Here is a 113,580-nt window from a genome sequence, read left to right as displayed (position 1 = left end):
CACCCAGTCGTCCAGGTCGGCCGGGTCGACGAGCACCAGGTCCTGACCGGGGACGCCCAGGCCGAGGGTGACCACCTGCCACCACGCGTAGGTGCCGGGCGAGTAGGGGCACAGCCAGGTGCGCGGAGCCAGCTCGCCGGTCACCGTCGAGAGCGACTCCAGGGTGTGACCGACCCGCTTGGGCCGGCCGGTCGACCCGGAGGTGAGCAGCCAGACCCGGCCGTCCTCGGCCGCACGGGGATCGGTCGCGTCCTGCACGCCGTCGCCGGCGACGAGGTCGAACCCGGCCCCGCGCAGCTCTGCGGCGAGGGCCTCGTCGAGCCGCCCGGCGGCGACGACGAGCAGCTCGCCGCCGTCCTTCAGACCGGCGACCGCCGGCAGCGCATCGACGCTGTGCTCCACCACGCGGGCCGTCGGCGCCGACCGTGGCGCGGCCTGCTGCTGGGCGAGCTCACCCCAGGTCGCTCGCTTCCCCGTCCGGGCATCGACGACGAGGTTGTCGGCGATCACTGCCCCTGGATCTCCACGAGCAGGTCCAGCACGTCACCGATCGTCTCGATCGAGCGAAGCCCGGCCGCCTCGAAGTTGAGCTCGTCGCCGATCTCGTCCTCGACCCGGAGCGCGAGCTCGGAGAAGTCGAGGGAGCGGAAGCCGATGTCGGCCAGCTTCGCGGTGTCGTCAGCGGGCAGGGTCTTTCCCTGCACGGCCAGCACCTCGCCCATGAGCTTGCGGACCGCCGGTCGGTCAAGAGTCTCCATGGCCTCGGACCATATAACGTGAGGGCGCATCCCATGACGTCCGAGGAGACCGATGTTACGACCGGCGACCGACGCCGACCTGCCGAGCATGCTGGCATGGCGCAACCAGGAGGCGAACCGGTCGGTGAGCATCAACCAGCATCTGATCACCGCCGAGGAGCATGCCGCCTGGTGGTCCCGGGTCGCCCAGGATCCGGCCCGGCGGGTGCTGATGTTCGAGTACGCCGACCGCCCCCTCGGCGTGGTGACCTTCTTCGACCACGATCCCGTCGCCCGGTCGGCCTCCTGGGGCTTCTATCTCGACCATGACGGCACCACCGCCGACGGCACCGCGCTGCTGGCGTGGACCAAGGTGATGCGCGAGGCCGTGGCGTACGCCTTCGCCCCCGAGCCCGACGGGCTCGACATCGACCTCCTCGAGGGCGAGGTCCTCCCGCACAACGAATCCGTACGCGCCATGAACCGTCGGCTCGGATTCACCGAGGGCGAGCCCTACGAGCAGACCACTGACGACGGCGTGGTGACCGCCATCCCGGTCAGCCTGGACCGCGACGACCGACCGACCCGACGTTCCGGCAAGGAGCAGTGATGACCCAGCACGAGATCACCGTCGGGGACCGCGCGATCGGTCCCGGCCACGAGCCGTTCGTGATCGCGGAGATGTCCGGCAACCACGGTGGCGACCTGGAGCGGGCGCTCGACATCGTGCGCGCCGCGGGCGAGGCCGGCGCGCACGCGCTCAAGATCCAGACCTACACCGCCGACACCATCACCCTGGACGTCGACACCCCCGCCTTCCGGCTCTCGGCCGACCACCCGCTGTGGCCCAACCGCCGCCTGCACGAGCTCTACGAGGAGGCGCACACGCCGTGGGAGTGGCACGAGCCGATCTTCTCGCTGGCCGGCGAGCTCGGGATGGTGCCGTTCAGCGCCGCGTTCGACCCGACCGCGGTCGACTTCCTGGTCGGGCTCGGCGTCCCGATGCTGAAGTCGGCCTCCTCCGAGATCACCGACCTGCCGCTGGTCCGCGCGATCGCCGAGGCCGGGCTGCCGATGATCATCTCCACCGGCACCGCGACGCTCGCCGAGATCGATGCGGCGGTGCGTACGGCACGGGCGACCGGCAACGACGACCTCGTCGTGCTGGCGTGCACAGCGTCCTACCCGGCTCCTCCGGAGGCCTCCAACCTCCGCGGGATCCCGGTGCTTCGTGACGGGCTCGACGTCGCCGTCGGCCTCTCCGACCACACGCTCGGCATCGGCGCCTCGGTCGCCGCCGTCGCCCTCGGCGCCTGCGTGATCGAGAAGCACATCACGCTCTCGCGCGCGGACGGTGCCGTCGACTCCGACTTCTCCCTCGAGCCGGACGAGTTCGCCTCGCTCGTCCGCGAGACGAAGATCGCCTGGCAGGCGCTCGGCGAGGCCCGGATCGGCCCGAAGTCGGCCGAGCGCGAGGGCCTGCGCTTCCGCCGCTCGCTCTTCGTCACCCGCGACGTGCGGGCCGGGGAGAAGGTCGGGCCGGACAACGTACGCTCCGTCCGCCCCGCCGACGGGCTGCCGCCGGGTGACGTCGACATCGTCTTCGGCCGCACCTTCACCCAGGACACCCCGGCCGGAACACCGCTCAGCTGGGACCTCGTCTAGAGCCCAGCGCGGTCTGGACCCGATCGCGGTCGAGGGCGAGGAGCGCGTCGGCGACGCGCTCCGCCCCTCGGCCGTCGACCATGGCCCAGCAGGCGGAGCGCAGCCTCTCCCGCAGACGTACGTCGCCCAGCAGGTCACGCATCCGGGCCACGGCGTCGGCGGAGTCGCCGTCGAGCTCGGCCAGGGTGGCGATCCCGACGGCCAGCCGGTCCTGGTCCATCCGGACGTACGCGTCCTTCTGGTTGTCGGCGACGCAGACGAACCCGACCGCCGCACCGAGGCAGAAGAGCTCCCAGGCCGAGGTGCCGGCGGCGCTGAGCACCACGTCGGCGCCGGCGACGAGCTCGGCCAGGGTGTCGGTCGGCCCGATCACGTGGACGGCCTGGCCCGGCGCGAGCTCGATGCCGGCGATCTCCGCGGCCAGCTCCGGAGTGGCGGCGATGGCGGTCAGCTCCACGGCGATCCCCGCTCGCGCAACCAGGCGCACGACGCGTGGCGCGACCCCGAAGGCGTCCGTTCCGCCGAAGAAGGCCAGCACTCGCAGCGGCGTGTGCTCGTCGGCGGAGGCTTTGGGCGCGCTCGGACGCTGCCTAACGATCTCGCGTCGCTGCTGGGCGTAGCCGAGCCCACCGAGATGCCTGGACCCCTCGGGGAGCGCCCAGGTGGAGGCCTCCGCGCCGAGGTTCTGGTCCAGGTAGAGGTCGGCGACCCGTCCGCGCGGATCACCGTCGGTGAGCGCGAGCAGCGGCCAGCGATCCCGGATGTCGGTGTAGACCGCGGCCGGGAGGAGATAGGAGTCCACGACCACCGACGACGGCTCGAGGCGGGTGAGAACGTCGCGGACGTCGTCCGGTCCCGGCGACGCGATCTCGATCCCCCGGCGCCGCACCTGCTCCGCTGTCCACGGCACCCGGTCCAGCTCAGCGACCATCACGACACGTACGCCTCGGGCGACGAGCTCCTCCCCGAGAGCCAGGCAGCGCATGACGTGCCCGATCCCGACATCGGGACCGGCATCGCACACCATGGCCACGCACAGACCTTCGGCCTCGACCGATCCCACGGACATGTATGCGCAACCTCTCGGATTCGTCCGTTTCGACGGACGGCACGGCATGTGTCACCTTTTGCGCGCCGTGTCGTTGGCGCACCAGTGAGGCCCAGAGTAGAGAGCATCCCTGTGACCGTGCCCAATTCGGACGTTCAAGAGTCCGACGCCCCGATCAACCATCCTCTCGATGGCGCCAGCATCCTGGTCACCGGCGGGACCGGCTCGTTCGGGAAGGCGTTCATCCGCCACCTCCTGGACACCTTCAACCCGCGCCGCGTGATCGTCTTTTCGCGCGATGAGCTGAAGCAGTACGAGTGCCGCCAGCTGTTCGGCAACGACCCGAGGCTCCGCTGGTTCATCGGAGACATCCGCGACCGCGACCGCCTGCACCGGGCGCTCCACGGCGTCGACTACGTCGTCCACGCCGCTGCGCTCAAGCAGGTCGACACCGGGGAGTACAACCCCTTCGAGTTCATCAAGACCAACGTCCTGGGCTCGCAGAACGTCGTCGAGGCCTCGATCGACGCCGGCGTCAAGAAGGTCGTCGCCCTCTCGACGGACAAGGCCTCCTCGCCGATCAACCTCTACGGCGCGACCAAGCTGACGGCCGACAAGATCTTCATCCTCGGCAACAACTACGCCTCCTCCTACGAGACCCGGTTCTCCGTGGTGCGCTACGGCAACGTGACCGGCTCGCGCGGTTCGATCATCCCGAAGTGGAAGGCGATGGCCGAGCGCGGTGAGGCGCTCGGCATCACCGACATGCGGTGCACCCGGTTCCTGATCACGCTGCCGCAGGCGGTGCAGATGGTGCTCGACACCTTCGAGATCATGCAGGGCGGCGAGCTGCTCGTCCCCCACATCCCCTCCCACAAGGTCGTCGACCTGGCGGAGGCGGTCGCGCCGGGGGCGAAGCTCGTCGACATCGGGCTCCGCCCCGGCGAGAAGCTCCACGAGGAGATGATCAGCCCGGAGGAGGGCCGCCGCGCGGTGAGCATCCGCGACGGGAAGTACTACGTGATCGAGCCCGAGAACCCGCAGTGGGGCTACAAGCCGATCATGGACGCCGTGCCGGTCCCCGACGGCTTCCACTGCGCCTCGGACAAGAACGACATCTGGTACGACGCCGAGGACCTCCGCAAGGTTCTGGAGTCGGGGATCTGAGCATGCTGCCCTACGGCCGCCAGTCGGTCTCCGAGGAGGACATCGAGGCAGTCACGGCGATCCTGCGCGGCGACTGGCTCACCACCGGGCCGACCGTCGCCGCGTTCGAGCAGGCGCTCTCCGACCTGGTCGGTGGCCACCGGGCGGTCTCGTGCACCTCCGGCACCGCTGCCCTCCACATCGCCTACGCCGCTGCCGGGGTGGGTGCCGGTGACGAGGTCGTCACCACGCCGATGACGTTCGTCGCGACCGCGTCGGGGGCCTCGCTGCTCGGCGCGAAGGTCGTCTTCGCCGACGTCGAGGAGGACACCGCCCTCGTCGACCCGGCCGCCGTCGACGCCCTCGTCACCGACCGCACCAAGGTGATCGCCGCCGTCGACTACGCCGGCCACCCGGCCGACTACGCCGCGCTGCAGCCGATCGCCGACCGGGTCGGCGCGCTGACCCTCGACGACGCGGCGCACTCGATCGGCGGGTTCTCGGGAGGCCGCCCGGTCGGCGACCTGGCCGACCTGACCACGCTCTCGTTCTTCCCGACCAAGAACCTCACCACCGCCGAGGGTGGCGCTGTCGTCGCCAAGGACGCCGCCATCGCGCAGCGGGCCCACGAGTTCCACTTCGTGGGGCTGATGCGTGACGCCGACCGGTTCCGGATCAAGGACGAGGGGCCGTGGCACCAGGAGGTCCACGAGTTCGGGCTCAACTACCGGCTCACCGATCTGCAGTGCGCCTTCGGCCTCTCCCAGCTCACGAGGCTGGCCGGGTTCAAGCGGCGCCGCGCGGAGATCACCGCTCGCTACAACGCCGCGCTCGCCGACGTCGACGGGCTGCGCCTGCCGGTCCAGCGCGAGGGCGTCGATCCGGCCTGGCACCTCTATCCGGTGCGCATCCTCGAGGACCGTCGGCGCGAGGTGTTCGAGAAGATGCGGGCGGCCGGCATCGGCGTACAGGTCAACTACATCCCGGTCTACTGGCACCCGGTCTACGCGGACCTGGGCTACCGGCGCGGGACGTGCCCCAACGCGGAGGCGTTCTACGCCGAGGAGCTCTCTCTGCCGCTGTACCCCGACCTGACCGACGACCAGGTCGACCAGGTCGTCGAGACGCTGATCGGAACCCTGTGAAGACCGCGGTCATCACCCAGGCACGCATGACCAGCACCCGCCTCCCCGGCAAGGTGCTTCGGGAGGCGGCGGGCATCACCATGCTCGAGCACCACCTCACCCGGCTCACCGCGGCTGGTCTCCCGGTGATCGTCGCGACGACCACCAACGTCGACGACGACCCGGTCGCCGTCCTGGCCGACAAGCTCGGCGCCGGCGTCGTCCGCGGCAGCGAGCCCGACGTGCTGTCGCGCTTCGCGCTGGCGGTACGGGAGTTCGAGCCCGACGTCGTCGTCCGGGTGACCAGCGACTGCCCCCTGATCGACGGCGAGGTCGTACGCCGCGGCATCGACGCCTGGGTCGCCGCCGACGATCCCGCGCTTTATGCCAGCAACGCCCTCGAGCGCACCTACCCGCGAGGGCTCGACTTCGAGGTCTTCTCCGCGGCGGCGCTGCTGGAGGCCGACCGGCTCGCTACCGAGACGCCCCACCGCGAGCACGTCACCCCGTGGCTCTACACCGACGACACCCGGCCCCAGCTCAACCTGCCGTGGGAGCGGGATGCCTCGGCGTACCGGATCACTCTCGACACCCCCGAGGACCTGCGGCTCCTGCAGATCCTCATCGAGGACCACGACGCGCACGGTCTCGACACCCAAGGCCTCGTCTCCCTCCTGGAGGCCCATCCCGAGCTGGTCGAGATCAACGCCCAGATCGAGCAGAAGAAGCTCGGCCAATAAGCCCCGGCCGGTAAGATCCGTGCCACGCGGGACGTCGCGCCGCACCCCATTCCAGCAGCGACACTTGGAGCGTTGCATGCAGAAGAATCTGATCGTCCATTCCGGCACTTTCAAGACCGGGAGCACGGCGATCCAGACCTTCCTTGCCCGCGCCAGCCGCGAGGGGAAGCTCCCTCCGGAGATCGCCTATCCCACGATCGGCCGAGGCACGCACAGCGTCCAGCACCAGAACCTCTACTCCCAGCTCCTCGGCGAGGTGCTCTTCACGCCCGCCCTCGGCACCTGGGAGCAGCTCGTCGAGTCGATCGCCTCGGGCACCGCGGAGACCACGGTGATCTCGTGCGAGTCGTTCTCGCTGCTCAAGCCCGAGCACATCAGCGCGATCGGCGAGTACGCGCGCCAGGCCGGCGCGAAGGTCCGTTGGGTCCACTACGTCCGCGATCAGGCCACGTTCTACAACGCCTTCTACGTCGAGCGGCTGATGGTGATGAGGCCGGAGCACGCCGAGCTCGTCGATCTCCCCTTCGAGGAGTTTCGGGAGTGGTCGCCGCTCGACATGAGCTTCCTGCGCTACGGAGAGTTCGCGGACACCATCACCACTGCCATCCCGGACGTCGACCTGCGGCTTCGCCCCTTCATCCGCAAGGAGCTGCGTCACGGGAACGCGGTCGCGGACTTCCTCAGCACGTGCGAGCTCCCGATCCAGGGCGAGGGGGCGGGGTCGACCAACGTCGGATCCGGCTGGCGGACGGTCGAGACCGCGCGGCACCTGGCTCCGATCGTGGCCGCCGCACCGATGCGTGGCCGGCTCCGAGGTGCCGACTCCTGGAAAGCGACGCGTCTGAAGTGGATCCAGATCCTTCGTGGCGAGTTCGTCACCAAGGCCACCCAGCTCGGCTGGAACGACACCAGCGCGGTCTACATGACCTCCGAGTTCCGGCAGGAGCTGCTCGAGGACTACCGCGACGACAACCTCCTCATCGGCAAGCTCGGCGGCTTCTCGTTCACCGACATGATCGAGCAGAGCAGCTTCCCCGACTACAACATCGGCGACTACTCCGAGATCCCCGGCGACGAGGTGATGGCGGTCGTGAAGCTGGTCATGCAGGGCCTGCACACGATCCCGGAGGAGATCCAGCAGGAGGTCGAGGACGCCCGCGCCCGTCGACGGGAAGCGGAGGCCTCGCAGCGGGGCCGGCTCCGTCGCCTCCTGCGCCGCTGACCGAGGCGTGATGGGTCAGCGCAGGTCGAACACGGAGTACAGCCCGCGCTTGAAGCGCGGCTGACCGAGCTCGCGGCGGATGCCGGGGAGGTCAGCGCGATAGCGGCGGTCGACGACAAGCCAGTCGACGCCGAACTCGTCACGCAACGTGCTGATCGTCTCCGGTGACGGACGCGTGATGGCCGCGTCGTTGGCCTCGAGCAGCTCGGGGTCCCAGAACGGCAGGTAGGCCGAGTTGTTGAGGTCCGTGGACGGCAGCCCGACCACCAGCGGGTCGATGTAGGCCCAGCCTTCCACCAGCACCCGACGTTCGGCGTACGCCGCGATCCAGAAGTTCCTGCGGTCGCAGTCGGGCACGGGCAGTCCGATGCAGTGGGCGTTGGTCGCGATCAGCTCGTCCGGCTGCGAGTGCGCCCGGACGAACCGTGCGGCGGCGATTCCACCCGGGCCGATGATGTCCGTGGGAGCACCTCGGGGAATCGAGGGGCCGGCCCCCGCGAGAGCGACGGTCTGCGGAGCGCCGGCGACCACGACGCCCAGCATCAACGCCGCGACGGCCGGGAGCGCCGCGATCGCCGAGCGCCTGGCGTAGACGAGCACGATGACGACGGCGACGGCGAGCACCAGCAGCCCGACGACGAGCTGGGTCAGCAAGGTCGAGGTGAAGACCGAGCCGTTCGCCGGCATGTCATCGCCCACCAACAGTCTCGCCGCCACGAGCGCGAGCCAGCCGAGCGCCGCGCAGCCGACGATCCGGACGCCGTCGCGCCGCGACAGGCGGCCGGGGTTGATGTCCGACAGCGCGACAGCCGTCGCGACGGCGAAGAACCCGCTGGCTCCCAGGAGGAAGTAGGCCTGGCTCAGCGCCGGATGGCTCAGGACCATGAACGCGCCGGCTGCAGCGGCCCAGGGACCGACCAGGAACACGAACTCGGGCCGTCGCCAGCCGCCACGCAGCAGGCCGACGATCAGCGGCACCGTGACGAGGACGAAGCCGACAGTGAAGCAGATCCAGATCGACACCGGCGCGGATCCGGGGAGGGTCTCCCCCTCCGGCAGCATCAGGATGCCCAGGCGCTGGACGGTGCTTCCGTTGAGATCGATCGTCGTCGCCCGGGTGCCACCGCCGTAGAACACCTGCTGCGCGACCAGGAAGACGACGACGGCCGAGCCGAGCAGAGCGCCCAGGGTGAGAACCGTCTGCTTGCGACGCAGCACGGCCGAGATCACGAGTGCCAGGAGCAGGCCGGCGATGATCGTCGGCAGGGCAGACGACTTCGCCCCGGCCACAGCGATCATGACGACGATCATCAGCGGCCACACCGGCCATCGCCGCTGCTCGCCCCGGATCACCTCGACGACCAGCACCATCAGGACCATCTGGAGCGGCATCACGAAGGCGTGCGTCGGGCTGTTGAACATACGGACGACGGAGTCGAAGGCCAGCTGCGCGGGACTGACCAGGCTCGTCCAGCCGAAGAAGTCGGGGGTCGCTCCCGTGATGAGGACGAGAGCGGCGACGAAGCCGGGCCATGCCCGTCCGGTGAGACGGGTGGCCGCTGCGTACGCTCCGGCGACCGCGAGCACGACCAGCAGCACCATCGACAGGCTGCGCAGGAGCACGACGAGCTCGAGGTGGGTGACCGTCGCCGCCGAGGCGAGGTGGACGTAGACCAGCCAGTGGTAGAAGAGCGGGGTGCCGTCCACCCACGGCATCTGGGCCGGAAAGTGGTGCAGCAGGTCGCCGGCGATCGCGAGGTGGAACGGCTCGTCGACGTAGGGCGATCGCAACGCGTCGATCGGCCGGTGAGACCACACCCGCTTCGCGACCAGCAGGAGCTGTACGCACACCACCGCCGCGCCGGCCCACGACCACAGGCTCGCCCGACCGATCACCACGGGCGCGATCCGCCGGCGACGCCAGACGACGACCGCCACCCCGACGAGCACAGCGACGGGGTAGGCGTAGATCAGCTGGGTGAGATCGAACAGCCGCAGCAGAAGATAGAGCGGCAGCTCGAGGACGAGCCCGAGGATGGTGCCGAGCACCAAGTCGTTGCCGATCGTCGGTCCCGGTTTCGCGACCGCCCGCCACACCACGGTCCCCGGGAAGGTGAGGAACGCCAGGACGTACCCGGTGAAGAGCAGCGCGTCACCGAGTCCGACCCCGGCGACACGCACCGCGAGAACGAGCGTCACCCCCGCGACCAGCGCGCCCGGGAGGAGCCCCGACCAGGAACCACCGGAGATCGAGAACATGCGGTCCGAGGAAGGCTTCGCGGCAGGCGCGACGCCCACGGTTGCCTGGTCTGCAGTCACCCAGGAGATCATGCCAACAAAACGCCTACACGGAGTACACCGAAGCCCCTCCGAATGCGCTATTTTCCTAGCAATGTCCCCCACCCACACCGTCTCCGTCGTCATCCCGGTCTACCGCGGTGCCGAGACGCTTCCGGACGTGGTGAGCGAGGTCGTCGACCTCGCCGAACCGTTCGTCACCCCGAACGGGCACCAGGGACGTGTCACCGAGATCCTCCTGGTCCACGACCATGGCCCGGACAATTCGGACCTCGCCATGCGACAGCTCGCCGAGAAGTACGACATCGTTCGCCCGATCTGGCTGAGCCGTAACTTCGGCCAGCACGCCGCGACGCTCGCCGGCCTGGCCTCGTCCGGATCCGACTGGATCGTCACGATGGACGAGGACGGCCAGCACGACCCGGCCTACATCGGGTCGATGCTCGACACGGCCCTGAGGGAGCGCGCCGCCCTCGTCTACGCCCGCCCCACCAACGCGGCGCCCCACGGCCCGCTGCGCAACCTGACCTCGCGCGGGTCGAAGGTGGTCATCGACCGCCTCATGCCCGGTGGCAGCGCCCGGCAGTTCAACAGCTTCCGGCTGATCCTGGGCGAGTACGGCCGGAGCGTGTCCGCCTACGCCGCCAACGGCGTCTACCTCGACGTCGCGCTGAGCTGGGTGATCTCGGACGTGGCCACGTGCCCGGTGGAGCTGCGCGAGGAGGGTGAGCGGCCCTCCGGCTACAACTACCGCTCCTTGATGTCGCACTTCTGGCGGATGGTGCTCACCGGCGGCACCCGCCTGCTGCGGGCGGTCAGCATCTGCGGAGCCCTGCTCGCCGCCTCCGGCGTCGTCCTCGCGGTCGTGCTGGTCGTCGCCCGTCTCGCCGGCGGGGTCCCCGTGCAGGGCTGGACCTCGTTGATGGCGGCCGTGCTGGTCTGCTCCGGCGCCATCATGCTCACCCTCGGAGTGATCGCCGAATACCTCGGCGTCTCCGTCAACATGGCGATGGGCAAGCCGCTCTACGTCATCGTCAGCGACCCCGCGAACGGCCCGCTTCGCGAGTCACCCCAGCCGGGTCATCCCGAGTGACCGGCGCTCAGCGCCCGTCCCGACCGCCCACGCTCGTCGTCGGCAGCGGCGGTCTGCTCGGCCGCCACGTACGCAGCACGCTCGAGCGCTCCGGTGCGTGCGTGCGGACGACGCGCGTGCCCTGGCACGACCCGGTCGCCGCCCGCGCCGTCCTGAGGTCCGAGCTCGCCGCCTTCGTCGACTCGTCGTCGGACGGCCGCGTCAACATCGCCTGGTGCGCCGGCGCGGGCGTGGTGTCCACCCCGGCGGACGAGCTCGAGACCGAGGCGTCGCTCTTCCGCGACGTACTCGATGACCTGCGTGCAGCCCTGCGCCCGACCACCCGGCTCGCGTTCTTCTTCGCCTCCTCCGTCGGTGGCGTCTACGCCGGTTCGGCCGATCCCCCGTTCACCGAGCTCTCCGAACCTCGCCCACTGGTGGCGTACGGCAGGGCCAAGCTGGCCATGGAGGAAGCCCTGACCGCGTTCTGCGCCGAGACCGGATCGGTGGCGCTGCTCGGGCGGATCACCAACCTCTACGGGCCCGGCCAGAAGCTCTCCAAGCCCCAGGGCCTCGTCTCTCAGCTGTGTCTGGCCCAACTGCGCGGCACACCGCTGCCGGTCTGGGTCTCCTTCGACACCATCCGGGACTATCTCTACGTCGGCGACTGCGCCGAGATGGTCGTCGACGCCCTCGACGGGCTCCACGAGCACGTCCGCGGTGCCGGCTCGAACGCCGTCGTCAAGATCCTGGCCACCGGCACCGGAGCGACCCTCTCGGCCGTCATCGGAGAGACCAACCGGGTCTTCCGGCGGCGGTCACGACTGCGCATCCCGGGTGCCGGCACGCCCGGCCAGGCACGCGACCTGCGGGTCCGCAGCGTCGTCTGGCCGGAGCTCGACAAACGGACCCAAACGCCGTTCTCCGTTGGCGTGCGTCGCATCGCCGATGAGATCGCACTGGCCTACGCTGCTGGTACCTCCGCACTTCCGACGCACGTGAGCGAGATCTCGATCCGATGACCGAAACGGGCATGCTGCTGGGCACCACGACGGGAGGCTCTCCCTCGATCGCCCAGAGCGACTACTGGTGGTACCGAGCGCGCACCCAGATCCTCGAGACCGTCATGAAGCCGTACGTCGGGACGCCACGGCGCCTCCTCGATGTCGGTAGCGCCGACGGGCCGAGTGTCACCTGGCTCGAGGGCACCGCCGAGCATCACGTCTCGCTGGATGTCGACCCGCGTGGCCTCGCCGACGGCGGCGTGTGCGGCTCCGCGATCCGGCTTCCGTTCGCCGACGGCTCCTTCGACGTGGTCGCGGCCTTCGACGTCATCGAGCACTGCGATCCCGAGGCCGCCGCCCTGGCCGAGATCGAACGCGTCCTCGCCCCTGGCGGCCGCTTCCTCATGTCCGTGCCGGCGTACAACTGGGCCTGGACCGGCCACGACGACCTCAACCACCACTACCGGCGCTACACCCGGCGGCGGGCGGTGGCGGCGGTCAGGGCGGCCGGGCTCGCGCCCCTGCGAGCGACGTACGGCTTCACGGGGACTTTTCCCATGTTCGCCGCTCAGCGCCTGGCCACCCGGGTCAAGGAGCGCGGTCCGGCCAGTGCACAGCAGCTTCCCGACGGCGGCGTCGCACCGCTGCCCGAGGTCTCGTCCGCGATCGAGAAGGTCCTGCTCGGCGCCACCCGCATCGACCAGCGGCTGCTGCCCAGACTCGATCTGCCGTTCGGGTCCTCGGTGCTGGTCGCCGCGGTCAAGGTCGAAGGAGACTGAAGACGTGGACACGAGCAATCACTGGTACGGACACGCCCACATCCTCTCGGAGTACTGCGGACTCCCGTTCGAGCAGCCGCGCCCGATCTGGGGCGTGCTCCAGCATGGCTGGAACCTTCTTCACGGGTTCGGCCCGGGCCACGAGCCGCCGTACGGCTTCCCCAAGTTCGTCTGGTCCCACGCGAACCTGCGCCGCGGCCAGGCCGTCGGCTGGCGCGACTATGCCGTGATCGGCGCTCCGTGGAACTACCTGCTCGACCTCAAGAAGGACGTCGAGCCCATACCCCCGGCCGACGAGCGCGAGGGAACGATCTTCTACCCGTTCCACACCTGGGACCACGGTGAGGTCAGCGGCGATCACGACCGGTTGATCGCGGAGATCCGGGACACCGAGGAGGGTCCGGTGACCGTCTGCCTCTACTGGATCGAGTACGACATGCCGGAGATCCGTCGCCGCTATGAGGACGCCGGCTTCCGGGTCATCTGTCACGGCAAGCGCGGCACGCTGCGTCAGGGCACCGACATCCGCTTCCTCCACAAGCAGTACGCGGAGCAGATCCGCCACCGTCGGGTCGCCTCGAACCGTCTGACCACCGCGATCTTCTACGGCGCCTCGGTCGGCGCCGAGGTCGCTGTCTACGGCGACCCGATGACCTTCGCCGACGTCAGGGACGCCAGCGTGAGAGACGGAAACGAGCAGGCCAAACGGTTGTTCCCCGAGTTCCACGGGGTGGAGACCGACGCAGAGGAAGTACGCGCCACGACCGTGCGCGAGCTCGGGCTGGATGCCATGGCGTCGCCCGCTGAGCTGCGCGCGCTCTTCGGATGGGAGATCACAGGATGAACGACATCGACACGGCTTCGACGGTCGCCGCCTACCGCGTCGTCTCGGGAGACATGTACGACTGGTCCGACATGGCCGGCGCCCGGGCGCTCCCGCGCGGACCGGTCCTGACCCGGTTCGCCGTTGCGACGGCGACCGGTGCCTCCCACCTGCTCGTCGTCGGCCCGCACGACCTCGACCTGCTCGACGCGGTCGTCGACGTCGCCGCGACCACGACCGTCGTCCTCCGCACCCACACCGACGCGGAGCTCGTCTCCGAGCGGTACGCCCACCGGGCCGTCGACGTCGTCTGCGGCGACCTGCGTGCCTGGGCCACCGACCAGGCGGCCGACGCCGTGCTCGCGCTGGACGGGTTCGGACGGGTCGCAACGATCGACGCCGACCCGGCGGACTGGCACGCGATCGCCGAGCACCTCACTGTCCTCGCGACAGGCGACTCGCGGCTGGCGCTGGTCGTTCCCAACCCGGGATCCCCGCTCGCACAGCTCCGGGCCGTCAACCCGGAGGCATCCAACGAGAACGCCGACTGGTCCTTCCCCGTCCATGATCGTGCGAATCCGCGAAGCCTCGCGGACGCGAGCGCGCGGTTCCGCGGTCGCGGTCACACGCTGTGGCCCGACGTCGCCGCGCCGACCCTGGCCGCGGCCCCCGAAGCCTGTTCGGTGGCGCTCGCGGTCGCTCACGGCCGCCCCGCCGACATCCCCACGCTGCGCGAGATCCAACCGGCGCTGGGCCAGGCGCTGGACACGTTGGGAGCCGCGGGAGCCGCCGGCGGTTGGCTGGTCACCCGCGGCCTCGAGACGATCTCGTCGGTCGTCGGTGTCGATCGGACCGGTGATGAGACCTCCTGGACCGCTGCCGAGCGGTCCTGGCTGATCGAAGCCCTGCACGACTCGGCACGCCGCGACGCTTCGGGGCTTCGCCAGCACGTACGCCGGCTGCGCGACGCGGTCACCGAGGCGCCAGAGCGCTGGTGCGGCCTTCAGGTCGACGAGATCGGCCTCGACGCCGGCCACGTCGTCCCGGTCCACGAGTCGACGGTGAAGCTCGGCGAGTCCGCCGACGAGATCCTCCTGGGGCTGCTGGACGAGCTCGCGGCGTACCTCTGCGCGACGGGGTGGCGTCACCCCTGGCCCGCCGGCCGCGGCAGGGAGGAGCTCACCATCCTGCTCGCGGCGACCATCGATGTCGCGGTCACTCCGGCGGACGTCCACCAGGTACGCCGACGGCGAGAGGCCGCGCTCTCCGCGATCGGCATGACACCCGTGGTCGCGGGACGGCAGGCGCCGCAGGAGGCCGATCCGAGCGAGCTCCGGAAGCTGGCCGACGAGAACGAGGCGCTGCGCGGCCAGGTGACCTGGTTCAAGCAGCAGATGCGTCAGCGTCAGACGATGACCCACGAGGTACGCACGGCGGCCCGGCGCGACGTTGCGGCACTGAACGATCGCATCAAGGAGCTGGAGGACCAGCTGAGCGCTCGGCAGGCCCCGACCGTCAACCGGGTCGCCAAGCGCGCATCGTCCGTCCCCGGGAAGGCGCGGTCCGGCTTCGGACGCGTGCCCGGGGCCCGGCGCGCGGCCCGCCTGCTCAGAAGGGCTCTCCGCGCGATGCGACGCGTGGCCAGGCGCTAGCGGCTTCAGCCGGTCACACGTCGGCGGGCGGGACCGGCGCGAGCCGCAGATGGATCTCGTCGGACCAGCCGAACTCGAGCTTCGCCGCCTCGGCGGTGGTCGGCTGAGGCACCCGTTCGGAGAGCTCACGGGCCACGACGATCGGCTTGTGCTCGCGGCCGTCCAGCAACGACCACTGTGACGTCTCACAGGCCCCGTGCTCGACGACGGTGCTGCGCAGCGCGCCCACAGGCACGGTGATCAGGAAGACCCCGTCACGGTCGGTCACGTCCAGGGCGACGTCGAGGGGCTTCTCCGGGGTCGGCCAGGTCCGAAGGACCGCTCCCGTGGACTCCAGCCGGGGACCGTCGGGACCACGCAGGATCAGGTCCTCGCCCTGCCACCATGCGTCGTGGACGACGGGACGGTCGGGCGTCGCGGTGATGACGAAGGAACCGTTCGGGTCGCGGGTGGCGTTCACCGCGCGCCCCTTCATCAGCGACCGCGACCCGAGGAAGTCCGGGTGCACCGGCAGCGGAGACGTACGTCCCTTCCGGGACAGCTTCACCCGGGTCGGCACGATCTCCTCCATGGGCATGTCCAGTCCGGACTTCTCCAGGACAGCCTCGACCGGCACCGTCAGCCGCCACGGGGTGATGCCTCGCTCGCCCCGCTCGCCGATGGTCAACGGATGGGTCACCACCGAACCGCTGCGGTCGGTGAGGGTCAGCTCCGCATGCTCGGGAGCAGCGCCCCGGAACGCGCCCCGGATCTCGATCTCGTCGCCGAGATCGGTGGTGTGATCCACCCAGGCGTCCGGAAGGTCGCGAACGGTGACCCCGAAGCCGCCCGGGAGACGACCCGGGCGGCACCAGCGGTTGCCGATGCGGCGCCAGCCCTGCCACCGCTCACGTCCGTCTCCCGACGTCGTCACCTGGATCACGTCGCGCACGTCGCGGTTGCGGATGCCGATCATGAGGCGCCACTGGCGATCGCCCGCCAGCTGCGACGGGTCGAGGCTCAGCTCGAGCGTGGACCTGTCCACCTGGCCGAACGGGATCGCCCGCGGCCGAGCGACGTGGTCCACCGGCACCCGGCGGCCGGCGGGGCTCTCCAGCCACACCTTGAAGCGGGTCCGTGGCGCGAGCGCGAGGGTGTTGATGCCGATGTTGACCCGGACCGCAACCCGGGATCCGTCCCACCAGGCCTCGGTCGCCACCGCCTTGGCCTTCATGTACGCCGGAGCCAGGCGGAACACCGAGTCGGGGACGCCGACCGCGGCGTCCTCGAAGGACGGCAGCTTGGCGTACCAGCCATCCCGTCGGCGGGCCAGCGGCGCCTGGGTCCCGTACTCGGCCCGATAACGGGTCAGCGTCGTGAGCGCGTCACGCTGCCGGCGCTTCAGCAGGTCGAACACGAGTCGCTCGAACGGTCCCTGCCGGTTGAGGATCGCGTCGTCGACGCGCCCCAGGTAGCGCTCCGCCAGGTCGAAGATGCGCCCGGACTCGTCGGCCGGATGGTCCTCGATCGACCGGGCGAGCACCTGGACGTCCGTCGCCGCGAGGTGGGACTTGACCAGGTCGGACAGGTAGGGAGCCTGCTCCTCGACCATGTCGAAGAGCATCTCGGCCGAACGTACGCGGTCGCTGAGGTTGTCGAGATTCCAGTGGCTCTGCGTGATCGAGGCCTCGCCACCGTCGCGGTGCCGCCAGTAGTAGATCGGCTCGGCGAGGATGTCGACCTGGCGGGCGCGGATGTGGGCCGCGAGGGCGACCGGGTAGTCCTCGTAGAGCATGTCCGGGTAGCCGAGGCCGGCGGAGTCCCAGAAGTCGCGCCGGTAGACCTTGTTCCAGATGTAGCGATCGATGCCCAGGATGTGGGTCCGGCTGCAGTGCGTGGCGATGCGGGTGGTGACGAACGGGCGCCGGTGGGACCACGACTGCCAGACCGACACCGAGTCGAACCGGCGGGCGTTGCCGGCCACGAAGTCGGAGCCCGAGCGCGCCAACGTGTCCGTCATGAGCTGGTACGCGTACTCCGGGACGTAGTCGTCGGCATCGACGAACGCGAGCAGGTCACCCCTGCTCGCCTCGATCCCGATGTTTCGGGCCACCCCGACACCGACCTTCTCCGAGGAGACCACCCGGAAGCGCGCGTCGCCGGACGCGAATCGGTCGGCGACCGTTGCGGACCCGTCGGTGGACGCGTCGTCGACCATGACCACCTCGAAATCCGAGAAGGTCTGGGCGCGAAGCGACTCCAGGCACGTCTGCAGGAAGGGCTCCACGTTGTGGAACGGGATGACGATGCTCAGAGCGGGATACGACACATTCTCACCTTAAGTGGCTCCGTCCTCGAGCCTTCGCAACCGCTCCTCGAAACGCGTGGCCGCGGTGATCCGAGCGCGCACCTGCTCCTGCTGACGCTGGATCTCGGCCCAGATCGAGGAGGCGTCGACGTGGCCCTCCGACGGCGCTCCGGCCGCGAGGTTGCCGCGCTCGACGGTGTCACGCAGGGTCTCCAGACGCGCCTCGAGTGCCGCGACCTGCGGGCTGACCCGAGCGAGCTCGCGCTCCAGGTCACCGATCCGGACGCGCTGCCGGTCCGTGATCGCGCGCAGCTCCTCGATGGTGGCTCGAGCCTCGTCCAGGTCGGCCGCGGAGCCGGCCAATCTGTTGACCTTGCCGCGCAGTCGGTTCATCGCCATAGGGAAATGCGCTCCTCCTCGAGCCAGCCGGTCATGACGCGTGCCTCCGCCTCGATCCGATGCTCCGGCGCCACGGGCGAGGAGCCGCCGGCCTGATAGGTCCACTCCGTCTGCCCGGGGTTGTCGACGAACGAGAACCCCGACAGCAGGATGTCGGACTCCGGGAACAGGTTGACCGCCAGCCACGCGGCGGTGAAGCCCGTGGTCGGCGCCAGCTTCTCGGTGCGCCAGGGGATGTCGAGATCGTTCCCGGTGCCGGTGAGCAGCTCCCCGTTCGGGATGGGTACGAAGCCCAGATCGGGCGGCCACGACATCGGCCACACCTCGAGGCGGCCGTGGAAGCGCATCGGCTCGGCGAGGAGGTAGAGCCGCTCGCGGTAGCGGTCGAAGGTGAACCGGGTCGGGCGGGTGATCCGGTTCCAGATCACCACGTCGGCCCGCGATCCCTGGGCGCGCGGCGCACCCGGGACGTCCAGCACGAAGCTGTTGACCCGGATCACGAGATCCGAGTCGTCGATGGCTTGCGCCCGGTCGTCGCTGGGCCCCAGCGGCGCATTCCCGAGCACGGCGACCGACCTCACCGGCGCCCTTCTGGCGTACGTGGTCATCAGGTCGCGTAGGTAGGCGAAGCCTTCAGTGATCGTGACTGCCCGTTCGGCGATCAACGTCACCGGCTTCCCCTTTCCAACGACCCTCGTCGCAGCGTCGTCACAGATCCCAGGGACGCGGTAGGCGCGTTACCCGTTCGGAAAAATCATAACGAGCCAGACCGCCGACAGTTACCCACCCGAGTATCGATTTGAGCGTCGCGGCGCGTTTTCACGCGCGCCGACGCAAAGTGCCATGACGCTGTTGGCGCCTCGTCACCATCCATACATCTGTGCGTCGTTCGCTGGTCAGGCGGACTGAGCCCCGGTCCAGCTCGTACGCTCGGCCTCGAGCTCGGCACGTACGGCATCCAGCTCGGACTCCAGCTCGGCGACCCGGATGGCCGCCTCGGCGGCGTCGGCCTCGACGGCCTGGAGCATCGCCTCGAGCTGCTCGCCGCGCATCTCGGCCTGGGCGGCCCGGCGGGCCTCCTCGCCACGGCGACGGACGGCCTCGGCGGCACGCTGGTGCGCGGCGGCCAGAGCGGCCTCGAGCTCCTCGACGGCCTGGACTCGTTCGGCGAGCTTGGCATCCATGTGCTCGCGGAACTCGGCGTTCTCCTCGGCCCGCTTCTCGGACTCGACGCGGTAGGCCTGGGCCTGCTCGGCCCGGTCACGCGCCCAGTCGCGGCGGGTCTGGAGAAGCTCGGAGTGGGTGATCTTGGTTGCGGCAGCGCCACAGGCGAGCCCGAGAACGGCTGCGAGCACGACAACCAGCCAGGACCCGGAGGCCACCGCGGCGGTGATCGTGATGGCGGCCAGCGCCAGCAGGCCTACAGCAACCGTCAGGCGTGTGCTGCGCTGACGCCTGCGTGTGACTGAAGTTGCGGATGGGGAAGGCATGCTTCCACGGTACGGCTAGTTTTCATCGCGTTTGCGGACCCGGCACGCGTGTTCGAGGAGTCGAGCGGCGACGAGGATCGCGGTCCCGGCCACGGCCGCGAGGGCCGAACGGACCAGCCGCTCCCCTGCCGCGGTGTTGGCGTCGTAGCCCAGCCAGCTCACCGCGTAGCCCAGATAGCCGCCGGCGAGGAGCGCGCCGACCAGGGTGCAGGCGCGGGCGAGCACCAGCCGGTTGACCGCCTGATGAGCCTCGATGCGCTCGCCGCGTACCTGCAGCTGGCGGTGGGTGATCCAGGCGGTCACGCCCAGGGCCGCCGCGATCAGCAGCAGCACCACCGGCTGCGCCCAGGTGATGACCGGGGCCACCCCGCGCCAGGACTCCAGCACGGGGTGAGCCAGCCAGCCACCGACGATCCCGATGACGGCCCACGCCGTGATGGCTCCGCCCGACATCGGGTGGAGCCGGCGCTCGTCGTCGGCGGGATCCTTCTCAGGACCCTGGTCGGGGTCCTCGGGTGCTGTGCTCAGATCCGCTCAGAGCTCGAGGCTGAGGTCGTCGCGGCGGGTGATGCCGGACTGATCGGACTGCTCCAGCAGCTCGGCGATCGGACCCACGCCGGGAAGATCGGCGCTCGGCTCCAGGTCGAGCCACGGCTTGAGCACGAAGGCGCGCTGGTGCGCACGCGGGTGCGGCAGCGTCAGCGACTCCTCCTCGAGGATCTTGTCGCCGACCGAGATGACGTCGATGTCGAGCGTGCGCGGCTCGTTGAAGATGCCGCTGCGCGAGCGGCCGTACGCATCCTCGATGGTGAGCGCACGCTCGAGCAGGCGCGTCGGGGTGAGCGTGGTGTCGGCGAGGACGATGGCGTTGAGGTAGAGCTCGGCATCCGCGGGCGAGTCGACCGGCTCGGTCTCGTAGACCGGCGAGATGGTGGTCACCCAGACGTCCGGGGTCTCGGCGAGGGTGTTCAACGCGTCCTGCAAGTTTGCCAACCGGTCCCCGAGATTGGAGCCCAGAGACAGCACCGCCCGCCGGATCGGCCGCATCTCCCCGGTGAGCGTGTCGGCGTCGATGATGTACGGGTTGGGTACCTCTGTCACGTGCTCTGCCTCCGGGTGATCGTCAGGGTGACGTCTTTGAACGTCGCTTCGATAGGCGCCCCCGGTTTGTGAACCGTAACACGTACCCAAAGTGCGCGGATGTCTGCAAGGCAAATGTCCGCGATCCGCTGGGCAAGCGTTTCGATGAGGTCCACCGGGTCGCGCTCAACATTGGTTTTGACCGCCATCGCGAGACTTCCGTAATCCACGGTGTCATGCAAGTCGTCCGTTTCCGCCGCCTTGCGGGAGTCGGTGCCGATGACCAGGTCGATGATGAACTTCTGCCCCTCACGGCGCTCGAAGTCGAAGACTCCGTGATGGCCGTAGCACTCCAGGCCGAGGATCTGAATTTCGTCCGCAGGTTCTGTGATGTTCACCGAATAGTCTCCAACTTCATTGCCGCCGCGAGTGCGTCCTTGGCGGCACGTACGTCATGAACACGCGTGGCCCAGACACCACGTTGCGCGAGAAAGACGGTGATCGCGTCGTGAGCGTTCTCACGCTCGGTCACCGGACGCAGGGTGCCGTCGGGGGCGGCCAGCAGGCGGCCGAGGAAGGTCTTGCGGCTGGCTCCGATGAGCACCGGGAAGCCGAGCTTGTGGAACTCCTCCACGCCCGCCAGCAGCCGCCAGTTGTCGTCGGCCGTCTTGGAAAAGCCGAGGCCGGGGTCGACCACGATGTTGTCGTCCTGGATCCCCGCTGCCCGCGCCGCCTCGATCCTCTGCTCCAGCTCCGCCTTGACCGTGGCGACCACGCCGTCGGCGTAGACGAGGTGGTCCTGGTGCTGCATCTCAGCGCCGTGCGCGCGCCAGTGCATCACGACGTACGTCGCACCGTGGTCGGCCGCGACCCCGAGGATCCCCGGGTCGGCCAGACCGCCCGAGACGTCGTTGATGATCTTCGCCCCGGCCTTCACGGCCGCCTCGGCGACCTCGGGACGCATCGTGTCGACCGAGAGGGTCGCGCCCTCTTCGGCCAGCGTCTCGATGACCGGCACCACCCGGGCCAGCTCGTCGGCCACCAGCGGCCTGGTCGCCCCCGGACGGGTCGACTCGCCACCGATGTCGAGCAGGTCGGCCCCCTGCTCCAGGAGCGCGTGACCGTGGGCCACCGCGTCATCGGTCGCCAAGAAACGTCCGCCGTCGCTGAACGAGTCGGGCGTGACGTTGACGATTCCCATGACCTGCACGCCACGACCCTATCCGGCGACACCGGAAGGGCAGACTTGACCAGGCGGGCCCGCTCAGCCAGGCTGCCCGGCATCTCATGTACCCAGGGAGGCATCGTGGCCAAGATCCTGCTCCGCTCAGCGAGGGACCCGTTCGACGTGATCGAGGCGGACGACCCGCGTGCGTGGGGCATCGGGTTCTACGGCACGAACGTCGGCAACCTCCTCTTCGCCGACTCGACACACCGGCTCCTCAGCGTGCCCGGGACCGAGATCGTCTCGAACGGCTTCATCCATGAGCGACGCGCGTTCACCGCCGAGGAGGTCGCGGCGACCAACGACGAGTACGACCACTTCGTGGTGCCGCTGGCCAACGCCCTCCGGCCGGAGTTCACCCGCCCGCTGACCCGGCTGACCGCCTTCATCGAACAGCTCTCGATCCCGACCACCATCGTCGGCATCGGCGCACAGCTCTCCCTCGACGATCTCGACACCGCTCCCGGCGACGAGCTGGCCGCCCTCCACCGCCGATTCATGAACAGCGTGCTCGAGCGATCCTCGAAGGTCGGCGTACGCGGCGAGATCACGGCCGCCTACCTGCGGCGGCTCGGCTACGGCGACGAGCACGTCGAGATCATCGGCTGTCCGTCGATCTACCTCAACGGCCCCGACCTCACCGTCCGCGACGAGCGCTCCACCCCGATCGCCGACGAGGACCCGATCGCCGTCTCGATGAGCCCGCTGACAGCGCCCTGGTTCGAGACGTACGTCGACGCCTTCGCCGATCGGCACCCGCACATGACGTACGTCGGTCAGACCCACCACGACTTCGCGATGCTCCAGTGGGGACGGCACCGTCAGCCCGAGATGGGTATCGACCGCGACCACCGGCTCTACGCCGAGGACCGGACCCGGATGTTCCTCGACGCCGGCTCCTGGATGCGGTTCCTGGCAACCCAGCGGTTCGCCTTCGGCACGCGTATCCACGGCAACGTCGCCGCGGTGCTCGCCGGGACCCCGGCCATGGTCGTCGCTCATGACTCCCGTGTGCTGGAGCTGTGCGACTACCACGGCCTGCCCTACAGGATGCTTGACTCGTTCAGGGCCGAGACCACGGTCGACGAGCTGTACCAGGCGGCCGACTTCACCAGCTTCCACAACCGCCTGGCCGACGGCTGGAAGCGGCTGACCTCGTTCCTGGACGACGCCGGCCTGGCGAACGTCGCGCAGCCCGGCCAGACGAGTGCGGCCTACGACGCCGAGCTCGCCGCGCTGGAGCCCGCGGCACCTGTCGCCACGCTCCGCGGACCGGGCGATGACGCCATCCGGCGCATCGAGGACCGGATCCACGCGCTCAAGACCGCCTCCGAGCACGCCGACACCGCCGCGAGGCGTCGCGAGCGGGAGCTCGAGAAGAAGCTCACCGCGTCAGCGAAGAGCCAGGCGAAGCGGATCGCAGCCCTCGAGGCGACCACGCGCAAGCAGCAGACCCGGATCGAACGGCAGGCCGGCCGCCTGGACCGCCAGCGAGCCCTGATCGACGAGCTGCGCGCAGACCTCGCTCGTCACCAGGAACGAGCGGGCCTGCGCGGCTTCGTCCGGAGGGTTCGCCGCCGGCTGGGTCGTTCGGCGGGCTAGCGGGTCCCGCCCCGGATCAGGGCCATGGCCTCGGCCCGGGTGGTGGCGTTGGAGCGCATCGTGCCGCGCACGGCGCTGGTGATCGTGCGGGCGCCGGCCTTCTTGACGCCGCGCATCGTCATGCAGAGGTGCTCGGCCTCGACCACCACGATGACGCCGCGCGCCTCGAGGAGCTCCATCAGCGCGTCGGCGACCTGAGTGGTGAGCCGCTCCTGCACCTGCGGTCGCTTGGCGTAGACATCGACCAGCCGGGCGAGCTTGGACAGGCCGGTGATCTTGCCGGAGGAGGCCGGGATGTAGCCGACGTGGGCGACACCGGTGAACGGCACCAGGTGGTGCTCGCACATCGACCACAGCTCGATGTCGCGGACCAGGACCATCTCGTCGTGGCCGAGATCGAAGGTCGTGGTGAGGACCTCCTCGGGCGTCTGGTGCAGCCCGCGGGTCACCTCCTGGTAGGCGCGAGCGACCCGAGCGGGAGTCTCGAGCAGCCCTTCGCGATCGGGATCCTCCCCGATCGCGTAGAGCAGCTCACGCACGGCCGCCTCGGCCCGCTTCTGGTCGAACACCGGTACGTCCGCCACGTCCCGCTCGGGGACATGGACGGGCGCTACGTCATCGAAGTTGTCGGACATGTCTTCAGTATCAGGCGGGCGGGGTGCCCTCGGGCGAGCCGGCCTCGGTCGGCTTGGCGAGGTCGACACCGTTGGCGGACTGGGCCCCGGCCTGGGCGCCGGACTGCTTCCCGGCGGCTCGGATCGCCTTGGCGAGGTTCTCCTTGTCGCGCTCGACGATCCACCGCGGGATCTCGACCGCCGGGCGGTCGGAAGGACGGCGGGTGTCGGAGCCGGTCCAGGCCGGACGCGGGTCGCGGCGACGCAGCGGCTCGAAGATCTCGGCGACCTCGTGCTTGGAGAGCGTCTCCTTCTCGAGGAGCTGCAGCACCAGGTTGTCGAGGACGTCCCGGTTCTCCTCGAGGATGTCGAAGGCCTCCTGGTGCGCGGTGGCGAGGAGCTTCTTGGTCTCGTCGTCGACGACGGCGGCGACCTCCTCGGAGTAGTTGCGCTGGTGACCGATGTCGCGGCCCAGGAACGGCTCCCCGTTGGACTCACCCAGCTTGATCGCACCGAGGCGCTCGGTCATACCGAACTGGGTGACCATCGCGCGGGCGAGGTTGGTCGCCTTCTCGATGTCGTTGCCGGCACCCGTGGTCGGGTCGTGGAAGATGAGCTCCTCCGCGGCACGGCCACCGAGCATGTAGGAGAGCTTGTTGAGCATCGAGGACCGGGTCTGCGAGTACTGGTCGTCGTCGGGCATGACCAGGTTGTAGCCCAGCGCCTTGCCGCGCGGCAGGATCGTGATCTTCTGGACCACGTCCGGGCCCGGAAGGGCAGCGGCGACCAGCGCGTGGCCGCCCTCGTGGTAGGCGGTGATGAGCTTCTCCTGCTCGCTCATCAGACGCGTGCGCTTCTGCGGGCCGGCGATGACTCGGTCGATGGCCTCGTCGAGCGCCTTGTTGGTGATCAGCTTCTGGTCGCTGCGAGCGGTCAGCAGCGCGGCCTCGTTGAGCACGTTGGCCAGGTCGGCACCGGAGAACCCGGGGGTCCGGCGGGCGACCGAGTCGAGGTCGATGTCGCCGGCCAGCGGCTTGCCGCGGGCGTGGACCTGCAGGATCTTCTCGCGACCGGCGAGGTCGGGAGCGTCCACCTGGATCTGGCGGTCGAAGCGGCCCGGGCGCAGTAGCGCCGGGTCGAGCACGTCGGGACGGTTGGTCGCCGCGATCAGGATGACCCCGCCGCGTACGTCGAAGCCGTCCATCTCCACGAGGAGCTGGTTGAGCGTCTGCTCGCGCTCGTCGTGGCCACCGCCCATGCCGGCACCACGGTGACGACCGACGGCGTCGATCTCGTCGATGAAGACGATGGCGGGAGCGTTCTCCTTGGCCTGCTCGAACAGGTCGCGGACACGGCTCGCACCCACACCGACGAACATCTCGACGAAGTCCGAACCGGAGATCGAGTAGAACGGCACGCCGGCCTCGCCCGCGACGGCTCGCGCGAGCAGGGTCTTACCAGTGCCTGGCTGGCCGTAGAGCAGCACGCCCTTGGGGATCTTGGCGCCGACGGCCTGGAACTTCGCCGGCTCCTGCAGGAACTCCTTGATCTCCTGGAGCTCCTCGACCGCCTCGTCAGCACCGGCGACGTCGGCGAACGTCGTCTTGGGCATGTCCTTGGTGATCAGCTTCGCCTTGGACTTGGCGAACTGCATGACCCCGCGACCGCCACCGCCCTGGACCGAGTTCATCAGGAACAGGAACAGCACGATGATCAGCACGAACGGAAGCAGGAAGCTCAGGATCGAGCCGAGCACGGAGGGCTTGGCCACCTCGGAGTTGAACTCCTTGAGGTTGTCACCCTCGGCCTCGGTCTTGCGCACCATCTCGATGAGCGCTTCCTGGTCGCCGTCGACCCACGAGGTGGTGACCTCGGCGCTGCCCTTGCGGGCGTCCTTGGTCAGGGTCGCCTTGATCTCCTGGTCGCCGTCGACGAACGTGATCTCCTTGACCTGGTCGTTCTGGATGTACTCGGTCAGCTCGCTGGTGGTGATCTCGTCACCGCCGTTGCGAGGGGCCAGGTACTGGAGCGCCAGGATCACACCGAGCACTGCCACGATGATCCACAGCCAGGGACCTTTGAATATGCGCTTCACAGGCTTCTTTCAACCGTTTACGGGGTCAGACACGCACGCAGGGCAGCGTGCACGTCATTTAGAACGACGGTACACGCCAAATCGTGCCCACCCCATCTGCACGGTTCCGCTGTTGGCGTAACAGCAGGCGCTCGCCGGCTCTGTTCCAGCCTCAGCTGTAGATGTGCGGCGCGAGGGTCGAGATGTCGCGCAGGTTGCGGTACTTCTCGTTGAAGTCGAGGCCGTAGCCGACCACGAACTCGTCGGGGATGTCCCAGCCGACGTACTTCACGTCGACCGGCATGCTGACCGCCTCGGGCTTGCGGAGCAGGGTGGCGATCTCGATGCTCGCCGGTCCGCGGCTGGTGAGGTTGGAGGTCAGCCAGGTCAGGGTCAGGCCGGAGTCGATGATCTCGTCCACGACGAGCACGTGCTTGCCGGTGACGTCGGTGTCGAGGTCCTTCAGGATCCTCACCACACCGGACGACTTGGTGCCGGAGCCGTAGGAGGAGACGGCCATCCAGTCCATCTCGACGTGGCGGTTCAGGGCGCGCGCGAGGTCGGCCATGATCATCACCGCGCCGCGCAGGACGCCGACGATCAGCAACTCCTCGCCCTCGTAGTCCTTCTCGATCCGGCGGGCCAGCTCTTCGACCTTGGCCTGGATCTCGTCGTGGGTGAACAGGGTCTTCACGAGGTCGTCGCCGACGTACTCGGTGTCCATGTCCGTCACTCTAAGCGCTCGGTGTGAACGGCCCCGATTCGAAGACGATCCGACCGTCCGTACGCCTCGCGCGCAGGTGTCCCGGAAGGTCGATCCAACGCTGGCCGCGCCAGCCGGTGACCAGCTCGTCGACGGCCTTGACGTGCTCACGGGTCAGCTCCGCGGGCGGGCTGCCGGCTTCGATCGCCGCGATCCGGAGGACTCTGGTGCGGACGGCGGACGGATAACCGGCGAGGGTCTCGACCGGAAGGGATCCGCCGAGCTCGCGGTGCATCGCCTGGGCGATGTCGTCGATGAAGTCGGCGTCCTCGCGGAGCTGCTCGGCCGTTCTCGCCAGGGCCTCGGTCACACCCGGGCCGAGGTCCTCCTCGAGCGTGGGCAGGACGCGGTGGCGGATGCGCGCGCGGGTGTAGGCGAAGTCGCGGTTGTGCGGGTCCTGCCAGACGTGGAGGCCCTCGATCTGGCAGGCGGTCTCGGTGTCGATCCTGGTCGTCGCCAGGAGTGGACGGCGATAGCGGTCGAAGCTGGCACGCATCCCGGAGAGGCTGCGCGCGCCCGAGCCCCGGGTCAGGCCCAGCAGCACGGTCTCGGCCTGGTCGTCGCGGGTGTGCCCGAGCAGGATCACACTCGCGCCGAGGCGCTCGGCGAGCTGGTCGAGGACCGCGTAGCGGGCCTGCCGCGCCGCGGCCTCCGGACCCTCACCGTCGGCCTTGACCTCCACCGTCGCGGTCACGGTCTCGTCGACACCCATCTCGGCGAGCTGACCGACGACCTTCGCGGCCTGTGCCTGGCTGCCGTCCTGCAGCCCGTGGTCGACGGTCGCGCCGATGATGTGCAGCCCGAGCTTGTGGCCCTCGAAGACCGCGGCCGAGGCCAGCGCCAGCGAGTCCGCTCCCCCGGAGCAGGCCACCATCACCTTCTCGCCCGGCTCGAGCCGCTCGAGCGTAGCGCGGACCGGACGGCGTACTGCGGCGACCGAAGGGTGCAGGCTCACAGGACCCGGGTCACCCAGGCGTCCGGCTCGACGATCTCGGCCTTGGTCGGGAGGTTCTCGGGGCCGGCGAAGACGGCGTTGAACTCCTCCATGCCGACCCGGTCGACCACGTGGCGTACGAACTTCGCGCCGTCACGGTACTGGGCCATCTTGGCCTCCAGCCCGAGCAGGCGGCGCAGCAGGCGGTCGAGGACGCCGATGCCCTGGCGGCGCTTGTTGAACGCCTTGCGGATCGTGGTGACGCTCGGGATCACGCCGGGGCCGACATCGTCCATGACCACGTCGGCGTGGCCCTCGAGCAGCGACATCATCCCGGTGACCCGGTCGATGATCTCCTTCTGCTCGGGCTTGGCGAACGCGTCCACGATGCTGCCGTTGCCCTTGAGCGCCTCGGTGACGCGCTGCAGCCCGCCGTCGAAGAGCGAGGCCGGGTCCATCGCTTCGGAGAGGCCCTCGATCTGGGCGAAGAGGTGGTCGCGCATCCACGGGCTGGCGGTGAACTGGACCCGGTGGGTCTCCTCATGGAGGCAGACCCACAGCCGGAAGTCGGTCGGGTCCAGGCCGAGCTCGCGCTCGACGTGGACGGCGTTGGGCGCGACCAGCAGCAGCCGCCCCGACGGCCCGTAGAACGGGTCGAACTGGCCGAGGATCTTCGAGGACATGAAACCGAGCAGGCCGCCGACCTCGGCCGCGCTGATCTTGGAGCCGACCGCCTGGGTGAGAGCTCCCGGGGTGCGCTTCGCGGTGATCCTGTCGACTACCGGCGAGATCACGTGGGCGAAGGTGTCGGCGTTGGCCTGGATCCAGCCCCTTCTGTCCACCACCAGGACCGGCGCCGTGTCACGCGGCGCGTCCAGGCCGGTGAAGGCGCGTACGAACTCGGTCGCCTTGGCGGCGTCCGCGCGCAGCTCCTCGACGGCGTGCTGGGCCTCGCTGCGCGAGACGATCGGGCCATCTCCACCGACCGTCGCACCAAGGCGTACAGCCAGGTCCCAGTCGACCATGGTCGCTCCGGACGGGGCGGGGTCCTCAGCACGATGGGTCATGCGTACGACCGTAGCCGACCGGACCTATGCAGGCTGCCCTATGCCGAGCATCGACACGTCGCGACCGCCGTGATCGCGTCGTCGAGGGCATCGCGTACGTCCAGGGTCTGCTCGGGCTTGAACCCGTCGGCCATGAGTACGACGACGAACGGCGTGCCGCGGGCGTCGATCGCGATGCCGGAGAGGCCGGAGACGCCGGTGAGGGTGCCGGTCTTCGCCCGGACGCGGCCGCGACCCGGCTCGGCGTCGAAGTTGAACCGCCGCGAGAGCGAGCCGACCCAGCCGGCGACCGGAAGTCCCGTCATCGCCGGGGCGAGCTCGGGGCGGTTGGGGCTGGCGGCGGTCTGGAGCGTGCTCACCAGCAGCGTCGGCGGGATCTGGTTCTGCCGGGAGAGACCGGAGCCGTCGCGGAGGACCAGGCCGGTGGTGTCGATGCCGAGCTCCTTCAGGGTGGCCGTGATCGCCGCGGTGGAGCCGTCGAACGTCGGGGTGCCCGCCGCGAGCCCGACCTGGCGGGCGAGCACCTCGGCGAGCTGGTTGTCGCTGTGCTGCAGGGTGTATTCGACGATCTCGCGCAGGGTGTCGCCCTGACGTACGGCGAGCTGGGTGCCGGCCTTCGTCCCCCGCGCGGGCTTGCCGTTCACCTTGATACCGCGCTTGACCAGGGCCTTCCTGAACTGCTCGGCGGCCTGCAGGGACGGATCCCGGCTGTAGCCGGTCGACTGGGAGCCGCCGTGGTCGACCAGCAGCGCGGTGATCCCGCCGACCTCCTCACCCAGATAGGTGCGTCGCCAGGTGGGGCTCAGGGTCGGGCCACCGAAGAGGGTGTCGTCGAAGGCGAGGGTCACCGACTTGGTGGTGCCGAGCTCCCGCGCCGTCTCCGCGGCGAGCTCGTCGAGGTCGCTGGTGGTGAGAGATGCGTCACCTCCGCCGACGAGGGTGACGGTGCTCCCCTGGAGCGTGGTGCTGGTCTCGAAGCGGCGCTCCGGGCCGTACGCCTCCAGCACCGCCACGCTGGTCAGCACCTTCGTGACGCTCGCCGGGGTCGCGGCCCCGCTGCCGTGGGTCACCAGCGGCGCGCCCTCGAGCGGCGCGATCGCTGCCTTGAGGTGCTTGCCGAGCCGCTTGTCGCCGACCATCTCCCGCATCACCTGCTCCAGCGCCGCCTGATCAGGCTTTCCCGGAGCTCTGGTCTGCTGGCCCGCGACCGCTGCTGGACTGACCGCGGCGATGCTCAGCGCGGCCGGCGGAGGGGTCGGTGCGACGTTGCCGCGCGCGTAGCGGACCCACCCCAAGGCGTACGCCGCAGCCGCGACTCCCACCAGCAGCGCGAGCACCAGCGGCAGCACGACCACGAGCTTTCCGCGGCTCTCCTCGGGCTCCTCTGATGGCCACTTCGGCGGGGTGTCGGGCTCCACGGATATCCTCCTCGATGCCGGATCCGACGCAGATCGGTGTCAGACTGTCCGGCATTCCGTTTTTGGGTTTGTCTGGAGGCAGAGAAGTGACGCAGGAGTTCGACGTACTGATCGAGGTCCCCAAGGGATCCCGCAACAAGTACGAGGTGGACCACGAGTCGAACCGGCTTCGACTCGACCGCGTGCTGTTCACCTCCATGATGTACCCCGCAGACTACGGCTACATCGAGGACACCCTCGGTGGGGATGGTGACCCGCTCGACGCGCTGGTGCTCACCCCCTACCCGCTCTTCCCAGGTGTGCTGGTCGAGGCCCGGGCTGTCGCGATGTACGTCATGGAGGACGAGCAGGGCCAGGACGAGAAGGTCCTCTGCGTCCCCTGCGACCCCCGCTTCGACCACATCCAGGACCTCGCGGATGTCGACGAGTGGACGCTCAACGAGATCAAGCACTTCTTCGAGCACTACAAGGACCTCGAGCCCGGCAAGTCCGTCAAGGGCTCCGACTGGGTCGGCAAGGCTGCCGCGGAGTCGGAGATCGCCGCGTCCATCGACCGGTTCAAGAACACCGCTCACTGAGGTTTGTCGCCTGCTGACTGAGGTAACTCGGTCTGGGCGCGCGAATGTTGACCGAGGTAACTCGGTCAGCATTCAGCCAGCGCGGCGCGCAAGGAGGCGTACGTCGCGCCCACTTCGCCCGCGACAGTCGGGACGACCTTCGTCGCGGGGCGTTGGGCCACCATGTCGGCGAGCTTGGCAGCGTACGCACGGAGGTGCTCGTCGCCACCGGACTCCGCCACGATCTCTTTCACGATCGGATGCCAGGGGTCGTCGCCGTCATCGCGTCCGTGGAAGCGGCGTACCGCGTCGTCCTCGACGGTCGCGAGCATGACCTCGACGAACTCGGCTCCGACGGCGTGCGCAGCCCTCTCGAAACGTTGGAGCTCACTGACTCTGGCGAACAGCTGTGGAAGCACGACGTCGCCGGACTCGCTGAGGTAACCACGGATCAGCCCCAGCGCCGCGGGCCGGATCCGTGCGCCGGCACCGATGAAGTCGTCTCTCCACCCGCTGACGAAGGTGCGCAACAGATCGATGTCGCAGACCAGCGTGCCGGGGTGGTCGGCCGCGAAGCGCCTGGCGAGCGTCGACTTTCCTACTCCGGGCATTCCGTTGATGAGGATCAGCCTGGCCACATGGCAAGTCAACCACCCGTCGTTGTTCAGCTGGCGACCCGCATCCGGGACTCGAACCGGGCCAACGTCCGCTGCGGAGTGTCCAGGTCGACCCAGATGACGCGCACGAACCCGTAGCCGGTGATCTCTCGGATCTCGTCCTCGCGTCGCTTCTCCTCGAACAGCGCGTCGCTGGGCGACTGGCCGGGCCTGAGCAGCTTTCCGTACTTGACCTTGCCGTCGAACTCGCCGAACAACCGGAACTGGGGCCAGGCCCAATCGACGATGCCCACCAGCGAACCGTCAGCGCGGTAGACCGGCACCTGCAGCTCCGGGCGCGGCAGACCTCCGACGCGGAAGAGCCACAGGCATCGCGACTCGGCGATCGAGCCCGAAAGTGGATCAGCGTGTGCGACGGCGACTCCGAGCGGATGACTGAAGGGCCACTGGTTCATCCGCTTGTATTCGGCGATCAGCTCCTCCTTCGTGAACGCCTTCGCTCGAAGGCCGGCATCGAGAAGACACTGAGTCACCTCGTCGTCGGCCTGGAGGCTCGTCTCCAGTGCACATCGCACCGCAGGCAGCGTGCGTAGCCCGTCATGTGTCTCGACCTCGTCGTCCCTGACCGCCCCCAGGTGATGGACGACGTCTCCCTCGAGCGGTCTTCCTGCGCCATCGAGCCTGGTCACGTGCACCTTGGCGAGGTCCACACCCCACAGGTCGATGCCGTGAGCGACCATGCCGGACGCGTGACTCAACGCGATCTTGCCGCCCAGCGAACGCTGAACGGCCCGGGCATGCACGCGGTGGCGCCCAACCGGGTCGAGCGCTGCCCATTCGTCGGCGAACACGTATGCCCCGCGTCTGATCCGATGCCATGCACCCTGACGGACGACCGCGGTGATCTCGCGATCTGCGTAGCCGGCGTTCTTGGCTTCGCGGCGGGTGAAGAAGCCTTCAGAGGCGGTGATGATTCGTAGTGGGTCCATGCGATCCAGGGTTCGTCCCGACGCCGAGATTGCCGACCAGAAATCGGCTCGCTGTGGATAACTCCGGCCCGAACGTTGCCTGTGGATAGTCAGCGGCCCGCTGTTGCGCGATGCGCCGGTGGATGCTCACCGAGGTAACTCAGTAGCCGCGCGCTTCCTTCGTGGAATTCCACGAAGGAAGTGACAACCGACCGAGTTACCTCGGTGAGCATCCACCCCGCCCCGCCTCAGCCGAGCAGGTCCTCGGACCGCAGCAGCTCCTCCGGAACACCGAAGCCGTCGACGAGCAGCCGCGCGTCCGGGCGCAGCTGGCGGCAGAGGCGGTTGACCTCGGCGGTGATGGCCTTGGAGCGCTCGGAGGAGAGGCGGCCGTGCTCCATGAACCAGGCGCGGTCGGCCTCGATGACCGAGAGGGCGCTGAGGTCGCAGAGGAGGTCCATCAGGTCGCGTACGGGACCCTCGGGGAGCACGCGGACCTTCTCCCGGAACGCCTCGTGGATCAGCCGCTCGACGTGTGCGTGAGCGACCCCGATGACGTGGTCCTGCACCATCGAGAACACCTCGCCCGGGGAGCGCCCGGCCTTGATCCCGGACTGGAGCCGCCGGGCGACGCCGGCGAGCATGTGCTCCTCGCGGAAGCGCAGCATCGCCAGGTGGTAGTCGGAGTCGAGGATGTCCGGCTCGCGCTCCCCGGCGATCGGTACGACGTCGCGGACCCGCTCGAGCAGCTTGTGCACTGCCGTCCGCTCGAGCACCGTCTCGACGGCGAGACCGGCTACGAAGCGTACGAGATCGAGCTGGTCCATCTCCTCGAACTCGCTGGAGTAGCCGGTGAGCAGCCCCTTGGCGACCAGCTGCAGCAGCACCGTGTTGTCGCCCTCGAAGGTCGTGAAGACGTCGGTGTCGGCCTTCAGGGCCGCGAACCGGTTGGCCGCCAGGTAGCCCGCCCCGCCGCACGCCTCGCGGCACTCCTGGATCGTCCGGGTCGCGTGCCAGGTCGCCAGGGCCTTCGTGCCGGCGGCTCGCGACTCGAGCTCGCGCCGGGCGTGCTCGGAGGTCGTCACGCCGGAGAAGACGTCGTGCAGGTCGTCGCGTACGACCTCCTGCGCGAAGCGCAGCGCATAGGTCCGCGCGACCAGCGGCAGCAGGCGCCGCTGGTGCTGGCCGTAGTCGAGGAGCAGCGACTCCTCGGCGTCCGCCGACGCCTCGAACTGCCGGCGCCGCAGCGCGTAGCGGACGGCGATCGTCAGCGCGACCTCCGAGGCCCGGATCGCGGCGCCGCCGACCGAGACGCGTCCCTGCACGAGCGTGCCGAGCATGGTGAAGAAGCGACGTCCGGCCGACTCGATCTCGGAGACGTACTCGCCGGCCTCGGTGACGTCCGCGAAGCGGTTCAAGAGAGACGTACGCGGCACCCGCACGCCCGAGAACCACAGCCGTCCGTTGTCGACGCCGTTGAGCCCCATCTTGGGTCCGTCGTCCGCGATCCTGACCCCGGGCGCCGGCGCCCCGCCGACCCGGATCGGCACCACGAACGCGTGCACCCCGCGCTCCTCGCCGCCGACCACGAGCTGGGCGAAGACGACCGCGAGCTCACCGTGAGCCGCGGCGTTGCCGATGTAGTCCTTGTACGCATCCTCCCGGGTCGTCTCGATGACGAACTCCCGCGCATCCGGGTCGTAGGTGGCCACCGTCCCCACCGCGGCCACGTTGGACCCGTGGCCGTGCTCGGTCATCGCGAAGCAGCCGAGCAGGCGCCCGGAGACGATGTCGGCGAGGTAGCGGTCGTGGTGGCGGGCCGTCCCCAGCTGGAGGATGGCCCCGCCGAAGAGCCCGAACTGCACCCCGGACTTCACCAGCAGCGACAGATCGCCGCCGGCCATCTCCTCGAAGGCGGCGATGGAGGCGCCGACGTCACCGCCCCCGCCGTACTCCTTCGGGAACCCGAGCCCGGTCAGACCGGTCGCGGAGACGTCGAGGAGCACCTCCCGTACGCGTTCGCGATACTCGGGCCGGGACAGTTCCTCGACCTCGTCGAGGAAGTCGGCGCGCTCGATCAGGGACTTGCGTACGTCCTCCCGGACTCCCGCGTATCGCCCGTCGAGAAGTGCGGTCAGTGAGGCTGCATCGATGGCGGTCACACCGCCACCTTAAGCCGAGACGGGTCCCGGATCAGGTCAGCTCGTGGGCGACCTTCGCCTCACGTTCGGCGATCTCGTCGGACTCCGGGACGAGCCGTCGCACACCCTTGCGCTGGAACTTCTGGCCGGCCGCGAGGCCACCGAAGTAGTAGGCGACGAGCGCGATCATGCAGCCCGCGATGTCGTCGGCGAGGTAGTGCCAGCCGAAGTAGACGGTCGCCACGACGGTGATCCCGAAGTTGATCCAGCCGGCCCAGCGGGCGATCTTGTTGTCGATCGTGGCGTGGATCATCAGCGCCACCAGCAGGGTGATGCCGCAGTGCAGCGAGGCGAAGCCACCGACCGACTGCACCACGTTGGCGTCGACGTCGAAGAGGACGTGCTGCCGGGTGAAGACCAGCGACTCCATCAGGGTGCTCGCCGGTGTCTCGGGCAGGTCGGCGTAGAGATAGGGGTACTGCAGGCCCGGCCCGACCGTCGGCAGGCAGTAGTAGGAGACCGTGCCGAGGATCCAGGCGATGCACTGCGAGGCGACGAACCAGTAGCCGTAGGCCAGGTTGCGCGACCAGACCAGCCACGCGGCGACCGCGAACGGCACCAGCGGCAGGAACCACATGTAGATGTAGGAGAGGAACCAGGCCACCCAGCCGGTGCCGAGGAGGTCGTGGAGCAGGATCGCCGGGTCGGCGCCGAAGAGCACCGCCTTGTCGATCAGGTGCAGCTCGTGGTCGAACTCATAGGTCTCCGGCACCACGAACGGCAGGAACGACTTGAGGTTCCGGTAGCAGACGTAGACCAGGTAGAAGCAGACGATGCCCAACGCCACGAGCGTCAGCCGCTCACGGGTCCAGTGGGTGCGGACCCGCTCCTTGAAGATCGGGCCCATGTCCTTCCACTTGAACTTGGACTTCCACAGCGTCCGTGGCACGAGGTCGACGAGGAGGGCAGCTCCGACGAGGAGGGGAAGGCGGAGCCAGGACGGTCCGAGGAAGCCCTCCGGGTCGAGCATGCGCTTGTCGACGATCTGCGCGGTAACGACTGCGATCAGGCCGAAGATCAGCGCGCTACTGACGAGGAAGATCTGAGCGCGACGATACATAGCCGCTAAGTTTAAATGGCGGGTGGCTGCTCTGCCGATTCCTGGGCGCACGATTCGGGGACAACAGATTCCGGAACGGCCAGCCGGTTCGGCTCCACCCGTAGCCTGACCGACTCCCCCGGCGCCGGTGCCGAGTCGGCGACCGCGTCGACCTCACCGACATCGTCGAGACGTACGACGAGCCGGTGCTGCTCCGGCGTGGCCCTGGCCGAGACCACGGTGCCGGTGAGCGGGCCGGCCGGATCTGCGACGAAGGCCGAGCGGCGCAGCGCGACCGCTCCGGCCGGTGCCAGCCCGGCGGCCTTCAGGACCGTGTACGCCGCCGGCCCCTCGAGCACGCGGGCGTACCCCAGGAACAGGGCGGCCCAAGTGTCCGTCGGCCTCGCCCACACCTCCCGCAGGGTCCCCGCCTGCACCAGGTGACCGTCGCGCAGGAGCGCGATCCGGTCGGCGACCGCGAAGGCCTCCTCCTGGTCATGGGTGACCATCAGCGCGGTGGTGCCGGCCTCGTGCAGGATCCGTCGAAGGTCGCCCGCGAGCCGTTCCCGCAGCCCGGCGTCGAGCGCGGAGAGCGGCTCGTCGAGGAGCAGCAGCCGCGGTTCGACGGCGAGCGCCCGCGCGAGCGCGACCCGCTGCCGCTCGCCGCCGCTCAGCGTGCCCGGGAGGCGGTCCTGGTAGCCGCCCAGGCCGACGAGCTCGAGCAGGTCGGCGACCTTCCTCGCACGCTCGGCGGCCGGGATCCGGCGCAACCGCATCGCGTACGCGACGTTGTTCGCGACGCTGAGGTGCGAGAACAGCTGCCCGTCCTGGAACATCAGCGCGAAGCCACGCTTGTGCGTCGGCACCCCGCGCAGCTCCCGACCGTCCCAGCTGATTTCCCCCGTCGCCGGCTCCAGCCCGGCAACGGCCCGCAGCAGCGTCGACTTCCCCGACCCCGACGGCCCGAGCAGCGCCAGCACCTCCCCGTCCGCCAGCTCCAGGCTGACGTCCGTGACGGCAGCCTTCCCGTCGTACGCCACCGAGACCTCACGCAGCGACAGCATCGCAACCTCGATCCCACCGAGACGTCAACCCCGTCGCCCGAGGCGTCACGTACGTCGGCCGAGATGGCACGGTCGCGACGTGTCGGCCGACGCGAGTGACGTCTCGGCCGACGCGAGTGACTTCTCGGCGTGGGTTCACAGTGCTCCGATCGAAGGGACGCGAAGACGCTCGACGAGGAGCATCACGACGGCGGTGGCGGCGGCGAGGACACAGGCGGCGGCGAGGGCCATGCCGTAGTTGTCCGAGCCCGGGCGGGACAGCAGCCGGAGGATGACGACGGGGAGGGTGGGGCGCTCCTCGCGGACGAGGAAGGAGGTCGCGCCGAACTCCCCCAGCGACGCCGCGAACGCGAACCCGGAGGAGGCGAGGAGCGGCTTCCAGATGGCCGGTACGTCGACCGTCATGACCGCGCGCAACGGCCCCGCCCCGAGCCCGGCGGCGGCCTGCCGGAGACGGTCGTCGACCGACCCCAGGACCGGCACCAACGTCCTCACCACCAGGGGCAACGCGACCAGAGCCTGCGCCAGCGGCACCAGCCACGGCTCGTCGCGGAAGTCGAGCGGGTCCGACCCGAGGGTCAGGTAGAGCCCGAGCCCCAGCGTGACGGCGCTGACCCCGAGCGGCACCATGAACAGCCCGTCCAGGACGGATCGCACGCGCCGCTCGGCGACCGACCGGGACCGGCGCGTCACCGCGAACGCCACCAGCAGCCCGAGGGTCAGTGCGACCAACGAGGCCTGCACCGCGACCGCCAGCGAGGTCATCAGCGCGGTCGTGGCCGGGACCGGCAGCGGCGGGTCGAACCCCGGCGTCTGCAGGGCCGTGTAGTTCCGGAGACTCCACCGGTCATCGTCTCGCAGCGATCCGAGCAGCAGGGCGAGCAGCGGCCCGGCGACCAGCAGGACCAGCACCGAGGTCGACAACAGGGCCGGGATGTCTCGCAGCGAGACCCGCCGGCGGCGTACGACGACCCGGGACTGCGCGGGGTCCGGCACCGATCGCAGCCGGCCGGCCACGACCAGCAGCCCGATGACGACCACCAGCTGGAGCACCGACAGCACCGCGGCACCGGGAAGGTCGAACAGGGTGAAGGTCAGCTTGTAGATCTCGGTCTCGATGCTGTTGTAGCGCACCCCACCGAGGGTGAGCACGATCCCGAACGCGGTCGCGCAGAAGAGGAAGACCACCGATGCCGCGGAGACGATCGCGGGCCGCAGCGCCGGCAGGGTGATCGTCAACAGCACCCGAGAAGGCGAGGCGCCCAGCGCGGCAGCGGCCTCCCCGGGACGCGGGTCGAGCGACTCCCAGGCCGCCCCGACCGCCCGGATCACCACCGAGGCGTTGAAGAAGACCAGCCCGAGGATGATCGCGGTCGGCGTCCCGTCGAGCCCCAGCCCGGCCAACAGCCCGGCCTCGCCGATGAGCTCGCGGAAGGCGACCCCGACGACGACGGTGGGGAGCACGAACGGCACCAGCAGTCCCGCCCGGATGAACCGCTGCATCGGAAAGCTCAGCCGGTAGAGCGCGTACGCGGCCGGCAGCCCGAGCGCGACGCTCAGCACCGTCGCCAGGCCCGAGGACCACAGCGTGAACCAGAGCGCCCGCTGGATCTCCGGGCGCCCCACGATCCTGGACACGACCGACGGATCGAAGGATCCCTCGAAGAACAGGCCGCGCTGCACCATCCCGGTGACCGGCAGGACGAAGAAGACCGCCAGCACAGCCACCGGGAGAGCGGCGAGCGCGACCAGGGTCCCGATTCGCCGGATCACAGCACGACGGGTGGAGCTCACTGCGCGATCGTGTCACTCCAGGTCGCCAGCCACGCTTCCCGGTTCTCGTCGATCTCCTCAGGCTCGACGGAGAGCGGCTCGGTGGGCTGCTGGGCGAACTTCGCCCAGTCGGCGGGCAGCTCGACGCCGGAGGAGACGGGGAAGACGTACATGCTCTCCGGCAGTGCCCCCTGCACGCTGTCGGAGAGCATGAAGTCGATCAGCGCCTTGGCGCCCTCGGGGTGGTCGGCGCCCTCGAGCACGCCGGCGTACTCGACCTGTCGGAAGCAGGTGTCCAGCAGCGCCTTGGTCGTCGTCTTGCCGTCCTTGACGGTGAAGGCCGGCGAGGAGTCGTACGACACGACGATCGGTCGCGTCCCCTTGCCGCCGCCCTGGGTGAAGTCGGAGTAGTAGGCCTGGTCCCAGCCGTCGACGACCTTGGTGCCGTTGTCCATCAGCTTGCCCCAGTAGTCGGCCCAGCCGTCCTCGCCGTACTCGGCGACGGTCGCCAGCAGGAACGCCATGCCCGGCGTCGACGTCGCCGCGCCGGGGGTCACGAAGAGATCCTTGTACGCGGGCTCGGCCAGGTCATCGAGCGTCTCCGGCGGCGTCAGCTTCTTGGCCGCGAACCACTCGGTGTCGATGTTGACGCACACGCTGCCGTTGTCGACCGGGGTGAGGAAGTGCTCCTCGTCGCCCGGCAGGTTGAACTCGTCGACCCCGGCCGGGACCGTCTCCGGCGTGTAGGCCTCCAGCGCGCCCTGGTCGATCGCGCGGCTGGCGAAGGTGTTGTCGACGCCGAAGACCGCGTCACCGTCGGGGTTGCCGGTGTCCATGGCGATCTTGGTGGTCAGCTCGCCACCGTCGCCCGCGTGCCGGATCTCGGCGGTGTAGCCGGTCTTCTCGGTGAACTCGGTCAGCACCTCCTTCGGCAGCGTGAAGCTGTCGTGGGTCAGCAGCACGACGGTCTTGTCGTCGGAGCCGCTCGACGGCTCGGCGTCCGGCTCGGCGGGGCTGCCACCGCACGCGGACAGCAGCAGAGCCGAGATAGCAGTGGCAGCGATGGCAGGCGTACGCATGCGCATTTCTGACTCCCTTCGCCGGTATCAACCGGAGCAGGTTCGGAGGGTCTGCGGCGCTGTTCGCCGCACTCTCAGGCCTCCCGGCCTCCCCTGTCTGTTCCCGGCAACACTACTGCTTGCCAGAATCGACCCATGACCGACGTCGCCATCTCGTCCTTCGACGACCTCTCCCCGACGACCGCGTACGCCCTGTGGCGGCTGCGCCAGGACGTCTTCATCGTCGAGCAGGACTGCCCGTACCCCGATCTGGACGGCCGCGACCTCGAGCCCGGGACCCGTCACGTGGTGCTGAGCGACGGCGACCAGCTCGCCGGCACCGCCCGCATCCTCGACGACGGCGAGGTGTGGCGGATCGGCCGCGTCGTCCTCGCCCCCACCCACCGCGGTCAGGGCCTGGCCGACGTGATCATGAAGGCTGCCGTCGAGGCCGTCGCCGACCGCGACATCGTCCTCGACGCTCAGACGCCGCTCGCCAGCTGGTACGCCAAGTTCGGGTTCGTGAAGGACGGCGAGGAGTTCCTCGAGGACGGCATCCCCCACACCCCGATGCGCCTCACCCGCTGACGGGGGCGAACAGCACGCTGGTCTCCGTCTCCTCGCGGGTGGCCTGACCGCGGGCGGCCAACAGCTCGAGATGAGCCTTGGTCTCCATGACAGCGAGGCCGGCGTTGAAGTAGTCGAGTTCGGCGAAGGCGCGCTCGTGGCGGGTCCAGCCGAGGTCGTTGGCGACCTCGAGCGCCGAGCGGCGACCGGCCTTCAGCGAGGCCAGCGACTGGGCGAGGCGGGACTCGTGATGGGCCAGGAGCTCGTCGACGCGGGCGTGCGACGACGCGGCGACGGGGCCGTGGGCGGGGAGAAGGCGCAGGTCGGGAAGGGTGCGGACCTTGGTCAGCGAGGCCATGAAGTCGCCGAGCGGGTCGATGACCGGCACCGGCTCGAAGCCGATCGACGGCGTGATCGTGGGCAGCACGTGGTCGCCGGCGAACAGGACCGAGCCGGCCAGGTCGGCGTAGACGTAGTGGCCCTGGGTGTGACCAGGGGTGTGCACGGCATCGAGGTCGCGGCCGGCGACGTCGAGGCGTACGTCGCCCTCCAACCACTGCGAAGGCATCCGCCAGTGGGACAGATCGGGTGCCGGCGGCGGGTTGGCCGCCCACTTCGCGGCCAGCTCGTGCGCACCGGCGTGGGCGAGCAGCCGATCGGTCGAGACCCAGCCGTCGAGGTCGCCGTTGGTGAGCTCGAGGGTCGGCCGGTCGCCGGCGCCGAGCAGCACGTCCGAGCCGAACTCCTGACCGAGCACCGAGGCGAGCGTGTAGTGGTCACGGTGCACGTGGGTGACGAGGAAGCGCCGGATGTCACCGAACTCGAAGCCGAGCCTCTTCAGGCCGTTCTCCAGCGCAGAGCGGCCCTCGGTGATCGCCCAGCCGCCATCGACCAGCGAGAGCCCGTCGTCGCCCTCGAGGACGTAGATGTTGACCGCCTTGAGCCCGTCCATCGGCAGCGGCAGCGGGATCCGGTGTACGCCGTCGGCGACCGTCCACGCTCCCGGAGCGGACCAGTGCTCCCCCGAGTCAGGCGAGATGGCGGTGGCTGTCGACTGACTCATCGGTCTCCTTCGGGTCGACCTCTCCAGAGCCAGAGCAGACCCAGGATCGGCAACAGGGCGGGAACGAATCCGTAGCCGCTCCCGAACTTCGACCATACCGAGTCGTCCGGGAACCAGGACGGCACGGCCAAGGACAGGACACCGACCACGATGACGCCGGCCAGCTCGATCCACAGCATGATCTTCGCGAAGCCCGCCGACCCGTTGGCCGCCCGGCGGATCGCGAACCAGCCCGCGACGTACGTCGCCGCGGCCACCACCGAGAGCGAGTAGGCGATCGGGGCGTCGTCGAAGGCGGTGAAGACCTGCACCAGCGACCGGGCGCCCGCGGCGAGCACGAAGATCGCGTAGACGGTCAGCAGCACCAGGTGCGGACCGGAACGAGTCTTGGCAGGTGAGGTCGCGGTCACCGGACCATCATGACGCGTACGGCCACGACGCCCGTCGCCAGGGCCGCCGCCGCGATCACGCCCGAGGACCAGGTCGAGCGGTCCGTACGCATCGTCTGCAGCGCCAGCGGCATCAGGCACACCAGGGCGCCGAGGTAGCCCAGGAAGGTCGACAGCGACTCCGGCTTACGTCCGCCCGACCAGGCCGCCAGCGCCCCGATCGCGAGCACGACCGCCAGGAGCTCCAGCATCCACGCCACCTGGTCCAGCCACTTCGGCCGAGGCGCCTTCAGCACCACGCCGAGCACGGCCGCGATCGTCACGAACGCGGCATACCCGGCCACGATAAATCCGATCAGGGTCACGGCGTCCACGTGCCAATCTTCTCCAATGACCTCCGCCTCCCGTGGCCCAGCCCCCGATCCGGGGCTCGTCGCCCGTCTCCGCGCCGCCGGCTGTGTCTTCGCCGAGGACGAGGCGGCCCTGCTCGAGTCCGCCCCGGTCTCCGCCCACGAGCGGGAGGAGATGGTCGTACGCCGCGTGGCCGGCGAGCCGCTGGAGCTCATCCTGGGCTGGGCAGAGTTCTGCGGGCTCCGGATCCGGGTCGCGCCGGGAGTGTTCGTGCCCCGGCAGCGCTCGGCGCTGATGGTCGAGCTCGCCGTGGGGTCGGCCGGGCGAGGCGCGATCCGCAGGGTTCTCGACCTCGGCTGCGGGACCGGAGCGCTGGGCGCCGCCATCGCGGCACGTCTCCCGGACGCGGAGGTCTGGGCCACCGACATCGACCCGGCGGCGGTCGAGTGCGCTCGGCAGAATCTGCCCCCGAGCCAGGTGCTCCTCGGCGACCTCTACGACCCGCTCCCCCACGACCTCGAGCTCGACGTGATCGTGGCCAACGCCCCGTATGTGCCCAGCGACCAGATCCGGAACATGCCGCCCGAGGCGCGCGACCACGAGCACCACGTGGCCCTCGACGGCGGCGCGGACGGACTCGACGTCCAGCGCCGCGTGATCGAGCAGGCTCCGAAGCATCTGGCCGCCGGCGGCGTACTCGTCATCGAGGCCGGCCAGGAGCAGGCGCCCGTCACCGCGAGCCTGATGCGGGAGCAGGGGCTGGTCGCGGAGATCCATCACGACGAGGACCTCTACGCGACCGCGGTGACGGGGACGATGGCCTGAAAGACGATGGCCTGAAAAGCGAGGCGTCCCTCTGATTGCACACCACCCCCGCAGTGTGCATTCAGAGGGACCGCCACCTTGAAAGTTCGTCCACCCCCCACCGGCGGACGATCTTCTCGCCGGTGAAACGGGCCAGCCGCGGAACCATGACGCGAGTTGGGAAGAATTTTTTCGAGAATCCCGTCAGACTTCCGTCATGCAGGCTTACGGTCTGACGCACCTGGTGCCGTTGTCCCTGCTCACAGCGGGGATCGTGGCCGTCGTCTGGCTGGGCAGACAACAGCGGGCCGACCCGAAGCCGTCGAGATTCTCACGAGGATTCGCGCTCGCGATCCCGCTGACGACGATCCCGCTGCAGGCCCACGAATGGGTCACCGACTTCGATCTCTTCATCGATCTGCCGATCCACCTGTGCGACCTGGCGTGGGTCGCGGCGGCGTGCGCGCTGTGGACCCACCATCCCTACCCGACCGCGCTGACCTGCTTCTGGGGCCTCACGCTGACCACGCAAGGCGTCTTCACCCCGGACGTGATGGACTTCCCGGACGTCAGCTACTTCACCTTCTGGGGCCAGCACCTGATGATCGTGACCGCCGCGGTCTACCTGGTCTTCGGGCTCAAGCTGCTACCCCGGTGGCGCGACTACGGCTGGGCGGTCGCGACCACCGCGGCATGGGCCGCGGTGGCGTACGTCCTCAACCTCGCCCTCGACGCCAACTACGGCTACCTGCGCTACAAGCCGGAGTCGGGTTCGATGCTCGACCTGCTGGGGCCGTGGCCGGTCTACGTCCTCAACGAGATCCTGATCGTCGCCGGCGTGTGGGCGCTGATCACGCTGGGACTGCGGATCTGGGCCCGTCAGGACGGGTCGACGAGGACGCCGGTGCGCTCGTAGTCGGCGAGAGCCGAGGCGTACGGCGCCAGGTCGATGCCCTTTTCGCTCACCCAGCCGTCGTCGTAGCAGGACGAGCGGTAGCGCTCCCCGGAGTCGCACAGCAGCGAGACGACGCTGCCCTCGGTGCCTGCCTCGGACATCTCGCGTACGACACCCAGCGATGCCCACACGTTGGTGCCCGTCGAGGGGCCGACCGAGCGGCCCATCCGGGCCGAGAGCCAGCGCATCGTCGCGATCGACGCCGCGTCGGGCACCTGGACCATGTCGTCGACGACCCCGCCGACGAACGACGGCTCGACCCGCGGCCGGCCGATCCCCTCGATGCGCGACGGCATGCCGGTGGCGTAGTCCGAGGTGTCGGTCTCCCAGCCGCCGTAGAAGGCGGAGTTCTCCGGGTCGGCGACCATCAGCTTGGTGGGGTGGCGGCGGTAGTGGAGGTAGCGGCCGATCGTCGCCGAGGTGCCGCCGGTGCCGGCCGAGACGACGATCCACGTCGGCACCGGGTGTCGCTCCTGCGACATCTGGTCGAAGATCGACTCGGCGATGTTGTTGTTGCCGCGCCAGTCGGTCGCTCGCTCGGCGTAGGTGAACTGGTCCATGTAGTGACCGCCGCACTCGCGGGCGAGGCGCTCGGCCTCGGCGTACATGTCGGGTGCGCGGTCGACGAAGTGGCAGCGGCCGCCGTGCCACTCGATCAGGCGCACCTTCTCCTCCGAGGTCGAGCGTGGCATGACCGCGACGAACGGCAGCCCGAGAAGCCCGGCGAAGTAGGCCTCCGAGACCGCGGTGGATCCGGAGGATGCCTCGACGACCGTCGAGCCCTCGTGGAGCCAGCCGTTGCAGACCGCGTAGAGGAACAGCGACCGGGCCAGGCGGTGCTTCAGCGAGCCGGTGGGATGAACCGACTCGTCCTTCAGGTAGAGGTCGACACCGCTGCTCGCACCCTCGCGGACAGGGAGCGGAACGACGTGGAGATGGGTGTCGGCCGAGCGCTGCGCGTCGGCCTCGACGCGGCGTACGGCTTCGTCGATCCAGGCGCGATGAGAGTCAGAGAGGCGAGGCACCGGCCGAGCGTAACTCCACCCTGATCTGTCCCCAGCATGTGCGGTGAGCCACAATGACAGACCGAAACACGATCGGGTCCGGGCAGTGAAGTTGCCCACAAGTTAGACCGATCTAAGGACCCCGATTAACCATTGCGGCCCCAAAAGCGAGACAAAAGACCTGTGGACGAACCTCTTGACGTAGTGCTGATCGGCGGCGGCATCATGAGCGCCACCCTGGGCGTGCTCCTCCAGGAGCTCGAGCCCAGCTGGTCCATCAAGCTGATCGAGCGGCTCGACTCAACCGCTGCCGAGTCCTCCGGCCCGTGGAACAACGCCGGCACCGGTCACTCCGCGCTGTGCGAGCTCAACTACAGCCCGCAGAACGCCGACGGCTCGGTCGACATCTCCAAGGCGATCAACGTCAACGAGCAGTTCCAGCTCTCCCGTCAGCTGTGGTCCTTCCTGGTCGAGAACGGCCGCATCCCGAACCCGGACAAGTTCATCCACACCGTGCCGCACATGTCCTTCGTGTGGGGCGCCGAGAACGTCGACTACCTGCGCAAGCGCTACGAGGCGCTCTCGGTCCACCCGCTCTTCAGCGGGATGGAGTTCAGCGAGGACCCCGAGGTCATCAAGGGCTGGGCGCCGCTGCTGCTCGAGGGCCGCTCGGCCAAGGCGCTCGCCGACGAGCCGATCGCGGCCACCTGGACCAACGCCGGAACCGACGTCGACTTCGGCTCGCTCACCTCGATCCTGACCCGCACCCTGGTGGACAAGGGCGCCGACCTGGAGACGGGCTCCGAGGTCACCGACCTGCACCAGACCATGGATGGCTTCTGGCACGTCTACGGCCGCAACGAGACCGGGAAGTACCACCTGCGTTCCCGCTTCGTCTTCGTCGGTGCCGGCGGCTACGCGCTTCCGCTGCTGCAGAAGGCCGCGATCCGGGAGATCCGCGGCTTCGGCGGCTTCCCCGTCTCGGGTGAGTTCCTGCGTACGTCCAAGCCGGAGCTCGTCGCCCAGCACCGCGCCAAGGCCTACGGCAAGGCCGCCGTCGGTGCTCCGCCGATGTCGGTGCCCCACCTCGACACGCGTTATGTCGAGGGCAAGACGCACCTGATGTTCGGTCCGTACGCCGGGTGGAGCCCCCGCTTCCTCAAGACCGGATCGCTCACCGACCTGTTCCTCTCGGTGCGGCCCCACAACCTGCTGCCGATGCTGCGGGCCGGGCTGACCAACATGGATCTCACCGTCTACCTGGTCAAGGAGCTGCTGCGCTCGCCGCGCAAGAAGTTCGACGACCTCCTCGACTTCTTCCCCGCCGCCGACCGCAAGGACTGGGACCGGGTCATCGCCGGCCAGCGGGTGCAGGTCATCCGCCCCGACGGCGTACTCCAGTTCGGCACCGAGGTCATCACCGCCGAGGACGGCACCATCGCCGGCCTGCTCGGCGCCTCCCCGGGCGCTTCGACCGCCCCGGCGATCATGCTCAACCTCCTGCGCCGCTGCTTCCCCGACCGGTGGGACGGCTGGCAGCCCCAGCTCAAGACGATGATCCCGGCCACCGGTCCCGAGCTCAGCGCCGACCCCGAGCTCGCCGCCGAGACCTTCGCGCGCACCGACCGCCAGCTCCACCTCGGCTAGCCATCAGCCGAATCTGCAGTTGTGGGCGACGAAACGTCAGTTTCGTCGCCCACAACTGATTTCTCGACCGCCAGAACTGCCTATTCGGCGGTGAGGTGGGCGGCTACTGCCGCTGCTTGGCCCCGGATCTCGGGGATGGCGGTGGCCTCGTAGAGCGCGCCCTTGCAGGGCGGGCCGACGGTCAGAAGATTGGGTACGACGCTGCCGTCTGCACCGATGACGTGGCCGTCCTCGGTGACGTCGATGCCGAGGCGCAGCGGGTCGGGGGCGATCAGGCCGCGCTTCTGGAGCGCGAGCAGGAGCGGGTTGTCGGTGCGGGTGATGTCGGGTGACGGGCCGGTGCAGTTGATCACCGCGGTGACCTCGCGGTCACCGTCGGCCAGGGAGACGACCGGCTGGTCGGCATCGTCCACCCGGCAGCCGAGCACCCCGCCGCCGAGGATCTCCAGGCGTCCCTCGGCGCGGTAGGCGTCGAGGAGGGCGGCGATGCGCGGAGCCATGCGGTGGCGGCGTACCTCCCACTCGCGGGCGTAGACCTCGCGGAAGCGACGGCGCTCCGGCTCGGGCAGGCGGCGCCAGATCGACTGGGTCGGGCCACGGAGGCCGTCGATGACGGCACGCCAGTCGACGCCGAGGCCGGCCGCGTGCTCGATCTGCTCGCGTACGAGCGAGGCGATGCCGTCGGCGGTCAGCGGGCCGTCGGGGATCGGGGTCACCCAGGAGGTGAACTGGTCGTCGACGTGGGGGTTGGGGACCAGGCCGTGTCGGCTCACCATGATCACCCGGCGTTCCGGGGCGTCGTCGAGGAGCGTGACGGTGGTGTCGACGGCGGTCAGGCCGGTGCCGACGACGAGTACGGTCGCGTCGACGGGCAGGGCGCTGATCCGGGCCACCTCCCAGGGGTCCGGCAGGTTCCACGGCGCCTCGGGCAGTCCGGCCAGCGGCTGGGGCGGCGGGTTGCCATAGGCGAGGACGACGGCGTCGGCGACATGTCCTTCGTGGTCGCCGGTCAGGACCCGGAAACCGGCACCGACCGGCTCGACGTCGATGACCGTCTCGCCGACCGTCTCCAGCGTGCCGGGACCGGCCGCGGCCGCGTGAGCGAGCCGGTCGCACAGATAGCGCGCGTAGTCGCGCCGGGGCAGGAAGTCGATCGGGCCGAGCTCGATGCCGACCTCTGCCGCCCAGTCGAGCAAGTCGTCACGGTCGTCGGGGAAGCCCGACATGTTGTTGGCCCGGACGTTGAGGAGATGGCGGCCGTCGGTGGTCGAGTAGGCCACTCCGTAACCGGCCTCACCCCGCGACTCGAACAGCGTCACCGAAGCACCGCAGCGGAGCAGGTTGATCGCGGTCAGCGTGCCGCTGGCTCCTCCCCCGATGATCGCCACCGTCGGGCTGGAGGTCGGCGGGGGCGGCGCGGCGTCTGTCGTCACCCGGACAGGGTAACTGCGCTATCCAGGCTTTGTTCACCGGGTTACTCGATTTACAGACGAACCGCATAAATCTATTTGCAAAGATCTCTTTGCGGTCTACGGTGGACCCATGGCAGCACGCGAGATCGTCCCCGGAGTCGACCAGCTCAAGGCCCTCACCCACCCCGTGCGCGTACGCATGCTCGGGATCCTCCGCGTCGACGGACCGGCGACGGCGACCACGTTGGCCGCCCGGCTCGGCATCAACTCCGGCGCGACGTCCTACCACCTCCGGCAGCTCGCGCAGCACGGCTTCATCGAGGACGACGAGGGCCGCGGCAACGCCCGGGAGCGCTGGTGGAGAGCCGCTCACCAGGCGACCGTGACCGGTGACAGCGACGTACCGGACACCGCCGAGGGCCGCGAGACCCTCGACGCCTACCTGCAGACGGTCGTCACCATCTGCGCCCAGCGCCTCCAGGAGGCGATCGAGGAGCGGTCGCTCCTCCCCCAGGAGTGGCGCGAGGCCTTCGGTCTCAACGACCGCGTCGTCCGGCTGACACCCGCCCAGGCGTCCCGGGTGGAGGAGCAGGTCAACAAGATCATCGACGACCTGGAGGAGGAGCCGGAGGGCGAGGCCGTGATGTTCCAGTTCCACGTCTTCCCGCTGCCCGGCCACGTCAGCACCGACACGAGAGATGACCAGGAGAGATAGGCCATGAAGCTCCCCCTCTACGGCTGGCTCGCCGCCGAGACCATCTCGCTGGTCGGCACCCGCATCTCGATGCTGGCGCTGCCCTGGTTCGTGCTCGAGACGACCGGCAGTCCCGCCAAGGCCGGACTGATCGCGCTCTTCGAGATGACACCGCTGGTGCTCAGCAAGATCTTCGGCGGCCCGATCATCGACCGGATCGGCCCACGCCGGGTCGGGATCGCCTGCGACCTCGGCTCGGCCGTCGTGGTCGGCCTCATCCCCCTGCTGTACGTCGCGGGCCTGCTGCACTTCCCGATCCTGCTCGCGCTCGTCGCCCTCGCCGGCGCGCTGCGCGGCCCCGGTGACTCCGCGAAGTCGTCGATGATCCCGCAGCTGGTCGAGGCGGCCGGTGTCCCGACGGAGCGGGCCACCGGGCTCCACTCGTTCGTCGAGCGCACCGCCTCGATGCTCGGCGCCGCCGCAGCGGGGCTGCTGATCGGCCTGGTCGGCGCGACCGACGCGATCATCATCGACGCTGCTTCGTTCGCCCTCGGCGCTCTGGTGCTCGCCGTGACGACCGCCGGGCTGGCGCGGGCCCGTGGCCCGGAGCCCGAGGAGCGCCCCGCACTCCCCACGCCCTACCGGGCTCAGCTCGCCGAGGGTTGGCACTTCCTCCGCCGCGACCGGGTGCTCCTCGGGATCGCGTTCATGGTCGCCCTGACCAACCTGATCGACCTGGCCTGGAGCAGCGTGCTGATGCCGGTATGGGGCCAGCAGCACGCCGGCCCCGAGACGATCGGCCTGCTGTTCGCCACCTTCTCCGGCTTCTCCGCGGTGGGATCGGCCGTGGCCGCGGCGCTCGGCGACCGGATCCGCCGCTACCCGACGTACCTGGTCTGCTTCCTCATCACCGGGATCCCACGGTTCCTGGTGATCGCCTTCGGGGCACCGCTGTGGGTGGTGTTCGTGGTGTTCGCGATCGGCGGGACGAGCAGCGGGTTCATCAACCCGATCCTCGGTGCGATCCAGTTCGAGCGGATCCCTTCTCACGTGCTCGGCCGGGTGATGTCGCTGATCTCGGCCTTCGCCTGGGGGCTGATGCCGCTCGGCGGGCTGCTCGGCGGCAGCCTGGTCTCGGCCTTCGGCCTGACCACAGCCTTGGTGACCTGCGGGATCGCGTACTTCGTGGTCACGATGTTCCCCGCGATCGACCCGACCTGGAAGCAGATCGAGCGGCCTAACAGGCTTCCCGCAACCGTGGGATCCTAGGGATGCCGCCGAGCCGCTTGTTGTAGCGGACCTGGTCGGAGTAGCCCTCCAGGAGCGTCCACAGCGCCTTGTGGGCCGGCCACGGGATGGCCTCGCCGGGGAACGCCCAGCTCGAGCCGAAGCCGATCCAGACCGGGACCCAGTCCTTGGCGCAGTCCCACTCGCCCCGCTTGGACATCAGCAGCCGGTGACGGACCTGGAAGGCGAGCCGCTGCCCGTCCTTCACGATCGGCGCCGCGCACACCCGCCACAGCGGCATGTCGAGCGCCATCAGCTCGATCTCGATGTCACCCAGAACGCGCGGATCCACCAGGACCGTAGCGACGTTCTCATGCGGGCGCCTCATGAACATCACGCTAGCGGCGAGCACCGACAAACGTGGCTGGATCCGCCAGGAGCGAACAGCGCGACCCGATTCGCCACCCCGCCGGACAAGACGTACGCAGCGGGCCTATCATCCCTCCCAATCTCGATCGGGCAGGGAGGCCCGAGTGGAGGATCGAGGAAGGACCCTACGTTGGCACCCCCGAGGCAGCCCAGAACGGGCGAAGAAGCCGAGAAGTACGCCGCGGAGCATCTGCACACTCTCGGCTGGCCCGACGCCGCCCCATCAGGCAGCACCGCGGCCGCCGACGTCGACATCATCGGCGGCCGGCCGGACAACGTCGTGGTCGCACAGGTGGTGCTCACCCGCTCACCGACGGAGGCGCGCAGCGTCTGTGCCGTACGCGGCGCGGGCTACGCCTACGACGCCCGGACGGTCGCGCTGTTCAGCCGCGCGGGCTACACCGTGGACGCGGTCGAGTGGGCCGACCGGGTCCGGGTGGCGCTCTTCGAGTTCGCCGCCGACGGCTCGATCCGGACGCACGGGAAGCACGCGGCCGAGCTGGTCTCCACCGCCACGGCCCCGGCGCCGACCTCGACCCTCGGCCGGGCACCCGAGCCGGCCCCCGGGCGTCACATCGACCCCACCCGCACCGGCAGCTTCACCTTCACCTCGAAGATCCCCGCGATCAGGCCGCGACGGAGGGCCGGCGACAAGCCCACTCCGGAGGTCGCTGCAGAGGTCGCTGCGGACGTCGCTCCCGACCCGGCACCGAAGGTCGCCGAGAAGATCGCCGGCCCGCTGACCGGCCAGGTCCCCGCCTACACGACCATGAGCATCCCCAAAGCGCCGACCCCGCCGCCCGGCGAGCGCTGGGTCCCGGACGGCCTCGGGCCGATCCTGGACGCGATCGTCCGGGCGTCGCAACTGCCCGTGGTGCTCGTCCTCGGCTCTGACCAGCGGGCCGAGTGGGTGCGGCAGACCTTCCAGGTCGGGACGATCACGGTCACCGACGAGAGCGTCCTGCCGATGCTGCTCTCGCTGGTGACGGGCAGGGAGTCGCAGTACGCGAGCGGCGAGTCCTATCACAAGGTCGACGGCCTCAAGCCCCAGGGCGAACGGGCGCTCGAGTCCTGGCGGGCGTGGGAGGCGTACGACCGCGCGATGGCCATCTATCGCCGGGCGGTCTGAGTCCCAGGCCGCTCAGCAGTAGCCGAGCATCTCCTCGAGAGCCCGTCGCTCGCTGTCGTCGGCGGCGAGCGACCAGCGCGCCTTGGTCTCGATCCAGCGGGCTGCGTACGCACACTGGAACCCCTTCCGCGGACGCCAGCCCGCCGGGTCGTCGTCGCTCTTGCTCATGTTGGTCGGGCCGTCGACGGCGAGCAGGTTGCCCAGGTCGTTGGCGAAGGCACGGCGCCGGTCCTGGGACCAGCCGCTCGCGCCGGAGCGCCAAGCCTCCGAGAGCGGCACGATGTGGTCGATCTGGACCGCCTGGGCCTGCCGGGGCTCCTTCAGGTCGGTGAAGACCAGGCGTCTGCCGGTGTAGGGGTCGACCCACGTCCCGGCCAGCACGTCGTGGTCGCAGCGCCCCTGCGGCCGGGTCCGCACCTCGACGGCGTCGCGCAGGAGCACGTCGTCGCGCTGGTTGCACCCGTTGCCGTCGCTGTCCGCCCAGCTCCCGCCGAACGACGCTCGCGCGTAGGCAACCAGCCCGTCGGGTCGCCTCGCGACCGTCGCCAGATCCGCGAGATCACCACGAGCCGCGGGCACGTCGACCGGCCCCGCTGAAGGCTCCGCGGTCACCACCGGCGGCGTACGTCGTATCGCCGGTGCGTCCTCGGGCAGCCACGACGAGACCGCCCAGCCGGCGATCGCCAGCAGGACGACCAGCGCTCCCAGCGACGTACGTCTCCCCACGCCGCCGCATTGTGCCCGCGACCACCGACATCGATCCGCCGCACCGCAGGTATTACCGAACGATGACGGATGTGCTGATCCCTGTCGCCCGCGGATCAGCGCTGGCAGAGTGAAGCCATGACTGGGCTGGACATGGGACAGGCACCCCGCGCCGAGGTCGGGGTCATCGGCGGGACCGGGCTCTACGAGTTCTTGACCGATGCCGAGGAGGTGGCGGTCGAGACTCCCTACGGTGATCCGTCCGCGCCGGTCACGGTGGGGACGGTCGCCGGGCGGTCGGTGGCCTTCGTGCCGCGCCACGGCCGCTCGCACGAGTACCCGCCGCACGCCATCCCCTACCGCGCCAACCTCTGGGCGCTGAGGTCGCTGGGCGTGACCCAGGTGCTCTCCCCCAGCGCTGTCGGCGGTCTCCGGCCGGATGCCGTCGCCACCGGCGACCTGGTCACCCCCGACCAGCTCGTCGACCGCACCTGGCGCCGGATCCCGAGCTACGTGGAGAGCGGCGCCACCCACGTACCTCTGGCCGACCCCTACTGCGCGCGGATCGCCAAGGCGTACGTCGCTGCCGACCCCTCCGTGAAGGTCGGCGGCACGCTCATCGTGATCGAGGGTCCGCGATTCTCGACCCGGGCGGAGTCGATCCACCATGCCGCCCAGGGCTGGACGTTGGTCGGGATGACCGGCGCCCCGGAGGCGGCGCTCGCCCGCGAGCTGCGGATGTGTTACGCGCCGTTGTGCCTGGTCACCGACATGGACGCGGGTGCGGCCGAGGGCGAGGGCGTCGACGAGGACGACGTCTACGCGCTCTTCGCGGCCAACCTGGAGCGGATGCGCACGATCCTGGCCGACACGATCGAGGGCATGCCCGACCCGGCCGGATGCTCGTGCTCGACCTGGGCCGAGGGCAAGACCCTCGCCTATGAGATCCCATGAGGGTCCTGCTCACCGGGTCCGCCGGCTTCATCGGCACCGCGATCGGCCGGGTGCTGGAGGATGCGGGCCACGAGGTCGTACGCGTCGACGTGCTGTTGCCGATGGCCCACGGCGAGGCGGCCGAGGTGCCGCCCGGGACGAACCTCCTCGACGTACGCGACGCCGTCGGCTGGGGCGACCTGCTGGACGGCATCGACGCGGTGTGCCACCAGGCCGCGGTCGTCGGTGCCGGGGTGACCGTGGCCGACCTCCCGCTGTACGCCGCGCACAACGACCTCGGCACCGCGGCGCTCCTGGCCGCGATGAGCGAGCACGGCGTCTCCCGGCTGGTGCTCGCCTCCTCGATGGTCGTCTACGGCGAGGGCCGCTACGTCTGCGAGAACCACGGCGACCGGGTCCCGCCGCCGCGCTCACGGGCCGCGCTCGACTCCGGCGACTTCGAGAACCACTGCGACCTCTGCGGCGGCGCACTGACCTGGGCGGTGGTCGCCGAGTCCGCCCGGCTCGACCCGCGCAGCTCGTACGCCGCCAGCAAGGTCGCCCAGGAGCACTACGCCTCCGCGTGGGCTCGTCAGGCCGACGCGACCGCGATCGCGCTGCGCTACCACAACGTCTACGGGCCGCACATGCCCGCGGATACGCCCTACTCCGGGGTCGCCGCCATCTTCCGGTCCTCCCTGGAGCGGGGCGAGGCGCCGCAGGTGTTCGAGGACGGCGGCCAGCAGCGCGACTTCGTCCACGTCGACGACGTGGCCCGCGCCAACCTGGCGGCGCTGGAGGCGACCTCCGAGCGCCCACGCGGGGAGCTGGCGGCCTACAACGTCGCCTCCGGCCACCCGGTCACGATCAGCGAGGTGGCCGCGCTGGTCGCCCGCGGAACACGGACGCAGGTGGAGCCGGTGGTCACCGGGCGCTACCGGATCGGCGACGTACGCCATGTCGTCGCGTCCCCGCAACTGGCGGAGAAGGAGCTCGGCTTCCGCGCCGAGGTGCTGCCGGAGGTCGGTCTGCCGGCCTTCGCCACAGCGCCGCTGCGGTCCTAGGCCCCCAGGATCACCAGCTCGTGTAGAGCAGGTGCTGGACGAGCAGCGCGGCGAGGAGCTGCAGGGCCAGGCCGGGCCGGCGCCAGCGCTCGGGCAGGAGGGCGCAGCCGAGGGTGAGCCAGGGCATGAACGGCAGCCAGATCCGCTCCACCTCCGCCCGGCTCATCTGGGAGGCGTCGGCGAGAGCGACCATGATCACCGCGGCCGCGACCAGGACCACGATCACCCGGTCGGCCCGGTCGCGGCGGGCCGCCCAGGTGGCGCCGAGCCCGGCGCCGACGAGCGGCCCGGCGCTGAGCGCGAGCGCGGCCAGGTTCCCCCAGGTCCAGTAGGCGCCCGGCCGCTGGTGCGCCAGCCCGTCCCAGTAGCGGTCGACCAGCACCGGATACGCCTCCCACCAGGCGAAACCGCCGGCGGCGAAGGTGAGGACCACGGCGAGCGCCGATGCCGCCGCGATCGGCAGCACCCACCAGCCCCGACCGAGCCAGAGCACGGCGAGCGCGAGCACGCCGGTGAGCGGGAGGCCGTACGACATCATCACGACGTAGCCGAGGAGCAGGCCGGCGAGGACCGCCCACGGCCAGCCCCGACCGGCCCCGGCCCGGCAGGCGAGTGCCAGGCAGCACATCCCCCAGGCGACCGCGACCGCCATCACCGCATCGGCCGAGACCGCCAGGAACACCGCGCTCGGAGACAGCACCAGATACGGCGCCGCCGCCCGTGCCGCCTCCTCGGCCCCGAGGACGCGGACCGTCGTCATGACCGCCGGCGGCAAGGTCGCGGCGAGCGCGGCGACGACCAGGCCCGCGGCGAGGTCACCACCGAGGCCGACCTTCACCAGGAGCACGAAGAAGAGCACCATCCCGGGCGGGTGGCCGGCGATGTGCACCGGCCAGTTCCCCTCCGGGGCGTCGTAGGGGATCCGGGAGACGTACTCGCGCAGCAGCCCCGGTACGTCGTCGACCGCCCTGGCCGTCTCGAGGTACTCCGTCGGGTTCCCCAGCACCCGCGAGATGCCCTCGGGGCCGTCCACCAGCGCCAGCGCCAGCAGCCACACCAGCCCCGCGGCGTACGCGACCAGGAGCAGGCGCCGCCACGGCAGCTGCCTCGCCATCGGATCGGCGCACCGGAGCGACGCGAGTGCGAGCAGGACCGCGGGGACTGTGCCGATACCCACCTTGACCTGCGGATATCCGTGGAGCGGAGGGAACGTGCCGTCGTCGAGGTGCACGCGCGGCCACACCTGCCAGTCGAGCAGGGGTGGCACGACAACGGCCACCACGATGACCACGAGCGTGACGACGAGCCCCACCAGGGCGGCGCGGTGAGCTGAGGAGTTCACGACTGCGAGCGTAGGTCCGAGACGGCCCGATGGCCGTCGGCACACGGGCCCGTCACCGGACCGTAAGATCTGCGGGCCCCATCGGCGGCGGCGCGTTCCTAGAGTCGATCGCATGGCCGAGACCAGCCCAGACATAGACCTTGTGCTGCCCTGCCGCGACGAGGCCGCAGCTCTGCGCGAGCTGTTGCCACGGGTGCCGGCGGGGCTCTCCGTGATCGTCGTCGACAACGGTTCGACGGACGGCACCGCCGACGTCGCCCGCGCGCAGGGGGCGCGGGTGGTGTCGGAGTCGCGGCCGGGGTACGGGGCGGCGGTGCACGCCGGGCTGCTGGCCGCGACCGCTCCCTATGTCGTGGTGATGGACGGCGACGGCTCGTTCGATCCCGCGGCCGCGCTGCCGCTGGTCGAGACGATCAGGCGTGACGAGGCCGACCTCGCGCTGGGCTGCCGCAGGCCGGTGACGCCCGGCGCCCAGCCGTGGCACGCCAGGGTCGGCAACCGGCTGGTCCTGGCCGCGCTGCGGCGTCGCACCGGTCTGCGGGTACGTGACATCGCGCCGCTGCGCGCGGCTCGCCGGGAGGCGCTGCTCGGCCTCGGCGTGGAGGACCGGCGCTCGGGCTATCCGGTCGAGCTCCTCGATCGTGCCGCCCGTGCCGGCTGGCGGGTCCACGAGATCGACGTCGACTACCACCCTCGGACCGCAGGGACCCGCTCGAAGGTCTCCGGCTCCGTGCGGGGCAGCCTGCGGGCGGCGTACGACTTCTGGCGGGTGCTCTCGTGATCGAGCCGACGCTCCTCCTCGTTGCCAAGGCACCGGTGCCCGGGCTGGTGAAGACCCGGCTCGCGGCCGACATCGGGGACGCGGCCGCCACCGCCGTCGCGGCGGCCGCGCTGCTGGACACGATCGAGGCCTGCACGCTGGCCGTGGGAACGGACCGATGCCGGCTGGCCCTCTCCGGCGATCTCGCCGAAGCGGTCCGGGCGGACGAGATCCGGGCCGCTCTCGCGGGGTGGACTCTCGCCCCGCAACACGGAGACGGACTCGGCGAGCGACTCGCGAACGCCCACGCCGAGGTCTCCGGGCCGGTGGTGCAGATCGGCATGGACACCCCGCAGGTGAGCCCGGCCGGACTGCTGGCCGTGGCCGACGGCCTGGAGGCGGCCGATGCCGTGCTCGCTCCGGCCGAGGACGGCGGCTGGTGGGCCCTGGCGCTCCGCGACCCGTCGGCTGCCACCGCGCTGCGCGACGTCCCCATGTCCACCCCCCAGACGTGCGCAGCCACCCGCTCCGCCCTCGAAGCAGTCGGCCTCCGGGTCGCCGCCAGCGAGCGGCTGCGCGACGTCGACCATCTGGCCGACGTCGCTCCGGTCGCAGCGGCCGCCCCGCACACCCGTTTCGCGCGTGTCGCGGCCGAGATCGCCCGGGTCGCTCGATGACCGCGGCGACGGCCGAGTCGGCGTTCGCGCATGCCTTCGCCAGCGAGGAGTGCCGGGTGGTGAGCGTCGACGGCAGGTCCTCGCGACTTCCGGTCGAGGACTGGACCCGCACCGCCGACGCGGCGGACCTCGCCCTGCTCTCCTACTGCGCCGGGCCGACGGTCGATCTCGGCTGCGGCCCCGGCAGGATGACCGCCGCTCTGGCCGCCCGCGGGCTGCCGTCGCTCGGCGTCGACGTCGTCCCGGAGGCGGTCGCCCAGACCGAGGCTCGCGGTGGGCGCGCGGTCTGTCGCGACCTCTTCGAGCCGTTGCCCGGCGAGGGCTGGTGGACGACCGCTCTCCTCGCCGACGGCAACCTCGGCATCGGCGGCGACCCGCTCGCCCTCCTCGCCCGCGTACGCCGGCTGCTGGTGCCGGGCGGGCGGGTGGTCGCCGAGGTCCACCCGCCCGGGACGCCGAGCGGCCCGCTGCTCGCTGAGCTGGTCTGCCGGTGCGGAGGCTCCTCGACGTTCCCGTGGGCGGTCATCGGCGCCGATGCGATCGGATCGATCGCGGCCGAGGTCGGGCTCGCGGTGAGGCGGCTCGAGCCGCTGCCGCACCGCCGAACACAGCCCCGCCGGTCGGTCCCGGCCCCGTTCACCCCCGCCGGCGACCGCTGGGTCGCCGTACTGGTGGAGGAGGCCGCATGAGGATCCCCTCCGAGGACTCCTTCACCTCGCGCCTGCGCAGCGCGGCGGTCGCCGCGCGGGTCGGGCTCTGGCTCGGCGTCTGCTTCCTGGTCGCGCTCGTGACCGGCCTGATCAGCCACTACGCCCAGCTCGATCATCAACCGGTGCCGCTCCCGGCCGCCCCATCGCGGCTCTACCAGCTGACCCAGGGCCTGCACGTCGTCGCCGGCACCGCGGCGATCCCGCTGCTGCTGGTCAAGCTGTGGGTCGTCTTCCCCAAGCTCTTCCAGCCGGTGCCGCGGCAGGTCCGTGAGGCACTGCCGACGGCGCTGGAGCGTGGCTCCATCGCGGTCCTGGTCAGCACCTCGCTGGTCCAGCTCACCACCGGCCTGCTCAACGTCGCGCAGTGGTATCCGTGGGGCTTCAGCTTCCGCAGCACCCACTACGCGCTCGCCTTCGTCGCCGTCGGAGCGCTGCTGGTCCACATCGCGGTGAAGCTGCCGGTCGTGCGCGACGCCTTGACGGGCGACGTCGACGACCCCTCCCACGACCGGCCGAACGCGGTCCGGCCCGGGCCGGTCAGCCGGCGCGGCGTGCTCGCCCTGGCCGGCACGTCCGCGGTCGCTGCCGCCGTGCTCTACGCGGCGGGCACCGTCCCGGGGCTCAGCCGGATCGCCGCCCTCTCGCCACGTTCCCGTGAGCACGGCATCCCGATCAACCGCACCGCGCACTCGGCCGGGGTGGTGGCCGAGGCGAGCAGCTCCGCCTACCGGCTCGAGCTCGTCCACGGCACCACGACCCGGTCGCTGACCCGCGACGACCTGGTCGCGATGAAGCAGCGCATCCACACCCTCCCGATCGCCTGCGTCGAGGGCTGGAGCGCCTCGGGCGAGTGGGGCGGCGTACGTCTCCGCGACCTGCTCGACCTGGTCGGTGCCCCGCCGGGGCGCGAGGTGCGGGTCCGGTCCATCCAGACGTTCAGCGCCTCTGCCGACACGGTGCTTCCGCCGAACTTCGCCGATGACGACCGGACCCTGATGGCCCTCATGCTCGACGGAGAGACGCTCTCGATGGACCACGGATACCCGGTCCGGCTGATCGCGCCCGACCGTCCCGGGGTCATGCAGACCAAATGGGTCTCCCGGATCGAGGTGCTCTGATGAGAGGCATGCGCGGTGCGCTGATCCTGCTCGGAGCGGTCGGGATGGCGTACGGCGCCTGGCTGCTGGTGAGCCGGCAGGACCTCGGCCAGATCGTCGAGGTCGTCCTCTGGCTGGCGGCGGCGGTCGTGATCCACGACGGGATCCTGGCGCCGGTGGTGCTCGGGCTCGGCTGGCTCGGCGGCCGGCTGCTGCCAAGGGCGGTCGCCCGGGGCGCGGTCACGGTTCTGGTGCTGCTCGGTCCCGCGACCCTGATCGCGATCCCGGTCCTCGGCCGGTTCGGCGCGAAGCGGGACAACCCGACGCTGCTGGACCGCGACTACACCCAGGGACTGCTGGTCTTTGCGGCGCTGTGCGTGTGCGCCGGTGCCGCCGTCGCGCTCGGCGAACTACGCTCACGACAGCCCGTTCGAGCGAACACCGAGGAGGAGGAGTAGGCCCATGGCACGTGTGCTCGTGGTCGACGACGACCTCACCGTTCGCGAGGTGCTGGCCTCCTACCTGCGCGCGGGCTCGCACGACGTCGTCGAGGCCGGGGACGGCGAGCAGGCGCTGCGCGCGATGAGCGAGCGGCCCGCGGACATCGTCATCCTCGACCTGATGCTGCCCGGTATCGACGGCCTGGAGGTGTGCCGGCGGCTGCGGCAGGCGAGCGAGGTGCCGATCATCATGCTCACCGCGCTCGGCAGCGAGGCCGACCGGATCATGGGGCTCGAGCTGGGCGCCGACGACTACGTCGGCAAGCCGTTCAGCCCGCGGGAGCTGGTGCTGCGCGTCGACTCGGTGCTCAAGCGCACCGGCCACTCCGGCGAGGGCGGCGTCGTCTCCGACGGCTCCCTGGTGGTCGACGCCGACCGGCGAGTGGCGACCAACGCCGGGACGGAGCTGTCCTTGACCACCCGGGAGTTCGACCTGCTCCGCTACCTGATCGCCCATCCGGGCAAGGCCTTCACCCGGGAGGACCTGCTCGAGCACGTCTGGGGATGGACGATCGGCGACCGCTCGACGGTGACGGTCCACGTACGCCGGCTGCGGGAGAAGATCGAGTCCGACCCCGACCCGGCCGGAGCGGCTGGTGACGGTCTGGGGCGTCGGCTACCGCTGGGAGACCGCGGAGGTGACGGCGTGAAGACCGCCGACGCCGTCCAGATCGCCCTCGTCGCCGCGGGCGCCGGACTCGCCGTCGGCCTGGTCGGACTCCTGGTCGCCTGGCTGACGCGGCGCTGGTCGATCCGCTGGCAGCTCACCCTGGCCGCCGCCGTCGCGGTGCTGACGGTCTTCGGCGGCGTACTCGGCGTCGCCTGGCTCATGTTCCTCTCCGGCCACGACCTACAGGTCATCACCGTGGTCACCTCGATCGCCGTGGTGGTGGCGATCCTGGTGGCGTTCGTCATCGGCTCCGCGATGGTGCGCTGGTCGGGCGCGGTCCAGCAGCAGGCCCGGGAGATGGCGCTCGGCGGTCATCAGCAGCCCGCGGAGAGCGGACCGCGCGAGCTCCGCTCGCTGTCGGCCGAGCTCGCCGAGACCCAGCGTCGGCTCGAGGAGGCGAGCGCACGGGAGGCCCGGCTCGAGGACTCCCGGCGCGAGCTGGTCTCCTGGGTGGCCCACGACCTGCGTACGCCGCTCTCGGGTCTCCGGGCGATGGCCGAGGCCCTCGAGGACGGGATCGCCGCCGACCCGCACCGCTACCACCAGCGCATCCGCGTCGAGGTCGAGCGTCTGGCCCGGCTCGTCGACGACCTCTTCGAGCTCTCCCGGATCCAGGCCGGCGCCCTCACGCTGACACCGGAGCCGGTCCTGCTCGGCGACCTGGTCAGCGAGGCGCTGGCCGGGGCCGATCCGGTCGCCCGCGAGCGGCGGGTCCGGCTCGGCGGCCAGGTCGAGGACGGTCTCGAGATCACCGCTGACCCGGCCAGCCTGTCCCGCGTCGTCTCCAACCTGCTGATGAACGCCATCCGCCACACCCCCGCCGACGGCACCGTGGAGGTGCGCTGCCAGATGGCCCCCGGAGACGTACGCAGCGTCGACCTCAGCGTCAGCGACGGCTGTGGCGGCCTGGATCCGGGCGACATGGAGCGGGTCTTCGATCTCGGCTGGCAGGGCAGCTCCGCCCGCACCCCGGCCGTGCCGGAGGGCGCCGACGGCACCAGCGCTCAGGGCGCAGGGTTCGGCCTCGCCATCGTCAAGGGCCTCGTCGACGCGCACCGCGGCCGGGTCTGGGTGGAGAACCTTCCGGCCGCGACCGGCTGCCGGTTCCACGTACGCCTGCCGGCATGACCACGACGGCTCAGTCGACGGTCGAGCCCTCCAGCTCGTCGACGAGCACGAGGCCGCGCTCGGCCCAGGCGACCGCGGCACGCGCCTGGTCGATCAGGCCGTCGTAGGCGAAGATCTTGTAGCGCACGATCCGGTCCCATTGGCTCGCGTCGTAGTGCTCGAGCCGACTGGCGAGCGTGGGGTGACTGCGGTCGACGAGTGTGGCCCGGGTGGCCTCGAGCATCGCCAGGTGCTCGGTCCAGTGGTCGCGGAACTGCTCCAGCTCCGCGCGCGCGGCGCCGGGTTCGGCCCACTCCAGGTAGGCCGCCTTGAGGTAGGCGGGCTCCCGCTGCCGGCGGATCTCGATGGGCGAGTCCATCCACTCCCGGAAGGCCGCGATCCCGGCCTCGGTGACGGCGTACTCCTTCTTGGTGCCCTTCTTGCCCCACGGCACGACCGCCGACTCGAGCAGGCCGTCGCGCTCCATCCGGTTCAGCTCCGGGTAGATCTGCGAGTCGGGGGCGTGCCAGACGTGGGCCACCGACTGGCTGAACTGCTTGGAGACGTCGTAGCCGGTCATCGGGCGTGAGGTGAGCAGCGCGAGCAGCGCGAACCTCAGCGACATCGTGACCCCCTCTTCACGCAGTGATCGTGGCGCGAGCGTACCCGCCTCTTGCCACTCACTATAGAGATAGGTAGTTTGTGACGAGCACAACACCTATCTCCATAGGGAGTTTCCCATGACCATCCTGGATTCGCCGCCGGTCACCGCCGCCAGCAAGATCTTCAACTTCCCCCGCAACGCCTGGTACGTCGCGGCCTGGGACCACGAGGTGACCGCGAAGCAGCCGCTCGCCCGCACCATCGCCGACCGTCCGCTGGCGCTGTGGCGCAACAGCGACGGCCGCGCCGTCGCCCTGGCCGACGCCTGCTGGCACCGGCTGGCACCGCTGTCGAAGGGCAAGGTGCTCGGCGACGAGATCCAGTGCCCCTACCACGGGCTGCGCTACAACTCGGCCGGCCGCTGCACGAGCATGCCCGCGCAGGAGACGATCAACCCGAGCGCGATCGTCCCGTCCTACCCGGTCGTGGAGCGCCATCGCTACGTGTGGGTCTGGGTGGGCGACCCCGACCTCGCCGATCCAAGCACCGTTCCCGACATGGAGCAGATGGACTCTCCGGAGTGGGCCGGCGACGGCGAGACGATCTACGCGCCCTGCAACTACCAGCTGGTGCTCGACAACCTGATGGACCTCACCCACGAGGAGTTCGTGCACAGCTCGAGCATCGGTCAGGACGAGCTCTCCGAGGCCGAGTTCGAGGTGAGCCACACCGATCGCGGCGTGACCGTGACCCGCTGGATGCGCGACATCGACGCGCCGCCGTTCTGGCTCAAGAACATGCGCGACCGGTTCCCCGGCTTCAGCGGGAAGGTCGACCGCTGGCAGATCATCCACTTCGAGGCCCCCTCGACGATCCGCATCGACGTCGGCGTCGCCAAGGCCGGCACCGGCGCCCCCGAGGGCGACCGCAGCCAGGGCGTCAACGGCTTCGTGATGAACACGATCACCCCCGAGACCGCGCGCACGTCGCACTACTTCTGGGCCTTCATGCGCAACTACCGCCTGGAGAGCCAGACGATCACGACCCAGCTGCGCCAGGGCGTCCACGGCGTCTTCGGCGAGGACGAGGAGATGCTCGCCGCCCAGCAGCGCGCGATCGACGCCAACCCGGAGCACGAGTTCTACAGCCTCAACATCGACGCCGGCGGGATGTGGGTACGCCGGATCCTGGACCGCATGCTGCAGGCGGAGGGTCTCCCCGCCGCCGCGGCCGCGAAGTGAGGCGGCCGCCATGGCAGTGAACACCCAGACCTGGTGGCAGCAAGGCCGTGTCGTCGAGACCGATGACCTCGCCGAGGGCGTACGCCGCATCGTGCTCTGCCCCGACCGCCCCGTCCACGCCGCGCCGGGCACCCATGTCGACCTCCGGCTCGACCTCGACGGGCATGTCCGCACGCGGTCCTACTCGGTCGTAGGCTCCGAGGACGGTGGCCGCCGGCTCACCCTCGGAGTCCAGCTGGCGCCGGCGTCCCGCGGCGGATCGCGCCACATGCACGGCCTCCGCGTCGGGGACGTCGTCGAGATGACCGGCCCCGTCCAGAGCTTTCCGCTCGGGGTCGGCGCCGACCGCTACGTCCTGGTCGCCGGTGGCATCGGCATCACCGCGCTGGTGGCGATGGCCGACACCCTGCGCCGTCGCGGCGCCGACTACACGCTCGTTCTCGCCGGCCGGCGGCGCGCTGTCATGGCCCACCTCGACGAGCTCGTCGAGGTGCACGGCGATCGCGTGCGGGTGTTCGTCGACGACGAGGACGTACGCCTCGACGTGGAGGCGCTGGTCGGCGAGATCGCCGGCTCGGCCGCTCCGACGCGGACCGAGATGTACATGTGCGGGCCGATCCGGCTGATGGACGCGATCCGCCGCGCCTGGGTGGCCCATGAGCTGCCCGAGCCCAACCTGCGGTTCGAGACCTTCGGCAGCAGCGGCGCCTGGGCGGCGGAGGACTTCGTCGTGCACCTCCCCCAGCTCGACCGCTCGGTCCGCGTCGGCAAGGACAGCTCGATGCTCGACGCGCTCGAGGACGCCGGCGTCGACGTGATGTGGGACTGCCGCAAGGGCGAGTGCGGGATCTGCCAGGTCAAGGTCCTCGACGTCAGCGGCCGGATCGACCACCGAGACGTGTTCCTGAGCCAGCAGCAGAAGGAGACGTACGCGTCCTTGTGCCTCTGCGTCGCTCGCGCCGCCCGCGGCGATTCGGGGTCGGGCTCGGCCGACCCCGCTGCCGTGACCCTCCACCTTCCGTGAAACCCCACCCCGAAAGAGACCCGAGATGAACCTTCGTGCGCGCATCGACGCCGCCGCGATGACTCCCTACCAGTGGATGGTCGTCGCCCTCTGCGTCCTGCTGAACTGTCTGGACGGATTCGACGTGATGGCGATGGCCTTCACCGCCTCCTCGCTGACCGAGGAGTTCGCGCTGAGCGGCTCGGAGCTCGGCGTGCTGCTGAGCGCCGGGCTCGTCGGCATGGCGGTCGGCTCGCTGGCGCTGGCTCCCGTCGCCGACGTCATCGGCCGTCGTCCGCTGATCCTGATCAGCGTCGGTCTGGCGACCCTCGGCATGCTGCTCTCCGCGGTCGCCCCGTCCGCTGTCCTGCTCGGCCTCGCCCGCGTCGTCACCGGTCTCGGCGTCGGCGGCATCCTGGCCAGCACCAACGTGATCGCGAGCGAGTACGCCTCGGCCCGCTGGCGCGGTCTGGCGATCGGCCTCTACACGGCGGGATACGGCATCGGCGCCACCCTGGGCGGCGTGGCCGCGCGCGGCATGCTGGCCGACCTCGGCTGGCGCAGCGTCTTCGTCGCCGGCGGCGTCGCGACCGGGATCGCGCTGATTCTCCTCGTGGTGCTGCTGCCCGAGTCCGTCGACTTCCTGGTCCAGCGCCGGCCGCGCCAGGCCGTCGAGCGGATCAACCGGATCCTCGGACGGCTCGGTCAGCCCGCGATCACCTCGGACGCGCTCGAGGCCGCGCCGCGACCGACGACCCGGCACCGCAGCGGCAACCCCGGCGTCCTGCTGGGTGCTGACCTGCGCCGCTCGACCCTGCTCATCTGGGTGGCGTTCCTGGCCACGATGTTCGGCTTCTACTTCGTCAACAGCTGGACCCCTCAGCTGCTGGTGACCTCGGGCATGTCCGAGGCGGACGCGGTCACCGCCGGCATGATGCTGGCCCTGGGCGGCACCGCCGGCTCGGTCCTCTACGGCCTCGTCGCCTCCCGGCTGGACAGCCGCCTGGTGCTGATCGGCTTCACCGTGCTGTCGGCGCTGACGATGGTCGTCTTCATCACCAGCACGGCCCTGCTCACCGTCGCGCTCGTCATCGGCGTGCTCGTCGGGGCGCTCATCAACGGCTGCATCGCCGGCCTCTACACGATCACCCCGGCCGTCTACGGCACCGAGATCCGCAGCACCGGCATGGGCTGGGCGATCGGCATCGGCCGCATCGGGGCGATCCTGTCGCCGATGCTCGCCGGGCGCCTGCTCGACGCCTCGTGGACCCCGGTCAACCTGTACGTCGGCGCTGCCGTCGTGGTCGCGATCTCCGCCGTCGCGCTGCTCTTCCTGCGGACCGGGCGGGCCGCTCGTACCGTTCCCGACATGGCCTCGGCCTAGGTGTACCCGGCCATGAGGTTGGTAGCAGAGGCGCGTTGTCGTTGACGTAGGTAGAGCCCCCGAGTGGGGTGTGGCTTGTCGAAGGCCCACATCCACCCGGGAGGCTCTGTGTCCCACCGTAACGCCCGTCTGACCGTCCACGGCCGCATGCTGATCGTTCAACGCGATCAGGCCGGCTGGAAGCAGGCCCACATCGCTGCCGCGATGGGGGTCTCCCGCAAGTGTGTGCGGACCTGGATCGAGCGCTATGCCGCCGAAGGCGAGGCCGGTCTGGAGACACGTTCGTCGCGGCCGCACCGTATGCCTACGCGCACCAGCCCCGAGGTCGAGCAGAAGGTCCTCGCAGCACGAGCTGAGCACCGCGAGGGCCAGGACGTGCTCGGTCCCAGGGTCGGGGTTCCGCCCCGGACCGTGGCACGGATCCTGCGGCGCCACGGCGTGCCCTACCTGCGCGAGTGCGACCCGATGACCGGTGAAGTGATCCGGTCCTCGAAGCAGACCGCACAACGCTACGAGCGCGAACGGCCCGGCGAGCTGGTCCACATGGACGTCAAGAAGCTCGGCAAGATCCCCGACGGCGGGGGCTGGCGGGCCCAAGGACAGACACGCGAGAACCACCAGTCCCGCGTCGACAAGAAGCCCATCGGCTACGACTACGTGCACTCACTCGTCGACGACCACTCGCGGCTGGCCTATTCAGAGATCCTTCCCGACGAGAAGGGCGAGACCTGCGCGGCGTTCCTGGAGCGGGCCGCGGCCTACTTCGCCGCCAAGGGCATCACCCGGCTCGAGCGGGTGATGACCGACAACGCCTTCGCCTACCGGTACTCCAACGACGTCAAGCGCGTGTGCGCTGCGCTGGGCGCGAAGCAGAAGTTCATTAAGCCCCACTGCCCATGGCAGAACGGGAAGGTGGAGCGCCTCAACCGCACGCTGGCCACCGAGTGGGCCTACCGCCAGACCTACACCAGCAACGCCGCCCGAGCAGCCGCCCTTGCACCCTGGCTCGAGCACTACAACACTGTGCGCCACCACAGCTCACTCGGACGCCTGCCACCGATCAGCCGCCTGTGACCAACGTGGTGGCCGGGTACACCTAGGCGCGGGGATTCGGCCCGTCCCGGCTGCAACCGGGACGGGCCGTGGACCGTCTAGATCGGCAGGACGCCCGCTCGGGGCGTACGACCGACGAGGAGTCCACCATGTCCACATCCCGCATCCAGCTCCGTGCCGCACTCGCGGCGACCGCCGTGGTCGGCCTGCTCGGCCTCGCCGGGTGCGGGAGCGAACCCGCCCCGTCGGCCGGGTCACCCTCCGCCGCCCCGTCCTCCTCGGCCCCGTCCTCAGCTCCGTCCTCAGCCCCGTCCTCGGATCCGTCCGCGACTCCGACACCGACGCCGGCCCCGTCCGAGGTCCCGATCACGGCCACTCCGACGCCGAACCTCGACTGGGGCGGCCCGCTGGCGCCCGGAGCCTTCGGGAGGATCAAGGCCGAGGGCAACGTACGTTCTCTCGTGCAGCAGGGCTGGATGACCCGCGACACCGCGCGCGAGGAGATCTGCGAGGGCAGGCACTGGAAGTGGGCCGACCAGGTCGGCGACGGCGTCGACGTCATCTACGACCAGCAGGGCGAGATCGCCTCCTTCGGGATGAGCAAGCCCGTCCTGGAGACCGCTCGCGGCGTCACGATCGGCGACTCCCTGATGGTCCTCAAGGACATCTACGGGACCGGCTCCCAGGGGAACAACGACTACGGCCAGACGACCTGGCTCGTCCAGGAAGGCGACCGCTGGATCGGCTTCCTGCTCTCCGGCAACACCCGCGACGCGAAGATCGAGTTCATCGAGGTCTCCGTCGGACGTCAGCCCGGACTGCTCCGCGACGGCTGCTGATCCCTCGCGCCGGTCGCCTCCACCGCGGCGTACGGTGGAGGAGACCGGATCCCGTTCTCGTGGAGGTATCCCTTGTCCCGTCGTGCAACGACTGCTGCCCTCGCAGCCTGTGCCCTGCTGACTCTCGCCGCCTGCGGAGAGGAGGCAGACCCCGACGACCGCAACGAGGTGAGCGCGAAGCTCGCCGACCCCGACGGGAAGAAGGTCGGGACCGTCGAGATCGAGGAGGACGACGGGGCCACCCAGATCAACGTCCGGGTGAGCGGCCTGTCGGCCGGCTACCACGGCTTCCACGTGCACACGACCGGCAAGTGCGAGGCGGACAGCACCGCCCCGGACGACCCGTCGAAGACCGGCGACTTCCTCTCCGCGGGCGGCCACCTCAACCCCGACGACAGCGCCCACGGTGAGCACCTCGGCGACCTGCCCGCGCTCCTGGTGAACGAGGACGGCACCGCCAGCCTGGAGTTCACCGGCCCGTTCACGCTCGACGATCTCCGGGACGAGGACGGCAGCGCGGTGATGATCCACGCGGATCCGGACAACTACGCCAACGTCCCGGAGAGGTACGCCCCCGAGGGCCCTGACGAGGACACGACCAAGACCGGAGACGCCGGCGGCCGGATCGCCTGCGCGGTGATCGACGCCGGCTGACCGTCGCGAAATGAGGCGACGCACGCCGCCGGGTGGCCGCAGACTGGAACGGTGACCACCGATCTCACCCAGACTGACATGGCCCACCTGCGACGCTGCCTGGAACTGGCGGCGGAGGCGTTGGCGGACGGCGACGGACCGTTCGGGTCCGTCCTGGCGGACAGCACCGGCACGCCGCTCCAAGAGGGTCGCAACCGCGAGCACTCGACCGGCGACCCGACCGCGCACCCGGAGATCGAGCTCGCCCGCTGGGCGGCGCTCAACCTCGACCCGGCGACCCGGGCCGGGGCGACGGTCTACACCTCGGGCGAGCACTGCCCGATGTGCTCGGCCGCGCACGGTTGGTCGGGGGTCGGACGGGTCGTCTACATCGCTTCTTCCGCGCAGCTGACGCAGTGGCGGGCCGGCTGGGGAGCGGCGGAGTCGCCGGTCCGGGCGTTGCCGATCCAGGAGGTCGCGCCGGCGGTCGATGTCGTCGGCCCCGTCCCCGAGCTGGTCGACGAGATCCGCAAGCTCCATGAGGCGGCAGCTCGGGCCTGACCACCGGTCGGGGCCGCACCTCGCGTCCTCGTGGGACAGTGATCGAGTGATCACCGCAGCAGACTTGGCGCAGGCGGTCGCTCCTGCGTTCGCGGAGCTGTCTCAGGCCGGAGAGCCGACCCGGCCCGTGCTCGGCGTGGAGCTCGTCGAGGCCGACGGACCCATCCAGGTCGAGCGCGGCGACGTGGTCCTGGCTGTGGGCGTACGCTCGCTGGACGACGCTCTGGAGGTCGTCGGCAAGGCACGCGACGCGGCGGCGCTCGTGCTCCGGCGTTCGTGGGCCGACCGCGACGAGGTGCGTCGCCGCTGCGCCGACCACGGGCTGCCGCTGCTGGCGATCCCGGACGAGGCGCCGTGGTCGCCGGTGATGGCGATGCTGAGGAAGACGCTCGAGGCCGCGCAGACCGGGCGGAGCCCAGAACCGGCCGACGACCTCTACTCCGACCTGTTCGACATGGCCGACAAGGTGGGTGCGTTGCTCGGGGCCCCGGTGACGGTCGAGGACGCCGCCTCTCGGGTGCTGGCCTACTCCACCGGTCAGGAGGACGTCGACCAGGCGCGGATGTCGACCATCGTGGGCCGCCGGGTGCCGCGCGAGGTGCGCAACCATTTCCGCTCGGTCGGCGTCTTCCGACACCTCGCCCGCTCCGACGAGCCGCTCTTCGTGCCAGCGGCGAACCCGGGCACCCGGCCTCGATACGTCATCCCGGTGCGCGCGGGCGGCGAGTGGCTCGGATCGATCTGGGCTGTGGTGGACGAGCCACCCCGAACAACACGATCGGGCGAGCTGCGAGCCGCCGTCGACGTGATCGCCCTCTACCTGCTGCGCCTGCGTGCCCAGACCGAACTGCACCGTCAGACACAGCTAGACCACGTCCGCACAGCGCTGCGCGGCGACACCACGGACCGACCCGACTGGCTCGGTCCGGAGCCGTGGCGGGTGGCTGCGCTCATCGGCCCGGAGGGCCTGGGCATCGAGGCGCGTGCCGAGCTGTGGGTGATCCTGGCGCGTCGGCACGGCTGGCGCCAGCCGGTCGTGGTCGACCTGGACGGGCTCCTGTACGCGGTGCTGTCCGACTCGTCCGGCCCCGGTTCGACCGCCTGGTTCACCGACCTGGTCCGCGCCGAGTCAGGACACAGCCCCACGGTCGGGCTGCGGCTCGGCTCCGCGGTGGAGACGGTCGCCGAGCTGATCCGGTCCCGGACCGAGGCGGCCGAGCTGTCCACCGTCGAGCTCACCGGCCGACGCCGGACGGTGGCCGCGGTCGAGGACTGCTGGCCCGAGCTGGTGCTGGCTCGAGCCTTGGCGGGGTTGGCCGGGATGCCGCTGGTCTCTCCGGTCGCCAGGCTCACTGCTCCCGAGGCCGACGCCACGCTGCTCGCGACGCTCGAGGCCGTCGTCGACCACTGGGGCGAGGTCGGCCGAGCGGCGCGGGTGCTGGGGGTGCACCCCAACACCGTGCGGTACCGCCTGGCCCGACTCTCCGAGGCCTGTCCGCTCGACCTCGACGACCCCGCCCAGCGCCTGGCCGTACGCCTCGAGCTGGCGCGTGCCCGTGCCGACGCTGCGAACGGGTGACGCCGTCGGCCCCTACCGCAGCGGGTCGACCGGGCGCAGCTCGTCGGGGCGTACGCCGGTGGCGATCTGCTCGGCGAGCAGCCGGCCGGTGACCGGGCCCAAGGTGATCCCCCACATGCCGTGGCCGCCGGCGACGAAGACCTTCGGGTCGCGCGTGGCCCCGACGAGCGGGAGCCCGTCGGACGTACACGGCCTGGCACCGACCCACTCGTCCTCGCGCTGGTCCAGGTGGACGCCCTTGAGGAGCGTCCTGGCCTCGGTCACCAGGGCCTGGATCCGCCGCGGGTCCATCGGCGCGTCGACGTCGCGGAACTCCATCATCCCCGCGATCCGCAGCCGGTCGCCGACCGGCGTGCAGGCCACCCGCTGGGTCGGGAAGTAGACCGGGCCCCGCGGCTGGTCGTCGACCTTGACCGTGAACGAGTATCCCCGTCCGGCCTGCACGATGCGCCGGACGCCGTAGTCGCGGGCGAGCCGGTTGAGGCGGGCGCCGGTGGCCAGCACAGCGGCGTCGTACCGCTCCCCGGCGACCTCGACGCCCGAGCCCGAGGAGGCCACATCCTCCGCGTCGTGGTCCGTCAGGATCCGGCCTCCGCGAGCGCGAACGGAGGCGGCGATGGACTCCACGTACGCCGCGGGGTCGATGAAGCGCTGGTCGCGGATCCGGATCGCGGTGGCGATGCCGTCGGCGAGCGCGGGCTCGTCGGCGCGAGCGGTCTCACCGTCGACGAGATCGAAGTTGATCTCCTGGCCGCTGGCCCGGATGTGCTCGAACTCCTCGAGCAGCGCCTTGCTGTCCTCCGCGGTCCGGAACGCGGCGGTAAACGGCTCGGCGAGCTTCGTTCTCGCCGTCACGCCGCCACGCTCGAGGTCGTCGAAGGCCGCGAGCGCCTCGTTGTTGAGCGGGATCAGAGCCGCCATCGCGCGCTGCCACCGCGGGTGGGTGCAGTTGCGGCCGAACTGCGCCAGGAAGCGGAGCAGACGCGGGTTGGCGGTCGGCGGGATGTACACCGGGGAGGATGGGCTGAGCACGGCCCGGAAGCCATAGGCCAGCACCGAGGGCTCCGGGAGGGGCACGGCCATGCTGGGCGTCAACCACCCTGCGTTGCCCCAGCTCGAGCCCGCGGCGACGTCGTCGCGGTCGAGGACGGTGACCTCGACACCGGCCTCCTGGAGGAACCATGCGGTGGACAACCCGACCATGCCTGCGCCGACCACGACGACGCGCTCGGGACGTGAGTGCCTGCTGGAGTTCATGGCTCCATCGTCGGCTGCCACGCGCGGCTGCTCGTTGGCCGTCGCCCACAAGTTCAGGGGTTGCGGCTGTGCTCCCTCCACAACAGCACCCTGTTGTCCCCGCCACACCTTTCTTGCATTGACTGCAACTTGCACTCACTGCAAGAATAGCCCTGTGCCCACCTCTGCCCCTCCTTCGAACGCCCGCGAGCGCCAGAAGCGGGAGCGTCGGCTGGCGCTGATCGAGGCTGCTCAGCGACTGGTCGGCGAGCGTGGTCTCGATGACGTCACCGTGGAGGAGATCAGCGCCGCGGCGGGGTTGTCGACGCGTACGTTCTTCAACTACTTCGACTCCAAGGACGATGCGGTCCTCGGCATCCAGGAGATCGACCTGGACCCCGAGGTGCGCGCGCAGTTCGTCTCCGGCGGGCCGTCGGGGCGGCTGATGACCGACCTGGAGGCGCTGGTGGCGGGATTCCTCAGGAATGCCGCTCCCAACATCGAGCAGGGCGAGCGGGCGATGCGGCTGATGGTCTCCGAACCCCGCCTCGTCCAGCGACACATCGCCTGGCACCAGCGCGTCATCGGCGAGCTCGAGCAGCTGCTCGCCGAGCGACGTACGGCACGGCCCTCCCCTGTCGATGACGACACGATCGGGATGGTCGCCGGGCTGCTGATGCGATCGAGCGCGCTCGCCTGGGCGCGGTCGGGCTACGAGGGCGATGCGGTGGCGCATCTGCCCGAGGCCGTCGCCCAACTCCGTCTGCTCCTCGACGACTAGCCGCACCTCTCTCGGGACTTCTCACGTCACACGGGACCCGTGTGTCACCACCTCTTCAACTCCTGCCTGTTCAAATCCCGCCTGGAAGGTCCAACCCCATGAGTCATACGGTCGCGCCCGACGCGCCCGACAAGCCGTTGGTCGTGCTGACGCCGCGTACGATCTGGCTGATCTTCGGTGCCCTGATGGCCTCGATGTTCCTCTCCTCCCTCGACCAGACGATCGTGAGCACGGCGATGCCGACGATCGTCGGGGAGCTCGACGGGGTCGAGCACCAGGGGTGGGTGATCACCTCCTACATCATGGCGATCGCGATCGTGATGCCGCTGTACGGGAAGTTCGGTGACCTGTGGGGTCGCCGCTGGCCGTTCCTGGTCGCCGTCGCCCTGTTCACGCTCGGCTCGCTCTTCGGCGGGATGGCGCAGACCTTCCCCGAGCTGGTCGCCGCCCGCGGTCTCCAGGGGCTCGGCGGTGGCGGGCTGATGATCCTGTCCCAGGCGATCATCGCCGACATCGTGCCGGCCTCCGAGCGCGGTAAGTACATGGGCCCGATGGGCGCCCTCTTCGGTATCTCCGCCGTCATCGGGCCGCTTCTCGGCGGCTGGCTCACCGACGGCCCGGGCTGGCGCTGGACCTTCTGGATCAACGTGCCGGTCGGCATCATCGCGTTCGCGGTGGCCTGGTTCGCCCTACGTCTGCCCTCGCACCGCTCCGGACGCCCGGTCGACTGGCTGGGGATCATGTTCATGGTGCTCTCCACCTGCGGCATCGTGCTGCTGACCTCGTGGGAGTCGCTCGGCCACGACGGCTACGACTGGTCCTCGCCGCAGCTGCTCGCGCTGCTCATCGGCACCCTGGCCTCGGTGGCCGCCTTCATCCTCACCGAGACCCTCGCGCCCGAGCCGCTGATCCCGCTGCGCCTCTTCAAGAACCCCACGTTCACGGTGACCACGCTGATCGGCCTGGTCCTCGGGATGGGCATGTTCTCGGCGATGGCGATGCTGCCGACGTTCCTGCAGATGTCGACCGGTGCCTCGATCACCAGCTCCGGGCTGCTGATGCTGCCGATGATGGCCGGCATGATGCTGACCGCGATCGGCTCGGGCATCGCGATCTCGAAGACGGGCCGCTACAAGATCTTCCCGATCGCCGGTCTGCTCATCACCGCGGCCGGGATCGCCTGGATGACCACGATCACCGGCGACATGTCGATGGTTGTCTTCGGGCTGATGATCTTCGTGCTCGGCGCCGGGATGGGCCTGGTCATGCAGACGATCGTGCTCGCTGTCCAGAACGCCGTCGACCCGCACGAGCTCGGCACCGCGACCTCGGCGAACAACTTCTTCCGGGAGATCGGTGCGACCGTCGGCACGGCGCTGTTCACGACCGTGTTCACCACGCGGCTGTCCGACAACTTCGGTGGCCTGGCCGAGAAGATGGCCTCCTCGGGGATGATGCCCGCCGACGGTGCCGGGTTCTCCGGCGGGAGCCTCACCCCGGCTGCTGTCGAGCAGCTGCCCGAGCCGCTCCACACCTGGGTCGTCGACGCCTTCACCGAGGCGCTCGCACCGGCGTTCTGGTACCTCGTGCCGCTGATCCTCCTCGGTCTCGCGCTCGCGCTGTTCCTCAAGGAGGTCAAGCTCTCCGACGAGGCCGGCATGGTCGCTCGCGGGGAGGCAGTCGCAGGCTGAGGCTTCCTTGACGGTCGCCGTGGCAGGGGGCATTCTCCTGTCACGGCGACCGTCCGCTCGAGGGACGTGCGCAGCTCTCGGAAAGGCATGCCATGCCCGCTCGCGCCCTGCCCCTCTCGATCGCGACGGTGTCCGCCCTCGTCGCGAGCATGCTGCTCGGTGTGGCACCGGCCTCGGCGGCTTCGGCCGGGGACGTCGTCCTGGAGACCCTCTCCAACCGGGCCGATCTGGTCTCCGACGGCAACGCGCTGGTGCGAGTCACCCTGCCGAAAGGCGCCGACCCGGACGACCTGAAGGTGTCGTTGAAGGACCGCGACGTCACCGGCGTCTTCGCGGAGCGACCAAACGGCGAGATCGAGGGTGTCGTACGCGGCCTGCGGGTCGGGACCAACGAGCTGACCGCTCGCCTGCCTGACGGTCGTGGCGCCCGGCTCACGATCACCAACCACCCGCGCGGCGGGCCGATCTTCTCCGGACCTCAGCTGCAGCCGTGGCGCTGTCAGCCGACAGCGACGGATGCGCAGTGCAACCAGGAGCCGGCGATCAGCTGGCTCTACAAATCGACAAATCCACTGCTCGACGGGCTCCAGCCGTACGATCCCGCCAACCCTCCGCGTGACGTCGCCACCACGACCACCGACGAGGGCGTGACGGTGCCGTTCGTCGTACGTGTGGAGACCGGCTACCAGAACCGCGACCAGTACCGGATCGCCGTGCTCTGGCAGCCCGGCAAACGGTGGCAGCGCTGGCGTCCGCAGCAGCAGTGGAACAACAAGCTGTTCATCCCGCACGGCGGCAGCTGCGGGGTCGACCACGAGGTCGGCACCGCGCCGACCAAGGACTACTCCGGCACCTTCGACCTGGGCGTCCCGCTCGTCGCCGACGCACTGGGCGACAGCCCGACCGTCGCCCTCGGGCGCGGCTTCGCGATGCTCTCGACCGCGCTGGCCAACACCGGCCACAACTGCACCGTCACCAGCGCGGCCGAGTCGCTGATGATGGCCAAGGAGCACCTGGTCGAGACGTACGGCGACCTGCGCTACACGATCGGCAGCGGCTGCTCCGGCGGCTCGATCGCGCAGCAGACGATCGCGAACGCCTACCCCGGGATCTACCAGGGTCTGGTCGTGACGTGCTCCTACCCCGACTCGCTCTCGCCTGGCCTGCAGTTCTCCGACTACCACCTGCTCCGCAAGTACTTCGAGAGCTCCGAGCGCCTCACCGATGGCAGGTTCTGGAACCCGCTGCAGTGGGCGGCGGTCGAGGGCCACCTGCTGCCGCTCAACGCGGTCACCGCCGACGAGGGCCTGTTCAAGCAGGCGGTCATGCCGACGCACCCGTGCGCCGGGGTCAGCGACCGGGAGCGCTACGACGCGGAGAGCAACCCCGGCGGCGTACGCTGCTCGATCATCGACGGCGCCATCAACATCTTCGGCCCGCGGCCGAAGAGCGTGTGGACGCCCCAGGAGAAGCAGATCGGGCGGGGCTTCGCGGGCTCGCCGCTGGACAACACCGGCGTGCAGTACGGCCTCGAGGCGCTCCGTGCCGGGGCGATCACCCCGGAGCAGTTCGTCGACGTCAACGAGAAGATCGGCGGGCTCGACATCGACGTCCAGCCGCGGGCACAGCGCTCGGTCGCGGACCCGACGGCGCTCACCAACGCCTACCGCAGCGGGATGGTCAACACCGCCAGCAACCTGTCCGACGTGGCGATCATCGACCACCGCGGGCCCGACCCGGGCATCGCGCACGACGCCCGCTGGTCGTGGGCGATGCGCGACCGGCTGACCCGGGAACAGGGGCACGCCGACAACCAGGTGATCTGGTACGGCGTGACACCCCTCATCGGCGACCCGAGCTACTCCAAGGAGGCACTGCTCGCGATGGACCGCTGGCTGGCCTCGGTGGAGGCGGACGAGCGTGACGTACCGCTGGCGGACAAGATCGTCCAGGACCGTCCCGGCGACCTGCACGACCGGTGCACCCAGACCCAGGGAGTCTCCAGCGAGGACGGCCTGTTCCTGCCGGTCGCCGACCCGCTCGTGGACGACCTGACCGGCGGCGCGCTCGACGGCCTGAACCCCGCCCTCAACCCGGTCCTGGATCCCGCGCTCAACCTCGTGGTCGACCCGGTCTCGGACGTGGTGTGCGGGCTCGGACCGGTCAGCGACCTGGTCAAGACCGACTTCGCGACGCCGCGGATCGTGGCCGGCGACAACAACCACTCCGACAACGCCAAGTGCCAGCTCAAGCCGCTGCGTCGGACCGACGACTACGGCGCCTTCGGGCTCACCGACGCCCAGTGGAAGCGGCTGGAGGCCGCCTTCCCCAGCGGGGTCTGCGACTACAGCAAGCCGGGTGTGGGCTTCACCAGGACCGTGCCGTGGCTGACCTACCAGCGAGCCGACGGCTCGGTCGTCCACGGAGGTACGCCGATGGGCACGGCGCCGCAGTCGGCGCCGTTCGGTGGCGCGGTCGACGAATAAAAGGCCAGCCGTCATCGGCGACTCGCCGCTAAGGTCTCGCCCATGCCTTCCCCGGAGCCGACCTTCGTCCTCGTCCACGGCGCCTTCGCCAACTCGTTCTCGTTCGCACCGCTGCAGGCGGAGCTGGCGCTGCGCGGGTTCCGCTCCCTCGCGGTCGACCTCCCCGGCCACGGCTTCGAGGCGACGTTCCCGGCGGCCTACCAGGCGCCCCAGGACCTCGCCGAGCTCGCCTCCGCCCCGGGTGGCATCAAGGGCGTCACTCTCGCCGACAACGTGGCTCGCCTCGTCTCGGTGCTCGAGCGTGCCAAGGAGCACGGCCCGGTGATCGTCGTCGCGCACAGCCGCGGCGGGATCACCCTGACCGCGACCGCCAACGCCCGCCCGGACCTGATCGACTCGATGGTCTACGTCTCGGCCTGGGCCCCGGTGGAGCTGGATGCGGTCGCGTACAACGCCGAGCCGGAGATGGCCTCCTTCGACGCCTCCGCGCTGATCGGCGCGGCCGCCGCGAACCCCGCCGACGTCGGCCTGCTGCGCTGCAACTTCCGCACCGCCTCCCCCGAGGTCCTCGCCGGCCTCAAGCACGCCTTCATGGCCGACGGCACCGACGACGAGTTCCGTACGTTCCTCAACACCTTCCAGCCCGACGAGAACCTCGACGCGGGTGGCCCCGAGGACCGCGCCCAGGCGTCGACATGGGGAACGGTGCCCCGCGCCTACGTACGCCTCAGCGAGGACGTCAGCATGCCGACGGCGATGCAGGACCGGCTGATCCGCGAGGGCGACGCCCTCACCCCGGACAACCCGTACGCCGTCCACATCCTGACGTCGAGCCACCTCGGCTGGCTCGTCCACCCGGCCCCGGCCGCCGACCTCCTCGCGGAGATCGCGGCCGGCTGACGAAGCCACTCATAGCGCACTCACCACGGCACGGGTCCGTTGGCGTCGACGAACGTCCCTGACGGGGCGTCGTCGGGCAGGGTCGCCGCACGGACGATCACCTCGGCGGCCTGATCCGCCGTGGTGGGCGCGTTGTCCCGGTTGATCGGGGTCAGGTCGGTCTGCACGAATCCCGGGCACACCGAGGTCACCTTGACGGGAGTCTCGGCGAGCGCCTTCGCCAGCGCGATGGTCACGTTGTTCAGCGCGGTCTTCGACGACTGGTAGGCGGGCACGACCATGCCGTAGTAGGGAGACTCGGGGTTGGTCTGGTCGGCCAGTGAGGCCATCGTGGTCGTCACGTTCACGATCCGCCCCGCCTCGCTCTTCCGGATGAGCGGCAGGAACGCCTCGAGGACGGCGACCGCACCGATCAGGTTGGTTTCGTAGGTGACCCGGAACATCTCGAGGTCGACGACCTCGGCCGGGTCGGGGTTGCTGGCCTCCGGAAGGACGCCGGCGTTGTTGACCAGAACGTCGAGGTGCCCGTACGTCGCGGCGACATGATCAGCAGCGCGCTGCACGCTTTCGCGGTCGGTGACGTCCAGCTGGAGTGCCGACGCCGAGTGGCCGTCGCGGTTGAGCCGTTCGACTTCGGCCTCGAGCGTCTCGGGACGGCGGGCGGTCAGGATGACGTGGCTGCCGCTCTGGACCAGCTGGCGTGCCGTGGCCCGGCCGATACCGCGGCTGGCTCCGGTGACAAGGGCGACGTTCATGTGCTTCCCATCGTTCGAATTGGTTGCTTCATGAACCATTCAACCGATGTCGGTCCGCCACTTCTGGCGGCAATCAGACGTCGCAGGAGCCTGGCTAAAGCGTTTCCACCCTTGATGTCACCCCTGGTTCACTGTCCCGGTGGCATCCTCCCCCGGCTCCCTCTGGCACACCCTGATCCACCTCCGTGGCAACCCGCGCGCATGCGTGTGGACGGAGCCGATGTGGGGCCTGTCGATGGCGCTGGTGCTGCCGTACCTCTCCGTCTTCATGCTCACGCTCGGGCTGCACGACGCCCAGATCGGCCTGCTGGCGACCGCCGGGATGATCTCCCAGGTGTTCTTCGGGCTCGCCGGCGGCATCATCACCGACCGGATGGGACGTCGGCTGACGAACGCGGTCTTCGACGTGATCGCCTTCGTGATCCCCTGTCTGATCTGGGCGTTCGCCCAGGACTTCTGGGCCTTCCTGGCCGCGTCGCTGCTCAACGGGGCGCTGCAGGTCACCGCGAACGCCTGGGACTGCCTCATGGTCGAGGACGCCGAGCGCGACCAGCTCACCGGCATCTACTCGCTCGTGCGGGTCGCGGCCGACTGCTCGGCGCTCTTCGCCCCGATCGCCGCCTTCATGGTCGCGCAGTTCGGCCTGGAGCCGGCGGTGCGGGTGCTCTTCATCAATGCCGCGGTCGTGATGCTGGCCAAGGTGATCCTGCTGTACGCCGCCTCCACCGAGACCCGACAGGGCCGGATCCGGATGGAGCAGACCCGACACGAGAGCCTCTGGCGGCTCTTCGTCGGTTACCGCGAGGCCGCGAGGCTGCTGGCCCACTCGCGCGGCTCGCTGCTGGCGCTGGCCATCGCCGCCGTCGTCGCGGCCGTCACCCTCGTCAACGCCACCTTCTGGCAGGTCCTGGTCAACCAACACCTGCACGTGCCCGACCCGGTGCTGCCGTTCTTCCCGATGGTGCGCTCGCTGCTGTCGGTGCTCTTCCTCTTCACCCTCATCCGCCGGCTGACCTCGGGGCACGACCTCAAGCAGGCGACCTTGTGGGGCTTCGGCATCTATCTGGCCGGCCAGCTCGTGCTCGTCGTGATCCCGGCCGGCGAGGGTGACGCCGGCGTCGTGACGTACGCGCTTCTCGGGGTGTGCCTCCTCCTCGACGGCTTCGGCGCGGGGATGCTCTTCATGCTCTCGGAGTCGCTCGTCGCCTTCCACGTCGACAAGGACGAGCGGTCACGGGTGATGGCGCTGCAACGCACCGCGGTGATGCTCGCCGCCGCGCCGTTCGGCTGGATCTCCGGTTGGCTCTCCGGGATCGACCGCACCTATCCGTTCTGGTTGACCACCGCGTTGCTCGCGATCGGCCTGGTCACCACCGCCATCTGGTGGACCGGGCCTCGCACCGAGCAGCCGGTCGAGGTCGTGACGGCGGATCGAGCCTGACTGGCGTGCGGTCCTGGACGCCCTCGCTACCGAGTGGGGGGACTCCAGCAACACGGGCGCCCGGACCGCACCCGGAAGTGATAGCACGCATCCTGCGCCCAGCGTCACCAAACCTCGACATCTGGTAACGGATGTTCTCATTCGAGCCGGCTGTGCATGTCCGTCAGGAGATGGCCTACGAGCTGGGCCGGCGCGTCCTCCTGCAGGAGGTGACCGGCGCCCTCGATCCAGGACAGGCGCGCGTGCGGCACGCGTTCGTGCAGCCACTCCGCGTACTCGGGCGGAAGTATCCGGTCCTGACGTCCCCAGATGATGTGAACCGGGAGCGAGAGCTCGCCCAGCAGGGGCTCGTACTCGACGGTGTCGGCCTGGTGGATCTGGCTGTACTGGCGATAGAAGGCGGCCTGTCCGTCCGTTCCACGCCACGGGTCGAGGAACGCCTCCAGCACACCGGGACGGAAGCCGACCTCCGTCGCGTTCCTCAGGTGGCTCGCGACCAGCGCTTCGTGAGCGTAGGACGGGAGCTGGTCGAAGACGTCCGGATGGTTCAGGATGAGCCGGAAGAGACCGCGCTCCCACTCGCCACCGCTGACGGCATCGAAGAGCGTGAGGTCGCGGTAGGCGGCACCTTCGATGAGCAGTGCGCGCAGCGCTATCGCGCCCCCGATGTCGTGAGCCACGATGCTGGGGCTGGACAACCCCCAGTGGTCCAGCAGCCGCCTGAAGTTCTGCGCTTGGGCGGCCAGGCTGAGGTCTTGGCCTTCGTGCTTCTCCGAGGCGCCGAAGCCGAGATGGTCGAAGACGTAGACCGTGCGCCGGCGCGACAAAGCCGGAGCGATGTCGCGCCAGAGGTACGACGAGTACGGCGTGCCGTGCACGAGGACGATCGGTTCGCCCCTGCCGAGCATGCTCCACCGCACCGTCCCACCCGGCGTAGGAAACTCCTGGTCCAGGACCCAATCCACTGCTTTCGCCTCCCGTCACGCGCAGCGGGTGATTGGTAACGACTCAGATCGACGTTACCCAGCGGCTCAAGTCAGGGCGAAGGTGCTGGAGCGCCGTCCCACGGTGCCGCCGACGGTGAGCGCACCGCGGTCGTGCTGGAGGTAGTCGCCGCGATCCGTGGCCACCTGCAGCGAGATCCCGCCCTTGACCGGGATCCGTCGGAAGCTGGCCTCCGCGGCGTACGCTGGGCCGGACTCGACCGGGTCGATCCGGATCATGCCGCCGGTGACCCGGACGTACCGGTCGGGGAAGTTGACCGACTGCAGCGACTCCGAGCCGTCGCCCGCCAGACCGGGAACGAAGCGGAACTGGCTGTCGGCGAGGTCCCTCGGGGCATGGTCCACCCGGACGGCGTACTCGTAGTGGCGTACGAACGAGCCCGGCGCATCCAGCGGGGTGAGCCGCACGATCGGCCCGCCCTTCCCGACCGGGATCCCGAACATGGGTGTGCCGTCCGCGTGCCACACGACCTTCTGCACGCGAGCGTGCCGGTTCGGGTCGTAGAGGGGATCGCCGGTGATGTCGCGGTAGTCCCGGGCGTGGTAGACGAGAACGTCGGTCACGCCGTCCTCGGCGACCGTGAACGAGTTGTGCCCCGGGCCGTACTGCCCGGTCTGCACGTTCGTCGTGAACACCGGATCGGGGCTCTTGACCCACGACGCCGGGTCGAGCAGGTCGGCGTCCGCCGAGGCGGTGAGCAGGCCCATGCAGTAGCGCGAGTCGGTGGCGCTGGCCGAGAACGTCATGAAGACGCGGCCGTTGCGGACCAGCACGGCGGGCCCCTCGTTGACCTTGAAGCCCTGCACCTCCCAGCTGCGGGTCGGGGTCGCGATCCGCGCCGGGAAGGTGCTGATCGCGAACGGGGAGCTCATCTCGGCGATGTAGAGGCTGGTGTTCACCGCGATCTCGGGCTCGCTCTGCGCCCAGACCAGGTAGCGGCGGCCGGCGTGCTCGAAGGTGGTCGCGTCGAGGGCGAAACTCTGCCACGGCGTGACGATCTGCTGCGGCGCGCCCCAGCCCGCCGGGTCTCGCGGGTCGGCGAGCGTCGACTCCATGACGTACATCCGGATCCGGAAGACGTCGTCGGAGTCGCCGGCCGCGAAGTAGACGTACCAGCGACCGTCGATGCGGTGCAGCTCCGGCGCCCAGATGTGACCGCCCATCTTCCCGCTGGCGGGGCGGCGCCAGATCACCGACTCCGCCGCGGTGGCGAGGCCGGCGAGCGAGGCCGACCCGCGGATCACCAGACGGTCGTACTCCGGCACGGAGCCGGTCAGGTAGTACATCCCGTCGACGGGCCGGGTGACGAACGGGTCGGCCCGGCGCTCGACGAGCGGGTTGAGGGTCGGCACTCCCCAGATCTCGGCGTCGCTGGGCATCGGCGTGGACGGCGCCGCGGCGGCCGGCGCGACGTGCCCGGCGAGGGCGGCCGCGGCCCCGAGGCCGACCCCGGCCTGCAGGAGGTGTCGTCTGCTGAGGCCGGCCCGGAGACTGAGGTGGTTCAGGTGATCGGACATGGATGCTCCCCTACCGGGTCTGGATGCGGATGAAGGTCACGGAGTACGGCGCGAAGGTGCGCGTGAAGGTGCTGTCCACGCCGCGGATGGTGCTGGTGACCGGCTTGATGGGCTGCGCCGTACGGGTGTTCTGCGCCTCCGGGTCGCCGCTGATGACGGTCATCTGCGCCCTCGAGGCGACCTTGACGCCGAGGTCGACGCGGGTGACCGCCGGCTCGGCCTGGGCGTTGACGACCTTGACCAGCAGGTCGCCGGTCGCCTCGTCACGGGTGACCACCTGCGCGAACGGCTCGGTGACCTGGTCGTCGTCGAACTCCTGGAAGAGCTGGCCGTCGAGGAAGAGCCGGACGTGGGTCCCGCGGACCTCGATGCGTACGTCGTAGGTGCGCCCGGTCTCGACCGAGTGACCCTCACGGGCGACCAGGGTCTCCTTGCCGCCGTTGGTGGCCTTCTCGACGACGGTGCGGGAGTTGTTCCAGCCCCCGATGTTCCACCAGTAGAAGTTGCCGGAGTCCTTCACCCCGAACGCGACGAGGAAGCCCTCGGCGCCGGACAGCTTCTTGGCCTTGAGCTTGATGTCGTAGTCGCTCGCGGTGATGTCCGCGGCCCCGACCAGGGTGTCCTGGGCGGCAGCGTCCGTCTGGGTGTAGGCGCCGTCGACGACCGACCAGCTGCCTCGGTTGGCCAGCGAGCTCCAGCCCTCGGCGTCTCCGTCCTGGAAGTCGTCGGCGAACAGCTCGGTGCCGTCCGGGGCGGTGACCGACACGTCGTCGTACGCCGCGGAGGTGGCCCAGGTGGAGAGGCCGACGCCGCCGGTGATGGGCTGCGCCTCGATCACCTTGCCGGTCGCCTCACTGGGTACCACCCGGTCACCGACGTTGTTCATGAACAGCTTCTGGACCTCGTAGCTCGCCGAGCTCCAGGACTGGTCGTTGTCGAACCAGATCATGTCCGGGCGCCACTGCACGTGGTCGATGTTGGCCAGCAGCGGGGCGTAGGAGGCGAGCCGCACGACGTCGGCGTTGCGCTCGAGCCCGGTCATGTACGCCGCCTCGGACAGCGCGTTGAAGAGCTTGTTGTCCTGGGAGGCGTACTCACCGAGGAAGACCTTCGGCCCGTTGCGGTCGTAGCGGTCGTAACGGTCGTTGTTCTGCAGGAACCAGGTCGGGGAGTTGTAGTAGTGCTCATCGACCATGTCGACGCCGGCGGCCCGGTTCTGTGCCCAGTGCTGGTCGAAGAGCGCGCCCTGGTCGTCGGGGCCGGAGTTGCTGATGATCGTGATCTCCGGGTAGCGCGCCTCGATGGCCGCGCGGAACTTCTCGAACCGCTCGAAGAACTCCGTCGGCAGGTTCTCCTCGTTGCCCACGCCGAGGTGGGTGAGTCCGAACGGCTCCGGGTGTCCCATCTCCGCGCGCAGGGCGCCCCACTCGGAGTCGACCGGGCCGTTGGCGAACTCGATCAGATCGAGGGTGTCCTGGATGTAGCGCTGCAGCAGGGCCTCGTCGTCGGTGACCCGGTTCTGGCCGCAGCCGGTGACCAGCGCCGGTACGACCGGCAGCGGCATCGCCCCGATGTCCTCGGCGAACTGGAAGTACTCGTAGTAGCCCAGTCCGTAGGACTGGTTGTAGCCCCAGAAGTTGGCGTTCGTGGCTCGCTCCTCGACCGGGCCGACGGTGTCCTTCCACTGGTAGGACCGGGCGCGCTGCCAGCCGGAGGCGGCGTCGTAGCCGGACATGCTGCCGGTGTTGACGAGACAGCCGCCCGGGAAACGGACGAACTCCGGCTCGAGCGCGGCGATCTTCTCGGCGAGGTCCTTGCGCAGCCCGTTCTCGCGGCCCATGAAGGTGTCCTCGGGCATCAGCGAGACCATGTCGAGCCGGAGGGTGCCGACGCCCTCCCCCTGCAGCCACAGCCGTGCGGAGTCGGTCGTGGATCTCGCGGTGAAGGTGCCGGCGTACTTCTTCCAGGTGTCGCCGTCGACCTGGATTCGCACCGGATCGGCGTACGAGGTGGCGCCGGACTCATCGCGCAGCGACACGGTCAGGGGCGTGCCGTTGGCGATGTCCGAGCGTGCCCAGACCGAGAAGTCGTAGCTCTTGCCGGCCTCGAGCGCGACGCCGTTGTTCCAGCCGCCGTTGGAGACGCCGTACGTGCCGCCGGCGGTGTTGGCCAGGGACAGCTGCAGATAGGTGCGGTTGCGCTCGTTGAGCCGGGAGCCGTCGTTGACGGGCGTGGCGGTACCGCTGCCTCCGCCCTCTCCTCGCGGGGTCCAGGCGGTCAGCCCGGTGTAGGAGCGGTTGTCGGCCGGCAGGAACTCGAAGGACCGGTTCCGCACCAGCTCGGCGTAGAGACCGCCGTCGGCCGCGTAGTTGATGTCCTCGAAGAAGACGCCGTACATCGAGTCGCTGATCTCGGGCCCGGCCTGACTGGCGTGGGCTGTGATCGTGTAGTCGGGTTCGGGTGCAGCGGCTCGTCGGTCCGCGCCGAGGCTGGGCGCTGCGTAGGACAGGGGCAGGGCGAGGACGGTGGCGGCGGACAGGACGGTCAGCAGACGGATTCTGTGCACGATGGTCTCCTCAGAACACGCGGTAGGCGGTGCGGATGCGGTCCAGCTCGGCCTTGGTCACCGGCAGAACGGTTCCGTGGCGGGGGCGGCTGGGAAGCTGGTAGTCGCTGGAGATCCGGAAGAAGCCCGAGTCCAGGTCGGTGGTCTCGAACGGCACGTACCCGCGGCCGCCGAACTCGTCGATGAACAGGTACCACTTGTCCTCGGTGTTGGACTTGAAGATCGTCGGCCCCTCGCCGCGGTCGATACCCGGGTTCTCGGCCGTCGCCTTGCCGATGCACTCGGCGACGAAGCTCCAGTCCAGGTCGAGCAGCGAGGTGGCCTTCTCCTCGACGATGAAGTTGCTGCAGGGCGTGGTGGAGGTGTTGTTCCGCTCGTCCTTGGTGAACCGGTAGTAGGTCCCCTCGTGCTCGACGACGGTGGAGTCGATCACCGAGTAGCCCGGGTCGATCCACACCTGGGGCTCGCTGAAGGTCCGGAAGTCCCGGGTGGTCACGTAGACCATCCGGTTGTGGGTGTTGCCGGCATGCTCGGGGTCGGACTCGTCGTAGAGCTTCGAGGCCCAGAAGACGACGTACGCACCGATCCCCTCGTCGTAGTAGGCCTCGGGCGCCCAGGTGTTCCCGGCCTGTGGCGAGGACACCCGGACGTGGCGCTGCTCGGACCAGTTCACGAGGTCCGTGGACTCCCAGATCTCGATGTAGCGGCTCCCGTGGCGCTGTGCCGCATCCCAGTCCCCGTTGCCGTAGATCTTGAGGTCGGTGGCGATCAGGTAGAACTTGTCGCCCTCCGGGGAGCGGATGATGAACGGGTCGCGTACGCCCTTGTCGCCGTGCTGCGACCGCAGCACCGGCTGGCCGCCGTTGAGCTCGTCCCAGTGGAGCGGGTCGTTGCCCCTGCTGGCGGCGAGGTAGACCTGCTCGCCGTCAGCCGTCCCCTCGCCCGTGAAGTAGGCGAAGGTGTAGCCCTCGAGCGGCTCCTGCTTGGGCAGCGGCAGGACCGTCAGCCGGAACTGCCGCTTGCCCTTGACCTTGCCCAGGCTCACGGTGGCGTTGAGTGCCAGGCGGACGGCCTTCTCGCCGTACGCAGGCCGGCTGACCTCGCCGGTCGGGGTCACGATCGTGGGCTCGCTGGAGGTCCAGCTGACGGTCGTGCCGTGCAGGCCCTGAGTCGGCAGCGTGATGTTGCCGCGGATCTGATCGGCGTCCCAGACCTTGAGCGCGGCTGCGGCGCGGGTGACCTTCTCCTCGTCGCTGATGTCGGCGGGAACGTTGACGGTGAACGCCTCGGGCTGGCTCGCGGAGCCGTGGGTTGCGGTGGCGGTGAGGGTGACGGTGGCGTCGGGGCTTCCGTAGGGCGGGCGGGTGACGTCACCGGTCGCGGAGACGACAGCGGGGTCGGAGGAGGCCCAGGTGAAGGTGGAGCCGTTCGGTCCGCTGGCCGGGAGCGAGAGGTCACTGACGACGCGGGACGTGTCACCGAGTTCCAGCCAGGCGAGGTCGCGCTCGACGCGCTGCTCGTCGGTGACGTGGCCCAGCTCGTGGACCTCGGCCGCCGTCAGTGCGCGGTCGTACATCCTGAAGTCGCGCACCTGCCCCTTCAGGTGACGGTCGCCGCTGTAGACGGATCGGCCGAGGTAGTTCGCGGTCGTGACCCCGTTGCCGATCTGAGCGGGCGTGATGGTCACTCCGGTGCGGCGGGCGACCTCGACACCGTCCTCGTAGAGCACCGCGGTGCCGTCGGCGAGCGTGTAGCTGATGGTCTTCCAGGTGTCGCGGACCAGGTTTCGGCCCGCGGTGACCGTCTGCTCGGTGCTCCAGTTGCCCGTGGCGATCGACGTTCGGTAGGCGTTGCCGGTCGTGAACAGGTAGCCGTTGCCCGAGCCGTTGGAGCCGGTGTTGCCGAGGCCCCAGATGAAGTAGGGCGTGGCCTGGTCCGCTGCGATCTTCACCTCGAGCGAGACGGTGATCGACGTCAGCCCGGCCATCACGTCGTTCGGCAGCCTGACGTGGCCGTTGGTGCCGCCGAGGGACAGCCCCTCGCCGCCGAGCCAGGTCGCATCACCGGAGATGGTGCCGTTGCGACCGGCGCCCGACTCGTCGACGACCGTGGTGCCGGCGGTCTGGTCGAGGGGATAGTGGACGACGAGCCCTACGTCGCTCGCGCCCTGCGCCGGCGCGGTGGTCACCAGGCCGGCCAGCATCAGGGGCAACGACGCGAGCGCCGCCAGAGTGCGCGCGAGATGCTTCCGGCGCGGGTTGTCGGGGGTCGGTTTCGACTGGTCCATCTGCGCTCCAGGGTCAGCTTTGGACAAACGCCGGGCTACTCATGTGTGACTGCGATCACATGAATGTGAGCGCTAACATAACCAGGGGGCTGAGGCTGTCGTCAAGAGCCGCCGGCCAAGTCTCTTGGGCGGTCCCGCCGACTGCTCCCCGACGGGCGCGGTGCACGAAATCGAAAAAACCCCCGCCGTTCCTGCCGTGTTCTGGCTGGTCAGACGAGCGTTTTGGCGGAGCCGTCTGCCGGAATCGAACCGACGACCTTCTCACTACGGTGGTGCGTGGCACGCGGAAGCCCGAGCGCTGCGCGGGCGCGTCGGTTGAAGGCGTGGACTGGGGCTACTTCGGAGATTCAGCGCGCTTCGCTGCTTCCTCACGTTGGCGTTGTTCAGCGAGCTTGCGCTCCTGGCCTTGCAGGTGGACCGCCCAGCCCAGCGGAAGGAACCAGAAGGCGCCGACGGCGATCAGCCACCAGCTCGTGTCGACGACAAAGCCGACCAACATGCACGCGATGCCGACTGGAACGAGCCACCACGTCTTGAGCGTGCGGGCGAGGAAGCGCTGGAGCATGTCGGCGACCGTAGCGGGTGGCGGGGTTCGCGCATGGTCGTTCGATGTGAACCGTTTCGGGTGAGCGCCGAACTGGTGCACGGAGGAGCGTCTTGGTCTTCAGACTGAGGCACTCCTCTGGTTTTGCCCGTTGCCGTCGGGACGGGGGGCGCGTAGGCCCGGCCGCCATGCCGCATGCCCGGAGCGCGGGGTCCCTGGCCCGCCGACGGGCCTGCGCGCGGAGCGCGCCTTGAGTCAGTAGAGAAAGTTCTCACGAACCGGGCCGGGTGACTGGATCTGGTCCGGCGATCGGGGCGCGTAAGGCGTCCGGCAACTGACTTTGCGGTTGGCGGGTCGGGGGCGCGGACCTGCGTGAGTGAGTGCAGAACGTTTCGATGATTGCGGTGGACATGTTCACCCGCGCGACGGGGGCTCTAGGCTCCGGGCGTGATCCCAGACAGTGAGCGGACCTGCGCGGAGTGCGGCGGACCGGTCCTCGCCCACGATACGTACTTCTGCGTCCAGTTCGAGAACCAACCGCAAGAGGTGTGGAAGGACTTCTGCTCGTGGGAGCACATCGTCGCTTGGGTAGGAAAGGGCGAGCCGGACTGGGAGGCCGAAGCCACTCTGTTTGAACCCACGCGGTGGTGGGTTCAGGTCGGCTGCATCGCCGTCCTCCTGCTCGTGCTGACCATATTCACCATGGGCCTGATCTCGCTGGTGGGCCTGGTTCTCTGATTCGGCGCCAGCCGCCAACGTTGATCGCGCCAAGGCGTCGCGCGTCAGGATGGTCGGACGACTCGATCTATCCGGCGCGCTGCCTCTTCGGGCACTGTCTCGCTGGTGTCGTGTCCCCTTGGCTAATCGCGTGCTCCCGATCGTGCAACGGCTGGCGGAGGGCAAGAAGGCGACTGACTTTCTCCTGACAACCGACTCAGGCGCGACCCTGCACCATGGCGCTGTCATCCGCGCTCTGCAGTGGGAGAAGATCGGCCAAGGGCGACGGCTTCACGACCTGCGGCACACCGCAGCATGTCTCTGGCCGGCTCGTCGCGTCGACGTCGGGACGGTCAAGGAGTGGATGGGTCACGAGTCGATCGCGACCACGAATCTGTACCTGCACTTCCTCGGTACGGGCGCTGACATCGCGGGCCTCGAGCGGCTCAACGACGACGCCCGGGAAAGGCCCCAAACACGACTTGGGGGGCACGAGACGAGGAGACGGGCAAATGACAACACGAAACCCGGCCCTTGCAGCCGTGTTGTGGCTGGTCAGAACCGGGTTCTTGTCGGAGCCGCCTGTCGGAATCGAACCGACGACCTTCTCATTACGAGTGAGACGCTCTGCCGACTGAGCTAAGGCGGCGTACCGTCAGCCGTTACCGCATGAAGCGGGTCTGGTTGAGCGGACCGGATGAGTGTACCGAGACTGCGCGCTCGACACTAAAACGGTGCGCCTCGACGTGCTCGTCGATGGTCATGCGGGTGGGCTTGCCCTTGCCGATGAGGCGGCCCAGGCGGCGTACGCCGTGCTTCATTGTTGCTCTGCTCTTCTCTGAACGTGGGTCAACCACCGACTGCGGACACAGGGGTGGTGATTCAATGATGGCCGCCGGCGATTCATAGAGGTAGACGATCTTTCCTTGGAAAGTCATAGGATGTCTCTATGTTGTCGCTGCACCAGCTCCGCGTGTTCCTCGCGGTCTACGAGCATGGCTCGTTGACCGCGGCGGCCGACGAGCTCGGGTACGCGCAGCCGTCGATCTCGGAGCAGGTCAGAGGCCTCGAGCGTACGCTCGGCGTCCAGCTCTTCCGGCGCGTCGGGCGTGGGGTGGTGCCGACCGGGGTGGCCGATGAGCTGAGGCCGCACGCGGAGCGTACGGTCGCCGCCGCGGAGGACGCACGCAAGGCCGTGCAGGCGGTGAAACAGTTCGAGACCGGGACGATCCGGTTCGGGATGTTCGGGATCGCGCGGCTCTACGGCGGCGCCGGTCTGGTGGCGGACGTGCTCGACCGGTACCCGGGCGTACGCGTCGAGCTGACGGGGCAGAACTCAGCCGAGGTCCAGGAGGACCTGCGACGGGGACGGCTCGAAGCGGCGATGCTGCTCGTCGGCAGCGTCTCCGGTCCGGGCCTGAAGGTCACGCCCGTGGCACGCGACGAGCTCGTCTACATCTCGGCCGACCCCGCTCATCTGGCCACACCGGTCACCCCGCACCGGCTCTCGCTGGCCTCGCTGGTCATGTCCGACACGAGCTGGAGCGCCGAGGACCCCACCCGGGTCACGATCCGCAACCTGCTCCACGAGACCGGCCGCAACCCACCCAGCCGGATCGAGGTCGAGGACATCGAGACGGCCGTCGAACTGGTGGGGATGGGCTATGCCGACAGCGTCATCGCCAAGGGAGCAGCCGAACAGCTGCTCCCCCGGCTGGCGCCGAAGGCCGGCTGGGTGTCGCTGCGGCCGCGGACGTACGACACATTCGCCGTCGTCCACCGCACCGACGCCACCCTCTCCCCCGCCGCCACACTGATGATCGAGCTGGCCACCAAGCGGATCCAGGCCATCGCGGACCCGGTCCACCGGCGCTAGCCCGGTGTGGCTCAGTCGCAGCCGTAGCCGTCGTTGTCGGCGTCGAGGCGCCACGGGTCGGAGCTGTTGTTGACCCGGACAGGCTTCTTGTAGCCCGGGATCTCGCCGCAGTCGCGGTCGTTGGTCGAGGTCGCGTTGAAAACCTGCTCGCCGTTGGCGTAGGTGTAGTCCAGACCCGAGACGCGCTTCTTCAGGTAGAACGACGCGGACACGTCGGCGCGCCGGTTGGCGTCGCCGGCGAACTTCCAGCGGTAGTAGCGGCTGACCTTCGGCGTCACGATCACGGCGCACTTGCCGTACTTGTTCGTGACGCAGGAGGTCACGCTCATCCAGCGGCCGCTGGCCCTCTTCTGCAGGTGGATGCGCTTGCCCTTGATCGGGTTGCCGCCCGCGGTCAGCTTGCCGACGGGACGGTAGGACCTCGTCCCGTACGGCTTGGCGGAGACCTTGATGACCTTGGTGATGACCTTGGCCGACACGGTGGCCGGCGGCGTGGCTGCGTGGGCGGGCTGGCTGATGACGGGGGCGACCGCGATCGCCAGGGCGGCGACCGCAGAGGCAGCGAATGCCTTCGTCGTCGAACGGACTCGCTGGTTCATGATCACGTGCTCGTGACCCTTCTTCTCGAGGTGAAATTACGAGAAGTGATCCTCTGGGTCAGTGAGATCCAGCGGGCGGAGACGGTGAGGACCCACCCCACATGGGGTAAATCAGCACTCCAAGCCGTCGTCGGGAACCTTGCCGTCGACCAGGTAGTCGTCGATGGCGTCGTCGACGCAGCCGTTGCCCTGCATGTAGCCGGTGTGGCCGTCACCGTCACGGGAGACGAGTACACCGTTGTCGAGAGCCTTGGCGAGGGCCTCGGCCCACTCATAAGGCGTGGCCGGGTCGCGGGTGGTGCCGACGACGACGATCGGGTTGGAGCCCTGGGCGTCGATCTCGGGCTCCGGCTCGGTGGCCTTGAACTTCTCCGCGGCGCAGCCGTTGAGCATCCAGGCCAGGGCCGCGCCGAAGGTGGGAGCGGCCTCCTCGAAGGCGGGCAGCTGCTTGCGTACGTCCTCGGGGCTGAGGCCGGAGGAGTCGTCGAGGCAGTTGATCGCCCAGTTGGCCTCCATCGTGTTGTTGATGTAGCCGCCCTCGGGGTCACGGCCCGCGTAGTTGTCCGAGAGGCTCATCAGCTGGGAGCCGTCGCCCTTCATCGCCGCCTGGAGGGCGTCGGTGAGGTAGGGCCAGTAGGACTCGACGTAGAGCGGGGTGATCAGGCCGTAGAGCGCGTTGCCGGCGGTCAGCTCGCGGTCGCCGGCGGGCAGCGGCTCGGCGTCGATGTCGGCCATCAGCTTCTGGACGCGCTCGACGCCCTCGTCGACGGTGTCGCCGAGGAAGCAGTCGCCCTCGTCGACGCAGTTCTCGACGTAGGAGCGGAGCGCGACCTCGAAGCCCTTCGCCTGGGCGAGGTTGGCCTCGAGGACGCTCAGCCCGGGCTCGATCGCACCGTCGAGCACGAACCGGCCGACCCGGTCGGGGTAGAGCTCGGCGTAGGTGGAGCCGAGCTGGGTGCCGTAGGAGGCGCCGAAGTAGTCGAGCTGGTCCTCACCGAGGGCAGCCCGGAGCACGTCCATGTCCCGAGCCGCCTCGACGGTGCTGACGTGGGCGGAGATGCCGTCCTTCTGGGCCGCGCAGCCGTTGGCCATCTCGACGCCGGTGTCGACGTACGCCTTCTCCTCGGCCGGGGTGTCGGGGTCGGGGTCGACCGCGACGTAGGCGTCGAGGCTCTCGTCGTCGAGGCAGTCGACCGGGGTGCTCTGCCCGACACCACGCGGGTCGAAGCCGACGATGTCGTAGGAGTCGCGGACGGTGGAGCTGAAGGACTGGTTGTTGTAGAGGGCGTACTCGATGCCGGAGCCGCCCGGGCCGCCCGGGTTGATCGCCAGCGAGCCGATCTTCTTCTCGTTGGCCGGGTCCTTGATGACCGAGACCTCGATGGTGCGTCCGGTCGGGTCGGAGTAGTCGAGCGGGACCTCGAGGGTCGCGCACTCGAAGGCGCCGTTGCAGTCCTTCCAGTCCAGCTTCTGACTGTAGAAGGTCTGCAGCCCCTCGCTCGGGGCCGCTGTCGCCTCCGCGCTCGGACTCACCTGGTCGGCGTCGGGGGTGCCGCTGTCGGCACCGCAGCCTGCGGCGATCACGGTCAGAGCGGTCAGCGCGGCGGCGCCGGTCACTGCTTTGAGTTTCACTGATCTCCTCCGGGCGGCAACAGCGCCACCATCATCGCTTCCAGCACCAACTGGGGCTGCACGTTGAACTCCAGCAGCTGCTCACGGGCTTCGAAGATCGCCCCGATCCGCTGCAGGTTGAGCTCGGGGGTCGAGGCCGCGACGAGCTGCTCGATCTCGCGCCGATGCTCCTCGTTGACGAGGGTCACCGGAGCGCCGGCGGCCATCGCGATCGCGTCGCGGTAGACCGAGACCAGGTCCATCAGCCCGCGGTCGATCACATCGCGGTGGCGGCGGGTGGCGCGGCGCTTCTGGTCCTTCTCGAGCGCGGACAGCGCCGGGCCGTACTCACGCGGTCGGCGGCCGCGATCGACCACGCCGTAGCCGGTGTCGAGGTCGGCCTTCTCCTGAGCGTCGAGGTCGGCGGTGACCGCGTCGGCCTCCTCCTTCGAGACGGCAGCGAGCTCGCCCGCGGCCCGGAGCGCGTCCGCGAGGGTGTTCAGCCGGGCCGGGTAGGCCACCACCTGCTCGCGCCGGCGCCGGGTGTCGTCGTCGCGGGCCAGGGCCTTGGCCCGGCCGATGTGGCTCTGGCTCGCGCGCGCCGCGTAGGCCGCGCGCTCCTGGTCGACACCGAGCGTGCGCTGCAGGAAGACGGTGACGTCGGGCGCGGTCGGGGTGGTCAGCGTGACCAGCCGGCACCGGGACCGGATGGTCGGAAGTACGTCCTCGACCGTCGGCGCGCAGAGCATCCAGACCGTGCGGGCGCCGGGCTCCTCGACCGCCTTGAGCAGCGCGTTGTTGGCCTGCTCGGTGAGTCGGTCGGCATCCTCGATGATCAGGATCTGCCAGCGGCTTCCGGCCGGACTGAGGGCGGCCTGGCGGACGAGGTCGCGGATCTCGTCGACGCCGAGGGTCAGCTTCTCGGTGCGGACCAGGTTGACGTCGGCATGGCTGCCCGCCAGCACCGTGTGGCACGCGTGGCACTGGCCGCAGCCGCCGTTCGGGCACTGGAGCGCGGCGGCGAAGGCGATGGCGGCGTTGGACCGTCCCGAGCCCGGAGGTCCCGTGAAGAGCCAGCTCTGGGTCATTCCGTGGCCGGCAGCGGCGGTCTGGAGCGTGGAGATGATGTGACGCTGACCGACCAGGTTGTCCCAGACCGAGGTCGTGGCGACGTTCATGCGCTCACCGCCTGGGTGAGCAGCGGCTCGAGGCGCGCCAGCACCGCGGCGTGGATCTCCTCGACCGGAGCGCGGGCGTCCAGGACCAGGTAGTGGTCCGGATTCCGCTCCGCCAGCCCGACGAACGCGGCGCGCACCCGCTGGTGGAACTCGACCGACTCCTGCTCCATCCGATCACGCTCCTCGAACCGGGTGAAGCCGGCTGTCGGGTCCAGGTCGAGCAGCACGGACAGGTGGGGCCGCAGGTCGGCGGTCGCCCACCGTGCCACCTCCTCGAGCTGCGTGGCGTCCAGCACCCGGCCGGCGCCCTGGTAGGCCAGCATCGAGTCGACATAGCGGTCGGTGATGACCACCTCGCCCCGCTCCAGCGCCGGGCGGACCATCGACTCGATGTGCTCGGCCTTGTCGGCGGCGAACAGGAGCGCCTCGGTCCGATCGTCGAGGTCTCCGGTCTCCGGGGACAGCACGATGCGGCGTACGTCCTTGCCTACGGCCGTGTCGCCCGGCTCGAAGGTCAGCAGGACCCGGTGGCCGCGCGCGGTCAGGGCCTCGTGGAGCAGGCGCGACTGGGTCGACTTGCCCGACCCCTCGCCGCCCTCGAAACAGACGAAGACGCCGTGCTCTGCGTAGACACCCGGAAACCTCACGCAGCCACCTCCGTAGCGCAAGCGCCAGAATACGGACGCGGCTGCGTGGTGACTTCATGGTTCACTCGCTGACGCTCGTTCACGAGGCAAACCTACGGGGTCGTACCGACAACCCCTGAGTACGCCGCCCGCGGATGGGGCGATTCCCGGATGTCGAACGTCGCACCTCCACGTTAAGGTTCGGGTCGTCCTCACGCTGAACCAAGGAGTCTCTGGTGATCTACGTCCTGATCGTCCTGCTGCTGGCCGCCCTCGCGGTCGCGGGCTACCTGCTCTGGAAGAGCCGGCAGCAGCCGACGGCGCAGAAGGAGCCCGACGACTTCATCGGCGACCAGCACAAGCACGCTTCCGACCAGCTGCGCCAGGTGCGCAACGGCGACGTCATCGAATACCTCGGCCACAACTGGTTCGTCCGCGGGCGGATCGACTTCGACGAGCACGGCTATCGCTGGACCGAGCACATGCTCGACGACGCGGAGGGCAAGAAGTGGCTCTCGATCGAGGACGACGAGAGCTTCGAGGTCTCGCTGTGGCACGCGATCCCGCTCGGCGACATCGAGCAGGGCGCCGTCGGTGACCGCGACATCATCGTCGGCGGGGTCGCCTACCGGCTCCAGGAGAAGGGCGCTGCCGCCTTCGCCGCGACCGGCGCGACCGGCACCGCGCCCTCGGGCACGGCCGAGTACGCCGACTACAAGTCGGTCGACGGCAAGCTGCTCGGCTTCGAGAAGTGGGGCAGCAACTGGGAGCCCTCCCTCGGCGAGGTGCTGCAGCCGTTCGAGCTGACCGTCTACCCCTCCACCGACCGGCCCGCGACCCTGGACGACGAGTGACGCTTCTCGACGTCCCGTTCGCGGACGTACGCGGCGACACCCTGCGCTGGACCCTCGCACCGACCCCCTGCACCCCGCTGGCTTCGCGGACGGTTGACCTCGGCAGCGGTCTCACGGTGACGCTGAGCGTCCTGGGCGCCAGCCACCAGGTGCTCGTACGCCGCCACGACCGCCCGCTCCTGCACGAGACGATCGCGTGCGGAATCGCTGAGGCCGCGCCCCTTCCCGAGGCGCACGCGGCGGGCGGCTACCGCCTCGCCTCGCACGTGGAGGAGATGGGACCCGAGGAGCTCGCCGCGCAGGCGTCGCGGCTCGTGGAGCGGCTCAGCGGGCGTACGGATGCCGTCGTCGCGCACTTCCCGGGAGACCCGCACGCGGTGACCGCCCTGGCCCTGGAACGGTCCGACCCCAGGCAGATCGTCTGGAACACCTGGCACACCTACCCACAGTCCGGCGAGATCGTCGCCACCACCACCAGCTACCGGCCCGAGGAGGGCACAAGTGTCTGAACCACACGGCTCCGGAGGCCCGAACCGCAAGCTGATCGGCTGGGCGATCGTCGCGGCGTGCGTCGCACTCGCCATCATCATCGCCATCGCCGTCTCCGGCGACGGGAACAGCCCCGAGAAGTACCTGCGCAAGAACTTCGACCACGTCAGCGGCACCGACCCCGACAGCGAGGCCGGGATCGTCTTCGAGGACGACGGCTCGGTGAGCTCGGTCGCCAACCAGATCGCGAGCGGCACCGACGCCGACGAGAACCGCGCCGAGGGATCCAGCCACTACCTGCGCTACGACGACGACTGGCTGGTCGTCGTGGAGCCGCGTACGCCCTCGGGATCGACGATCACGCTCTACGAGTACGACCGTGGCTACCGCCACCACGCCACGGTGATCGGACTGTGGGGCTGGAACAGCTACTACGGCCGCAACAGCGGTGGCGGCAGCAGCGGTGATTCCTTCCGCGGCGGCGGCAGCGGATTCGGCAAGTGACCACCCTCAGACTGGAGATGAACCGATGACTGACCTTGTGAGCGGACTGCTGTCCACCGTTGCCTTCGCCGCCCTCGGGCTGGTTCTGCTGATGATCGGCTTCTACGTGATCGACCTGCTCACGCCGGGCCGGCTGGGACAGCTGATCTTCGTGGAGCACCGCCGCGACCCGGCGCTGCTGCTCGGCTCCTCGGTCGTCGCGATCGCGACGATCGTGGGCACCTCGATCTACACCGCGGAGGAGGACACCCTCCAGGGGCTCGCCGAGACCGCTGCGTACGGCCTCATCGGCATCGCCCTGCTCGCGTTCGCGTTCGTGATCCTCGACCTGCTCACGCCGGGCCGGCTCGGTGAGCTGATGACCGACGACAAGGACGACCCGGCGATCTGGGTCGCCGTCGCGGTGCAGCTGGCCGTCGGCGTGATCGTGGCGGCCTCGATCACGTGAGCCTCACCCTCCCCTCGTTGTCCGCGCTGCCCGAGGGACGGGCGGCGCGGCTGCTCGTCCTCGCGGCGGTGTTCGTCTGCGCCGCCTGCGGCCTCGTCTACGAGCTCGCGCTGGTGACGCTGGGGAGCTACCTGCTCGGCAACTCGATCGCCCAGACGTCCCTGGTGATCGCGGTGTCGATGTTCGCGATGGGCATCGGCGCCGTGCTCGCCAAGCCGCTCACCGCCCGGCCGCTGCGCTCGTTCGTCGGTGTGGAGATCGCGCTCGCCGCGGTCGGTGGCGCCTCGGTGCCGGCGCTCTACGCGTCCTTCGCGTGGCTGCATCTCTACACCCCGATGATGCTGCTGGTGACGTTCCTGATCGGAGCCCTTGTCGGCGCCGAGATCCCGCTGCTGATGGAGCTGCTGCAGCGGCTGCGGCGCCAGCAGGCCTCGCTCGCGGTCGCCGACATCAACGCGGTCGACTACGTCGGGGCGCTCATCGGCGGGCTGGCGTTCCCGTTCGTGCTGCTGCCGACCCTGGGGCTGCTGGTGGGGACGGTGGCGACAGCTGCCCTGAACGTCCTCGCCGCTTGGACGGTCGGGGTGGCGCTGGCCGGCTCACGGCGGCAGCGTGGGACGGTCACGGCGATCTGTGGCGCGCTTGCGGTCGCTCTCGGCCTGACCGCGGTGACCGCCGACGCCTTCGAGCTCAACGCCCGGCAGGCGCTCTACCGTGACCCGATCATCCACTCCCAGCGCTCGGCCTATCAGGAGATCGTGGTGACCCGCGGCGCTCCGGTCGGGCCGGCGTTCGATGACGTACGCCTCTTCCTCGACGGGGACCTGCAGTTCTCCTCGCTCGACGAGTACCGCTACCACGAGATGCTCGTCCATCCGGCGATGAACGGGCCGCACCAGCGGGTGCTGATCCTCGGCGGTGGCGACGGACTCGCGGCGCGGGAGGTGCTGCGCTACCAGTCGGTCTCGTCGGTGACGCTGGTCGATCTCGACCCGGCGGTGGTGTCCCTGGCGCGGTCCTTCGAGCCGGTCTCGTCACTGACGTCCGGATCCCTGGAGGACCCCCGGCTGACGTACGTCGCCGACGACGCGTTCTCCTGGGTGCGCGACTACTCGGGGGCCCCGTTCGACGTGGTCATCGCCGACTTCCCCGACCCGGACTCGACCGCACTGGCCAAGCTCTACTCCGTCGAGAACTACAGCATGATCGCCCGCCTGCTCGCTCCGTCCGGACGGATGGTCGTGCAGTCCGGCAGCCCGTTCTTCGCGCCCGACGCGTTCTGGTCGGTGCGGCACACCCTCACCGAGGCCGGCTACCGGACCACGCCCTACCAGGCGGACGTACCCTCCTTCGGGAACTGGGGCTACGTCCTCGCCTCCCGCGACGGCTCGGCCCCTGAGCTGGCGCTCGACGACGAGGCGCCGGGCGGGCTGCGCTACGCCAGCGACGCCGTGCTCGCGGCCGCTTCGTCGTTCCCGCCGGACCGCGCCGAGCGGCCGACCTCGGTCACGACGCTGCTGGATCCGGCGATCCTGGACTACGCCCGGAACGGCTGGGTGGGCTACTGATGTTCTTCTTCATCAGACTGGCCCGGCGCACCTCACGGCACTACGCCTGGGTGCTCCCGCTCGCCATCATCGGCTTCGTCTTCGTCACCGGCTGGATCGCGATGGCGCTGGCTCAGCCGGGCAGCGAGATCGTGCGCCCTGCCAACTACTGGTGGTGGTTCCTGATCACCGCGGCCACGGTCGGCTACGGCGACCTCTTCCCGGAGACCACCGGCGGTCGGCTCGTCGGGGCGTACGTCGTCTTCGGCTCCATCACCACCCTCGCCATCTTGTTCAGCCGGATCTCGGCAATCATCGAGAACGCCAAAGGACGCCGCATGCGTGGAGAGATCAGCTTCAGCGGAAAGAACCACATCGTGATGCTCGGCTACACCGCTGGGCGCACCGAGCGGATCCTCGTCGAGCTGCTCTCCGAACCGGAGCGCGAGGTCGTGCTCGCGACCTGGGAGGACCAGCTCTCCGAGCACCCGATGCCCGGAGAGGACCGCCTGCATTTCGTACGCGGCGACATCACCGACCTCTCGGTGCTCGCTCGTGCCGGGATGACCGGTGCGCACAGCGTGCTGATCGACGCGCGTGACGACAACGAGGCGGTCACGCTCACGGTCGCGGCCAACACCGCGGCTCCTGCGGTGCACACGATCGTGGCGCTGCGCGACCTGCGTGTGCAGCGCACCATCTTCCGCGTCGACACCACCGTCCACTGCGTCCAGTGGCACAACACCCAGCTGATCGCCGAGGAGCTCAGCGACCCCGGAATCGCGGAGGTCTACCAGGAGCTCGCCACCGCCGGCGGCAAGGGCACCTACTCGCTCACGGTGCCCTCGTCGGCCGCGACCGTCGACGTCGGCGCCTGGCAGGCCGCTCTCGGCCGTTCGCACGGTGCGACCCTCCTCGCCGTCCGTACCGACGACGGCATCCAGGTCAGCCCGTCGTGGGACCTGCCGGTCTCCCCTGGCACGCGGCTGTTCTACATCGCGGCCGACCGTTTGGAGTACGACGAGGTCGTCGGGTCGCTCGGCTGACAGATTCCCGCCATGGCGGGAAAGTGCTCCGCTTACCGTCGCCAGACAGTGACAGAACCCCGCCATGGCGGGGTTCTGTCACTTGAGCGGCGAGGCCGCGGCGTACGGCCTCAGGACTTCTTGGTCGCGGCCTTCTTGGTCGCGGCCTTCTTGGTCGTCTTCTTGGCGGTCGACTTCTTCGCCGTGGACTTCTTGGCCGTCTTCTTCGTCGCCCGCTTGGTGGTCTTCTTCGCCGGGCCCTTGGCGCGCTTGTCGGCGAGCAGCTCGGCGGCACGATCGGCGGTCAGGGTCTCCAGGTCGTCGGCGGCCCGGAGGGTGGCGTTGTACTCACCGTCGGTGACGTAGGGACCGAAACGACCGTCCTTGACGACCATCGGCTGCCCGGAGACCGGGTCGGGACCGAGCTCCTTGAGCGGCGGCTTGGCGGCGGCCCGGCCGCGCTGCTTCGGCTGGGCGTAGATCTGCTCGGCCTCCTCCAGCGTGATCGTGAGCAGCTGGTCCTCCGAGCTCAGGGTCCGGGAGTCGGTGCCCTTCTTCAGGTAGGGCCCGTAGCGGCCGTTCTGGGCGGTGATCTCCTCGCCGTCGGCGCTGGTGCCGACGACCCGGGGCAGGGTCAGCAGCTTGACCGCGTCCTCGAGCGTGATGGTCTGCAGGTTCATGCTCTTGAAGAGGCTGGCGGTGCGGGGCTTGGCACCCTTCTTCGCGTCCTCGGGGAGCTGCTCGGTGACGTACGGACCGAACCGCCCGCTCTTCGCGACGACGGTGAGCCCCGTCTCGGGGTGGACGCCGAGGTTGAGCTCCTCGCCGGCGGGGTTGGCGAAGAGCTCCTTGGCCTTCTCCAGGGTCAGCTCGTCGGGCGGCAGGTCGTCGGGGACGTTGGCCCGCACCGCGAACGGGGTGCCGTCGTCGCCGGGGCCCTCGATGTAGGGACCGTAGCGGCCGACTCGGAGGTTGACCCCGGCCTCCGGGCTGCCGACCGGGAAGGTCGCCAGCTCGCGGGCGTCGATGTCGCCGAGACCGTCGACCAGCGGCTTGAGACCCATGACCCGCTCGGAGCCGAAGTAGAACTCCCCGAGCTCGGTGGTCATGTCCTTGTCGCCCTTGGCGATCTCGTCGAGGATCTCCTCCATGCTCGCCGTGAACCGGTAGTCGATCTGGCGCGGGAAGTGCTCCTCCAGCAGCCTGACCACCGAGAACGCGACCCAGGCGGGCACCAGCGCGGTGCCCTTCTTGAAGACGTAGCCGCGGTTGATGATGGTCTGGATGATGCTCGCGTAGGTCGACGGACGGCCGATCTCGCGCTCTTCGAGCTCACGGACCAGGGTCGCCTCGGTATAACGAGCCGGCGGCTTGGTCTCGTGGCCGTCCGCGGTGAGGCTCGCGGCGTTCACCCGGTCACCCTCGGAGAGGTTCGGGAGGCGGGTCTGCTGGTCGTCGGAGGTCTGGTCGGCGGAGTCGGTGCCCTCGACGTACGCCTTCAGGAACCCGTGGAAGGTGATCACGCGACCGGTCGCGGAGAAGACCACGTCCTCGCCCGTGGCCGCCGTGGCGCCGAGTCGGATCGCGACCGAGTTGCCGACCGCGTCCTTCATCTGGGAGGCGACGGTGCGCATCCAGATGAGCTCGTAGAGGCGGAACTGGTCGCCGGTCAGACCGGTCTGCGCCGGGGTGCGGAACGAGTCGCCCGCGGGGCGGATCGCCTCGTGGGCCTCCTGAGCGTTCTTGACCTTGGAGGCGTACGTCCGGGGTGCGTCGGGCAGGTATTCGGCACCGTAGAGCTCCCGGACCTGAGCGCGGGCCGCGCTGACGGCGTCTCCGCTCAGGGTCGTGGAGTCGGTACGCATGTAGGTGATGAAGCCGTTCTCGTAGAGACGCTGGGCGACCGACATCGTGGTCGACGCGCTCATCCCGAGCTTGCGACTCGCCTCCTGCTGCATCGTGGTGGTGCGGAAGGGGGCGTACGGGCTGCGCTTGTAGGGCTTCGACTCGACCGAGCGGACCTCGTAGGTCTTGTTGTCGAGGGCTGCCACGAGGGACTCGGCGCGGCTGCGGTCGAGGTGGACGACCTTGTCGCTCTTCAGCACGCCGTCGGGGCCGAAGTCGGCGCCGCGGGCGACGCGGTTGCCGTCGATCGAGGTGATCTTGGCCGGGAACATCCGCGGGTCGTGGTCCGAGCCGGCGTCGAAGGTGCCGGCGAGATCCCAGTAGGAGGCGGTGCGGAAGGCGATCCGCTCACGCTCACGGTCGACGACGAGTCGCGTGGCGACCGACTGGACACGGCCCGCGCTCAGGCGGGGCATGACCTTCTTCCACAGCACCGGGGAGATCTCGTAGCCGTAGAGGCGGTCGAGGATGCGGCGCGACTCCTGGGCCTCGACGAGGTCCATGTCGAGCTCTCTCGGGTTCTCCGCCGCCGCCAGGATGGCGGCCTTGGTGATCTCGTGGAAGACCATCCGCTTGACCGGGATGCCCTTCTTCGGCTTCAGCTCGTCGAGAAGGTGCCAGGCGATCGCCTCACCCTCGCGGTCCTCATCGGTGGCGAGGTAGAGCTCGTCGGCGTCCTTGAGGAGCGACTTGAGCTTGGCGATCTGCTTCTTCTTGTCGCTGGGCACGACGTAGTAAGGGGTGAAGCCGTTGTCGACATCAACGCCGAAGCGCCCCCACGGCTTGTCCTTGATCTTGGCGGGGGTGTCTGCCGCGCTCTGCGGAAGGTCGCGGATGTGCCCGACGGATGCCTCGACGACATACCCCTGTCCGAGGTATCCGCCGATCTTCTGAGCCTTCGCCGGGGACTCGACGATCACCAACTTGTGTGCCACTGACGTCCTTATCTCACTGCAGCAGAGCCTGGCACCACTGACAAGCTCTGGCGAGACACGTTAGCGCGTGTCTCCAGCCGGCATGGGTCCAGTCACCGCGGTTCATGCGGCACTGAGCTCTCGGACAACATGGCGTGTTGCCTTGGGCGCCGCGAAGACAATACCTAGCACGCTGGGGAGCGGGAGCGTGAAATCGGTGTCTCATCCGCTCCTGTCCAAAAACTGTCGGTGCTCGTCCGTAAGGTGGCTTTTCGAGGACGGCGAGACCAATCCGAACCGAGAGGTCTCTGCTGATGATCGACACCGAGTACATCGACTACATGGAGGGTCTGGCCACACCCCCGGAGCACCTGGTCTGCTCCGAGTGCGCGCAGCTGCTCACCCGGACCAACGCGATCCTGGAGCGTCTGGAGGCCGAGCTGACCCGGCCACGCTGGGCGGAGCCGGATACGCCGCCACGACCCGACCACGAGGTGGCCCTGGACTGGCTGGCCGCGCTGTGCGGCGGCCACGAGGCGGTCACCGCGCTGGATGCCGCGCCGCTGGTCGAGGACGGCCTGGATTTGCCGGTCGTGGAGGATGCGGCGGGACGTACGCAGCTGGAGGCGGTCGCCGCGCTGCTCGACGAGGTCGCCGCCGACTTCCCGGTCGAGGAGGTGGGCTTCGCGTTGCGAAGGGCCCTGCTGCGGCTGTGGGAGATCGACCCGCTGGTCGTCGACCGGCCCACGCAGCCGGCCCAGGTGGCAGCCGGGATCGTGTGGACGGTCCTGGGCGCCAACGGGCTCGCCGGGCCGGGTGGCCTCGTCACCGCCACCGAGCTCAAAGACCGCCTGGGCGTCAAGAAGATGCCCTCGGCCTACGGCAAGCAGCTGGCAGCCGCGCTCCGCGGCTTCTGGCCATGGCAGACACAGCGGCCGTGGGGCATGCGCGACCTTCCCGATCTCGAACCGCTGGGCTACCCGGACCTGCTGGTCTCGAGCGTGCGTAGACGCCTGATCAGGCTGCGGGACCAGGCGTGCCTGGCGCGGGACGGAGGAAGCCCTCGCTGACCAGCTCCTGGGCGATCGGCAGATAGTTGCTGCGCACGACCGCGGGGTCGCGGTCGAGGATCTGCGCGAGCGCGTCGAGGATCTGGCCGACGGTCAGGTCGCCGTCGCACGCGCCCGCGAAGGCCGCCTCGATCGTGTCCGCCTGCCGTGCGCGACGCAGGCCGCGCTGCTGGCGCAGGATGACGGTGCTGGGGTCCTCGGCGCCGGGCTGGCCGAGGGTCTCCTGCTGGACGTCCTCGACGATCACCAGGGTGGAGTCCTCGGTGACCTCGACTCGGGCCGCCTCGCCCCACGCCGCGAGCGCCGGCGCGATCGGCTGCTCGACGTCGTAGGGCCACTCGATGAGCTCGCGCTTCGGGTTGCTCGCGCCGATGCGGTGCAGGTTGATCCAACCGAACCCGACGCCCTCGATCTTCTGCTCCTCGAACCAGGACAGCCAGGTGTCGTAGCGGGTCAGGTAGTCCGGGGCGCCGTGGTGGCCGGAGTCCTTGAGCCACAGCTCGACGTACGCCGCGGGGTCGAGCACCTCACGCTGGACCACGAACGCGTCGACCTCGTCCTCGAGCCATCCCTCGAGACGGTCGTCCCAGGGCTGCTCCTCGGAGATGATCCAGTTGCCCAGGATCTGACACCAGCCGCCTTCGGTGAGCATGCCGGGAGCGGCTCGGACGATGTCCTCGACCACCCGGTCACCCGGAAGCCCGGAGTCGCGGTAGACGAGGCGCTCACCGGTCGCCGGGCTGATCACGAACGGCGGGTTGGTGGCGATCAGGTCGAAGCGCTCACCGGCGACGGGCTCGAAGAACGACCCGTTGCGTACGTCGATCCGGTCCGCCACATCGTTGAGCGCGGCATTGAAGGTGGTGATCCACAGGGCTCGCTGGTTGACGTCGGTCGCAACCACCCGGTCGCTGTGGGTGGCGAGGTGGAGGGCCTGGACGCCGCAGCCCGTGCCGAGATCGAGCGAGGTGCCGACCTGGTCGCGGATGGTCAGCTGGGCCAGGGAGGTCGAAGCAGGGCTGATCCCGAGCACGTGCTCGGGACCGACGCGCTGCGGGCCGCCGTCGAGCCCTGGCGTGAGGTCGGAGACGACCCAGAGGGCGGTGTCGTCGCTGGCGTACGGACGTACGTCGAGGCGGGCCGCGACCTCCCCGACCGACTGCTCCAGGATCCCCTCGACGGCGAGCCGGTCGACGAGCCCGGGCAGGGCTGCCTCGGCGTGGTCGAGGGGCACGGTCGTCTGCAGCAGGAAGAGCCGGATGAGCGTCTCCAGCGGGGTGCCGCCGTGGGTGCGCCGCCGGCCCGGCAGCGTCTCGTTGCGGCTCAGCGCGCTGTGCGCGGTCGGACCGAGCAGCTCGGCGACGGAGTCGTAGGAGAAGTCGGCCTGCTGGAGGGCGTCACGGAGCCGGTGCGGGAGGTCACTCACACCTGGAGCCTAATGTCAGGTCAGGTCAGCCCGCCGCCGCGCCCTCGGCGCTGGCGTGGATGTCGAAGACCTTGGCGAGGCCCGTGATCCGGAAGATCTTGAGCAGCCGCTCCTGCGTGCAGACCAGGCGAAGCATGCCGTTGTGCTGGCGCACCTTCTTCAGGCCACCCACGAGCACGCCGAGGCCGGTCGAGTCGAGGAACTCCACGGCTTCGAGGTCGACGACGATGTCGTAGTGACCCCGCGCGACGAGCTCGGTGATCTTGTCCCTCAGCTTCGGCGCGGTATAGACGTCGATCTCGCCGCCCACGGCCACGATGGTGGCCGAGTCGAGCTCGCGAGTCGCAAGCGTCAGATCCACTTCGAAGTTCTCCTGCCAAGGAACGTGAGACAACCAGCTCCGGTCGGCATGCCTGGTGTCCGATAGCCGGAGTCGATCGTAATGTAACCACGGCTCACCAGGATGCGCGCAAGAAACTCGCAACGTCATGGCCACGATGCGGGGGCGTGAGCGTGGCGGCCACCAGGATTCTGGGAGAATATTCAGGTGTTGACGACAGCGACCGGTGATCTCGTACGCCGGCTCGCGGACGTCCCCGGCCGCGAGGACCGGCTGGCTCACCTCGAGCAGGTCCCGCCGCGAGAGGCCGTCTTCGCCGATTGGCCGACGTGGGCTTCGGCCGATGTGGTCGCCGCCTTCGTCGCTCGCGGGATCGAGCGTCCTTGGCAGCATCAGGCGGTAGCGGCCGAGGCCGCCCATGAGGGCAGCCACGTGATCGTCTCGACCGGCACCGCCTCCGGGAAGTCGCTGGCCTATCAGCTGCCCGCACTGACCGCGATCCGAGACGGCCGAGGTCCACGTGGTGAACGCGGCGCCGGCGTCCTCTATCTCGCCCCCACCAAGGCGCTTGCCCAGGACCAGCTGACCGGGCTGCGCGAGCTGGGCGTCGACGTGCGCGCGGTGACCCACGACGGTGACAGCACCCGGGAGCAGCGGGACTGGGCGCGCGACTTCGGCGAGTACATCCTGACCAACCCCGACATGCTGCACCGATCACTGCTCCCCGGTCATCAGCGATGGACGGCGTACTTCCGCTCGCTGCGCTACGTCGTCATCGACGAGTGCCATCACTACCGAGGCGTCTTCGGGGCGCACGTCTCACACGTGCTGCGGCGGCTGCGGCGCATCTGTGCGCTCTACGGCTCGTCGCCGACGTTCATCCTCGCCTCGGCGACCGTCGCGGAGCCGTCGATCGCGGGTGAGCGGCTCACCGGCCTCCCGGTCCTCCCGGTGACTGCCGATGCGTCACCACGCGGGGAGCTCTCGATCGCCCTGTGGCAGCCGCCGCTGACCTCTCACGCCGGCGAGAACGGCGCTCCCGTGCGCCGCGCGGCCTCCGCGGAGACCGCCGACCTCCTCGCCGACCTGGTCTCCTCGGACGTACGCACCCTGGCCTTCGTACGCTCCCGGGTCGGTGCCGAGCAGGTCGCCCTGACCGCGGCCGCCGAGCTGGAGGAGGTCGACCCGTCGCTGCCCGGGCGGGTGGCGTCCTACCGCGGCGGCTATCTGCCCGAGGAACGCCGCGCGATCGAGGCGTCGCTCCGCTCCGGCGAGCTGCTCGGGCTGGCGGCGACGAACGCGCTCGAGCTCGGCATCGACATCAGCGGTCTGGACGCCGTGGTGCTCGCCGGCTATCCCGGCAGGCGCTCGGCCTTCTGGCAGCAGATCGGGCGGGCAGGTCGGGGCGCGGGCGACGCCCTCGGCATCCTGGTCGCCCGCGACGACCCGCTGGACACCTACCTCGTCACCCATCCCGATGCGCTTCTCGGCCAGCCGGTCGAGGCCACGGTCTTCGACCCGGCGAACCCATACGTCGTCGGCCCCCACCTGTGCGCCGCCGCGCAGGAGCTGCCGCTGACCGAGCCGGACCTGCCGCTCTTCGGACCGGGCGCCCGGGAGATCCTGGACAACCTGGTCGCCTCGGGGCTGCTGCGGAAGCGCCCCCGCGGCTGGTACTGGACCGACCGCCGCCGCGCGGCCGACCTCGCCGACATCCGCTCCTCGGGCGGGTCCCAGGTGCAGCTGATCGAGGCCGAGACCGGTCGGGTCGTCGGCACGGTCGACGCGGCGAGCTCACACGCGAGCGCGCACGCCGGCGCCGTCTACGTCCACCGTGGCGAGACCTATCTCGTGCATGAGCTCGACCTGGAGGAGAACGTCGCGGTCATCTCCCGCGACGACCCCGGCTACTCCACCTTCGCCCGGGAGATCACTGAGATCTCGATCGTCGCCGAGCGGGAGCAGGTCGCGTGGGGAGAGTGCCGCCTGGCCTACGGCGACGTCGACGTCACTCACCAGGTCGTCTCCTTCCTGCGTCGCCGGCAGCCGAGCGGCGAGGTGTTGGGTGAGGAGCTCCTCGATCTCCCCGAACGTACGCTGCGCACCTCCGCCGTCTGGTGGACCGTGCCCGCCTCAGCCCTCGAGGCGGCCGGCCTGGAGACGGCGGACATCCCAGGCGCTGCCCACGCCGCCGAGCACTGCTCGATCGGGCTGCTCCCGCTGATCGCCACCTGCGACCGCTGGGACATCGGTGGCGTCAGCACCGCGTCCCACCCGGACACCGGCATGCTCACCGTCTTCGTCTACGACGGGCATCCCGGCGGCGCCGGATTCTCCGAGCGCGGGTTCCGTGCCGCCCGGGAGTGGCTCGGTGCCACGCTGGAGACCATCGAGGCGTGCGAGTGCGACGACGGCTGCCCCTCCTGCGTGCAGTCGCCCAAGTGCGGCAACCAGAACAACCCTCTCGACAAACAAGGCGCGATCGTGTTGCTGCGGCTGCTGCTGCACAAATAGGCCTACCCTGGGGAAATGCTGATCTTGGGCCTTGTGCTGATCGTCGTTGCCGCAGTCCTCATCGTGCTGGGTATCTTCACCACCGGTAACGGTGATCTCGACGACCCGACCGCCACCCTGCTCGGCCTCCCGGTCGGCTCGACCACGATCTTCGTGATCGGCCTCGTGGCAGGCGTCCTTCTCCTCTTCGGGTTCTCGCTCACCAAGTGGGGCGGCAAGCACCAGGTGAAGTACATGAAGCAGAAGCGCCAGATGCGGGACATGGCCAAGACCCTGCAGGACGCCGAGTCCAAGTCGGAGTCCACCTCGGAGCCGAAGATCGCGCCCGAGCCCAAGTCCGAGGGCGCCTAGTCCGACCGCGACCCGGTCGGGCCGGCTCTCGCCTCGGCGACCGGATCTCCCGGCTGACCGAGCCAGCGCGGCCCCTCGACCCGCACGGTGACGGTGACGTCCTCGCCGGCGATCTCGCACGACTCCAAGGTGGCGCCGTTGCGGTCGGTGATCGTCGATGCCGCCGCGCATGCGTCCTCGGAGACCTGGAGTGCGTTGGCTCCCGCCAACGCCGCCAGATCGGCCGCGGACTGAGCGGTGCGGTGGGCGACGAAGACCGCGCCCACCACACCCAGCGCCGCACCGAGGAAGAGCAACAGGCCGATGGCACCGACCGCGAACGGGGCTGCCGACCCGCGTTCGTCCTTGCCGCGCCGGACCGTGCTCACTGCTCCCCCTGCGTGGCCTCGGTCGCAGCGACCGCCTCGCCGCGCACGGTCACACCCGGCATCCAGCCGAAGATCCCGCCGGGTCCGGTCACCCGGGCTCGGGCCGAGGCGACGACCTCCTCGGCACCGGCGCTGACACTCACCTGGGTGCCTGCAGGCCCGACCCGACGTCCGCGGGCAGCGGCGGATCCGCTGTCGTCCCCTCGGGCGACGGCCCGGGCGGTCTCCCGGGCCGCGTCGACCACCTGGATCTGCGCCGCTCCCACCGACAGCAACCACACCAGCCCGATGGTCACGGCCACCAGGAGCGGGATCACCATCACCAGCTCCGCGGTGGCGGCACCTCGCTCGTCCCGCTCGCCCCGCTGCCCGCGGACCATCGGTCAGATCCCCAACAGGCTGAGCACGTGCTGGAACAGCCTGTTGAGCAGGTCGTTGCCGAAGCCACCGGTGAGCAGCTTGTAGAGCAAGCCGGCGAGCCCCGCGCCCGCCGCCGTCCCGACGGCGTACTCGGCCGTCGTGATCCCCTTCTCGTCCTTCCGAAGATGTGCCTTGGCCATGGTTGGTCCTCTCTGGTCGATGGCCGTCGGTACGGCCGTTCAAGGACGACAATGACCCGCTCCACCGACATCCGCGACCGCCATGTCGCCGGCTGTGGACAACCCGATCCCGAACCCACCTTGTGGATGACAAACGGCCCGTTGATCAGGGAAAACAAGCACGCCGAGACGTCACGTACGTCGGTCGAGTCGGCATGCGGCTGCCAACTCGGCCGACGCGCGTGACGTCTCGGCCGACGGGGTGACGCCTCGGCGGGGTCAGATGCCGAGGTTGGAGAGGAGGCCGCCGACGACGGGGACGACGCCCAGCAGCAGGAAGGCGGGGAGGAGACAGATGCCGAGCGGTACGGCGGCCTTGACGCCCACCGCGCGGGCGCGGTCCTCGACCTCGGCGCGGGCGCTTCTGGTCAGGTCGTCGGCAAGGCGCTCGACCGTCGTGGCGACCGGGGCACCGGTGGCCTGAGCTCGGGCCAGTGCTCGGCCCAGCGGCGCCAACGCGGGATCGTCCACCAGGGTGCGCCACGTCTTCTCCGGATCGGCTCCCAGACGAAGCCGAGAAGCGGCCGGCAGGAGCCGGGCGGCTGCCGGGCCGGGCAGCGCTGCGGCGACGGCCACGAGCGCCTCGGCGGGCGCCGCGCCGGAGGAGAGCGCGGCGGAGAGCAGGCGGACCAAGGCAGGCAGCTCGGCCTTCGCCTCCTCCCGCTCCCGCCGGACCTCGGCGGGCTCGACCCGGCCGATGACCAGCCAGCAGACGACACCCGCCGGAGCGGCGAGTAGGGCACCCGCCGTGCCTCCGACGAAGGAGTAGACGGCGCCGGCGGCGAGCAGCGCGAGCAACGGCCGCCAGCGCATCATCCAGCCGCCGGGGTCATCCCGATCCGCAACGGTCGCGACCGTGCCGGGAAGCGGTGAGGCCGGCGCGGGCAGCAACGCTGCTGCCAGCCCGAGCGCGACGGCAGCAAGCCACGTGGTCATCTCGCCTCCACCCCGCGAGCGATGCCCTCGATCCACCACAGCCCCAACCAGCCGAGCAGCAGCCCGAGACCGAGGCAGGCCAGGCCCACCGGCGACCCGAAGAGGAACGCCAGCGGGTCGCCGCCGACGCCGCTGCCCATCGCCAGGGCCGCCATCGGCAGGCCCGCGATCAGGCGGGCGGTGGAGCGGGCCGAGCCGAGCTCGCCGTCGACGACCCGCTGGGTGGCGGCCGCGGCCCGCAGGTCGAGCGCCACTCGGTCGAGGGCGTCCGCGAGTCCGCTCCCGGTCTGGTGGGCGATCTGCCAGGCCGCGGCGACCACCCTCAGCGATCCCGCACCGGGCACCTCGGCGACCTGCCGCCACGCGGCGGGGACGTCGGAGCCCATCCGCTGCGCCTCCGCGACCGGCTCGATCACCGGCCACTCCGTGGCGAGCTGCGTCAGCGCGGGACCGGGCGGGTGCCCGGCGGCGAGCTCGGCGGCCATCTGCTCGCAGGCCTCGACGACACGGTTGGCCGTACGCCCAGCCGCGATCCGCTCGCAGCGGCGCCGCCACAGGGCGACGCCGCCGAAGGTGGCGATCCCGAGCAAGACAGCCGCGACGACCGCCTTGCCCGGGAAGACGATGGGGATCAGGGCGATCAGGAAAAACGACCACCGCGGCACCCGCCACGCGAGCGACCGGGGTTCCACCGCTGCTCGCGGACGGAGCATCAGCGCGGCGGCGGCACCGAGCAGGCCGGCGACCAGCCCGAGGCTCAGCCCGCTCACCGTTCGGCTCCCAGCAGCGCTTCGAGCCGGTCCGAGGCCGGTCCGGCGACCACGACGTCATCGGCGGCCACCGAGAAGGCGGTCTCCATCCGGACCAGCCCATCGGCTCCACGACACGGGACCGCGATCTCGGTCAGCACCCGGCGGCCGTCACGTCGGCGCAGGTGCACGACCACGTCGACACCGGAGGCGAACTGGCTGTGCGCCGCCTCCCTGCCGAGACCGGCGGCGAGCGCCAGGGCCTCCACCCTCGCCGGGACGTCGGCGGCGGAGTTGGCGTGCAGTGTGCCGCAGCCGCCCTCGTGGCCGGTGTTCAACGCGGCGAGGAGATCGACGACCTCGGCGCCACGCACCTCACCGACGACCAGCCGGTCCGGACGCATCCTGAGGGCCTGGCGGACCAGCGTATGGAGCTCGACGGCGCCGGCGGCCTCGATGTTGGCCGGGCGCGCCTCGAGTCCGACCACATGCGGATGGTCCGGACGCAGCTCGGAGGCGTCCTCCACCAGCACCAGCCGCTCCTCCGGCGGCACCAAGGACAACAGCGACGCCAGCAGCGTGGTCTTCCCGGTGCCGGTGCCTCCGGAGACGAGAAAGGCGGACCGCGCCAGCACCAGCCGCCGCAGCAGATCGGCGACCGCGGGAACGACCATCCCCGATGCCTCCAGCTCGGCGAGCGTGAACGCCCGCGCCGACGGCACCCGCAACGAGATCACCGTGCCCGGTCGTGCCAGCGGCGCGAGCACCGCATGGAACCGGCTGCCGTCGCCCAGCCTCAGGTCGACGTAGGGCGAGGCATCGTCCAGGCGGCGGCCGGCCCCGGCAGCCAGCCGCTGCGCCAGGCGTCGAACCGCATCGTCGTCCGGAAACGCGACCGGAGCGGGCTCCAGGCCGGAGCCGCGGTCGATGAAGACCTGATCGGGCCCGTTGACCAGGACGTCGGTCACCCCCGGCAAGCGCAGCAGCGGCTCCAACGGCCCCGCGCCGACCACGTCGCGGCGCAGCATCTCGAAGACGGCCAGCACGGTCGCGTCGCCGACGATCCGCCCCTCTGCACGGAGCGCCTCCTGGACCCGGTGCGGGGTGAGCTCTCCCGGCGTACGCGCCAGGTGGTCGCGGACGAGGTCGACGACCTGGGGCGCGATGTCGACGGCGCCGATCATGCGACCATCACCCCGGCGCGGACCCGGCAGCGCATCAGCACCTCGGCCGCGGCGCGGGCCAGCGGCGCCCGCTTCGAGCGGATCGGCCCCAGACCCAGGTCGATGGCCTCCGAGAGCCCGCGCTGGTCGGACATCGAGGCGATCACCGGGAGCCCGAGCGCACGCCCGACGGCCTCCGGCTCGGCCGCGCGGCCGCGGACGACGACCCGCACCCGATCCCGCTCGGGAAGGCGGGAGATCAGCCGGGCGGCGGACGCCGTGCCGGTGACGTTCGCCCGAACCACGACGAGGACGATGTCGCAGCCGGTCAGCAGCGCCTCGGTCCCGGCGTCGGACTCACGTGGCAGGTCGACCACGACCAGGTCATGGCCGCGACGAGCGGCGGCGAGCACCTCGCGCACGACCTCGGGCCGGGGTGGCACCACGTCGCCGCCCGGCCAGCCCAGCAGGCCCAGCGACCCGACGTGCGGCACCGCCTCACGCAACGCCCGCGCCCCCAGCCGCCCGGCGGTCTGCCCGAGATCTCCCCAGGTCACCCCTGGGATCTCGTCGAGGCCGAGCACCCGACCGGCGCCGGGACCGAGCCGGTCGGCGTCGATCAGCAGCGTCGATCCACGGTCGGCTCCGAGGCTGGCCAGGGCCGCGGCGTACGTCGTCGCACCGGCTCCACCCGATCCGGCCAGCACGCCGACGACCATGCCGTCGCCGCCCTCACCGTCGCCGACGTCGGCGAGCAGCCCGGCGACCACGGTCTCGGCCGACGGCAGCTCGAGCAACGTCTCGGCACCGACCTCCAGCGCGGCTCGGAGCAGCGGTTCGCCGGTCGAGCCCCAGCCCACGACGTACACCCCGTCTCTTCGGGGTGGACGCAGCGATGCCACCTCCGCCAGGAGGTCGGCGCCGACGAGGATCAGTGGTGGGCGTTGCCAGCGACGCAGCGCGCCGACGGCGTCGGTGCACTCCTCGACGGTGACGCCGGAGGCGGCGGCCAGGCGAGCCGCCTCAGCGGCGAGCAACGAGTCCGAGGTGATGACGAGCGGTTCCGAGGTCATGGCAGCAGGATCCGCCGAGACACCGACAATTCCACTCGCAAATCCAGGACCTGTGGATAACCCCGTCCTGGACCCGCCCTGTGGATGGTGATCGGCCCGCCCAACGGCCGTCTACGATGTGCCCATGACACGCATCGCTGCGTTCTTCGACCTCGACAAGACAATCATCGCGAGGTCCAGCACGCTTGCGTTCTCCAAGCATTTCCAGGCCGGCGGCCTGATCACCCGCGCGGCCATGATCCGCTCGGCCTACACGCAGTTCGTCTACGTCGTCGGCGGTGCCGACCACGACCAGATGGAGAAGATGCGCAAGTCGCTCTCCGAGATGGTCACCGGCTGGGACGTGGCGACCGTCAAGGAGATCGTCGCCGACACCCTCCACAACGTGGTCGACCCGCTCGTCTACGAGGAGGCCGTGCAGCTCATCGAGCAGCATCACGCCCAGGGCCACGACGTCATCATCGTCTCCGCCTCCGGCACCGAGCTGGTCGAGCCGATCGGCACGATGCTCGGTGCCGACCACGTCGTCGCCACCCAGATGGAGATCGAGGACGGCCGCTACACCGGCGAGATCGCGCTCTACGCCTACCGCGAGGAGAAGGCCCGCGCGGTCCAGCAGCTGGCCGAGCGCTTCGGCTACGACCTCGAGCAGTCGTACGCCTACTCCGACTCGGTCACCGACCTGCCCATGCTGGAGGAGGTCGGCCATGCCTTCGCGGTCAATCCCGACAAGGACCTCCGCAAGGCCGCCAAGGAACGCGGCTGGGACATCCTGGTCTTCAACAAGCCGGTCGCGCTGCGCAGCCGCGTGCTCACCCCGTCCACGCCGACCCTGGCCGCGCTGGCCGTCGGGGGCGCCGTCGCGATCGCCGGCGGCGTCATCTGGGCGGGCACGAAGCGCCGTCGCCTCGGCGCCTGACCCGATTCTGCAGACGCGGCATCATCCTCCTCATCCTGCAGAATTTCCAGCCTTGAATCTGGCCGCCGATCAGCGTAGAAACAGGGGTGTAACAAGACGTACACGAGTGAGAGGCACCCACGCGGCGATCCACCCATCTGATGGGGTGCTGTAGCCGGGGAGAAATCCCGACGCAGTGACCAGACCTTGCACGCTTGGTAACCAGAAACGCTCGTGTCAGCGGTGGCACCCGGTGCTCACAACCCACCGGGTGCCACCTGCTTTTGCACTCCTCTACTCGGCCGCGTCCAGGCGCAGCGGCGAGGCCTCGGCCCCGGCGGCGTACGCCTCGGCGGCATAGAGCAGCCATGAGTGCGCCCCCGCCTGGCCACCCTCGCGGAAGCCGCGCAGGTTCGACTCGTAGGCGGCACGCAGCGCCAGATGGCCGGCCTCGGGCACGACCAGCGACTTCTCGTCCACGCCGCGCGCGACCAGGATGAGCCGCTCTGCGGCACGCGCGACCAGACCGTTGTGGGAGGCGAACGGAGCCGCGGTCGCCAGATCGGCGTGCACGAACGCCGCCACGACCAGCGCCGGCGCGGACGTCGGGGCGAGCAGCAGATCGGAGAGACGCCGCAACCGCTCGGCCGACTCGGCAGAGCGCGGACGGCCCAGCTCCTCGGCGTCGAGCGACCCCGCGGCCGCCAGCGCGTGCAGCCGCGCGAACGCCTGCAGCGGCGCGTGCTTCACCACCGGCACCAGCGAGAGCAGCTCGGTCGAGAGCCGCACCGCGTCCTGCGCGATCGCGTCCCCGCCGGAGGCGCGAACCTCACCCAGGGACGACGAGGACCCTTCCAGCACGGCAGAGGCGTGCGCACCGCGCAGCAGCGACTCGGCGGTGGTCTCCGGAGACGTACGC

General features: G+C 70.0%; 110 protein-coding genes, 1 tRNA gene, 1 pseudogene and 1 riboswitch (2 of these 113 cut by a window edge). Of the genes and pseudogenes, 54 read left to right on the top strand and 58 right to left on the bottom strand.

Annotated features, from left to right (window positions below):
• Both ACW14X_RS16155 and ACW14X_RS16150 read right to left on the bottom strand, forming a co-directional pair.
• Positions 1–510, bottom strand: the beginning of a protein-coding gene (locus ACW14X_RS16155; RefSeq protein ID WP_457162656.1) for an AMP-binding protein. 717 nt of this gene lie to the left of the window's left edge; the window shows 510 of its 1,227 coding nt (coding positions 1–510); it begins with the start codon at positions 508–510; the stop codon falls past the left edge of the window.
• Positions 507–758 (bottom strand): phosphopantetheine-binding protein, encoded by a 252-nt coding sequence (locus ACW14X_RS16150; protein WP_008354901.1) that lies wholly within the window; start codon positions 756–758, stop codon positions 507–509. The genes ACW14X_RS16155 and ACW14X_RS16150 overlap by 4 nt, the downstream gene beginning before the upstream one ends.
• Before the next feature lie 52 nt (positions 759–810).
• Here ACW14X_RS16150 and ACW14X_RS16145 point away from each other — a divergent pair, with 52 nt between their 5' ends.
• Complete coding sequence (locus tag ACW14X_RS16145; protein ID WP_457162655.1) at positions 811–1,347, top strand: GNAT family N-acetyltransferase; 537 nt, start codon at positions 811–813, stop codon at positions 1,345–1,347.
• Positions 1,347–2,402 (top strand): pseudaminic acid synthase, encoded by a 1,056-nt coding sequence (gene pseI / locus ACW14X_RS16140; RefSeq protein WP_457162654.1) that lies wholly within the window; start codon positions 1,347–1,349, stop codon positions 2,400–2,402. The genes ACW14X_RS16145 and pseI overlap by 1 nt, the downstream gene beginning before the upstream one ends.
• Here the strand turns inward: pseI and ACW14X_RS16135 are convergent.
• The gene (locus ACW14X_RS16135) at positions 2,383–3,471 is read right to left on the bottom strand and encodes a PseG/SpsG family protein (protein WP_457162653.1); all 1,089 of its coding nucleotides are present in this window, start codon (positions 3,469–3,471) and stop codon (positions 2,383–2,385) included. The genes pseI and ACW14X_RS16135 overlap by 20 nt on opposite strands.
• Before the next feature lie 111 nt (positions 3,472–3,582).
• On the opposite strand from ACW14X_RS16135, the gene pseB reads away from it, so the two are divergent.
• The 4 genes from pseB (at position 3,583) to ACW14X_RS16115 (ending at position 7,682) form a co-directional block, all read left to right on the top strand.
• A complete protein-coding gene (gene pseB / locus ACW14X_RS16130) occupies positions 3,583–4,617 on the top strand; it encodes a UDP-N-acetylglucosamine 4,6-dehydratase (inverting) (protein WP_350838819.1) in 1,035 nt (344 codons plus the stop codon).
• A 2-nt stretch (positions 4,618–4,619) separates the two neighbouring features.
• Positions 4,620–5,741 carry a DegT/DnrJ/EryC1/StrS family aminotransferase gene (locus ACW14X_RS16125; protein WP_457162652.1) on the top strand — a complete coding sequence of 374 codons (1,122 nt, stop codon included), beginning with the start codon at positions 4,620–4,622 and terminating at the stop codon, positions 5,739–5,741.
• Positions 5,738–6,460, top strand: coding sequence for a cytidylyltransferase domain-containing protein (locus tag ACW14X_RS16120; protein WP_457162651.1), 723 nt, complete (start codon positions 5,738–5,740; stop codon positions 6,458–6,460). The genes ACW14X_RS16125 and ACW14X_RS16120 overlap by 4 nt, the downstream gene beginning before the upstream one ends.
• A gap of 76 nt (positions 6,461–6,536) precedes the next feature.
• Entirely contained in the window at positions 6,537–7,682 is a 1,146-nt protein-coding gene (locus ACW14X_RS16115) for a hypothetical protein (protein WP_457162650.1), read from the top strand.
• Between the two features lie 15 nt (positions 7,683–7,697).
• Here ACW14X_RS16115 and ACW14X_RS16110 read toward each other — a convergent pair whose 3' ends face one another.
• On the bottom strand, positions 7,698–10,001 hold the full coding sequence (locus tag ACW14X_RS16110; RefSeq protein WP_457162649.1) for a hypothetical protein: 2,304 nt from the start codon (positions 9,999–10,001) through the stop codon (positions 7,698–7,700).
• A 73-nt stretch (positions 10,002–10,074) separates the two neighbouring features.
• Between ACW14X_RS16110 and ACW14X_RS16105 the strand changes: the two genes are divergently transcribed.
• Genes ACW14X_RS16105 through ACW14X_RS16085 form a run of 5 tightly spaced genes read left to right on the top strand, consistent with a single transcriptional unit; the run spans position 10,075 to position 15,310 of the window.
• Entirely contained in the window at positions 10,075–11,073 is a 999-nt protein-coding gene (locus tag ACW14X_RS16105; RefSeq protein ID WP_457162648.1) for a glycosyltransferase, read from the top strand.
• Positions 11,070–12,074: an NAD-dependent epimerase/dehydratase family protein gene (locus ACW14X_RS16100; protein WP_457162647.1), complete on the top strand. Its 1,005-nt coding sequence runs from the start codon at positions 11,070–11,072 to the stop codon at positions 12,072–12,074. The genes ACW14X_RS16105 and ACW14X_RS16100 overlap by 4 nt, the downstream gene beginning before the upstream one ends.
• A complete protein-coding gene (locus tag ACW14X_RS16095) occupies positions 12,071–12,835 on the top strand; it encodes a class I SAM-dependent methyltransferase (RefSeq protein WP_457162646.1) in 765 nt (254 codons plus the stop codon). Before ACW14X_RS16100 ends, ACW14X_RS16095 begins: the two co-directional genes overlap by 4 nt.
• A 4-nt stretch (positions 12,836–12,839) precedes the next feature.
• Positions 12,840–13,679, top strand: a complete 840-nt coding sequence (locus tag ACW14X_RS16090; protein ID WP_160026386.1) for a hypothetical protein — start codon at positions 12,840–12,842, stop codon at positions 13,677–13,679.
• Positions 13,676–15,310 (top strand): hypothetical protein, encoded by a 1,635-nt coding sequence (locus tag ACW14X_RS16085; protein ID WP_457162645.1) that lies wholly within the window; start codon positions 13,676–13,678, stop codon positions 15,308–15,310. Before ACW14X_RS16090 ends, ACW14X_RS16085 begins: the two co-directional genes overlap by 4 nt.
• 13 nt (positions 15,311–15,323) lie before the next feature.
• On the opposite strand, the gene ACW14X_RS16080 is transcribed toward ACW14X_RS16085, so the two are convergent.
• The 8 genes from ACW14X_RS16080 to folP form a co-directional block, all read right to left on the bottom strand.
• Positions 15,324–17,618: a glycosyltransferase gene (locus tag ACW14X_RS16080; RefSeq protein WP_457162644.1), complete on the bottom strand. Its 2,295-nt coding sequence runs from the start codon at positions 17,616–17,618 to the stop codon at positions 15,324–15,326.
• Between the two features lie 9 nt (positions 17,619–17,627).
• Complete coding sequence (locus ACW14X_RS16075) at positions 17,628–17,996, bottom strand: hypothetical protein (RefSeq protein WP_350838838.1); 369 nt, start codon at positions 17,994–17,996, stop codon at positions 17,628–17,630.
• Positions 17,987–18,667: a hypothetical protein gene (locus ACW14X_RS16070; RefSeq protein ID WP_457162643.1), complete on the bottom strand. Its 681-nt coding sequence runs from the start codon at positions 18,665–18,667 to the stop codon at positions 17,987–17,989. Before ACW14X_RS16070 ends, ACW14X_RS16075 begins: the two co-directional genes overlap by 10 nt.
• A 225-nt stretch (positions 18,668–18,892) precedes the next feature.
• The gene (locus tag ACW14X_RS16065) at positions 18,893–19,486 is read right to left on the bottom strand and encodes a hypothetical protein (protein ID WP_160026382.1); all 594 of its coding nucleotides are present in this window, start codon (positions 19,484–19,486) and stop codon (positions 18,893–18,895) included.
• Positions 19,487–19,501: 15 nt separating this feature from the next.
• Positions 19,502–19,939: a DUF3180 domain-containing protein gene (locus ACW14X_RS16060; protein WP_350713662.1), complete on the bottom strand. Its 438-nt coding sequence runs from the start codon at positions 19,937–19,939 to the stop codon at positions 19,502–19,504.
• 81 nt (positions 19,940–20,020) lie between these two features.
• Complete coding sequence (gene folK / locus ACW14X_RS16055) at positions 20,021–20,587, bottom strand: 2-amino-4-hydroxy-6-hydroxymethyldihydropteridine diphosphokinase (protein WP_160026380.1); 567 nt, start codon at positions 20,585–20,587, stop codon at positions 20,021–20,023.
• Positions 20,584–20,964, bottom strand: a complete 381-nt coding sequence (folB, locus tag ACW14X_RS16050) for a dihydroneopterin aldolase (protein ID WP_160026379.1) — start codon at positions 20,962–20,964, stop codon at positions 20,584–20,586. The genes folK and folB overlap by 4 nt, the downstream gene beginning before the upstream one ends.
• Positions 20,961–21,767, bottom strand: coding sequence for a dihydropteroate synthase (gene folP / locus ACW14X_RS16045; protein ID WP_457166069.1), 807 nt, complete (start codon positions 21,765–21,767; stop codon positions 20,961–20,963). Before folP ends, folB begins: the two co-directional genes overlap by 4 nt.
• A gap of 105 nt (positions 21,768–21,872) precedes the next feature.
• On the opposite strand from folP, the gene ACW14X_RS16040 reads away from it, so the two are divergent.
• Positions 21,873–23,393, top strand: a complete 1,521-nt coding sequence (locus tag ACW14X_RS16040; RefSeq protein ID WP_457162642.1) for a polysaccharide pyruvyl transferase family protein — start codon at positions 21,873–21,875, stop codon at positions 23,391–23,393.
• Here the strand turns inward: ACW14X_RS16040 and folE are convergent.
• The 6 genes from folE to dacB form a co-directional block, all read right to left on the bottom strand.
• Positions 23,390–24,028 (bottom strand): GTP cyclohydrolase I FolE, encoded by a 639-nt coding sequence (gene folE, locus ACW14X_RS16035; protein WP_201451186.1) that lies wholly within the window; start codon positions 24,026–24,028, stop codon positions 23,390–23,392. The two genes, ACW14X_RS16040 and folE, sit on opposite strands and share 4 nt — an antisense overlap.
• A 10-nt stretch (positions 24,029–24,038) precedes the next feature.
• Positions 24,039–26,102: an ATP-dependent zinc metalloprotease FtsH gene (gene ftsH, locus ACW14X_RS16030; protein WP_350713665.1), complete on the bottom strand. Its 2,064-nt coding sequence runs from the start codon at positions 26,100–26,102 to the stop codon at positions 24,039–24,041.
• 151 nt (positions 26,103–26,253) lie between these two features.
• Positions 26,254–26,805: a hypoxanthine phosphoribosyltransferase gene (gene hpt, locus ACW14X_RS16025; RefSeq protein WP_160026376.1), complete on the bottom strand. Its 552-nt coding sequence runs from the start codon at positions 26,803–26,805 to the stop codon at positions 26,254–26,256.
• 10 nt (positions 26,806–26,815) lie between these two features.
• A complete protein-coding gene (gene tilS / locus ACW14X_RS16020; RefSeq protein ID WP_457162641.1) occupies positions 26,816–27,799 on the bottom strand; it encodes a tRNA lysidine(34) synthetase TilS in 984 nt (327 codons plus the stop codon).
• Entirely contained in the window at positions 27,796–28,845 is a 1,050-nt protein-coding gene (locus ACW14X_RS16015; RefSeq protein WP_457162640.1) for a zinc-dependent metalloprotease, read from the bottom strand. Before ACW14X_RS16015 ends, tilS begins: the two co-directional genes overlap by 4 nt.
• Before the next feature lie 38 nt (positions 28,846–28,883).
• Entirely contained in the window at positions 28,884–30,263 is a 1,380-nt protein-coding gene (dacB, locus tag ACW14X_RS16010) for a D-alanyl-D-alanine carboxypeptidase/D-alanyl-D-alanine endopeptidase (RefSeq protein WP_457162639.1), read from the bottom strand.
• Positions 30,264–30,349: 86 nt separating this feature from the next.
• Between dacB and ACW14X_RS16005 the strand changes: the two genes are divergently transcribed.
• Positions 30,350–30,841 (top strand): inorganic diphosphatase, encoded by a 492-nt coding sequence (locus ACW14X_RS16005; protein ID WP_160026373.1) that lies wholly within the window; start codon positions 30,350–30,352, stop codon positions 30,839–30,841.
• A gap of 65 nt (positions 30,842–30,906) precedes the next feature.
• Here ACW14X_RS16005 and ACW14X_RS16000 read toward each other — a convergent pair whose 3' ends face one another.
• From ACW14X_RS16000 to ACW14X_RS15970, 7 genes are all read right to left on the bottom strand, one after another.
• The gene (locus tag ACW14X_RS16000; protein ID WP_457162638.1) at positions 30,907–31,458 is read right to left on the bottom strand and encodes an AAA family ATPase; all 552 of its coding nucleotides are present in this window, start codon (positions 31,456–31,458) and stop codon (positions 30,907–30,909) included.
• Between the two features lie 26 nt (positions 31,459–31,484).
• The gene (locus tag ACW14X_RS15995; protein ID WP_457162637.1) at positions 31,485–32,426 is read right to left on the bottom strand and encodes a type IV toxin-antitoxin system AbiEi family antitoxin domain-containing protein; all 942 of its coding nucleotides are present in this window, start codon (positions 32,424–32,426) and stop codon (positions 31,485–31,487) included.
• A 227-nt stretch (positions 32,427–32,653) separates the two neighbouring features.
• Entirely contained in the window at positions 32,654–34,567 is a 1,914-nt protein-coding gene (locus tag ACW14X_RS15990; protein ID WP_457162636.1) for an acyl-CoA dehydrogenase family protein, read from the bottom strand.
• Between the two features lie 31 nt (positions 34,568–34,598).
• Complete coding sequence (locus tag ACW14X_RS15985) at positions 34,599–35,666, bottom strand: phosphatase PAP2 family protein (RefSeq protein WP_160026369.1); 1,068 nt, start codon at positions 35,664–35,666, stop codon at positions 34,599–34,601.
• 11 nt (positions 35,667–35,677) lie between these two features.
• Entirely contained in the window at positions 35,678–36,709 is a 1,032-nt protein-coding gene (locus ACW14X_RS15980; protein ID WP_457162635.1) for an ABC transporter ATP-binding protein, read from the bottom strand.
• A 135-nt stretch (positions 36,710–36,844) separates the two neighbouring features.
• On the bottom strand, positions 36,845–38,503 hold the full coding sequence (locus ACW14X_RS15975; RefSeq protein ID WP_350838859.1) for an ABC transporter permease: 1,659 nt from the start codon (positions 38,501–38,503) through the stop codon (positions 36,845–36,847).
• Positions 38,500–39,561 (bottom strand): thiamine ABC transporter substrate-binding protein, encoded by a 1,062-nt coding sequence (locus tag ACW14X_RS15970; RefSeq protein WP_457162634.1) that lies wholly within the window; start codon positions 39,559–39,561, stop codon positions 38,500–38,502. Before ACW14X_RS15970 ends, ACW14X_RS15975 begins: the two co-directional genes overlap by 4 nt.
• A riboswitch (TPP riboswitch) is annotated at positions 39,558–39,666 on the bottom strand. Its footprint overlaps the gene before it by 4 nt.
• 30 nt (positions 39,667–39,696) lie before the next feature.
• Between ACW14X_RS15970 and ACW14X_RS15965 the strand changes: the two genes are divergently transcribed.
• Positions 39,697–40,128, top strand: a complete 432-nt coding sequence (locus ACW14X_RS15965) for a GNAT family N-acetyltransferase (protein ID WP_457162633.1) — start codon at positions 39,697–39,699, stop codon at positions 40,126–40,128.
• Here ACW14X_RS15965 and ACW14X_RS15960 read toward each other — a convergent pair.
• The 3 genes from ACW14X_RS15960 to ACW14X_RS15950 are packed head-to-tail and all read right to left on the bottom strand — an operon-like array spanning position 40,118 to position 41,933.
• Positions 40,118–41,170 (bottom strand): MBL fold metallo-hydrolase, encoded by a 1,053-nt coding sequence (locus ACW14X_RS15960; protein WP_457162632.1) that lies wholly within the window; start codon positions 41,168–41,170, stop codon positions 40,118–40,120. The genes ACW14X_RS15965 and ACW14X_RS15960 overlap by 11 nt on opposite strands.
• Positions 41,167–41,580 carry a hypothetical protein gene (locus tag ACW14X_RS15955; RefSeq protein ID WP_457162631.1) on the bottom strand — a complete coding sequence of 138 codons (414 nt, stop codon included), beginning with the start codon at positions 41,578–41,580 and terminating at the stop codon, positions 41,167–41,169. The genes ACW14X_RS15960 and ACW14X_RS15955 overlap by 4 nt, the downstream gene beginning before the upstream one ends.
• Positions 41,577–41,933 carry a hypothetical protein gene (locus ACW14X_RS15950; RefSeq protein ID WP_160026364.1) on the bottom strand — a complete coding sequence of 119 codons (357 nt, stop codon included), beginning with the start codon at positions 41,931–41,933 and terminating at the stop codon, positions 41,577–41,579. Before ACW14X_RS15950 ends, ACW14X_RS15955 begins: the two co-directional genes overlap by 4 nt.
• A gap of 16 nt (positions 41,934–41,949) precedes the next feature.
• Between ACW14X_RS15950 and ACW14X_RS15945 the strand changes: the two genes are divergently transcribed.
• Complete coding sequence (locus ACW14X_RS15945; protein ID WP_457162630.1) at positions 41,950–42,735, top strand: putative protein N(5)-glutamine methyltransferase; 786 nt, start codon at positions 41,950–41,952, stop codon at positions 42,733–42,735.
• A gap of 196 nt (positions 42,736–42,931) precedes the next feature.
• The gene (locus ACW14X_RS15940) at positions 42,932–43,630 is read left to right on the top strand and encodes a YwaF family protein (protein ID WP_457162629.1); all 699 of its coding nucleotides are present in this window, start codon (positions 42,932–42,934) and stop codon (positions 43,628–43,630) included.
• Here ACW14X_RS15940 and cds1 read toward each other — a convergent pair.
• Positions 43,594–44,694, bottom strand: a complete 1,101-nt coding sequence (gene cds1 / locus ACW14X_RS15935; RefSeq protein ID WP_457162628.1) for an L-cysteine desulfhydrase Cds1 — start codon at positions 44,692–44,694, stop codon at positions 43,594–43,596. The genes ACW14X_RS15940 and cds1 overlap by 37 nt on opposite strands.
• Before the next feature lie 162 nt (positions 44,695–44,856).
• Between cds1 and ACW14X_RS15930 the strand changes: the two genes are divergently transcribed.
• Positions 44,857–46,320 carry a malate:quinone oxidoreductase gene (locus ACW14X_RS15930; protein WP_160026360.1) on the top strand — a complete coding sequence of 488 codons (1,464 nt, stop codon included), beginning with the start codon at positions 44,857–44,859 and terminating at the stop codon, positions 46,318–46,320.
• An 80-nt stretch (positions 46,321–46,400) separates the two neighbouring features.
• Here ACW14X_RS15930 and ACW14X_RS15925 read toward each other — a convergent pair whose 3' ends face one another.
• Positions 46,401–47,753 (bottom strand): FAD/NAD(P)-binding protein, encoded by a 1,353-nt coding sequence (locus ACW14X_RS15925; protein WP_457162627.1) that lies wholly within the window; start codon positions 47,751–47,753, stop codon positions 46,401–46,403.
• Positions 47,754–47,862: 109 nt separating this feature from the next.
• Here ACW14X_RS15925 and ACW14X_RS15920 point away from each other — a divergent pair, with 109 nt between their 5' ends.
• A complete protein-coding gene (locus tag ACW14X_RS15920; protein WP_457162626.1) occupies positions 47,863–48,447 on the top strand; it encodes an ArsR/SmtB family transcription factor in 585 nt (194 codons plus the stop codon).
• Positions 48,448–48,450: 3 nt separating this feature from the next.
• Complete coding sequence (locus ACW14X_RS15915; protein ID WP_457162625.1) at positions 48,451–49,695, top strand: MFS transporter; 1,245 nt, start codon at positions 48,451–48,453, stop codon at positions 49,693–49,695.
• Here ACW14X_RS15915 and ACW14X_RS15910 read toward each other — a convergent pair.
• Positions 49,664–50,041, bottom strand: a complete 378-nt coding sequence (locus ACW14X_RS15910) for a hypothetical protein (protein ID WP_350713688.1) — start codon at positions 50,039–50,041, stop codon at positions 49,664–49,666. The two genes, ACW14X_RS15915 and ACW14X_RS15910, sit on opposite strands and share 32 nt — an antisense overlap.
• Before the next feature lie 171 nt (positions 50,042–50,212).
• On the opposite strand from ACW14X_RS15910, the gene ACW14X_RS15905 reads away from it, so the two are divergent.
• Positions 50,213–51,211 carry a hypothetical protein gene (locus ACW14X_RS15905; RefSeq protein ID WP_457162624.1) on the top strand — a complete coding sequence of 333 codons (999 nt, stop codon included), beginning with the start codon at positions 50,213–50,215 and terminating at the stop codon, positions 51,209–51,211.
• Positions 51,212–51,223: 12 nt separating this feature from the next.
• Here the strand turns inward: ACW14X_RS15905 and ACW14X_RS15900 are convergent, their stop codons facing one another.
• Positions 51,224–51,937, bottom strand: coding sequence for an HNH endonuclease family protein (locus ACW14X_RS15900; RefSeq protein WP_457162623.1), 714 nt, complete (start codon positions 51,935–51,937; stop codon positions 51,224–51,226).
• A gap of 117 nt (positions 51,938–52,054) precedes the next feature.
• Here ACW14X_RS15900 and ACW14X_RS15895 point away from each other — a divergent pair, with 117 nt between their 5' ends.
• Both ACW14X_RS15895 and ACW14X_RS15890 read left to right on the top strand, forming a co-directional pair.
• Entirely contained in the window at positions 52,055–52,870 is an 816-nt protein-coding gene (locus ACW14X_RS15895) for an S-methyl-5'-thioadenosine phosphorylase (RefSeq protein ID WP_457162622.1), read from the top strand.
• Positions 52,867–53,913 (top strand): NAD-dependent epimerase/dehydratase family protein, encoded by a 1,047-nt coding sequence (locus tag ACW14X_RS15890; protein ID WP_457162621.1) that lies wholly within the window; start codon positions 52,867–52,869, stop codon positions 53,911–53,913. Before ACW14X_RS15895 ends, ACW14X_RS15890 begins: the two co-directional genes overlap by 4 nt.
• Positions 53,914–53,923: 10 nt before the next feature.
• Here the strand turns inward: ACW14X_RS15890 and ACW14X_RS15885 are convergent, their stop codons facing one another.
• Positions 53,924–55,255, bottom strand: coding sequence for a hypothetical protein (locus tag ACW14X_RS15885; protein WP_457162620.1), 1,332 nt, complete (start codon positions 55,253–55,255; stop codon positions 53,924–53,926).
• A gap of 112 nt (positions 55,256–55,367) precedes the next feature.
• On the opposite strand from ACW14X_RS15885, the gene ACW14X_RS15880 reads away from it, so the two are divergent.
• Genes ACW14X_RS15880 through ACW14X_RS15855 form a run of 6 tightly spaced genes read left to right on the top strand, consistent with a single transcriptional unit; the run spans position 55,368 to position 60,797 of the window.
• Positions 55,368–56,036: a glycosyltransferase family 2 protein gene (locus ACW14X_RS15880; RefSeq protein ID WP_160026348.1), complete on the top strand. Its 669-nt coding sequence runs from the start codon at positions 55,368–55,370 to the stop codon at positions 56,034–56,036.
• Positions 56,033–56,692 (top strand): TIGR04282 family arsenosugar biosynthesis glycosyltransferase, encoded by a 660-nt coding sequence (locus tag ACW14X_RS15875; protein WP_457162619.1) that lies wholly within the window; start codon positions 56,033–56,035, stop codon positions 56,690–56,692. Before ACW14X_RS15880 ends, ACW14X_RS15875 begins: the two co-directional genes overlap by 4 nt.
• Positions 56,689–57,381, top strand: coding sequence for a methyltransferase domain-containing protein (locus ACW14X_RS15870; RefSeq protein WP_457162618.1), 693 nt, complete (start codon positions 56,689–56,691; stop codon positions 57,379–57,381). The genes ACW14X_RS15875 and ACW14X_RS15870 overlap by 4 nt, the downstream gene beginning before the upstream one ends.
• The gene (locus ACW14X_RS15865) at positions 57,378–58,520 is read left to right on the top strand and encodes a molybdopterin-dependent oxidoreductase (RefSeq protein ID WP_457162617.1); all 1,143 of its coding nucleotides are present in this window, start codon (positions 57,378–57,380) and stop codon (positions 58,518–58,520) included. The genes ACW14X_RS15870 and ACW14X_RS15865 overlap by 4 nt, the downstream gene beginning before the upstream one ends.
• A complete protein-coding gene (locus ACW14X_RS15860; protein WP_457162616.1) occupies positions 58,520–58,957 on the top strand; it encodes a hypothetical protein in 438 nt (145 codons plus the stop codon). Before ACW14X_RS15865 ends, ACW14X_RS15860 begins: the two co-directional genes overlap by 1 nt.
• A gap of 4 nt (positions 58,958–58,961) precedes the next feature.
• Positions 58,962–60,797, top strand: coding sequence for a hybrid sensor histidine kinase/response regulator (locus ACW14X_RS15855; RefSeq protein WP_457162615.1), 1,836 nt, complete (start codon positions 58,962–58,964; stop codon positions 60,795–60,797).
• Between the two features lie 10 nt (positions 60,798–60,807).
• Here the strand turns inward: ACW14X_RS15855 and ACW14X_RS15850 are convergent, their stop codons facing one another.
• Positions 60,808–61,401 (bottom strand): PadR family transcriptional regulator, encoded by a 594-nt coding sequence (locus ACW14X_RS15850; RefSeq protein ID WP_457162614.1) that lies wholly within the window; start codon positions 61,399–61,401, stop codon positions 60,808–60,810.
• Positions 61,402–61,516: 115 nt separating this feature from the next.
• Here ACW14X_RS15850 and ACW14X_RS15845 point away from each other — a divergent pair, with 115 nt between their 5' ends.
• The 8 genes from ACW14X_RS15845 to ACW14X_RS15810 all read left to right on the top strand — a co-directional run bounded on the left by ACW14X_RS15845 (position 61,517) and on the right by ACW14X_RS15810 (position 69,672).
• A complete protein-coding gene (locus ACW14X_RS15845; protein WP_400467777.1) occupies positions 61,517–62,620 on the top strand; it encodes an aromatic ring-hydroxylating dioxygenase subunit alpha in 1,104 nt (367 codons plus the stop codon).
• A gap of 10 nt (positions 62,621–62,630) precedes the next feature.
• Entirely contained in the window at positions 62,631–63,644 is a 1,014-nt protein-coding gene (locus ACW14X_RS15840) for a PDR/VanB family oxidoreductase (RefSeq protein ID WP_457162613.1), read from the top strand.
• A gap of 25 nt (positions 63,645–63,669) precedes the next feature.
• Entirely contained in the window at positions 63,670–65,007 is a 1,338-nt protein-coding gene (locus ACW14X_RS15835; protein WP_457162612.1) for an MFS transporter, read from the top strand.
• 108 nt (positions 65,008–65,115) lie between these two features.
• On the top strand, positions 65,116–66,081 hold the full coding sequence (locus ACW14X_RS15830) for an IS481 family transposase (RefSeq protein WP_457162611.1): 966 nt from the start codon (positions 65,116–65,118) through the stop codon (positions 66,079–66,081).
• Between the two features lie 128 nt (positions 66,082–66,209).
• On the top strand, positions 66,210–66,899 hold the full coding sequence (locus tag ACW14X_RS15825; RefSeq protein WP_457162610.1) for a hypothetical protein: 690 nt from the start codon (positions 66,210–66,212) through the stop codon (positions 66,897–66,899).
• Positions 66,900–66,971: 72 nt separating this feature from the next.
• Positions 66,972–67,553: a superoxide dismutase family protein gene (locus ACW14X_RS15820; RefSeq protein WP_457162609.1), complete on the top strand. Its 582-nt coding sequence runs from the start codon at positions 66,972–66,974 to the stop codon at positions 67,551–67,553.
• Positions 67,554–67,604: 51 nt separating this feature from the next.
• On the top strand, positions 67,605–68,093 hold the full coding sequence (locus ACW14X_RS15815) for a nucleoside deaminase (protein WP_201451184.1): 489 nt from the start codon (positions 67,605–67,607) through the stop codon (positions 68,091–68,093).
• A gap of 46 nt (positions 68,094–68,139) precedes the next feature.
• The gene (locus ACW14X_RS15810; protein WP_457162608.1) at positions 68,140–69,672 is read left to right on the top strand and encodes a PucR family transcriptional regulator; all 1,533 of its coding nucleotides are present in this window, start codon (positions 68,140–68,142) and stop codon (positions 69,670–69,672) included.
• 12 nt (positions 69,673–69,684) lie between these two features.
• On the opposite strand, the gene ACW14X_RS15805 is transcribed toward ACW14X_RS15810, so the two are convergent.
• Positions 69,685–71,010 carry an NAD(P)/FAD-dependent oxidoreductase gene (locus ACW14X_RS15805; RefSeq protein ID WP_457162607.1) on the bottom strand — a complete coding sequence of 442 codons (1,326 nt, stop codon included), beginning with the start codon at positions 71,008–71,010 and terminating at the stop codon, positions 69,685–69,687.
• A 73-nt stretch (positions 71,011–71,083) separates the two neighbouring features.
• Here ACW14X_RS15805 and ACW14X_RS15800 point away from each other — a divergent pair, with 73 nt between their 5' ends.
• The 4 genes from ACW14X_RS15800 (at position 71,084) to ACW14X_RS15785 (ending at position 76,766) form a co-directional block, all read left to right on the top strand.
• Entirely contained in the window at positions 71,084–71,689 is a 606-nt protein-coding gene (locus tag ACW14X_RS15800; protein ID WP_457162606.1) for a TetR/AcrR family transcriptional regulator, read from the top strand.
• 98 nt (positions 71,690–71,787) lie between these two features.
• The gene (locus ACW14X_RS15795) at positions 71,788–73,380 is read left to right on the top strand and encodes an MDR family MFS transporter (RefSeq protein WP_457162605.1); all 1,593 of its coding nucleotides are present in this window, start codon (positions 71,788–71,790) and stop codon (positions 73,378–73,380) included.
• Positions 73,381–73,472: 92 nt separating this feature from the next.
• Positions 73,473–75,866, top strand: a complete 2,394-nt coding sequence (locus tag ACW14X_RS15790) for a DUF6351 family protein (protein ID WP_457162604.1) — start codon at positions 73,473–73,475, stop codon at positions 75,864–75,866.
• Between the two features lie 42 nt (positions 75,867–75,908).
• Positions 75,909–76,766, top strand: coding sequence for an alpha/beta hydrolase (locus ACW14X_RS15785; RefSeq protein ID WP_457162603.1), 858 nt, complete (start codon positions 75,909–75,911; stop codon positions 76,764–76,766).
• Between the two features lie 20 nt (positions 76,767–76,786).
• On the opposite strand, the gene ACW14X_RS15780 is transcribed toward ACW14X_RS15785, so the two are convergent.
• Positions 76,787–77,521: an SDR family oxidoreductase gene (locus ACW14X_RS15780; protein WP_457162602.1), complete on the bottom strand. Its 735-nt coding sequence runs from the start codon at positions 77,519–77,521 to the stop codon at positions 76,787–76,789.
• A 139-nt stretch (positions 77,522–77,660) separates the two neighbouring features.
• On the opposite strand from ACW14X_RS15780, the gene ACW14X_RS15775 reads away from it, so the two are divergent.
• A complete protein-coding gene (locus ACW14X_RS15775; protein ID WP_457162601.1) occupies positions 77,661–78,962 on the top strand; it encodes an MFS transporter in 1,302 nt (433 codons plus the stop codon).
• 137 nt (positions 78,963–79,099) lie between these two features.
• Here ACW14X_RS15775 and ACW14X_RS15770 read toward each other — a convergent pair whose 3' ends face one another.
• The 5 genes from ACW14X_RS15770 to ACW14X_RS15750 form a co-directional block, all read right to left on the bottom strand.
• Positions 79,100–79,927: an alpha/beta fold hydrolase gene (locus tag ACW14X_RS15770; RefSeq protein ID WP_457162600.1), complete on the bottom strand. Its 828-nt coding sequence runs from the start codon at positions 79,925–79,927 to the stop codon at positions 79,100–79,102.
• A 66-nt stretch (positions 79,928–79,993) separates the two neighbouring features.
• The gene (locus ACW14X_RS15765) at positions 79,994–81,484 is read right to left on the bottom strand and encodes a family 43 glycosylhydrolase (RefSeq protein ID WP_457162599.1); all 1,491 of its coding nucleotides are present in this window, start codon (positions 81,482–81,484) and stop codon (positions 79,994–79,996) included.
• Positions 81,485–81,494: 10 nt separating this feature from the next.
• Positions 81,495–84,050, bottom strand: coding sequence for an alpha-L-arabinofuranosidase C-terminal domain-containing protein (locus ACW14X_RS15760; protein ID WP_457162598.1), 2,556 nt, complete (start codon positions 84,048–84,050; stop codon positions 81,495–81,497).
• A gap of 10 nt (positions 84,051–84,060) precedes the next feature.
• A complete protein-coding gene (locus ACW14X_RS15755) occupies positions 84,061–86,337 on the bottom strand; it encodes an immunoglobulin-like domain-containing protein (RefSeq protein WP_457162597.1) in 2,277 nt (758 codons plus the stop codon).
• Between the two features lie 334 nt (positions 86,338–86,671).
• A complete protein-coding gene (locus tag ACW14X_RS15750) occupies positions 86,672–86,902 on the bottom strand; it encodes a hypothetical protein (protein WP_457162596.1) in 231 nt (76 codons plus the stop codon).
• A 426-nt stretch (positions 86,903–87,328) separates the two neighbouring features.
• Here ACW14X_RS15750 and ACW14X_RS15745 point away from each other — a divergent pair, with 426 nt between their 5' ends.
• Positions 87,329–87,619 carry a hypothetical protein gene (locus ACW14X_RS15745; RefSeq protein WP_457162595.1) on the top strand — a complete coding sequence of 97 codons (291 nt, stop codon included), beginning with the start codon at positions 87,329–87,331 and terminating at the stop codon, positions 87,617–87,619.
• A 49-nt stretch (positions 87,620–87,668) separates the two neighbouring features.
• A pseudogene (locus ACW14X_RS15740) lies at positions 87,669–87,992 on the top strand (hypothetical protein); the annotation flags it as partial.
• 182 nt (positions 87,993–88,174) lie between these two features.
• Here the strand turns inward: ACW14X_RS15740 and ACW14X_RS15735 are convergent.
• A tRNA-Thr gene (locus ACW14X_RS15735) sits at positions 88,175–88,247 on the bottom strand.
• A gap of 13 nt (positions 88,248–88,260) precedes the next feature.
• A complete protein-coding gene (locus ACW14X_RS15730) occupies positions 88,261–88,536 on the bottom strand; it encodes a hypothetical protein (RefSeq protein ID WP_457162594.1) in 276 nt (91 codons plus the stop codon).
• A gap of 11 nt (positions 88,537–88,547) precedes the next feature.
• On the opposite strand from ACW14X_RS15730, the gene ACW14X_RS15725 reads away from it, so the two are divergent.
• Positions 88,548–89,474, top strand: a complete 927-nt coding sequence (locus ACW14X_RS15725) for a LysR family transcriptional regulator (protein WP_350838950.1) — start codon at positions 88,548–88,550, stop codon at positions 89,472–89,474.
• Positions 89,475–89,485: 11 nt separating this feature from the next.
• Here ACW14X_RS15725 and ACW14X_RS15720 read toward each other — a convergent pair whose 3' ends face one another.
• The 4 genes from ACW14X_RS15720 to tmk all read right to left on the bottom strand — a co-directional run bounded on the left by ACW14X_RS15720 (position 89,486) and on the right by tmk (position 93,509).
• Complete coding sequence (locus ACW14X_RS15720; RefSeq protein ID WP_350838952.1) at positions 89,486–90,073, bottom strand: hypothetical protein; 588 nt, start codon at positions 90,071–90,073, stop codon at positions 89,486–89,488.
• Positions 90,074–90,184: 111 nt separating this feature from the next.
• Positions 90,185–91,705 (bottom strand): alpha/beta hydrolase, encoded by a 1,521-nt coding sequence (locus ACW14X_RS15715; protein WP_350838954.1) that lies wholly within the window; start codon positions 91,703–91,705, stop codon positions 90,185–90,187.
• Positions 91,702–92,862, bottom strand: a complete 1,161-nt coding sequence (locus ACW14X_RS15710; protein WP_160026318.1) for a DNA polymerase III subunit delta' — start codon at positions 92,860–92,862, stop codon at positions 91,702–91,704. The genes ACW14X_RS15715 and ACW14X_RS15710 overlap by 4 nt, the downstream gene beginning before the upstream one ends.
• Positions 92,859–93,509 (bottom strand): dTMP kinase, encoded by a 651-nt coding sequence (gene tmk / locus ACW14X_RS15705; RefSeq protein ID WP_457162593.1) that lies wholly within the window; start codon positions 93,507–93,509, stop codon positions 92,859–92,861. The genes ACW14X_RS15710 and tmk overlap by 4 nt, the downstream gene beginning before the upstream one ends.
• A gap of 215 nt (positions 93,510–93,724) precedes the next feature.
• On the opposite strand from tmk, the gene ACW14X_RS15700 reads away from it, so the two are divergent.
• Genes ACW14X_RS15700 through ACW14X_RS15675 form a run of 6 tightly spaced genes read left to right on the top strand, consistent with a single transcriptional unit; the run spans position 93,725 to position 98,376 of the window.
• A complete protein-coding gene (locus ACW14X_RS15700) occupies positions 93,725–94,342 on the top strand; it encodes a DUF4178 domain-containing protein (RefSeq protein WP_457162592.1) in 618 nt (205 codons plus the stop codon).
• Positions 94,339–94,851: a DUF2617 family protein gene (locus ACW14X_RS15695; RefSeq protein WP_457162591.1), complete on the top strand. Its 513-nt coding sequence runs from the start codon at positions 94,339–94,341 to the stop codon at positions 94,849–94,851. The genes ACW14X_RS15700 and ACW14X_RS15695 overlap by 4 nt, the downstream gene beginning before the upstream one ends.
• The gene (locus ACW14X_RS15690; RefSeq protein ID WP_160026314.1) at positions 94,844–95,335 is read left to right on the top strand and encodes a DUF4247 domain-containing protein; all 492 of its coding nucleotides are present in this window, start codon (positions 94,844–94,846) and stop codon (positions 95,333–95,335) included. Before ACW14X_RS15695 ends, ACW14X_RS15690 begins: the two co-directional genes overlap by 8 nt.
• Positions 95,336–95,360: 25 nt before the next feature.
• Positions 95,361–95,783, top strand: a complete 423-nt coding sequence (locus ACW14X_RS15685; protein WP_160026313.1) for a DUF350 domain-containing protein — start codon at positions 95,361–95,363, stop codon at positions 95,781–95,783.
• Positions 95,780–97,351 (top strand): polyamine aminopropyltransferase, encoded by a 1,572-nt coding sequence (locus ACW14X_RS15680; protein ID WP_457162590.1) that lies wholly within the window; start codon positions 95,780–95,782, stop codon positions 97,349–97,351. The genes ACW14X_RS15685 and ACW14X_RS15680 overlap by 4 nt, the downstream gene beginning before the upstream one ends.
• A complete protein-coding gene (locus tag ACW14X_RS15675) occupies positions 97,351–98,376 on the top strand; it encodes an ion channel (protein ID WP_457162589.1) in 1,026 nt (341 codons plus the stop codon). Before ACW14X_RS15680 ends, ACW14X_RS15675 begins: the two co-directional genes overlap by 1 nt.
• A 110-nt stretch (positions 98,377–98,486) precedes the next feature.
• On the opposite strand, the gene topA is transcribed toward ACW14X_RS15675, so the two are convergent.
• A complete protein-coding gene (gene topA / locus ACW14X_RS15670; protein WP_457162588.1) occupies positions 98,487–101,195 on the bottom strand; it encodes a type I DNA topoisomerase in 2,709 nt (902 codons plus the stop codon).
• A gap of 293 nt (positions 101,196–101,488) precedes the next feature.
• Here topA and ACW14X_RS15665 point away from each other — a divergent pair, with 293 nt between their 5' ends.
• Positions 101,489–102,244, top strand: a complete 756-nt coding sequence (locus ACW14X_RS15665; RefSeq protein ID WP_400467751.1) for a hypothetical protein — start codon at positions 101,489–101,491, stop codon at positions 102,242–102,244.
• Here ACW14X_RS15665 and ACW14X_RS15660 read toward each other — a convergent pair.
• Together ACW14X_RS15660 and ACW14X_RS15655 are read right to left on the bottom strand one after the other, a co-directional pair.
• Positions 102,192–103,670 (bottom strand): DUF7059 domain-containing protein, encoded by a 1,479-nt coding sequence (locus ACW14X_RS15660; protein WP_457162587.1) that lies wholly within the window; start codon positions 103,668–103,670, stop codon positions 102,192–102,194. The genes ACW14X_RS15665 and ACW14X_RS15660 overlap by 53 nt on opposite strands.
• 25 nt (positions 103,671–103,695) lie before the next feature.
• Positions 103,696–104,031, bottom strand: a complete 336-nt coding sequence (locus tag ACW14X_RS15655; RefSeq protein ID WP_091044749.1) for an anti-sigma factor antagonist — start codon at positions 104,029–104,031, stop codon at positions 103,696–103,698.
• Between the two features lie 180 nt (positions 104,032–104,211).
• On the opposite strand from ACW14X_RS15655, the gene ACW14X_RS15650 reads away from it, so the two are divergent.
• Both ACW14X_RS15650 and ACW14X_RS15645 read left to right on the top strand, forming a co-directional pair.
• A complete protein-coding gene (locus ACW14X_RS15650; protein WP_457166068.1) occupies positions 104,212–106,524 on the top strand; it encodes a DEAD/DEAH box helicase in 2,313 nt (770 codons plus the stop codon).
• Between the two features lie 15 nt (positions 106,525–106,539).
• The gene (locus tag ACW14X_RS15645) at positions 106,540–106,875 is read left to right on the top strand and encodes a hypothetical protein (RefSeq protein ID WP_160026306.1); all 336 of its coding nucleotides are present in this window, start codon (positions 106,540–106,542) and stop codon (positions 106,873–106,875) included.
• On the opposite strand, the gene ACW14X_RS15640 is transcribed toward ACW14X_RS15645, so the two are convergent.
• The 7 genes from ACW14X_RS15640 to ssd form a co-directional block, all read right to left on the bottom strand.
• Positions 106,872–107,243 (bottom strand): Rv3654c family TadE-like protein, encoded by a 372-nt coding sequence (locus tag ACW14X_RS15640; protein ID WP_160026305.1) that lies wholly within the window; start codon positions 107,241–107,243, stop codon positions 106,872–106,874. The genes ACW14X_RS15645 and ACW14X_RS15640 overlap by 4 nt on opposite strands.
• Complete coding sequence (locus ACW14X_RS15635; RefSeq protein WP_160026304.1) at positions 107,240–107,623, bottom strand: TadE family protein; 384 nt, start codon at positions 107,621–107,623, stop codon at positions 107,240–107,242. The genes ACW14X_RS15640 and ACW14X_RS15635 overlap by 4 nt, the downstream gene beginning before the upstream one ends.
• Positions 107,624–107,626: 3 nt before the next feature.
• Complete coding sequence (locus ACW14X_RS15630; RefSeq protein WP_091044736.1) at positions 107,627–107,803, bottom strand: DUF4244 domain-containing protein; 177 nt, start codon at positions 107,801–107,803, stop codon at positions 107,627–107,629.
• Between the two features lie 258 nt (positions 107,804–108,061).
• Positions 108,062–108,778, bottom strand: coding sequence for a type II secretion system F family protein (locus ACW14X_RS15625; protein ID WP_160026303.1), 717 nt, complete (start codon positions 108,776–108,778; stop codon positions 108,062–108,064).
• On the bottom strand, positions 108,775–109,548 hold the full coding sequence (locus tag ACW14X_RS15620; protein ID WP_457162586.1) for a type II secretion system F family protein: 774 nt from the start codon (positions 109,546–109,548) through the stop codon (positions 108,775–108,777). Before ACW14X_RS15620 ends, ACW14X_RS15625 begins: the two co-directional genes overlap by 4 nt.
• Positions 109,545–110,711 (bottom strand): TadA family conjugal transfer-associated ATPase, encoded by a 1,167-nt coding sequence (locus ACW14X_RS15615; protein WP_350838980.1) that lies wholly within the window; start codon positions 110,709–110,711, stop codon positions 109,545–109,547. Before ACW14X_RS15615 ends, ACW14X_RS15620 begins: the two co-directional genes overlap by 4 nt.
• On the bottom strand, positions 110,708–111,763 hold the full coding sequence (ssd, locus tag ACW14X_RS15610) for a septum site-determining protein Ssd (protein WP_457162585.1): 1,056 nt from the start codon (positions 111,761–111,763) through the stop codon (positions 110,708–110,710). The genes ACW14X_RS15615 and ssd overlap by 4 nt, the downstream gene beginning before the upstream one ends.
• Before the next feature lie 124 nt (positions 111,764–111,887).
• Between ssd and ACW14X_RS15605 the strand changes: the two genes are divergently transcribed.
• Positions 111,888–112,682, top strand: coding sequence for an HAD family hydrolase (locus ACW14X_RS15605; RefSeq protein WP_350838983.1), 795 nt, complete (start codon positions 111,888–111,890; stop codon positions 112,680–112,682).
• 273 nt (positions 112,683–112,955) lie between these two features.
• On the opposite strand, the gene ACW14X_RS15600 is transcribed toward ACW14X_RS15605, so the two are convergent.
• A protein-coding gene (locus ACW14X_RS15600; RefSeq protein WP_160026298.1) for a Fic family protein crosses the window boundary here: on the bottom strand, positions 112,956–113,580 show its 3' portion. 107 nt of this gene lie beyond the right edge of the window; 625 of the gene's 732 nt are visible here — the last part of the coding sequence; the start codon falls outside the window, past its right edge — the gene reads right to left on this strand; it ends in the stop codon at positions 112,956–112,958.

The sequence above is a fragment of the Nocardioides sp. YJ-D4 genome (genome assembly GCF_054031495.1).
The sequence above is the reverse complement of the archived record's forward strand: the minus strand, read 5'-3'. Positions and strand labels throughout refer to the sequence as shown.

Excerpts from the sequence above, each read along its gene's own strand:
- ACW14X_RS16150 (WP_008354901.1), bottom strand. The coding sequence starts at position 758 with ATGGAGACTCTTGACCGACCGGCGGTCCGCAAGCTCATGGGCGAGGTG.
- ACW14X_RS16145 (WP_457162655.1), top strand. The coding sequence starts at position 811 with ATGTTACGACCGGCGACCGACGCCGACCTGCCGAGCATGCTGGCATGG.
- pseI (WP_457162654.1), top strand. The coding sequence starts at position 1,347 with ATGACCCAGCACGAGATCACCGTCGGGGACCGCGCGATCGGTCCCGGC.
- ACW14X_RS16135 (WP_457162653.1), bottom strand. The coding sequence starts at position 3,471 with ATGTCCGTGGGATCGGTCGAGGCCGAAGGTCTGTGCGTGGCCATGGTG.
- ACW14X_RS16125 (WP_457162652.1), top strand. The coding sequence starts at position 4,620 with ATGCTGCCCTACGGCCGCCAGTCGGTCTCCGAGGAGGACATCGAGGCA.
- ACW14X_RS16115 (WP_457162650.1), top strand. The coding sequence starts at position 6,537 with ATGCAGAAGAATCTGATCGTCCATTCCGGCACTTTCAAGACCGGGAGC.
- ACW14X_RS16105 (WP_457162648.1), top strand. The coding sequence starts at position 10,075 with ATGTCCCCCACCCACACCGTCTCCGTCGTCATCCCGGTCTACCGCGGT.
- ACW14X_RS16095 (WP_457162646.1), top strand. The coding sequence starts at position 12,071 with ATGACCGAAACGGGCATGCTGCTGGGCACCACGACGGGAGGCTCTCCC.
- ACW14X_RS16085 (WP_457162645.1), top strand. The coding sequence starts at position 13,676 with ATGAACGACATCGACACGGCTTCGACGGTCGCCGCCTACCGCGTCGTC.
- ACW14X_RS16075 (WP_350838838.1), bottom strand. The coding sequence starts at position 17,996 with ATGGCGATGAACCGACTGCGCGGCAAGGTCAACAGATTGGCCGGCTCC.
- ACW14X_RS16065 (WP_160026382.1), bottom strand. The coding sequence starts at position 19,486 with ATGCCTTCCCCATCCGCAACTTCAGTCACACGCAGGCGTCAGCGCAGC.
- ACW14X_RS16060 (WP_350713662.1), bottom strand. The coding sequence starts at position 19,939 with ATGTCGGGCGGAGCCATCACGGCGTGGGCCGTCATCGGGATCGTCGGT.
- folP (WP_457166069.1), bottom strand. The coding sequence starts at position 21,767 with ATGGGAATCGTCAACGTCACGCCCGACTCGTTCAGCGACGGCGGACGT.
- folE (WP_201451186.1), bottom strand. The coding sequence starts at position 24,028 with ATGTCCGACAACTTCGATGACGTAGCGCCCGTCCATGTCCCCGAGCGG.
- hpt (WP_160026376.1), bottom strand. The coding sequence starts at position 26,805 with ATGGACACCGAGTACGTCGGCGACGACCTCGTGAAGACCCTGTTCACC.
- ACW14X_RS16015 (WP_457162640.1), bottom strand. The coding sequence starts at position 28,845 with ATGACCCATCGTGCTGAGGACCCCGCCCCGTCCGGAGCGACCATGGTC.
- ACW14X_RS15995 (WP_457162637.1), bottom strand. The coding sequence starts at position 32,426 with ATGGACCCACTACGAATCATCACCGCCTCTGAAGGCTTCTTCACCCGC.
- ACW14X_RS15985 (WP_160026369.1), bottom strand. The coding sequence starts at position 35,666 with ATGTATCGTCGCGCTCAGATCTTCCTCGTCAGTAGCGCGCTGATCTTC.
- ACW14X_RS15980 (WP_457162635.1), bottom strand. The coding sequence starts at position 36,709 with ATGCTGTCGCTGCGTGAGGTCTCGGTGGCGTACGACGGGAAGGCTGCC.
- ACW14X_RS15970 (WP_457162634.1), bottom strand. The coding sequence starts at position 39,561 with ATGCGTACGCCTGCCATCGCTGCCACTGCTATCTCGGCTCTGCTGCTG.
- ACW14X_RS15965 (WP_457162633.1), top strand. The coding sequence starts at position 39,697 with ATGACCGACGTCGCCATCTCGTCCTTCGACGACCTCTCCCCGACGACC.
- ACW14X_RS15960 (WP_457162632.1), bottom strand. The coding sequence starts at position 41,170 with ATGAGTCAGTCGACAGCCACCGCCATCTCGCCTGACTCGGGGGAGCAC.
- ACW14X_RS15945 (WP_457162630.1), top strand. The coding sequence starts at position 41,950 with ATGACCTCCGCCTCCCGTGGCCCAGCCCCCGATCCGGGGCTCGTCGCC.
- ACW14X_RS15940 (WP_457162629.1), top strand. The coding sequence starts at position 42,932 with ATGCAGGCTTACGGTCTGACGCACCTGGTGCCGTTGTCCCTGCTCACA.
- ACW14X_RS15920 (WP_457162626.1), top strand. The coding sequence starts at position 47,863 with ATGGCAGCACGCGAGATCGTCCCCGGAGTCGACCAGCTCAAGGCCCTC.
- ACW14X_RS15915 (WP_457162625.1), top strand. The coding sequence starts at position 48,451 with ATGAAGCTCCCCCTCTACGGCTGGCTCGCCGCCGAGACCATCTCGCTG.
- ACW14X_RS15910 (WP_350713688.1), bottom strand. The coding sequence starts at position 50,041 with ATGAGGCGCCCGCATGAGAACGTCGCTACGGTCCTGGTGGATCCGCGC.
- ACW14X_RS15895 (WP_457162622.1), top strand. The coding sequence starts at position 52,055 with ATGACTGGGCTGGACATGGGACAGGCACCCCGCGCCGAGGTCGGGGTC.
- ACW14X_RS15890 (WP_457162621.1), top strand. The coding sequence starts at position 52,867 with ATGAGGGTCCTGCTCACCGGGTCCGCCGGCTTCATCGGCACCGCGATC.
- ACW14X_RS15880 (WP_160026348.1), top strand. The coding sequence starts at position 55,368 with ATGGCCGAGACCAGCCCAGACATAGACCTTGTGCTGCCCTGCCGCGAC.
- ACW14X_RS15870 (WP_457162618.1), top strand. The coding sequence starts at position 56,689 with ATGACCGCGGCGACGGCCGAGTCGGCGTTCGCGCATGCCTTCGCCAGC.
- ACW14X_RS15865 (WP_457162617.1), top strand. The coding sequence starts at position 57,378 with ATGAGGATCCCCTCCGAGGACTCCTTCACCTCGCGCCTGCGCAGCGCG.
- ACW14X_RS15860 (WP_457162616.1), top strand. The coding sequence starts at position 58,520 with ATGAGAGGCATGCGCGGTGCGCTGATCCTGCTCGGAGCGGTCGGGATG.
- ACW14X_RS15855 (WP_457162615.1), top strand. The coding sequence starts at position 58,962 with ATGGCACGTGTGCTCGTGGTCGACGACGACCTCACCGTTCGCGAGGTG.
- ACW14X_RS15850 (WP_457162614.1), bottom strand. The coding sequence starts at position 61,401 with ATGTCGCTGAGGTTCGCGCTGCTCGCGCTGCTCACCTCACGCCCGATG.
- ACW14X_RS15845 (WP_400467777.1), top strand. The coding sequence starts at position 61,517 with ATGACCATCCTGGATTCGCCGCCGGTCACCGCCGCCAGCAAGATCTTC.
- ACW14X_RS15840 (WP_457162613.1), top strand. The coding sequence starts at position 62,631 with ATGGCAGTGAACACCCAGACCTGGTGGCAGCAAGGCCGTGTCGTCGAG.
- ACW14X_RS15835 (WP_457162612.1), top strand. The coding sequence starts at position 63,670 with ATGAACCTTCGTGCGCGCATCGACGCCGCCGCGATGACTCCCTACCAG.
- ACW14X_RS15825 (WP_457162610.1), top strand. The coding sequence starts at position 66,210 with ATGTCCACATCCCGCATCCAGCTCCGTGCCGCACTCGCGGCGACCGCC.
- ACW14X_RS15795 (WP_457162605.1), top strand. The coding sequence starts at position 71,788 with ATGAGTCATACGGTCGCGCCCGACGCGCCCGACAAGCCGTTGGTCGTG.
- ACW14X_RS15790 (WP_457162604.1), top strand. The coding sequence starts at position 73,473 with ATGCCCGCTCGCGCCCTGCCCCTCTCGATCGCGACGGTGTCCGCCCTC.
- ACW14X_RS15785 (WP_457162603.1), top strand. The coding sequence starts at position 75,909 with ATGCCTTCCCCGGAGCCGACCTTCGTCCTCGTCCACGGCGCCTTCGCC.
- ACW14X_RS15780 (WP_457162602.1), bottom strand. The coding sequence starts at position 77,521 with ATGAACGTCGCCCTTGTCACCGGAGCCAGCCGCGGTATCGGCCGGGCC.
- ACW14X_RS15765 (WP_457162599.1), bottom strand. The coding sequence starts at position 81,484 with ATGTCCGATCACCTGAACCACCTCAGTCTCCGGGCCGGCCTCAGCAGA.
- ACW14X_RS15755 (WP_457162597.1), bottom strand. The coding sequence starts at position 86,337 with ATGGACCAGTCGAAACCGACCCCCGACAACCCGCGCCGGAAGCATCTC.
- ACW14X_RS15750 (WP_457162596.1), bottom strand. The coding sequence starts at position 86,902 with ATGCTCCAGCGCTTCCTCGCCCGCACGCTCAAGACGTGGTGGCTCGTT.
- ACW14X_RS15730 (WP_457162594.1), bottom strand. The coding sequence starts at position 88,536 with ATGACTTTCCAAGGAAAGATCGTCTACCTCTATGAATCGCCGGCGGCC.
- ACW14X_RS15725 (WP_350838950.1), top strand. The coding sequence starts at position 88,548 with ATGTTGTCGCTGCACCAGCTCCGCGTGTTCCTCGCGGTCTACGAGCAT.
- ACW14X_RS15720 (WP_350838952.1), bottom strand. The coding sequence starts at position 90,073 with ATGAACCAGCGAGTCCGTTCGACGACGAAGGCATTCGCTGCCTCTGCG.
- ACW14X_RS15710 (WP_160026318.1), bottom strand. The coding sequence starts at position 92,862 with ATGAACGTCGCCACGACCTCGGTCTGGGACAACCTGGTCGGTCAGCGT.
- ACW14X_RS15685 (WP_160026313.1), top strand. The coding sequence starts at position 95,361 with ATGACTGACCTTGTGAGCGGACTGCTGTCCACCGTTGCCTTCGCCGCC.
- ACW14X_RS15675 (WP_457162589.1), top strand. The coding sequence starts at position 97,351 with ATGTTCTTCTTCATCAGACTGGCCCGGCGCACCTCACGGCACTACGCC.
- ACW14X_RS15665 (WP_400467751.1), top strand. The coding sequence starts at position 101,489 with ATGATCGACACCGAGTACATCGACTACATGGAGGGTCTGGCCACACCC.
- ACW14X_RS15645 (WP_160026306.1), top strand. The coding sequence starts at position 106,540 with ATGCTGATCTTGGGCCTTGTGCTGATCGTCGTTGCCGCAGTCCTCATC.
- ACW14X_RS15635 (WP_160026304.1), bottom strand. The coding sequence starts at position 107,623 with ATGGTCCGCGGGCAGCGGGGCGAGCGGGACGAGCGAGGTGCCGCCACC.
- ACW14X_RS15630 (WP_091044736.1), bottom strand. The coding sequence starts at position 107,803 with ATGGCCAAGGCACATCTTCGGAAGGACGAGAAGGGGATCACGACGGCC.
- ACW14X_RS15625 (WP_160026303.1), bottom strand. The coding sequence starts at position 108,778 with ATGACCACGTGGCTTGCTGCCGTCGCGCTCGGGCTGGCAGCAGCGTTG.
- ACW14X_RS15615 (WP_350838980.1), bottom strand. The coding sequence starts at position 110,711 with ATGATCGGCGCCGTCGACATCGCGCCCCAGGTCGTCGACCTCGTCCGC.
- ssd (WP_457162585.1), bottom strand. The coding sequence starts at position 111,763 with ATGACCTCGGAACCGCTCGTCATCACCTCGGACTCGTTGCTCGCCGCT.
- ACW14X_RS15605 (WP_350838983.1), top strand. The coding sequence starts at position 111,888 with ATGACACGCATCGCTGCGTTCTTCGACCTCGACAAGACAATCATCGCG.